Origin of the sequence: Halomonas garicola (genome assembly GCF_031935715.1) — a bacterium.
GTDB classification, from domain to species: Bacteria; Pseudomonadota; Gammaproteobacteria; order Pseudomonadales; family Halomonadaceae; genus Vreelandella; species Vreelandella garicola.
Genome location: NZ_JASSZF010000001.1, coordinates 113,541 through 200,377 on the forward strand (window position 1 = coordinate 113,541; position 86,837 = coordinate 200,377).

The 86,837-nt window shown below is 65.7% G+C and carries 80 protein-coding genes, 3 tRNA genes and 2 rRNA genes (1 of these 85 only partly in view); 40 read left to right on the forward strand and 45 right to left on the reverse strand.

The window, feature by feature from the left end; translation table 11 throughout:
• Both RS027_RS00550 and rpmE read right to left on the reverse strand, forming a co-directional pair.
• Positions 1–969, reverse strand: partial view of a malic enzyme-like NAD(P)-binding protein gene (locus tag RS027_RS00550; RefSeq protein WP_311952297.1) — the 5' portion only. 303 nt of this gene lie to the left of the window's left edge; the window shows 969 of its 1,272 coding nt (coding positions 1–969); its start codon is at positions 967–969; its stop codon lies beyond the left edge, outside the window.
• Between the two features lie 406 nt (positions 970–1,375).
• Positions 1,376–1,591: a 50S ribosomal protein L31 gene (gene rpmE / locus RS027_RS00555; RefSeq protein ID WP_311952299.1), complete on the reverse strand. Its 216-nt coding sequence runs from the start codon at positions 1,589–1,591 to the stop codon at positions 1,376–1,378.
• A 158-nt stretch (positions 1,592–1,749) separates the two neighbouring features.
• Between rpmE and RS027_RS00560 the strand changes: the two genes are divergently transcribed.
• The 13 genes from RS027_RS00560 (at position 1,750) to tatC (ending at position 14,151) form a co-directional block, all read left to right on the forward strand.
• Positions 1,750–3,981 (forward strand): primosomal protein N', encoded by a 2,232-nt coding sequence (locus RS027_RS00560; protein ID WP_311952302.1) that lies wholly within the window; start codon positions 1,750–1,752, stop codon positions 3,979–3,981.
• A 128-nt stretch (positions 3,982–4,109) separates the two neighbouring features.
• Entirely contained in the window at positions 4,110–5,795 is a 1,686-nt protein-coding gene (gene argS / locus RS027_RS00565; RefSeq protein ID WP_311952304.1) for an arginine--tRNA ligase, read from the forward strand.
• 3 nt (positions 5,796–5,798) lie between these two features.
• Positions 5,799–6,485 carry an SPOR domain-containing protein gene (locus RS027_RS00570; protein WP_311952308.1) on the forward strand — a complete coding sequence of 229 codons (687 nt, stop codon included), beginning with the start codon at positions 5,799–5,801 and terminating at the stop codon, positions 6,483–6,485.
• 140 nt (positions 6,486–6,625) lie between these two features.
• Complete coding sequence (gene hslV / locus RS027_RS00575; RefSeq protein ID WP_311883098.1) at positions 6,626–7,144, forward strand: ATP-dependent protease subunit HslV; 519 nt, start codon at positions 6,626–6,628, stop codon at positions 7,142–7,144.
• Between the two features lie 3 nt (positions 7,145–7,147).
• Positions 7,148–8,470: an ATP-dependent protease ATPase subunit HslU gene (hslU, locus tag RS027_RS00580; protein ID WP_311952310.1), complete on the forward strand. Its 1,323-nt coding sequence runs from the start codon at positions 7,148–7,150 to the stop codon at positions 8,468–8,470.
• 96 nt (positions 8,471–8,566) lie between these two features.
• Positions 8,567–8,950: a gamma-butyrobetaine hydroxylase family protein gene (locus RS027_RS00585; protein WP_311952312.1), complete on the forward strand. Its 384-nt coding sequence runs from the start codon at positions 8,567–8,569 to the stop codon at positions 8,948–8,950.
• A gap of 150 nt (positions 8,951–9,100) precedes the next feature.
• Entirely contained in the window at positions 9,101–9,901 is an 801-nt protein-coding gene (gene ubiE, locus RS027_RS00590) for a bifunctional demethylmenaquinone methyltransferase/2-methoxy-6-polyprenyl-1,4-benzoquinol methylase UbiE (protein ID WP_311952314.1), read from the forward strand.
• The gene (locus RS027_RS00595) at positions 9,898–10,569 is read left to right on the forward strand and encodes a ubiquinone biosynthesis accessory factor UbiJ (protein ID WP_311952316.1); all 672 of its coding nucleotides are present in this window, start codon (positions 9,898–9,900) and stop codon (positions 10,567–10,569) included. The genes ubiE and RS027_RS00595 overlap by 4 nt, the downstream gene beginning before the upstream one ends.
• Entirely contained in the window at positions 10,566–12,185 is a 1,620-nt protein-coding gene (gene ubiB / locus RS027_RS00600; protein ID WP_311952320.1) for a ubiquinone biosynthesis regulatory protein kinase UbiB, read from the forward strand. Before RS027_RS00595 ends, ubiB begins: the two co-directional genes overlap by 4 nt.
• A 76-nt stretch (positions 12,186–12,261) precedes the next feature.
• Positions 12,262–12,636 carry a phosphoribosyl-ATP diphosphatase gene (locus RS027_RS00605; RefSeq protein WP_311952322.1) on the forward strand — a complete coding sequence of 125 codons (375 nt, stop codon included), beginning with the start codon at positions 12,262–12,264 and terminating at the stop codon, positions 12,634–12,636.
• A 59-nt stretch (positions 12,637–12,695) separates the two neighbouring features.
• The gene (tatA, locus tag RS027_RS00610) at positions 12,696–12,965 is read left to right on the forward strand and encodes a Sec-independent protein translocase subunit TatA (RefSeq protein WP_311952324.1); all 270 of its coding nucleotides are present in this window, start codon (positions 12,696–12,698) and stop codon (positions 12,963–12,965) included.
• 3 nt (positions 12,966–12,968) lie between these two features.
• A complete protein-coding gene (gene tatB, locus RS027_RS00615) occupies positions 12,969–13,370 on the forward strand; it encodes a Sec-independent protein translocase protein TatB (protein ID WP_311952327.1) in 402 nt (133 codons plus the stop codon).
• The gene (tatC, locus tag RS027_RS00620) at positions 13,360–14,151 is read left to right on the forward strand and encodes a twin-arginine translocase subunit TatC (protein ID WP_311952329.1); all 792 of its coding nucleotides are present in this window, start codon (positions 13,360–13,362) and stop codon (positions 14,149–14,151) included. Before tatB ends, tatC begins: the two co-directional genes overlap by 11 nt.
• Before the next feature lie 22 nt (positions 14,152–14,173).
• Here tatC and elbB read toward each other — a convergent pair whose 3' ends face one another.
• Positions 14,174–14,851, reverse strand: a complete 678-nt coding sequence (elbB, locus tag RS027_RS00625) for an isoprenoid biosynthesis glyoxalase ElbB (protein WP_311952331.1) — start codon at positions 14,849–14,851, stop codon at positions 14,174–14,176.
• 209 nt (positions 14,852–15,060) lie between these two features.
• Here elbB and hemB point away from each other — a divergent pair, with 209 nt between their 5' ends.
• Positions 15,061–16,068 (forward strand): porphobilinogen synthase, encoded by a 1,008-nt coding sequence (hemB, locus tag RS027_RS00630; protein WP_311952333.1) that lies wholly within the window; start codon positions 15,061–15,063, stop codon positions 16,066–16,068.
• Between the two features lie 350 nt (positions 16,069–16,418).
• Here the strand turns inward: hemB and metE are convergent, their stop codons facing one another.
• Complete coding sequence (metE, locus tag RS027_RS00635) at positions 16,419–18,746, reverse strand: 5-methyltetrahydropteroyltriglutamate--homocysteine S-methyltransferase (RefSeq protein ID WP_311952336.1); 2,328 nt, start codon at positions 18,744–18,746, stop codon at positions 16,419–16,421.
• A 129-nt stretch (positions 18,747–18,875) separates the two neighbouring features.
• Here metE and RS027_RS00640 point away from each other — a divergent pair, with 129 nt between their 5' ends.
• The gene (locus RS027_RS00640; RefSeq protein WP_311952337.1) at positions 18,876–19,814 is read left to right on the forward strand and encodes a LysR family transcriptional regulator; all 939 of its coding nucleotides are present in this window, start codon (positions 18,876–18,878) and stop codon (positions 19,812–19,814) included.
• Here the strand turns inward: RS027_RS00640 and RS027_RS00645 are convergent.
• Entirely contained in the window at positions 19,777–21,369 is a 1,593-nt protein-coding gene (locus RS027_RS00645) for an ATP-binding protein (RefSeq protein WP_311952340.1), read from the reverse strand. The genes RS027_RS00640 and RS027_RS00645 overlap by 38 nt on opposite strands.
• Positions 21,370–21,441: 72 nt before the next feature.
• Positions 21,442–22,203 (reverse strand): winged helix-turn-helix domain-containing protein, encoded by a 762-nt coding sequence (locus RS027_RS00650; protein WP_311952342.1) that lies wholly within the window; start codon positions 22,201–22,203, stop codon positions 21,442–21,444.
• 187 nt (positions 22,204–22,390) lie between these two features.
• On the opposite strand from RS027_RS00650, the gene RS027_RS00655 reads away from it, so the two are divergent.
• Positions 22,391–22,546, forward strand: a complete 156-nt coding sequence (locus RS027_RS00655) for a hypothetical protein (protein ID WP_311952344.1) — start codon at positions 22,391–22,393, stop codon at positions 22,544–22,546.
• Positions 22,547–22,679: 133 nt separating this feature from the next.
• Here RS027_RS00655 and RS027_RS00660 read toward each other — a convergent pair whose 3' ends face one another.
• From RS027_RS00660 to RS027_RS00680, 5 genes are all read right to left on the reverse strand, one after another.
• On the reverse strand, positions 22,680–22,859 hold the full coding sequence (locus RS027_RS00660) for a PLDc N-terminal domain-containing protein (protein ID WP_138181704.1): 180 nt from the start codon (positions 22,857–22,859) through the stop codon (positions 22,680–22,682).
• A 148-nt stretch (positions 22,860–23,007) separates the two neighbouring features.
• Entirely contained in the window at positions 23,008–23,538 is a 531-nt protein-coding gene (locus tag RS027_RS00665; protein WP_311952350.1) for a retropepsin-like aspartic protease family protein, read from the reverse strand.
• An 8-nt stretch (positions 23,539–23,546) separates the two neighbouring features.
• Positions 23,547–24,923: an MFS transporter gene (locus tag RS027_RS00670; RefSeq protein ID WP_311952357.1), complete on the reverse strand. Its 1,377-nt coding sequence runs from the start codon at positions 24,921–24,923 to the stop codon at positions 23,547–23,549.
• 55 nt (positions 24,924–24,978) lie between these two features.
• Positions 24,979–25,155, reverse strand: coding sequence for a hypothetical protein (locus tag RS027_RS00675; RefSeq protein WP_311952360.1), 177 nt, complete (start codon positions 25,153–25,155; stop codon positions 24,979–24,981).
• 71 nt (positions 25,156–25,226) lie between these two features.
• Complete coding sequence (locus RS027_RS00680) at positions 25,227–26,852, reverse strand: BCCT family transporter (RefSeq protein WP_311952362.1); 1,626 nt, start codon at positions 26,850–26,852, stop codon at positions 25,227–25,229.
• A gap of 269 nt (positions 26,853–27,121) precedes the next feature.
• On the opposite strand from RS027_RS00680, the gene RS027_RS00685 reads away from it, so the two are divergent.
• Positions 27,122–27,487, forward strand: a complete 366-nt coding sequence (locus RS027_RS00685) for a hypothetical protein (RefSeq protein WP_311952374.1) — start codon at positions 27,122–27,124, stop codon at positions 27,485–27,487.
• A gap of 5 nt (positions 27,488–27,492) precedes the next feature.
• Here RS027_RS00685 and RS027_RS00690 read toward each other — a convergent pair whose 3' ends face one another.
• Genes RS027_RS00690 through trmB form a run of 6 tightly spaced genes read right to left on the reverse strand, consistent with a single transcriptional unit; the run spans position 27,493 to position 34,334 of the window.
• Positions 27,493–28,392: an AEC family transporter gene (locus RS027_RS00690; protein ID WP_311952378.1), complete on the reverse strand. Its 900-nt coding sequence runs from the start codon at positions 28,390–28,392 to the stop codon at positions 27,493–27,495.
• Positions 28,389–31,346, reverse strand: coding sequence for a bifunctional [glutamate--ammonia ligase]-adenylyl-L-tyrosine phosphorylase/[glutamate--ammonia-ligase] adenylyltransferase (gene glnE, locus RS027_RS00695; protein ID WP_311952381.1), 2,958 nt, complete (start codon positions 31,344–31,346; stop codon positions 28,389–28,391). Before glnE ends, RS027_RS00690 begins: the two co-directional genes overlap by 4 nt.
• 43 nt (positions 31,347–31,389) lie before the next feature.
• Positions 31,390–31,761: a diacylglycerol kinase gene (locus tag RS027_RS00700; protein ID WP_311952385.1), complete on the reverse strand. Its 372-nt coding sequence runs from the start codon at positions 31,759–31,761 to the stop codon at positions 31,390–31,392.
• Between the two features lie 47 nt (positions 31,762–31,808).
• On the reverse strand, positions 31,809–33,287 hold the full coding sequence (gene dacB / locus RS027_RS00705; protein WP_376717563.1) for a D-alanyl-D-alanine carboxypeptidase/D-alanyl-D-alanine endopeptidase: 1,479 nt from the start codon (positions 33,285–33,287) through the stop codon (positions 31,809–31,811).
• A gap of 10 nt (positions 33,288–33,297) precedes the next feature.
• Positions 33,298–33,627 carry a DMT family transporter gene (locus tag RS027_RS00710; RefSeq protein WP_311952389.1) on the reverse strand — a complete coding sequence of 110 codons (330 nt, stop codon included), beginning with the start codon at positions 33,625–33,627 and terminating at the stop codon, positions 33,298–33,300.
• Complete coding sequence (gene trmB, locus RS027_RS00715; RefSeq protein WP_311952547.1) at positions 33,609–34,334, reverse strand: tRNA (guanine(46)-N(7))-methyltransferase TrmB; 726 nt, start codon at positions 34,332–34,334, stop codon at positions 33,609–33,611. The genes RS027_RS00710 and trmB overlap by 19 nt, the downstream gene beginning before the upstream one ends.
• A gap of 244 nt (positions 34,335–34,578) precedes the next feature.
• Here trmB and RS027_RS00720 point away from each other — a divergent pair, with 244 nt between their 5' ends.
• Both RS027_RS00720 and coaD read left to right on the forward strand, forming a co-directional pair.
• Positions 34,579–36,435, forward strand: coding sequence for a beta-ketoacyl synthase (locus RS027_RS00720; RefSeq protein ID WP_311952551.1), 1,857 nt, complete (start codon positions 34,579–34,581; stop codon positions 36,433–36,435).
• Positions 36,435–36,914 (forward strand): pantetheine-phosphate adenylyltransferase, encoded by a 480-nt coding sequence (coaD, locus tag RS027_RS00725; RefSeq protein WP_311952393.1) that lies wholly within the window; start codon positions 36,435–36,437, stop codon positions 36,912–36,914. Before RS027_RS00720 ends, coaD begins: the two co-directional genes overlap by 1 nt.
• Before the next feature lie 7 nt (positions 36,915–36,921).
• On the opposite strand, the gene RS027_RS00730 is transcribed toward coaD, so the two are convergent.
• Entirely contained in the window at positions 36,922–37,257 is a 336-nt protein-coding gene (locus RS027_RS00730; RefSeq protein ID WP_311952397.1) for a hypothetical protein, read from the reverse strand.
• A gap of 246 nt (positions 37,258–37,503) precedes the next feature.
• Here RS027_RS00730 and RS027_RS00735 point away from each other — a divergent pair, with 246 nt between their 5' ends.
• The 5 genes from RS027_RS00735 (at position 37,504) to purU (ending at position 42,354) form a co-directional block, all read left to right on the forward strand.
• A complete protein-coding gene (locus RS027_RS00735; protein WP_311952400.1) occupies positions 37,504–38,112 on the forward strand; it encodes a porin family protein in 609 nt (202 codons plus the stop codon).
• A gap of 109 nt (positions 38,113–38,221) precedes the next feature.
• Positions 38,222–39,559: an MATE family efflux transporter gene (locus RS027_RS00740; protein WP_311952403.1), complete on the forward strand. Its 1,338-nt coding sequence runs from the start codon at positions 38,222–38,224 to the stop codon at positions 39,557–39,559.
• Between the two features lie 80 nt (positions 39,560–39,639).
• A complete protein-coding gene (locus tag RS027_RS00745; protein WP_311952405.1) occupies positions 39,640–40,164 on the forward strand; it encodes an acyl-CoA thioesterase in 525 nt (174 codons plus the stop codon).
• A 20-nt stretch (positions 40,165–40,184) separates the two neighbouring features.
• Complete coding sequence (locus RS027_RS00750; RefSeq protein ID WP_311952408.1) at positions 40,185–41,198, forward strand: ion transporter; 1,014 nt, start codon at positions 40,185–40,187, stop codon at positions 41,196–41,198.
• A 301-nt stretch (positions 41,199–41,499) separates the two neighbouring features.
• A complete protein-coding gene (gene purU / locus RS027_RS00755) occupies positions 41,500–42,354 on the forward strand; it encodes a formyltetrahydrofolate deformylase (RefSeq protein WP_311952411.1) in 855 nt (284 codons plus the stop codon).
• Positions 42,355–42,392: 38 nt separating this feature from the next.
• On the opposite strand, the gene RS027_RS00760 is transcribed toward purU, so the two are convergent.
• Positions 42,393–42,554 (reverse strand): entericidin A/B family lipoprotein, encoded by a 162-nt coding sequence (locus RS027_RS00760; protein WP_311952414.1) that lies wholly within the window; start codon positions 42,552–42,554, stop codon positions 42,393–42,395.
• Positions 42,555–42,846: 292 nt separating this feature from the next.
• On the opposite strand from RS027_RS00760, the gene RS027_RS00765 reads away from it, so the two are divergent.
• Together RS027_RS00765 and RS027_RS00770 are read left to right on the forward strand one after the other, a co-directional pair.
• Positions 42,847–43,980: a glycerate kinase gene (locus tag RS027_RS00765; RefSeq protein ID WP_311952417.1), complete on the forward strand. Its 1,134-nt coding sequence runs from the start codon at positions 42,847–42,849 to the stop codon at positions 43,978–43,980.
• Positions 43,981–44,141: 161 nt separating this feature from the next.
• Positions 44,142–44,618 carry a Dps family protein gene (locus tag RS027_RS00770; protein WP_311952420.1) on the forward strand — a complete coding sequence of 159 codons (477 nt, stop codon included), beginning with the start codon at positions 44,142–44,144 and terminating at the stop codon, positions 44,616–44,618.
• Between the two features lie 48 nt (positions 44,619–44,666).
• Here the strand turns inward: RS027_RS00770 and pepD are convergent, their stop codons facing one another.
• Positions 44,667–46,142 carry a beta-Ala-His dipeptidase gene (gene pepD, locus RS027_RS00775; RefSeq protein ID WP_311952423.1) on the reverse strand — a complete coding sequence of 492 codons (1,476 nt, stop codon included), beginning with the start codon at positions 46,140–46,142 and terminating at the stop codon, positions 44,667–44,669.
• Between the two features lie 132 nt (positions 46,143–46,274).
• Positions 46,275–48,437: a GNAT family N-acetyltransferase gene (locus tag RS027_RS00780; protein ID WP_311952427.1), complete on the reverse strand. Its 2,163-nt coding sequence runs from the start codon at positions 48,435–48,437 to the stop codon at positions 46,275–46,277.
• 147 nt (positions 48,438–48,584) lie between these two features.
• Between RS027_RS00780 and RS027_RS00785 the strand changes: the two genes are divergently transcribed.
• Positions 48,585–50,297 (forward strand): ABC transporter permease, encoded by a 1,713-nt coding sequence (locus tag RS027_RS00785; RefSeq protein WP_376717564.1) that lies wholly within the window; start codon positions 48,585–48,587, stop codon positions 50,295–50,297.
• On the opposite strand, the gene RS027_RS00790 is transcribed toward RS027_RS00785, so the two are convergent.
• Positions 50,259–51,374, reverse strand: a complete 1,116-nt coding sequence (locus RS027_RS00790; protein ID WP_311952557.1) for an ABC transporter ATP-binding protein — start codon at positions 51,372–51,374, stop codon at positions 50,259–50,261. The genes RS027_RS00785 and RS027_RS00790 overlap by 39 nt on opposite strands.
• 254 nt (positions 51,375–51,628) lie before the next feature.
• Between RS027_RS00790 and RS027_RS00795 the strand changes: the two genes are divergently transcribed.
• From RS027_RS00795 to tenA, 3 genes are all read left to right on the forward strand, one after another.
• Positions 51,629–52,654 carry a Fe(3+) ABC transporter substrate-binding protein gene (locus RS027_RS00795; protein WP_311952430.1) on the forward strand — a complete coding sequence of 342 codons (1,026 nt, stop codon included), beginning with the start codon at positions 51,629–51,631 and terminating at the stop codon, positions 52,652–52,654.
• 137 nt (positions 52,655–52,791) lie between these two features.
• Entirely contained in the window at positions 52,792–53,784 is a 993-nt protein-coding gene (locus RS027_RS00800) for a glycine betaine ABC transporter substrate-binding protein (protein ID WP_311952433.1), read from the forward strand.
• A 91-nt stretch (positions 53,785–53,875) separates the two neighbouring features.
• Positions 53,876–54,544 carry a thiaminase II gene (gene tenA / locus RS027_RS00805; protein ID WP_311952436.1) on the forward strand — a complete coding sequence of 223 codons (669 nt, stop codon included), beginning with the start codon at positions 53,876–53,878 and terminating at the stop codon, positions 54,542–54,544.
• Between the two features lie 15 nt (positions 54,545–54,559).
• On the opposite strand, the gene RS027_RS00810 is transcribed toward tenA, so the two are convergent.
• The 3 genes from RS027_RS00810 to ggt all read right to left on the reverse strand — a co-directional run bounded on the left by RS027_RS00810 (position 54,560) and on the right by ggt (position 59,513).
• Positions 54,560–55,240 carry a Fe2+-dependent dioxygenase gene (locus RS027_RS00810; protein WP_311952438.1) on the reverse strand — a complete coding sequence of 227 codons (681 nt, stop codon included), beginning with the start codon at positions 55,238–55,240 and terminating at the stop codon, positions 54,560–54,562.
• A gap of 132 nt (positions 55,241–55,372) precedes the next feature.
• Positions 55,373–57,586, reverse strand: a complete 2,214-nt coding sequence (locus RS027_RS00815; RefSeq protein ID WP_311952440.1) for a TonB-dependent receptor — start codon at positions 57,584–57,586, stop codon at positions 55,373–55,375.
• 235 nt (positions 57,587–57,821) lie between these two features.
• Positions 57,822–59,513 (reverse strand): gamma-glutamyltransferase, encoded by a 1,692-nt coding sequence (ggt, locus tag RS027_RS00820; protein ID WP_311952560.1) that lies wholly within the window; start codon positions 59,511–59,513, stop codon positions 57,822–57,824.
• Between the two features lie 304 nt (positions 59,514–59,817).
• On the opposite strand from ggt, the gene RS027_RS00825 reads away from it, so the two are divergent.
• Together RS027_RS00825 and RS027_RS00830 are read left to right on the forward strand one after the other, a co-directional pair.
• On the forward strand, positions 59,818–60,609 hold the full coding sequence (locus RS027_RS00825; protein WP_311952442.1) for a T6SS phospholipase effector Tle1-like catalytic domain-containing protein: 792 nt from the start codon (positions 59,818–59,820) through the stop codon (positions 60,607–60,609).
• Positions 60,610–61,200 carry a TspO/MBR family protein gene (locus RS027_RS00830; protein ID WP_311952446.1) on the forward strand — a complete coding sequence of 197 codons (591 nt, stop codon included), beginning with the start codon at positions 60,610–60,612 and terminating at the stop codon, positions 61,198–61,200.
• A gap of 99 nt (positions 61,201–61,299) precedes the next feature.
• On the opposite strand, the gene polA is transcribed toward RS027_RS00830, so the two are convergent.
• Positions 61,300–64,086, reverse strand: coding sequence for a DNA polymerase I (gene polA, locus RS027_RS00835; RefSeq protein ID WP_311952449.1), 2,787 nt, complete (start codon positions 64,084–64,086; stop codon positions 61,300–61,302).
• Between the two features lie 213 nt (positions 64,087–64,299).
• Between polA and RS027_RS00840 the strand changes: the two genes are divergently transcribed.
• Complete coding sequence (locus tag RS027_RS00840; protein WP_311952452.1) at positions 64,300–65,271, forward strand: homoserine kinase; 972 nt, start codon at positions 64,300–64,302, stop codon at positions 65,269–65,271.
• Positions 65,272–65,287: 16 nt separating this feature from the next.
• Here RS027_RS00840 and RS027_RS00845 read toward each other — a convergent pair whose 3' ends face one another.
• The 12 genes from RS027_RS00845 to RS027_RS00900 form a co-directional block, all read right to left on the reverse strand.
• Entirely contained in the window at positions 65,288–66,352 is a 1,065-nt protein-coding gene (locus tag RS027_RS00845; protein ID WP_311952456.1) for an endonuclease/exonuclease/phosphatase family protein, read from the reverse strand.
• Positions 66,353–66,471: 119 nt separating this feature from the next.
• Positions 66,472–67,497 carry an L-threonine 3-dehydrogenase gene (tdh, locus tag RS027_RS00850; protein ID WP_311952460.1) on the reverse strand — a complete coding sequence of 342 codons (1,026 nt, stop codon included), beginning with the start codon at positions 67,495–67,497 and terminating at the stop codon, positions 66,472–66,474.
• A complete protein-coding gene (locus RS027_RS00855) occupies positions 67,494–68,687 on the reverse strand; it encodes a glycine C-acetyltransferase (RefSeq protein WP_311952463.1) in 1,194 nt (397 codons plus the stop codon). Before RS027_RS00855 ends, tdh begins: the two co-directional genes overlap by 4 nt.
• A 20-nt stretch (positions 68,688–68,707) precedes the next feature.
• On the reverse strand, positions 68,708–70,192 hold the full coding sequence (locus RS027_RS00860) for a Na+/H+ antiporter NhaC family protein (RefSeq protein WP_311952467.1): 1,485 nt from the start codon (positions 70,190–70,192) through the stop codon (positions 68,708–68,710).
• A gap of 197 nt (positions 70,193–70,389) precedes the next feature.
• A complete protein-coding gene (locus RS027_RS00865; protein ID WP_311952470.1) occupies positions 70,390–70,989 on the reverse strand; it encodes a DUF2726 domain-containing protein in 600 nt (199 codons plus the stop codon).
• 111 nt (positions 70,990–71,100) lie between these two features.
• Positions 71,101–71,176 (reverse strand) — tRNA-Thr (locus RS027_RS00870).
• A gap of 75 nt (positions 71,177–71,251) precedes the next feature.
• Positions 71,252–71,326: transfer RNA gene (locus tag RS027_RS00875), tRNA-Gln, on the reverse strand.
• Positions 71,327–71,330: 4 nt separating this feature from the next.
• Positions 71,331–71,406, reverse strand: a tRNA-Phe gene (locus tag RS027_RS00880).
• A 128-nt stretch (positions 71,407–71,534) separates the two neighbouring features.
• Positions 71,535–71,807 (reverse strand): oxidative damage protection protein, encoded by a 273-nt coding sequence (locus tag RS027_RS00885; RefSeq protein ID WP_311952473.1) that lies wholly within the window; start codon positions 71,805–71,807, stop codon positions 71,535–71,537.
• Between the two features lie 42 nt (positions 71,808–71,849).
• Positions 71,850–72,983 (reverse strand): A/G-specific adenine glycosylase, encoded by a 1,134-nt coding sequence (mutY, locus tag RS027_RS00890; protein ID WP_376717565.1) that lies wholly within the window; start codon positions 72,981–72,983, stop codon positions 71,850–71,852.
• A gap of 6 nt (positions 72,984–72,989) precedes the next feature.
• Complete coding sequence (locus RS027_RS00895; protein ID WP_311952477.1) at positions 72,990–75,296, reverse strand: AsmA family protein; 2,307 nt, start codon at positions 75,294–75,296, stop codon at positions 72,990–72,992.
• Positions 75,293–75,649, reverse strand: coding sequence for an acetyl-CoA sensor PanZ family protein (locus RS027_RS00900; protein WP_311952482.1), 357 nt, complete (start codon positions 75,647–75,649; stop codon positions 75,293–75,295). The genes RS027_RS00895 and RS027_RS00900 overlap by 4 nt, the downstream gene beginning before the upstream one ends.
• Positions 75,650–75,854: 205 nt before the next feature.
• Here RS027_RS00900 and hisB point away from each other — a divergent pair, with 205 nt between their 5' ends.
• The 5 genes from hisB to RS027_RS00925 all read left to right on the forward strand — a co-directional run bounded on the left by hisB (position 75,855) and on the right by RS027_RS00925 (position 79,253).
• A complete protein-coding gene (gene hisB / locus RS027_RS00905; protein WP_311952487.1) occupies positions 75,855–76,448 on the forward strand; it encodes an imidazoleglycerol-phosphate dehydratase HisB in 594 nt (197 codons plus the stop codon).
• A gap of 10 nt (positions 76,449–76,458) precedes the next feature.
• Positions 76,459–77,100 (forward strand): imidazole glycerol phosphate synthase subunit HisH, encoded by a 642-nt coding sequence (gene hisH / locus RS027_RS00910; RefSeq protein ID WP_311952492.1) that lies wholly within the window; start codon positions 76,459–76,461, stop codon positions 77,098–77,100.
• Positions 77,101–77,171: 71 nt separating this feature from the next.
• Positions 77,172–77,918 carry a 1-(5-phosphoribosyl)-5-[(5-phosphoribosylamino)methylideneamino]imidazole-4-carboxamide isomerase gene (gene hisA, locus RS027_RS00915; RefSeq protein WP_311952495.1) on the forward strand — a complete coding sequence of 249 codons (747 nt, stop codon included), beginning with the start codon at positions 77,172–77,174 and terminating at the stop codon, positions 77,916–77,918.
• The gene (hisF, locus tag RS027_RS00920; protein ID WP_311952497.1) at positions 77,915–78,688 is read left to right on the forward strand and encodes an imidazole glycerol phosphate synthase subunit HisF; all 774 of its coding nucleotides are present in this window, start codon (positions 77,915–77,917) and stop codon (positions 78,686–78,688) included. Before hisA ends, hisF begins: the two co-directional genes overlap by 4 nt.
• A 1-nt stretch (position 78,689) precedes the next feature.
• Positions 78,690–79,253 carry a hypothetical protein gene (locus RS027_RS00925; RefSeq protein ID WP_311952499.1) on the forward strand — a complete coding sequence of 188 codons (564 nt, stop codon included), beginning with the start codon at positions 78,690–78,692 and terminating at the stop codon, positions 79,251–79,253.
• A gap of 41 nt (positions 79,254–79,294) precedes the next feature.
• Here RS027_RS00925 and RS027_RS00930 read toward each other — a convergent pair whose 3' ends face one another.
• Complete coding sequence (locus RS027_RS00930) at positions 79,295–79,891, reverse strand: YjaG family protein (RefSeq protein WP_311952502.1); 597 nt, start codon at positions 79,889–79,891, stop codon at positions 79,295–79,297.
• Between the two features lie 136 nt (positions 79,892–80,027).
• Here RS027_RS00930 and RS027_RS00935 point away from each other — a divergent pair, with 136 nt between their 5' ends.
• Complete coding sequence (locus RS027_RS00935; protein WP_311952505.1) at positions 80,028–80,717, forward strand: type 1 glutamine amidotransferase; 690 nt, start codon at positions 80,028–80,030, stop codon at positions 80,715–80,717.
• On the opposite strand, the gene mnmH is transcribed toward RS027_RS00935, so the two are convergent.
• The 4 genes from mnmH to RS027_RS00955 all read right to left on the reverse strand — a co-directional run bounded on the left by mnmH (position 80,714) and on the right by RS027_RS00955 (position 84,902).
• Positions 80,714–81,823, reverse strand: a complete 1,110-nt coding sequence (gene mnmH, locus RS027_RS00940; RefSeq protein ID WP_311952508.1) for a tRNA 2-selenouridine(34) synthase MnmH — start codon at positions 81,821–81,823, stop codon at positions 80,714–80,716. The two genes, RS027_RS00935 and mnmH, sit on opposite strands and share 4 nt — an antisense overlap.
• Complete coding sequence (gene selD / locus RS027_RS00945; protein WP_311952512.1) at positions 81,820–82,857, reverse strand: selenide, water dikinase SelD; 1,038 nt, start codon at positions 82,855–82,857, stop codon at positions 81,820–81,822. Before selD ends, mnmH begins: the two co-directional genes overlap by 4 nt.
• A gap of 102 nt (positions 82,858–82,959) precedes the next feature.
• A complete protein-coding gene (gene radA, locus RS027_RS00950) occupies positions 82,960–84,336 on the reverse strand; it encodes a DNA repair protein RadA (RefSeq protein ID WP_311952516.1) in 1,377 nt (458 codons plus the stop codon).
• 116 nt (positions 84,337–84,452) lie between these two features.
• Positions 84,453–84,902 (reverse strand): copper resistance protein NlpE N-terminal domain-containing protein, encoded by a 450-nt coding sequence (locus tag RS027_RS00955; protein ID WP_311952519.1) that lies wholly within the window; start codon positions 84,900–84,902, stop codon positions 84,453–84,455.
• A gap of 157 nt (positions 84,903–85,059) precedes the next feature.
• Between RS027_RS00955 and hisC the strand changes: the two genes are divergently transcribed.
• Entirely contained in the window at positions 85,060–86,121 is a 1,062-nt protein-coding gene (gene hisC / locus RS027_RS00960; protein WP_311952523.1) for a histidinol-phosphate transaminase, read from the forward strand.
• A 407-nt stretch (positions 86,122–86,528) separates the two neighbouring features.
• On the opposite strand, the gene rrf is transcribed toward hisC, so the two are convergent.
• Positions 86,529–86,644: ribosomal RNA gene (gene rrf / locus RS027_RS00965) — 5S ribosomal RNA — on the reverse strand.
• A 104-nt stretch (positions 86,645–86,748) separates the two neighbouring features.
• Positions 86,749–86,837 (reverse strand): 23S ribosomal RNA (locus RS027_RS00970); the annotation flags it as partial.

Below are 86,837 nucleotides of genomic sequence, written 5' to 3' on the forward strand. Positions count from 1 at the left end.
CGGGAAGCCCAGCACGTTGTTGACCTGGTTGGGGTAGTCCGAACGGCCGGTGGCCATGATCACGTCCGGGCGGGCCGCGCGGGCGTCGTCGGGATGAATCTCCGGATCCGGGTTGGAGCAGGCAAAGACCACGGGCGTTTTTGCCATCTTGCCAAGCTGCTCCTTGGACAGCAGGTTGGGGCCGGACAGGCCGACGAAAACGTCAGCACCTTCGATGACGTCGTCCAGGGTGCGCTTGTCGGTCTCGTTGGCAAACTGCGCCTTGTAGTCGTTGAGGTTGTCGCGTCCGGTGTGAATCACGCCCTTGCTGTCGAGCATGAAGATGTTTTCCCGGCGCACGCCGCAGGCAATCAGCAGGTTCATGCAGGCAATGGCCGCCGACCCAGCGCCCAGGCAGACCACGCGGGCGTCTTCGAGCTTTTTGCCGGCGATGTTCAAAGCATTGAGCATGCCCGCCGCGGTGACGATCGCGGTGCCGTGCTGGTCGTCGTGGAAGACCGGAATATTGCAGCGTTTGATCAGCTCGCGCTCGATCTCAAAACATTCCGGCGCCTTGATGTCTTCCAGGTTGATGCCGCCCCAGGTATCGGCAATGTTGGCGACGGTATCGATGAACGTCTGGGCGTCTTCGGTATCCACTTCGATATCCACCGAGTTGACGCCGGCAAAGCGCTTGAACAACACGCCCTTGCCTTCCATGACCGGCTTGCTCGCCTGGGCGCCCAGGTTCCCAAGGCCGAGGATGGCGGTGCCGTTGGAGATGACGGCGACCAGGTTCCCCTTGCCGGTATAGCGGTAGGCGTTTTCCACATCCTTGGCGATCTCGCGCACCGGCTCTGCCACGCCGGGGCTGTAGGCCAGCGCCAGATCCCGCGCGGTGGCGGTCGGCTTGGTGAGCTCTACCGAAAGTTTTCCGGGAATCGGCTTGGCGTGGTAGTCCAGAGCCGCCTGCTTGAATGCATCCTTCATGGTCAGAGTCCAGTTCAGCATTGAAAATGGAAAAGCGTTTCAGCGTATAGAAAAAACCAAACCGCCTCAAATGTATCAGCCACCCCAAAAGAAAGGCTATTTTCCTTCTTTTCCGCGTTTCTTTCGCGGCTTTTCGCCGCAAAAAAGCGCCTTAAGGCCGGGAGCGTCGGTCGCCGCCGGCGCGCCTCTCGCTTGCTCAGAGCGATTTATGGAAAAGTATTCCACAAAACGGCGCCGAACGCATGTTCTCGCTCCCCAAGCATAGCGGATTTTATCGTCAATACGACAAATGGCATAGGTCAGTGCGCGACACGGGGCGGCCGGCGGCAGCCGTTTTCCTCGCCAACACAAAAAACCCACGCCGAAAGCGTGGGTTGTGTCTTTCCGGGCGGTGCCGGGGCGGCGTTTAGCCGCGCTTCATGGCGGCGCCGAAGCGCTTGTTGAAGCGCTCGACGCGCCCGCCGGTGGTCGCCTGCTTCTGCTTGCCGGTGTAGAAGGGGTGGCAGTTGGAGCAAACGTCCAGAGAAAAGTCATGGCCGGAGGTGGAGCCTACGGTAAAGCTCTCGCCGCAGGAGCAGGTCGCGGTGACCGTGTTGTAATCCGGATGGATACCTTGTTTCATCGTGAGCCTCACAAAGCTGTATGCCGCCACCTGATCGCCTGCCAGGCACCGCATACGGGTTGAAAAACGTGCTAACCGGTTAGCCGTTGCGCCGGACCTTGATCTCGTCGTAGCGCAAAGCGGTCGCGTATTCTAGCAAACTTGACGCCGGAGGCCAATTGCCCACTCCCGCCGTTTCGCCTGCGTCCATCCTGCGCGTGGCCCTGCCCTCGCCCCTGCGCCGGCTGTTCGACTACCTCCCCGCCGCCCGGGCGCCGGCCTGCGGCTGGCAGCCGGGGCTTCGCGTGCGCGTGCCTTTTGGCCACCGCGAAGTAGTAGGCGTGGTCATCGAGCTTGCCGACACAAGCGAGCTGCCCCGCCACAAGCTGCGCGCGGTGAGCGAGGCGCTGGACGATACCCCGCTGCCCGCGGACTGGCGGTGGCTGTGCCGCTTTGCCGCGCGCTACTACCAGCACAGCCTGGGCGACACCCTGCACCATGCCCTGCCCGCGCGGCTGCGCCAGGGCTTTCCCATGGCCGGGCGCACCCATACCCTGTGGCGCCGTCACCCCGACGCCCCCGAGGCGCCGGATTTCGGCCGCGCCACTCGCCAGGCCGAGCTGTGGGAACTGCTGGGGCAGCACCCCTACGGGCTACCCACCCGGGCGATTACCGCCCACGGCCTGACCCACGACGTGCTCAATCGGCTGCTGCACAAGGGGCTCCTCGAGCGCCGGGAAGTGGAAACGGCCGCCGCCGGTTCCGCCGGCGGCTCGCTGCTGGCGACGCCAGCGCTGCCGCTTAATCAAGAGCAGTCCGACGTGCTCGCCGCACTCCACGAAAGGCTCGCCGACTTTCATCCCTGCCTGCTCGAAGGCGTCACCGGCAGCGGCAAGACCGAGGTCTACCTGCAGCTCATCGAAGCGGTCGCCGCCAGGGGTCAGCAGGCGCTGGTGCTGGTGCCCGAAATAGGCCTCACGCCGCAGACGCTTTCGCGCTTTCGCCAGCGCTTCAACGCCCCGGTGCTGGCGCTGCATTCGGGGCTCACCGACGCCGAGCGTCTGGACGTCTGGGAGGCCGCCGCCAGCGGCCGAGCGCGGATCATCATCGGCACCCGCTCGGCGATCTTTACCCCGCTGGCAAATCCAGGAGCAATCATCGTTGACGAAGAGCACGACGGCTCCTACAAACAGCAGGACGGCCTGCGCTACCACGCTCGGGACCTGGCCGTCGCCCGGGCCCACTACCACGGCATTCCCGTAGTGCTGGGCAGCGCCACACCGTCGCTTGAGAGCCTGCACCAGGCCCTTGGCGGCCACTACCGCCACCTGCACCTGACCCAGCGCGCCAGCCGCCACCCGCCGGCCAGACTCGAACTCATCGACCTGCGCCACCGTCGCCGCCAGGGCGGGCTTCTGCCCGACGCCGTCAAGGCGGTCAAGGCCACCCTCGACGCCGGCAAGCAGGTGCTGGTGTTCATCAACCGCCGGGGCTTTGCGCCGACGCTAGCCTGTCACGCCTGCGGCTGGATGGCCGAATGCGGCCAGTGCGACGCGCGCATGACCCTGCACCGCGCCCCGCCGCTTCTCGCCTGCCACCACTGCGACAGCCGCCGGGGCCTGCCCGACGCCTGTCCCGACTGCCAGAGCGGCGACCTGCGAGCGCTGGGCAGCGGCACCGAGCGCAGCGAAGAAACGCTGCAGACGCTGTTCCCGGACACCGTCATCCACCGCATCGACCGCGACAGCACAAGGCGCAAGGACAGCTTCGAGCAGGCGCTCCGCGAGATCCAGCGCGGCGAGCCCTGCCTGCTGGTAGGCACCCAGATGCTGGCCAAGGGTCACCACCTACCCCACGTCACTCTCGTCGTGGTGGTCAACGCCGACGGCGGGCTTTACGCCGCGGACTTTCGCGCCATGGAGCACAACGCCCAGCTGCTCGAGCAGGTCGCCGGGCGTGCCGGGCGCGCCGCCGACCCGGGCCGCGTGCTGGTACAGACCCTGCACCCGGACGACCCGCACCTGACACTTCTCGCCGAGCGCGGCTACGGCGCGCTTGCCCGGGAGCTGCTGGAAGAGCGCCGCCTGGCCGGGCTTCCGCCCTGCGGTTTCATGGCGCTTTTGCGAGTAGAAAGCCCCCACGTAGATGCCGCGACCGCCCTTGCCCAAAGCGCCGCCGCCGCGCTCGGCGACTGGCTTACCCAGACCGATACTCGCGCCCGATGCCTGGGGCCGGTGCCCGCCCCCATGGAGCGGCGCCAGAACCGCTACCACCTGCACGTGATGATAAGCGCTGACCGGCGCAGCCGCCTGCATGCCGCCGCGAGCTTTCTTACCCAGTGGCTCGAGGCAAGCATTGAGGCCCGCCGAGTGCGCTGGTCGCTGGACATCGACCCCCAGACGCTGGCCTGAACGGCGCTTTGAAACTCGCCGCTAAATGCTGATAATGAGCGCCCAGACGCAAGCGCTCCATCGCCATACCAGCGGCGCGCCCCGACCGGCGCCCGCGCACGCCGCCACCGACGTACCCGGATACCCACATGAAAGACACCATCATTTCTCTGCTCGAAAGCGCGCTCGGCGCGCTCAAGCAACAGGGCGTGCTGCCTGACGACCTCCAGCCGGCGATCAAGGTTGATCAGACCCGAGACAAGGCCCACGGCGACTACGCCACCAACCTCGCGCTGGCCACCGCCAAGCCCGCCGGCATGAAGCCCCGGGAGCTAGCCGAGGCCATCATCGGCGAGCTCCCGGAAAACGACGCGGTGCAGAAAACGGAAATCGCCGGCCCCGGCTTCATCAATTTCTTCGCCGCCACCGACGCCGCCGCGCAAATCGTCGCCCAGGTGCTGGATTCGGGCGACGCCTTCGGCCGCAGCCTGATCGGCCAGGGCGAAAAGGTGCAGGTCGAGTTTGTCTCCGCCAACCCCACCGGCCCCCTGCACGTGGGCCACGGCCGCGGCGCGGCGATTGGCGACTGCCTGTGCCGGCTGCTCGAGGCAACCGGCTACGACGTCACCCGGGAGTTCTACTACAACGACGCCGGCGTGCAGATCCAAAACCTCGCCCGCTCGGTCCAGGCCCGGGTCAATAGGCTAACCCCGGACGACGCCAACTGGCCCGCGGACGGCTACCGCGGCGAGTACATTGCCAACGTGGCGCGCGACTACCTGGCCGGCCACACCGTGGTCGCCGACGACCGCGAGGTGACCGGTGCCGGCGACCCCGACGACCTCGCCGCCATCCAGGAATTCGCCGTGGCCTGGCTGCGCCGAGAGCAGGACCTTGACCTCAAGGCCTTCGGCGTCGAGTTTGACGTCTACTTCCTCGAATCTTCGCTTTACGAAAACGGCAAGGTCGAAGCCGCGGTCAACACGCTGGTCGACAACGGCCACACCTATGAGGAAGACGGCGCCACCTGGCTTCGCACCACCGATTTCGGCGACGATAAAGACCGCGTGATGCGCAAGCGCGACGGCAGCTACACCTACTTTCTGCCCGACGTCGCCTACCATCTGGATAAATGGCAGCGCGGCTTTACCACGGTAATCAACGAACAGGGCGCCGACCACCACTCCACCATCACCCGGGTGCGCGCCGGGCTCCAGGCGCTCGAGGCCGGCATCCCCCGGGGCTTTCCCGACTACGTGCTCCACCAGATGGTGATGGTCACCCGCTCCGGCGTCGAGGTGAAGCTTTCCAAGCGCGCCGGCAGCTACGTCACCGTGCGCGATCTGATCGACGAGGTTGGCCGCGACGCCACGCGCTTTTTCCTCGCCGCGCGCCGGGCGGACTCCCAGCTTACGTTCGACATCGACCTGGCCCGCTCCCAGTCCAACGACAACCCGGTGTACTACGTCCAGTACGCCCACGCCCGGGTGTGCAGCATGCTGCGCCGGGCCGAGGCCGACGATAAAGCCTTTGACCACGCCCAGGCGCTTGATCACCTGTCCCTGCTGGAAACCGACCAGGAAAAGGCCGTGCTCAACCGCCTGGCGCGCTACCCCGAAGCCGTGGAAAACGCCGCCAAAAACCGCGAACCCCAGCAAATTGCCCAGTACCTGCTGGACCTCGCCGGCGACTTCCACACCTGCTACAACGCCGTCAAGGTCATGGTGGACGACGATGCCACCCGCAACGCCCGGCTGGCGCTGGGGCTCGCCGCCCGCCAGACCCTGCGCAACGGGCTCGACCTGATGGGCGTCAGCGCACCCGAGGAGATGTAACCCATGGCCAAGCAGCGCAAGACGCCGCCCCGCCGGGGCGCCACCTCCCAGCGCAGGGCGCCGGCCAAAAAGCGCCGCCTGCACCTGCCGGGCTGGTTTTGGGCGCTTGGCGGGGTGATCGCCGGCTTTTTCTTCGCCCAGCACCTGAACGGCACCGCCCCCTGGCAAGAGGACGCCCCGCCCTCGGACGACATTGCCTCCGAGCAGCGCGACGGCAAGGGCGCCGAAGGAGAAAGTCAGGCCGAAGACGACGACGGCATGCCCACCTTCGAGTTCTACACCCTGCTGCCCGAGTCCGAGGTCATCGCCCCGGGCGGCGCGGTGCCGTCCCGGGTAACCCCGCCCGAGCCGTCGGCGTCGGACGACGAGGGCGGCGACCCCATTGCCCAGGTCATCGCCGCCAAGAGCCGCTCCGACGAAGAGCCCGCCGCCGACCGCGAGGCGCCCACCGAGCCCGGCCATTACATGCTGCAGGCGGCGTCGTTTCGCGAAGTGGCCGACGCCAACGAGCTGCGCTCGCGGCTGCAGAACCTGAGCCTTCTGGCCAAGATCAGCGAGGTCAAGGCCAGCGGCGTCACCTGGCACCGGGTCCAGGTCGGCCCCTACGAAGACACCCGGGAGCTGACCCGCGCCCGGGATCTGATGAGCACCCAGGGCATCGAGCCCCTGCTGATCCAGCTGCAGGACTGATCCGACCCCGCCCGGTTCTCCGGGCGACGGTTGATTTTTTCGCCCCCGCCCGCATTTTGTGGTGACGTGCTTCATTCCGGGTGCCGGCTTGACGGCATCGACAGTCACCGGGAGTTTTCCTCCCGCAAGGAGCTTTCTCCATGACCACTATCGTATCCGTGCGTCGCGGTGATCAGGTCGCGCTGGCCGGCGACGGCCAGGTATCGCTTGGCAACACCGTGATGAAAGGCAACGCCAGCAAGGTGCGTCGCCTCTATCGCGGCAAGGTGCTGGCCGGCTTTGCCGGCGGCACCGCCGATGCCTTCACGCTGTTCGAGCGCTTCGAGGCCCAGCTGGAAAAATATCAGGGACATTTGACCAAGGCCGCCGTGGAGCTGGCCAAGGACTGGCGCACCGAGCGCGCCCTGCGCCGGCTGGAAGCGCTTTTGGTGGTGGCCGATCACAGCACCTCGCTGGTTATTACCGGCAACGGCGACGTGGTCGAACCCGAGCACGGCGTGATCGCCGTGGGCTCCGGCGGCAACTTTGCCGAGGCCAGCGCCCGGGCGCTGTTGGAAAACACCGACCTTTCCGCCCGCGAGATCACCGAAAAGTCCCTGTCCATCGCCGGTGACATCTGCGTGTTCACCAACCACCACGTCACTATGGAAGAGCTTTAAGCCATGACTCAGATGACACCCCGCGAGATCGTCCACGCGCTGGACCAGTTCATCATCGGCCAGAAAGACGCCAAGCGCTCCGTGGCCATTGCCCTGCGCAACCGCTGGCGGCGCATGCAGCTCAACGACGAGCTGCGCCCGGAAGTCACGCCCAAGAACATTCTCATGATCGGCCCCACCGGCGTGGGCAAGACCGAGATCGCCCGGCGTCTGGCCAAGCTCGCCCGGGCGCCGTTCATCAAGGTGGAAGCCACCAAGTTTACCGAGGTGGGCTACGTCGGCCGGGACGTGGAGTCGATCATCCGCGACCTGATGGAGTCTTCCATCAAGATGGTTCGCGAGCAGGCCAAGGAAGAGGTCGGCAACCGCGCCGAAGATGCCGCCGAAGACCGCATCCTCGACGCCCTGCTGCCGCCGCCCCGGGGGCAGGAAGACAAGCCCCGGGAAGACAGCGGCACGCGCCAGTCGTTTCGCAAGAAGCTCCGCGAAGGCCAGCTCGACGACAAGGAAATCGACATCGAGCTTTCCGCCCAGGGCCAGAACGTCGACATCATGACCCCGCCGGGCATGGAAGAAATGACCAGCCAGCTGCAGAACATGTTTTCCAACATGGGCCAGCAGAAAAGCGAAACTCGCCGCGTCACGGTCAAGGACGCCTTCGGCCTGCTGCGCGATGAAGAAGCCGGCAAGCTGGTCAACGAAGACGACATCAAGACCCGCGCCATCGAGGCCGTCGAAGAGCACGGCATCGTGTTTCTCGACGAGATCGACAAGGTGGCCAAGGGCAGCGGCCAGTCAAGCGGCGGCGACGTCTCACGCGAAGGCGTGCAGCGCGACCTGCTGCCGTTGATCGAAGGTTCGACGGTGTCCACCAAGCACGGCATGGTCAGAACCGACCACATCCTGTTCATCGCCTCCGGGGCGTTCCACCTGTCGCGCCCGTCGGATTTGATCCCCGAGCTTCAGGGCCGCCTGCCCATCCGCGTGGAGCTGGACGCCCTCACGCCCGAGGACTTCAAGCGCATCCTCACCGAGCCCTCGGCCTCGCTCACCGCCCAGTACAAGGCGCTGCTGGCGACCGAAGGCCTTGACGTGGAGTTCACCCAGGACGGTATCGAGCGCATCGCCCAGATTTCCTGGCAGGTCAACGAAGGCACCGAGAACATCGGCGCGCGCCGGCTGCACACGGTGATGGAGCGCCTGCTCGAAGAGGCTTCGTTCAAGGGCGGCGACATGGACGGCCCGCTGACCATTGACGCCGACTACGTCAACGCCCAGCTGGGCGAGCTTGCCGTGGATGAAGACCTCTCGCGGTACATTCTCTAGCGCCGCCTGCCCTTCCCCGCGTCCCGCCCCTCCCTTGCCCCGCGCATCAAGCGCGGGGCATCATGTTTCGGGCCACTGCATGCAAGAGGTAAGCTTATGACCCCCCCCGTTCCCGTTAACGTTCACTACCACAAGAAAGCCCGCCAGCTGGAGCTTGCCTACCGCGGCGGCGAGACCTACCGCGTGGCCGTGGAGCTACTGCGCGTCTGCTCTCCGTCCGCCGAGGTGCGCGGCCACAGCAACGAAGAGGCCGTGTTGCAGGTGGGCAAGAAAGACGTCGGCCTCCAGGACATCAGCCCGGTGGGCAACTACGCCCTCAAGCTGCACTTCGACGACGGCCACGAAAGCGGGCTTTACACCTGGGAATACCTTTACGACCTGGCCAGCCGCCAGGACGCCTGGTGGGAAGACTACCTCACCCGGATGCACGAAGCCGGCGCGTCGCGCACGCCGCTGGGCATCGAAATCAAGCAGGTATAGCGCCTCCTGGCGCCAGGGCCTCGCCGGCTGGTGCCCGAGGGGCGCAGACAAGCCGGGGCGGACAAGGCTACAATGTCGCCAGCTTCTTCTGCGACGGCCTCCTTTCCAGGAATCCGGCCGCCTTACCGTCTCGACTTCCGGAGCCACCTCATGAGCCCCACGGAAACGCGCAACGCCGACGCCGACGCCGAGCATCCTCAGGGCGACCCCGCCCAGACCACGGATTTTGGCTACCAGGACGTCCCGCGCCATGAAAAAGCGTCAAAAGTCGCGGACGTCTTCCACTCGGTTGCCGACCGCTACGACGTCATGAACGACCTGATGTCCATGGGCATTCACCGCCTGTGGAAACGCCTGACCCTCGAGCGCTCGGGTGTGCGCCCCGGCCACCGGGTGCTGGATATCGCCGGCGGCACCGGGGATCTCACGCTCAAGTTCTCGCGTATGGTCGGCCCCCGGGGCCGGGTGGTGCTTGCCGACATCAACGCCTCGATGCTTAACGTCGGCCGCGACAAGCTCATCGACAGCGGCGTCGGCGGCAACGTCGACTACGTGCAGGCCAACGTCGAAAACCTGCCGTTTCCCGACAACCACTTCGACTGCATCACCATCGCCTTTGGCCTGCGCAACGTCACCGACAAGGACGCCGCCCTGCGCTCCATGCAGCGGGTGTTAAAGCCCGGCGGCCGCCTGTTGGTGCTCGAGTTCTCCAAGCCCCGCAGCGAGCTTTTGTCCAAAGCCTACGACGAATACTCCTTCCGCGTGCTGCCGCGAATGGGCCAGCTGGTGGCCGGCGACGCCGACAGCTACCGCTATCTCGCCGAGTCCATTCGCATGCATCCGGACCAGAAAACGCTCAAGGGCATGATGGAAGCCGCGGGCCTTGAGCGGGTGGAATACACCAACCTCACCGGCGGCATTGTGGCCCTGCACCGCGGAATCAAGCTATGACGCAGCCCTCCAACACGACGGCCACCTCGACGCTGATGCTCGCCGGCCTCGAGCGCGCCATCAACGCCCTCCTGGCCCGGGACCCGGCCACGCCTTCGCGCCTCGAGGCGCTGGCCGGCAGCCGCCTGCTCGTCCGCCTGGAGCAGCCACACCTGCCGCTGATGCTGCATTTCCACCGCGCCGGTATCGACCTGCTGCATGCCGGCGACGCCGCCGACAGCGAAGCCTTGGCCGACGCCGTGGTCGAGCTGACGCCGGAAACCCTCTCCCGGTGGGCCGGCGGCGAAAGCCTCGAGCGGCTGATGTTTTCCGGCCAGCTTTCCCTGCGCGGGCGCACCCACCTGCTGGAAGCCACCCGGGAGCTGTTCACCGATCTCGACATCGACTGGGAAGGCGAGCTTGCCCGGCTGCTCGGCGACATGCCCGCGCACTCGCTGGCCGAGGGGCTTCGCCGGGTCGCCCGCTTTGGCCTGCGCGCCCGGGACGAGCTGCTCGCCGACGTCTCCGAATACGTCTTTGAAGAAGCCCGGCTGCTGCCCGGCCGCCAGCAGCGCGACGTGCTGCGCGACCACCTCACCGAGCTCGACGTCGCCACCGACCGGCTGGAAGCACGGCTGGCCCGACTGCACCGGCGGCTGCTGGCCCGGGAGCATGAGGTGTCGCCATGAGTTTGAGGCTGGTGCGCATCAGCTGGGTCATTGCCCGCCACCGGCTGGACACCCTAGTGCCGTTCGAGCGCCTGCCCTGGTGGTTCCGCGTCATGACGTGGTTCTCCCCGCTGCGGCTGCTGCCCGTCGGCTCGCGCAGCCGCGGCGAGCGCCTGCGCCTGGCGCTGGAGGCGCTGGGGCCGATTTTTGTCAAGTTCGGCCAGATGCTCTCCACCCGGCGCGACCTCTTGCCCGAAGACATCGCCGACGAGCTCAAGCGCCTTCAGGATCAGGTGCCGTCGTTTCCCGGCGACGCCGCCGCCGCGCGGGTGGAAAACGAGCTGGAAATGACCCTGGCCGAGGCCTTTGCCCACTTCGAGCGCGAACCGCTGGCCTCGGCCTCCATCGCCCAGGTGCACGCCGCCCGGCTGCACAGCGGTGAAGACGTGGTGGTCAAGATCATCCGCCCGGGGATCAACCGCGTGATGCGCCAGGACATGGGGCTCATGTATCAGGTGGCCAAACTGCTGGCGCTGGTGCCCGAAGCCCGGCGGCTGCGCCCGGTGGAGGTCATCCGCGACTACGAGGCGACGCTGTTCGACGAGCTCGACCTCTACAAGGAGGCCGCCAACACCTCCCAGCTCAAGCGCAACTTCAAGGACTCGCCGCTGATGTTTGTGCCCACCATCTACTGGGCCTTCACCCGGCGCAAGGTCATGGTCCAGGAGCGCATCCGCGGCGTGCCGGTGGCCGACACCGACACCCTGCTGGCCCGGGGCACCAACCTCAAGACGCTGGCCGAGCGCGGCGTAGAGATCTTTTTTACCCAGGTGTTTCGCGACAACTTCTTCCACGCCGACATGCACCCGGGCAACATCTTCGTCAACTGCGACGACGGCGAAAATCCCCAGTACATTGCCATCGACTGCGGCATCGTCGGCAGCCTCACCCGGGAAGACCAGGACTACCTGGCGCGCAACCTGCTGGCGTTTTTCCGCCAGGACTACTACGAAGTCGCTGCGCTGCACATCGAGTCCGGCTGGGTGGGCGAAGGCACCCGGGCCAACGAGTTTGCCGCCGCCATCCGCACCGTGTGCGAGCCGATTCTGGAAAAGCCCCTCAAGGACATCTCCTTCGGCCAGGTGCTGCTGGGGCTTTTCCAGACCGCCCGGCGCTTCAACATGGAAGTGCAGCCCCAGCTGGTGCTGCTGCAGAAAACCCTGCTCAATATCGAAGGGCTGGGCCGCCAGCTCTATCCCGATCTTGACCTCTGGAGCACGGCCAAGCCTTACCTCGAGCGCTGGATGAAAGAGCGCGCCGGCGCCCGGGGCCTGTGGGACTCGCTCAAACGCCAGGCGCCGGACCTTTCTACCCAGCTGCCGGAGCTGCCGGGACTTGCGCATCAGGCGCTGAGCCGCCTGGAGCACGGCGACCGTCAGCAGCAGCGACAAATTGACGCCGTCAGCGACATGCGCCGGCAGATGTCCCATCAGGGCAAGCGCCAGCACCGGCTCAGGCTGGGGCTTATTATTCTGGGTATTGCGCTTGCCTGGCAGCCGCTTTCCGGCTGGGCCGCGACGCAGGACTGGCCGGTACTGGTCGCCGGCGCCATCGGCCTTCTGCTGCTCGCGTGGTAGCTCGCACCGGCCCAGGCGATGCCGGCAAGTGCCTGCCGATCAAACACATACGCCACTTATCGACGGACAAGACGCCATGACCACCCGACCCACTGCTGCCGAACCTGCTGCCGGGGACGTGCTCGACGCGCTGGCCGAGGTGCTAAAAGCACGCCGCCACGCCGACGCCGACGACTCCTACGTCGCCGCCTTACACCACAAGGGGCTGAACAAGATACTCGAGAAGGTCGGCGAAGAAGCCACCGAGACCCTGCTTGCGGCCAAGGACGCGGGATACGAAAATGATGCGGCAAAGCGTCAGGCACTTGTCGCTGAAACCGCCGATCTGTGGTTTCATAGCCTTGTCATGCTCTCGCATCTAGGGCTCGATCATCGCCCGGTACTCGACGAGCTGGCACGCCGGTTCGGCGTCTCGGGGCACGCGGAAAAAGCCGCCCGCACGGGCGCATAGCCACGCCACATCTTGCCCTACTCAACGCAACCGGGGCATTCGTTAACGAGGACACGCATATGCTAGGCGGTATCAGTATTTGGCAGCTGCTCATTGTGCTGGGCATCATCATCCTGATTTTCGGCACCAAGAAGCTGCGTAACGTGGGCACCGATCTCGGCGGCGCCGTCAAGGGCTTCAAGAGTGCCATGCACGAGGAAGAGAAAAAATCCGACGACGACGCCGACAAGCCCCAGGGCAAGGTGAGCCACGAGTCCGATGAAACGGGCACTACCTACGACGTCGAGGCCCGGGAAAAAACCCCGGAAAACAGCGACGAGCGCAAATAAGCCATGCTGGACATCGGCTTTCTCGAACTCCTGATTATCGCCGTGGTCGGGCTTTTGGTGCTCGGCCCCGAGCGGCTGCCTCGGGCGGCCCGCACCACGGGCATGTGGGTGGGCAAGATCAAGCGCACGGTCGCGGGCATGCAGCGCGAGGTCAGCGCCCAGCTGGAGGCCGAAGACCTGCGCCAGAAGCTTGACGATCAGCAAAAAAAACTCGACGACAGCCTGAACAAGGCCAAGCAGGACGTGGAGAGCCTGGCCGATGCCCCCGGCAAACAGGCCCGGCAGGTAGAACGCCAGGCCAGCGACGCCTCGGCCCGGCTGGATGACGCCCTGGATACCCTGCGCGAAACGCCGCCTGAAGCGGGGCAGGACGGGAAAAAGGACGAGACATCACATGAGCGGTAGTTCGGACAAGCAAAAGACAGGCCGCCAGGGGGTAGGCGCCCAGGCGCCACTGATTGAGCACCTGATCGAGCTGCGCTCGCGGCTGATGCGGGCCGTCATTGCCATCGTGGTGATTTTTCTCGCGCTGTATCCGTTTGCCAACGGCATCTACAGCTTTGTCGCCGAGCCGCTGATGGCGCTGCTGCCCGAAGGCTCGCAGATGATCGCCACCGAGGTCGCCTCGCCGTTTCTCGCGCCGTTCAAGCTGACCCTGGTGGTGGCGGTCTTCATTGCCGTCCCCGTGGTGCTGCACCAGGCCTGGGCCTTTGTCGCCCCCGGCCTTTACGACAACGAAAAGACGCTCGCCATTCCGCTGCTGGTGTCGAGCGTCGGGCTGTTTTATGCTGGGGCGGCCTTTGCCTACTACGTGGTCTTCCCGCTGCTGTTCTCGTTCTTTACCCAGACCGGGCCAGATAACATCACGGTGATGACCGACATCAATCAGTACCTCAACTTCGTGCTGAAGCTGTTTTTTGCCTTCGGCGTGGCCTTCGAGATCCCCATCGCCACCTTTTTGCTGATACTTTCGGGCGCCACTACGGTGGCAAGCCTTGGCAGCAAGCGCCCCTACATTCTGCTCGGCTGCTTCGTGGTGGGCATGGTGCTCACCCCGCCGGACGTGGTCTCCCAGAGCCTGCTGGCCGTGCCCATGTACCTGCTGTATGAAATCGGCCTGCTGTTTGGCCGCCTGGTGGGCAATCGCCGGGCCCGGGAGCGGGCCGACGATTCCTCGGCCGGCTAAAGCGCCGGCCGTCGTGCCGGCGTCAGGACGCCGGCGTGCGCGCGTCGATCATCTCGCTCATGCGGTCCACCAGCTTGAATAGCCCCTCGGCGGCAACGCTCAGGCTGTCAGTCTGCATCAGCGCCGGCGTAGTCACCACCTGATGCTCGAAGTCCACGACAATATCGTCGGCTTCGCTTGAGCGGTGCAGCCCGCCCATGGAGCTGATGGCGCCGGCTACGCCTGGATTGCGCCCCACCGTTACCGAAATGCCGTCGCCCAGCAGGCGCGGCGCCAGCGCCGGGGCGATGCCGGTGAGGCCAACGGGCTTGCCCGTCGCGTAAAACCCGGCCAGCGTCTCGCCCAGCGCTTCAATCACCCGCATGCCGGCGCCTTCCCGGCGGAAGTCGGAAATGTTCTTCACCACGCCGTCGCCGCCGGGCAGAATCACCGCGTCGAATTCGCCGTCGTCGAGCGCCTCCAGCGGCTGAATGCCGCCCCGGGCAAGGCGGGCGGCCTCGTCGAGCACCCGGCGCGTAGCGCCTTCGTCCACGTCGCCGGTGCGGTGGTTGACCACCTCATGCTGGTCGATATCCGGGGCGAAAAAACGGTAGCCGATACCCTGCTGGTCCAGGCGCATCAGCAGCAGCGTGGTTTCGTGGGGGTCGGCGCCGTCAAGGGCACCGCAGCCGGTCAGAATGATCGCTATCTGTTTGTTCACGTTATTGTTCCTTTGGTTGCACCGCTTCATTGTGGCACGCCAAGGAGGAGGCGAATAGCACGGCCTTGTGTTCAGGCCCTGATGACCACTCTAGCCAGCCCGCCCTGCTGCCACAACGCCTTGCCGCCGCCCCGGGCGGCTTTAGCCCGCGTTTCCGGCTGATATAATACCGTCGGAAAGATTCATTCGCCTTACCGCTGGAGACTGCCTTGACTACGTTTACCCCGCGCCCCTTCCCCGCCACCCGCATGCGCCGTATGCGCCGGGACGACTTTTCCCGCCGGCTGATGCGCGAAAACGTGCTCACCCCGGCCGACCTTATTCTGCCGGTGTTTGTCATGGAGGGCGACAACCGGCGCGAAGCCGTGCCCTCCATGCCCGGCGTTGAGCGCCTGACGCTGGATCTGCTGATCGAGCAGGCCCGGGAGGCTCAGGCGCTGGGCATCCCCGCGCTGGCGCTGTTTCCGGTGATCGAGGCCGACGGCAAGACCGAGCACGCCGAAGAGGCCTACAATCCCGACGGCCTGATCCAGCGCAGCGTGCGCGGGCTGAAAGACGCCCTGCCGGAACTCGGCATCATCACCGACGTAGCGCTCGACCCCTACACCAGCCACGGCCAGGACGGCATCCTCGACGACACCGGCTACGTGCAGAACGAGCCCACCGTGGAGACGCTGATCAAGCAGGCGCTGTCTCACGCCGAAGCCGGCGCCGACGTCGTGGCCCCCTCTGACATGATGGACGGGCGCATCGGCGCGGTGCGCGATGTGCTCGAGGACAACGGCCTGGTCAACACCCGCATCATGGCCTACAGCGCCAAGTACGCCTCGAGCTACTACGGCCCCTTCCGCGACGCCATCGGCTCGGCGGGCAACCTCGGCCAGGCCGACAAGCGCACCTACCAGATGGATCCGGGCAACGATAACGAAGCGCTGCACGAAGTCGCCATGGACATCGCCGAGGGCGCCGATATGGTCATGGTCAAGCCGGGCATGCCGTACCTCGACGTAGTCCGCCGGGTGAAGGACGAGCTCGCCGTGCCGACGTTCGCCTACCAGGTCAGCGGCGAGTACGCCATGCACCGCGCCGCCTTCGACAACGGCTGGCTCGACGCCGACAAGGTGATCCTCGAGTCGCTTTTGTGCTTCAAGCGCGCCGGCGCCGACGGCATTCTCACCTACTTTGCGCTGGACGCCGCACGGCTTTTGACTAAATAACGCATCACTGCGTCAGCGCAGCGTCACGGATATAGCACTTCCTCTATGCGAGCGCAGCGTGGCTATCTCGGGGTATTCCTGCCATCGGCGCCGTAAGGAGATCGCCACGTCGCCTACGGCTCCTCGCGATGACAAGTAGCAGAAAGCGTGCACCACACCTCCGCGTCATGGCGAGCACCACACCCTCCACGTCATAGCGAGCGCAGCGTGGCTATCTCGGGGTGTTCCTGCTATCGGCGCCGTAAGGAGATCGCCACGTCGTTTACACCCGCTTTCTGGGTGCTGCGCTCCTCGCGGTGACCCAAGAACGTCGTGGCGAGCGCTCTCCCCTGCGTCATTGCGAATACTTCCTACACCGTGGCGGAGCCCTCTCTGCGGCTCGCCTCCGCGCGCTGGCGCAGGGTCCTGGCGGCCTTGACCATGTTGGCAAGGGCCGGCTCGACCTCTTCCCATCGCCGGGTTTTCAGCCCGCAGTCCGGGTTGACCCAGAGGCGCTCGGCGGGAATCCGCTCGGCGGCTTTCTCCATCAGCGTCACCATCCAGTCAATATCGGGCAGGTTGGGGCTGTGGATATCGTAAACCCCGGGGCCGATCTCGTTGGGATAGTCGAAGTCCTGGAAGGCGTCGAGCAGCTCCATGTCCGAACGCGAGGTTTCGATGGTGATCACGTCGGCATCCAGCGCGGCAATTGAGCCGATGATGTCGTTGAACTCCGAGTAGCACATGTGGGTGTGGATCTGGATGGCGTCGGCAACCCCCGACGAGCTCAGGCGGAAGCTCTCTACCGCCCAGTTGAGGTACGCCTGCCATTCGGCCCGGCGCAGCGGCAACCCTTCGCGCAGGGCCGGCTCGTCGATCTGGATCGCCTTGATGCCGGCGCGCTCCAGATCCACGACTTCGTCGCGCAGCGCCAGGGCAATCTGGCGGCAGGTGGTTTCCCGGGGCTGGTCGTCGCGCACGAACGACCACTGCAGAATCGTCACCGGGCCTGTGAGCATGCCCTTCATCGGCCTGTCCGTGAGCGACTGGGCGTACTCGCTCCAGCGCACGGTCATGGGGGCGGGGCGGGTGACGTCGCCAAAGATCACCGGCGGCTTCACGCAGCGCGAGCCGTAGCTTTGCACCCAGCCAAAGCGGGTGAAGGCAAAGCCGTCGAGCTGCTCGCCGAAGTATTCCACCATGTCGTTGCGCTCGGCTTCGCCGTGCACCAGCACGTCGATACCCAGCGCCTCCTGGCGCTCCACGGCGTAGGCGATCTCGGCGCGCATCCGCGCTTCGTACTCCTCGGTGCCGAGCTCGCCGCTCTTGTGCGCCCGGCGGTCGGCGCGGATACCTCCGGTCTGGGGGAAGGAGCCAATGGTAGTGGTCGGGTACAGCGGCAGCGAAAGCGCCTCGCGCTGGGCCTTGGCACGCGTGGCGTAAGGCTCGCCGCGCCGGCTGTCCTCGGGCGTGACCGCGCCAAGCCGTGTGGCGACGGCGGGCTGGTGAATCCGCGCGGATTCGCGCCGGGCGTCCAGCGCGCGGGTGGCGTCGGCCAGGCGCTGCTCGTCGTCGGCGGTGGCGCGCTGGTCGAGCAGCCGGGCAAGCGTTACCGTCTCGTCGAGCTTCTGGCGGGCAAAAGCCAGCCAGCTCTTGAGCTCGGCGTCGAGATCGGTTTCGGCGTTAACGTCCACCGGCACGTGCAAAAGCGAGCTGCTGGGCGCGAGCCAGAGGCGATCGCCCAGGCGCACTTTCAGCGCCTGCAGGCGCTCGCGCAGGGCGGCCAGGTCGGCCCGCCAGACGTTGCGTCCGTCGATCGCGCCGACGGAGAGTACCTGGTGCGGGCCGATGCGATCGACCACGTGGTCAAGCTCATCCGGCGCGCACACGGCGTCCACGTGGAGGCCGGCCACCGGCAGGCGCGCCGCCACCGCGAGGTTGTCGCCCAGGCCGCCAAAGTAGGTCGCCAGCAGAATCTTCACCGCGCTGGACTGCAGGCGGTTGTAGGCGCGCTCATAGGCCTGCTGCCATTCGGCGGGCAGGTCCTGCACCAGCGCCGGCTCGTTGAGCTGCACCCACGCCACGCCCTGGTCGGCAAGCCGGGTGAGGATTTGCGCATAGACGTCCAGCACGTCGTCGAGCAGCTCCAGACGATCGAACTCGGCGCCCTTTACCTTGCCCAGCCACAGCCAGGTCACTGGCCCGGTGAGCGCCACCTTGGGCGTAAAGCCTGCGGCCTGCGCCTCGGCGACTTCGTCGAACAGCCGCGTGCAGGCGAGGTTGAAGGACTGGTCAGCGTGCAGCTCGGGGACGAGATAGTGGTAGTTGGTATCGAAGTACTTGGTCATCTCGCAGGCGGCGGCGGGCTCGCCGCTGGGCGCCCGGCCCCGGGCCATGCGAAAGGCGGTGTCCAGGGTGACGCCGCCCTGCTCGACTTCGGCGGCGGCGTTGAAGCGCTCGGGCACCGCGCCTAGCAGGACAGAGACGTTGAGTACCTGGTCGTAAAAGGCGAAGTCGCCCACGCTGACCAGGTCCAGACCGGCATCGTGCTGGGCCTGCCAGTGCTCGGTGCGCAGGGTTTGGGCGGTTTGCTCCAGCGCCGCGAGGTCAATCTCGCCCTTCCAGTAGGCTTCGGTGGCCGTTTTCAGCTCACGCCGGGCGCCGATACGCGGGTAGCCCAGAATATGAGAAACTGTCATGCAATAGATCCTTTCAAACGAAGCGGACGGATGGCGCCATCCGGCTCAGGAAACGTGCTGACAGTTTGCGTACGGCATAAAACTGAATCAAACTAATCTTTTTAATACTCAAAGTGAATACTACTCACCATGATCGAGCTACGCCATCTCCGTACTTTGCTTGCCCTGCGCGAAACCGGCTCGCTGGTGGAAGCGGCCGAGCGCGTCCACCTCACCCAGTCGGCACTGTCGCACCAGCTCAAGGATCTGGAAAGCCGCCTGGACAGCGCGCTCTTTGTGCGCAAGTCCCGGCCGGTCGAGTTCACCCGCGCCGGCGAGCGGCTTCTGGCCCTGGCCGAGCAGGTGCTGCCCCGGGTGCGCGAGGCCGAGCGCGACGTGGCAAGGCTTGCGGGCACCGAGCAGGGCCGGCTACACATGGCCATCGAGTGCCACAGCTGCTTTCAGTGGCTGATGCCAACGGTGGACCACTTTCGCGACCACTGGCCGGAAATTGAAATCGACATCCCCACCGGCCACCACTTTGAACCGCTGCCGGCGCTGGCCCGGGAGCAGCTCGACCTGGTCATTACCGCCGACCCCCAGCCCATCGACGGTATTCACTACGCGCCGCTGTTCCGCTACGAGGGGCTTCTGGCAGTGGCGCGCCAGCACGCCCTGGCCCGGCAGGACTTTGTAGTGCCCGACATGCTGGTCGATCAGACGCTGATCACCTACCCGGTGGAGCAGTCCAGGCTTGACGTCTTCACCCAGTTTCTCGACCCCGCGGGGGTCAAGCCGGAGGAAGTCCGCACCGCGGAGCTGACCATCATGATGATGCAGCTGGTGGCGAGCGGGCGCGGGGTCTGTGCGCTGCCGAGCTGGGCGCTCACCGAGTATCTGGAACGCGACTACGTCAGCGCCGTACCGCTGGGGGAAAGCGGGGTCTGGAGCACGCTGTACGCGGCGCTTCGCGAGGACACCCGGGAAGCGCCGTGGATGCAGGACTTTCTGCGCACCGCCCGGGAAACCTCGTTTGCGGTGCTCTCGGGCATCAGGCCGGCGGGTCGCGACGCGGAAGCACCAGGGTAAAGCGGGCGCCGCCCAGCGTCTCGCTTTCATCGACGCTTGCGCTGCCGCCGTGACCGGCCATGATCTTCTGCACGATGGAAAGCCCCAGCCCGTAGCCGCCGGAGCTGCGGTTACGGCTGGTATCCAGCCGGGAAAAGGGCTGGAACACGTCCTCCCGGGCATCAACGGGCACGCCTGGGCCGTCGTCTTCCACGTCGATGCGCACCAGCTCCGGCTCGCCGGTAATCGTCACCGTCACCCGGGAATGGCCGTGGCGGCAGGCGTTGCTCACCAGGTTCTGCAGCGCCCGCTGCAGGTAGCGCGGCTCGGCCTGAAGTACTACCTCAGGGCCCTCCGCCAGCCGCAGCGTCAGGTCTTCATGCAGCGGCGAGAGCGTGTCGATCACCCGGGTGGCAAGCGCCCGGCACTCGACCTGAGACATCTCCATTTCGCCCGTGGCGGGCCCGCCGAGCCGAGCAAAGGTGAGGATTTCATCGATCAACTCGTCGAGCTCACCGATGTCGGCGTCGATGCCCTGGAGCTGGCGGTGGATAACGGGGTCGTCGGTCATGTCTTCGACCATTTGCGCGGCGAAGCGGATCCGCGCCACCGGAGTACGCAGCTCGTGGGACACGGCGCGGATCATCTCCTGCTGGCCGCGCAGCAGCGCCTGCACCTGGCCGGCCATGCCGTTGAAGGCCATGCCCAGGCGGCCCAAAAAGTCGCTGCCTTCCACTTTGACCCGGGTTTCCAGTCGCCCGTTGGCAATCCGCCCGGCGGCAAGCTCAAGACGCCCCAGGCGCGACTCGATACTGCGCATTACCAGGTAGATGCTCAGCGAAAACGCCAGTAAAAGCCCCATGATCAGCGGCAGGTTGAGGTTGAGCGCCAGCGAGCCGCCGCGGTTCATGGGGCCCATTTTGACCCAGCGCGCCTCGCCGGGCAGCCGCGCCCAGAAGGTAACCGCCAGCTGCTCGTGCTCGAGCCGAGTCACCACGCGCCCTTGATCGAGCGCGGCGCGCTGCCCGGCGGAAAGCGACTCGGGCAGGCGCTCATGCAGCGACACCGGCCAGCTTCCCGACGCCAGCTCGGCCAGGCGTTCGCGGCGCTCGCCGGCCGGCAGCCCGGCCAGCCATTCGCTCAAGAGCTGCGCGACGGCCTGCCAGTGGTGCTCGCTCCAGTCGTCGTCAAGCCAGGCCGTCAGCAGCCAGGGCGACTCCGGCAGGCGCTTGCGCAGCTCCCAGGGCGAGGCGCTCACCCGCACCTTGCCCTGCTCCAGCCTGGCCCGGTCAAAATAGCCAAGGTCAGCGGCGTCCAGGCGCTCAAGCTCGAGCATCATGCCCAGCCGCTCGCCCAGCGCCGCCAGGCGCCGCTCGCGCTGGTCGGGATCAAGCGCGGACAGCTGAGCAATCGCCAGCGACACGGGCAGCGCTGCCATCTGCTCGCGATAGTCTTCGCGGCGAACCTGATCAATCAGCGCGCGGCCCCCCAGCGCAATCAGGAAGACCGCCAGCAGGGTAGTGATCAGCAGCAGGTAAAAGCGGGTAAACGAGCCACGACGGATCCTCCAGCGCATCGTTCCTCTCTCGCGCTCGCGCCGGCCCGGAAAGCGGCGCCGGCGCGTGGTGAATAGTCCATGACGGCGATGTTAGCCGTCCTTGACGAACAGGTAGCCTTTGCTGCGCACGGTCTTGATCCGGTGCGGGTGGTGGGTATCGTCGCCGATCTTTGGCCGGATACGCGACACGCGCACGTCGATGGAGCGGTCCTGGCCGTCGTACTTGATGCCGCGCAGGTCGTCGAAGATTTCTTCCCGGGTCAGCACCCGCCCGGCGTTGCTGGCCAGAAGCCACAGCAGGTCAAATTCGGCGCTGGTCAGGTCGATGCGCTCGCCGGAGAGCCAGGCCTCCCGGGTGGCGTGGTCGATTTCTAGATTTTCGAAGCGCAGGCGCTCTTCGCCCCCGGCCGGCAGACCGCCTTCGGCGCGGCGCAGCAGAGCTCGCATCCGCGCCAGCAGCACCCGGGGCTGCACCGGCTTGGGCACGTAGTCGTCGGCGCCCATCTCCAGGCCCAGCACCTGGTCCAGGTCGTCGGTGCGCGCGGTCAGCATCATGATCGGGCCGGCGTAGTGGGGCCGCGCCCGGCGGCAGATGGAAAGCCCGTCTTCGCCGGGCAGCATCAGGTCGAGAATCACCAAATCCGGCTGCAGGCCGGTAATGCGCTCGACGCCGTTGGCGCCGTCGGCCTCGAGCGTTACCCTAAAGCCGTTGGCTTCCAGGTAATCCCGGGTCAGGTCGGCCAGCCGCTGATCGTCTTCGATGATCAGCACGTGCTCCCGCTCGGCGTCGTCCACGCCGCCGTACTCCTGGCTCCCAAGCGTTTGAAACTGTTCTTCCAGATGATCGACCATGTGTACTCTTGACTCCGCTCGGGTAAAACCCCTTCACTGTTACCCGACAATATGTATAACAAACGCCACCTTGCCGCCGCGGGATGACATCGCTTGCGCCATGGCGCAAAATACCACAGGCGCCTGGGTACCGTACTGAATGGCCAGGGCGCTCACTGTCGAACCGCTGACAGATAAGGAAAACCGCATGACCCAGCGCAAACCCAAAAGCGTCATCAAACGCGTCTACGTGCCCACCCAGGTGCACGACCTGCCCAACGGCGAGCGGCGCAAAGTGCCGGGGCACTACGTGCCCGACCACCCCCGGCTGTCAGACACCGGCAATACCGACAACGATACCTGATCGGGCGTCACCAGCCGCCCATTTTACCCCCATCCGGCGCTCTGTCACCCAAGCGCTACCGGCTTGACTGACCAAGCCTCAATGCAAAAAAGGCAGGCTCTCAGGCCTGCCTTTTCGTCGACGGTGCTTGGCGCTACCCCTTGGGACCCAGCAACAGCCAAACAATCAGGCCGATTAGCGGGAAAAACAGCAGTACCAGAATCCACAGCAGCTTGGCCAAACCACCTGCCGAGCTCTTCGCCACCTTGACGATGGCCCAGATGACGATAATCAGCCAGATTAGGCCTAACAGTCCACCTACTTCAATGCCCATGGCAGCTCCTTAGCTGGTTAGCGTTGTCATCCTGTTAACAATATTATCCCGCAAGCAGGGGCGTTTAGCGGTCGGCACTGGTGCCTTGTCAAGCTAAGCATAGCCTTTGCCCGTGTACAAGTCGTGCACAAACTCTGCTTTTTCTGCGCTAGCCCTCGCCGCGCGTCTCGGGCAGCGTCAGCACCATCTCGCCTCCGCGGATCTCGATGGCCAGATGGCTCAAAAAGCTCATGCCCAGCAGCACCGTGTCGTCCTCCATGTTGGGGCTGACCGAGCCCTGGACGTTACCCAGACGGATGCCGCCGAGACTCACCGAGTCCAGGTCCACCAGCGAGCCCTGCACCCGGCCGTTGGCCGTATTGAACCAGACGTGCCGGCCGCGCTCCAGCTCAAGCCTGTCGGCAAGCCCGCCGGACAGCGCCACGTAGGTCGCGCCGGTATCGAGCAAAAACGTTACCGGCACGCCGTTGATCTCTCCCGGCGCCTTGAAGTGCCCGGCGCGATCGCGCTCAAGCGTGAGCGGCGTGCCCGGCTCGGCCGAGGCGACGACTCGGGCATTGGGGTTTTGCAGCGACTCAAGACCGCCCTGCAGCCACCAGGTGCCGCCCACGATCAGCAGCACCCAGAACAGCAGCATCATGACCAGACCGCCGCGCTGCCCCTGCGCTTTTGCTGCCATACGCCCTCCTAATAATCGGCCTCCCCGGCCGGCCGCCACTGCCCGGCGGCCGCGCGGCCCCGCGCCTCGTTAACCCGGGTGCAGATCAGCATGGCAACGATAAACAGCACCGCGCAAAGCAGAATCGAGCCTGCCAGCCCCACCAGCACCTGAAGCGTGCCCAGCAGCACGATGCCCAACACCCCGGCAAGCTTGTTGGCCAGCCCCCAGAAGCCAAAAAACTCGGCGGCCTTTTCCCCGGGGGAAAAAAGCCCCACCAGCGTGCGGCTGGCCGACTGGCTGGAGCCCAGGCTGGCCCCGGCCAAACACCCCACCACCAGAAACACGTGCTGCGCCTGCCACGCTTGGCCAAAGCGGCCATTGACCCATTCGGTCAGCGCCGGCGTCGCCCAGATGGCAATGATCGCCGCCACCCAGAGGGCGAGCGTCAGCTGATAGGTGCGCTTGCCGCCGAACCTGTCCTGCAGAGCGCCAAAGCCCAGGGCGCCGCCGGCGGCGGTGATCTGCACGATGATGAACATGATATTGCGCACCCCGGCGTCCCAGCCGATCACCTGCCCGCCGTAGATAAAGGCAAAGGCAATGATGATGTAGACCCCGGCCATGGAAAACAAAAGCGAGACCAGAAACAGGCTCAGGTCTTTAAAATGGCGTAAATCCTTCCAGGTTGCCAGTACGCGCTGGCGGGCAATACGCACGTAGGAGGCGCTCACCGGCTGCGGCGGGGCGCGCTCTTTCAGCCAGGCAAAGGTAGGAATGGCGGCCACGAGGAAAAACCCCGCGGCAAAGGGCCCCACAAAGCGGATGCGCTCGAAGTTTTCAGCGGTGGCCTCGCCCAGCACCAGCAGGGTAAAGCCGGCGGCGAAGAGCCCGCCCAGGTAGCCCAGCGCCCAGCCGAAGCCGGAGATTTTACCCAGCGCCGCCGGCGGCCCCAACCCGGGCAAAAATGCGGCAATGAACGACTCGCCCATCGAGTAGGCATAGTTGGAGACAACGATCAGCAAAAGCCCGGGCACCACGTAGCCCGGCCCGACAAAGTACAAAAGCGCGGTCGAGACCACGGTGGCCACATAGCTCCACCACAGAAAGCGCTTTTTTTCCGCGCGGCAGTCCATGACCGCGCCGCACAGGGGGGCTGTCAGCAGCACCAGCAGATAGCTTACCGCCAGCGCCAGGCTCCAGAGAAAGTTGGCCAGCCGGTAGCTGCCGTCATGCTCGCCGACAATCACCGTGGTAAACAGCTCGCCGAAGACCACGGTGATGATCAAAAGCGTGTAGGCCTGATTGGCGAAATCGAACATCGCCCAGCCGATAATCTCCCGGCGCGAGGCGTAGCGCTGGCCCGCGTCAGAGCCGGAGGGGCAGGTATCAGAGGCAGACGGCATGGCGGCTCCCGGTGGTGTCAACAATGGTCACGAAGGCGAAGGGCGGGGCCGCCGGCTACAGCAGCCAGTGCACGAGCACCGCCGCCGTGCCCACAATCAGCGCCGTCACGACGGCAATCGTCACCGCCACGTTCAGCCAGCGGTCGAGCCGGCGGACGGCGGGCGCGGGGCGCTCGACCTTGCGCCGGGTAGCGCCGCGCCGAGCGGGGCCGGGTCGCGAGTCTTTTGCCATTACGCCGCTTTCCTCCCTGGGCCCAGAGCCCCCTACTCGCCCGGCCGCGTCTACACTTATCAGTTCTGTGCTTAGCGGTTGATGCGCCGGTTGACCACGTTCGGCGCTCGCCGCAGCCGCTCGTCTTCGCCGAGCTGGTCGGCCTCGAAGGCGTCCGCCCCCACCGGCGTATCGCCGTGGCGACGATACAGCTGGGTCAGCATGGCCTTGCGGTCGGCGCGCAGCTCGCGAAGCAGCACCACCACCATCATGTAGAGAATAAACGTAAACGGCAGCGCCGACAGCACCGAGGCCGACTGCAGCCCGCTGAGGCCGCCGGCCACGATCAGCGTCAGGCAGATAGCGGCGATCAGCACCCCCCACAGCACGCGCTTGTAAAGCGGCGGGTTGATCGAGCCGTTGTCGGTCATCTGGGCCACGATATAGGACGCCGAGTCTGCCGACGTCACCAGGAATACAAAGATTAGTATCATCGCCATGATCGACAGCACGCCGGAAAACGGCATCAGGTCAAACATCGCAAACAGCGCCACGGTGATATTGTCCTGGGTCGCCTGGGCAAGGCCGATATCGCTGCCGCCAAGCTCCATGTGCAGCGCCGCGCCGCCGAATACGCCGATCCAGGTACAGGCCAGCAGCGGCGGCACCAGCAGCACGCCAAAGACGTATTCCTTGATGGTACGCCCCCGCGACACCCGGGCCACGAAGGTTCCCACAAACGGCGACCAGGCAATCACCCAGGCCCAGTAGAAAATCGTCCAGTCGTTGCCCCAGTTGGCCTCGTCGTAGGGCGCAATGCGCAGGCTCATGCCGATGAAGTTCTGCAGGTAATCGCCGATGCCCAGGGTGATCGTTTCGAGAATCGCAACCGTAGGCCCGGTGATCAGCACGTAAAGCATCAGCCCGATGCACAGCGCCATGTTGAGGTTGGAAAGGCGCTTGATGCCTTTATCCAGCCCGGACCAGGTCGAGGCCATATAGGCGCAGAACATCACCAGCAGAATAATGAACTGCCACCAGCCGTTTTCCGGCAGGCCGAACACCGCGTTGAGCCCGCCGTTCATCTGCAAGACGCCAAGCCCCAGCGATGTGGCCACGCCCATCACCGTTGCCACCACGGCAAAGACGTCGAGCCAGGAGGCGTAGGGGCGCACCCGCGGGTACTTCGCGGTGACCGACGAGAGCACCGACGACACCAGCCCCGCCTGCCCCTTGCGGAACTGGAAATAGGCGATGATCAGCCCCACCACGGAAAACGCCGCCCACTGGTGAATCCCCCAGTTGAAGTAGGTGTACTGAATGGCATAGCGCGCCGCGGCCACGCTTTCCGGCGATTCGTCGCCGTAGGGCGGATCAATATAGTGCGACATGGGCTCGGCCATGCCGTAAAACACCAGCCCCACGCCGAACCCCGCGGCGAGCAGCATGCTCACCCAGGAAAAGAAGCTGTAGTTGGGCGTGCTGTCCTGGGGCCCCAGCCGTACCTTGCCGTACTTGGAGAACGCTAGCCCCAGCAGGAACACCACAAACCCAAATATCGAAAACAGGTAAAACCAGCCAAACAGCCGGGTAATGGTATTCAGCGCTGCCTGGGCGGCGTTGCCGAAGCCTTCGGGAAACGCCGCCCCGACCAGCACCAGCCCCAGGATAATTATCGTCGAGGCGATAAATACTGTCCTGCCGCCGTGATCCGCCATCTCGTCCCCTTGCTCTTGCCGGTCGTTCGTTATCGAAAGCTTTGCTGCCGACCCCTTGTCGGCACCGTGCAGACTCTATCAGCTCAGCACGAATGGTGCATAAGCCAGCCTTGATGCAACACGGCCGTCGCGTCTTGCAGAGGCGACACACAAAACGGCGCGCCGGGTGAACTCAAGCGCCGTACAGTGTTCTACTGGGCAGACAGGAACGCGCTACACCCCGCGTCTTCAGGCCAACGTCTTCAGGCCCACGTATTCAGGAGAGCTCCATGACACAGCGTAATACCCGCAACGCCGCCTGGCAGGCCGCCCAGCAGTGGCGCGCCAAAGCCGCCGAGTCGCGCCCGGTGGGCCTTGGCGGCAGCATCCGACTGTTTTTCACCTGGCTTTTGTTCGGCGCCATGATGATCGTGGCGCTGGTGCTGGGCTTTTTCCTGCTGCTGATCGGCTGGGCGATGATGCCCTTCATGCGCCACAAGATGAAAAAGCGCATGGACGCCATGCGCGCCGAGCAGGCTACCGACATCGGCGGCGGTGCCTACCGCGAGCCCCGGCGCCCCCACGACGCCCTGGAAGGCAGCTTTGACGTCAAGGAAGAAAAGGAAAAGACCGACCGGGACCCGGCCTCGCGCTAGCCCGCTCAGGCCGGCGGATACACCCAGGCAAAGACCACGGCAAGGGTCAGCGGCATGACCACCAGGCTACCCAGGTTGCCGATCAGCACCAGGGAGGCGACGCGGTGCGGCGAAAGCCTGTACTGCTCGGCGATCAGATAGTTGAGCACCGCCGGCGGCAGCGCGGCGAATACCAGCAGCACCGCGGTGGCCAGCATGTCCAGCGGCAACAGCCAGGCCAGCGGCAGCGCAATGACCAGCCCGGAAAGCGGGCACAAAAGCGCACCGGCCAAGCCGGTACGCCAGTCGCCGAAGTCCACGTCCAAAAGCCGCACGCCGAGCGCAAACAGCATCAGCGGTATGCTCACCTCACCGAGGGTGTGCATGGGCGAGGTCAGCCACTCGGGCAGCGCCACGCCCGCCAGGTTCACCGCCAGCCCGGCAAGGCTTGCCAGCACGATGGGCAGGCGCAGCATCCGCCACGGCGAGCGACCGGGGTCGACCAGATAAAGCCCCACCGAGAAGTGCAGCACCATTTCGACGATGAACACCACCACCGCCGCGGGCAGCGCCTGCTCGCCAAACGCCAGCACGATCAGCGGCAGGCCCATGTTGCCGGTGTTATTAAACATCATCGGAGGCAGAAACACCTTGGGCGCAATGCCCAGCCAGCGCGCCACCGGCCACAGCAATAGCCCCGACCCCAGCACTACCGCGACCACCCCCAGCGCCAGCCAGACATAGTCGGCAAGGGGCGCGCTGCGCTCGGCGAGTACCGCAAACACCAGAAGCGGGACGAACAGCTCCATGTTCAAAACGTTGAGGCTGCCAATATCCGGCTTGCGAAAGTAGCCGTATGCCGTGCCGGCGCCGGCGCCGGCGATCAAAAATACCGGCACCAAAGTGGTAAATATCTGCCCGATCATGGGGCCTTCCCCTCCCCGGGGGCCTGGTCCGGCGGCTCGAGAAAGCGCTCCCACAGCGCCTGGACAGCGCGGCGGTGGCCATCGAACGCCCCCGCGTCCATGCGCGCCCGCTCGCCGGTCAGCGCGGCGCGGTGGGTGGTGCTGCGATAGGCCAGATAGGCCTCGCGCAGGTCCCTGGCCTCGTCGTCGGGCAGGTGGCCGCTCGCGGCCAGGGAATCGAGAATGCGCACGCTGTCGCTGTAGGCCAGCAGCGCCGGCGCCTCGACGCCCAGCGCCAGCACCGCGTACTGGCAGAGAAACTCGATATCCACCATGCCGCCGGCGTCCTGCTTGACGTCAAACGTCTCTCGGGTGCGGCTGCCCAGGTGGGCGCGCATTCGGTGGCGCATGCGCACCACCTCGTCGCTCAGCGCCTGGCGATCCCGGGGCCGGCCCAGCACCTCCTTGCGCACGGCGTTGAAGCCGTCGGCGAGGGTGGCATCGCCGGCTACCACCCGGGCGCGTACCAGCGCCTGATGCTCCCAGGTCCAGGCGTTCTGCCGCTGATAGTCGGCGAAGGCGTCGAGCGACGTCACCAGCAGCCCGGCGTTGCCCGACGGCCGCAGGCGCATGTCCACCTCGTAAAGGCTGCCCGCCGGGGTCACCGCGGTGAGCAGGTGGATCATCCGCTGGCCCAGGCGGGTGAAGAACACCGACGCGTCCACCTGGCGGCGGCCGTCGGTGGCGCCCCGGGTACTGCGGTGCAAAAACACCAGGTCCAGGTCCGAGCCGTAGCCGAGCTCAATGCCGCCCAGCTTGCCGTAGCCGACGATGAGGAAGTCCGGCGCGTCGCGGCCGATGCCCGGCGGCACGCCGTGCTTGCGAACCATGTGCTTCCACGCCATGACAAGCACCGCGTCGAGAATCACCTCGGCGATGTAGGTCAGGTAGTCGCTGACCTTCATCAGATGGCGAGTGCCGGCGATGTCCGAGGCGGCCACGTGCAGCGTCTGGGCGTGCTTGAACACGCGCAGCGCCTCCAGCTGGGCTTCCTCGTCGTCTTCGGGCAGGCGGTTCAGGGTCTGGCGCAGCTCGTCGGCGAGCCGCGCCTTGCTCGCCGGGGTATACAGCGACTCCGGGGTCAAAAGTTCGTCGAGCAGGATCGGGTAGCGCGCCAGCTGGTCGGCAATCCAGGGGCTTGCCGCGCACAGGCGCATCAGGTGCTCAAGCGCGTGGGGGTTTTCCCGCAGCAGGGCAAGATAGGCCGTGCGCCGCAGCACTGCCTCGATCAGCGGCTGCACCCGGGGCAGCGCGGCGTCCGGCGTGGGGTTTTGCGCCAGGGCGTCGAGCAAAAGCGGCATCAGCGCGTCGAGCCGCTCAAAGCCGATGCGCTGCATGCCCTGCACCGCCCGGGAATGGTAGAGCCGCTCAAGGCGTTTGCGCGCCTCTGCGGGGTCGTCAAATCCGGCTTCGTCGAGGCGCCGCTCGGCGTCTTCGGCGCTCAGCTCGCCGCGCCACAGCCGCCGCCACTGCTCAAGCGCCGGGGTTTCGCTGTCGTCTTCCACTTCTTCTTCGGGCTCGGCGATGACGTCGTCGAAATAGCGCTGGATGCGCTCGCGGCCTTCGCCCATCCGCGTCATTACGCCGTCCCAGCCGTCAAACCCCAGCGCCAGCGCGACCTGCTCCCGGGCCACGGGGTCGTCGGGCAGCCGCTGGGTCTGGCGGTCGTCCAGCGCCTGCAGCGCGTGCTCCAGGTCGCGCAGAAAGGCATAGTCCGGCAGCAGCTCGTCAACCGCCTCCTGGGGCAGCAGGCCAAGCGCCGGCAGCCGAGAGAGCGCGGCGCGAAGGGAAGTCTGCTGTAGCTCGGTGTCGCGACCGCCGCGGATCAGCTGAAACGCCTGCACCACGAACTCCACCTCGCGGATGCCGCCGGGGCCGAGCTTGACGTTGTTTTCCATGCTGCGCCGCTTGACCTCGCGGTGAATCATGGTCTTCAGCCCGCGCAGGGACTCGATGGCGCCAAAGTCCAGATACTTGCGGTAGACAAAGGGGCGCAGTCCGCGCAGCAGCGTAGCGCCGCCGGCAACGTCGCCGGCCACCGGGCGCGCCTTGAGCATGGCGTAGCGCTCCCACTCCCGGCCCTGGTCCTGGTAGTAGGCCAAAAGCGCGGCAAAGCTGCCCACCAGCGGGCCGCCGTCGCCCAGCGGGCGCAGGCGCATGTCCACGCGAAAAGCAAAGCCGTCGGCGGTGACGTGGTCAAGCGCGGCGATCAGCTTTTGCCCCAGCTTGGTGAAGTACTCCTGGTGGGCAAGCGTTTTGCGCCCGCCCCGGGTCTCGCCGTCTTCGGCGTAGGCAAAAATCAGGTCGATGTCCGACGACAGGTTGAGCTCGCCGGCGCCCAGCTTGCCCATGCCCAGCACCACCATCCGCTGGGCGGAGCCGTCTTCGCAGGGCGCCGGTCGCCCCCAGCGCGGCGCATAAAACGCCTCCAGCCAGCCAAGGGTAGCTTCAAGGGTGACCTCGGCCAGCGCCGTCACCGCCGCGGTGGTGTCCCAAACGTCGTAGCCGTCGGGGCGGTTCAGGTCGCGCCAGATGATGCCCAGCATCCGCGCCTGACGAAAGCGCCGCACCGCCCGGTACAGCGCCGCCTCGTCCTCGGCCGCGGCCAGCGTTTCGCCCAGCCGGCGCTCAAGCACGGCGCCGGCCGGCGCGGCGTCCAGCTCGCCGGCGTCAATAAGCTCGCCCAGCAGCGCCGGGGTGCGCACCAGCACGTCCAGGGCAAAGCTCGAGATCGCCACCGTGCGCACAAGCGCCGCTCGCCGCGACGCGGGCAGCGCCTGCCAGACAGCCGCCGTTTCATCGTCGGGGCCGGCTGGCCCCAGCGCCTCGGCCAGGCGCAGCTGAGCCTGCTCTGCGGTTTCTCGGAGCGCCGCCGGCAGGCCGTTTAGCGGCAGAAAATCGTTGTCCAGCGCCATGTCGCGCCCTCTCCGTCTCGTACTGGCTCCGTCGCGGGATTGATCAACCCCAGAAGCGCAGCCAGAGCATAAGCCCCCAGGTCAGCGCGGCGTAGGCCAGCGCCAGCATCACCGCCGCCGAGCCGATGTCCTTGGCGCGGCCGGAAAGCTCGTGATGCTCGGTGCCGATGCGGTCCACTACGTTCTCCACCGCGCTGTTCAGAAGCTCGGCGATCATCACCAGCACGCAGCTGCCGATCAGCAGGAGCACCTGGGTCACGCTCTGCCCCAGCCACACCGCCAGGGGCACGAGCACCACGCTCAGGGCCACTTCCTGGCGAAACGCCGTTTCGTGACGAAACGCCGCGATCAGCCCGTTGAACGAGTAGCGCGTGGAATGCAGCAAATGGGTGAGACCCGTACGCTCAGGCTTCATCCTGGTTCCTCATGCCCTGGTTCCTTATGCATTGGTTAACGACCCGCCTAGTGAGTATCGATCATGCCGGCCAGATCCGCCGAGAGAGGCTCCAGCACCTTGGTCCAGTTCAGGTAGGGCGTGGAGCGATTGCCGTTGACCAGCACGCTGAACACGCCCCAGCGCCCGCCGGCGGTACGGAAGTACCCCGCCATGGCGCGCACCGCGTACGGCTCGTTGAGCGTACCGGTCTTGAGCATGACGTTGTGCTGGAAGCTTTCCGGCCCCCGGCGGATAAAGCGCATCACGCCGTTCTCCGGCGACTGCAGCGCCGCCACAAAGCTCGGAAACAGCGAGCTCTGGTGATACATCGACTCGAGCATCACGTTGACGCCGTGGGCCGTGGTGCGGTTGTCGGTGGTCAGACCGCTGCCGCTTTCCAGCGTCACCTCGCCGTGGCCGGAAAGCCCCGCGACGTAGCTTTCCAGCGCCCGGCCGGCATCGGCAAGCTCGGCGCCGGGCGTTTCAACCAGGTTCAGCGCCAGCACGTCGGCCATGTAGTTGTTGGAATAGTTCAGCGTGCGCAGCACCAGCTCCTGCAGCGGCTTGCCCTCCACCGCGGCGAGGGTCTGGGCGGCGTCGGGCGGTTTGGCCGTGGTTATCCGGGGCGCGCCGGAAAAGCCGATGCCGAAGCGCTCGAGCATCGCCGCCAGAGTATCCGCCGTTTGCTCGGCGCCGTCGCTGGCGCCGCGGTACTCGTCCCGGGGCCAGGCGTTGGTGGAAATCTGCCCGTCGACGTGCACCACGTCGCCGTGCTCGGTAGTCACGCGCTCGGCGCTGATCTGGGTGCCGCTGTCGTCGGGCCGGGTAACCACCTGGTTATCCACCGATACCAGCGAAGACGGTCCGTCGCAGTGGGTTACCCGGGCCGGCTCGCCCGGGGCGATTCCCGGGGCCACGTTGACGCACCAGCTGCCGAAGTTGACCCCGGCGGACGACAGCGGCGCGCTGTAGGCGTTATCCACCCGGGTGCGCGCCTCGCAGCGGTCGGTGGTTGCGCATTCGACCGGGCCAAAGCGCCACTGGCTGACCACCACGTCGCCGTTGATCTGGCGCACTCCGGCCTGGTGCAGGCGCTGAACCAGCCGCCAGAGGTTCTCGCTGGTGAGCCCGGGGTCGCCGCCGCCTTCAAACCACAGGTCGCCGTTCAGCACGCCGTCGGCCGGGGCCGCCTCGGCGATGCTTTTCAGCCGCGTGGTAAAGCGGTGCTGGGGGCCGAAGCGCTCAAGCGTGGCCGCCGCCGTATAGGTCTTGGTCACCGAGGCCGGCGACAGCGCCTGCCGGGGGCTAAGGCTGCCCAGGGTTTCCCGGGAGCCGTCCAGCAGCCGGGCCTCGGCGCTGATAGCAAAGCCGTCGTCGGCAAGCTTGCCCAGCCGGGAAAAGTTCGCCCGGGCCGCCGTGCCGCTGTAAAGCGCCAGGGCCACCGCCGCGGCGAACATAACCAGCCGCTGACCCCAAGCGGCGTGCGGCAATCTACGATGGATCATGACCTCGTCCTTAATGCACGTTCATTGTCGAAAACACCTGCAGCACCACTACGCCGGCCACAATCAGCGAAATCCCCGCGATCGCGGGCGCATCCGGCTGTTCGCCGAACGCGATCATGCCCACCAGGGTCACCAGCACAATCCCGAGCCCCGCCCAGATGGCGTAGGCCACCCCTACCGGCAGCGTCCGCAGCACCAGGCTCAGCAGATAAAACGCCAGCCCGTAGCCGAACACGACCACGACGCTGGGGCCCAGCCGGGTAAAGCCGGCGGAAGACTTAAGCGCGCTGGTGGCGACGACTTCGGCCACGATCGCCAGAATCAGGTAAATAAATGCCATTGTCGCTCCAGATCGATCGTTAGTTGCCAAAGGGGCTGTCCGCCCTCGGCGTACTTGGCCTCAAACGGCGTCAGATACGCAACTCCCGAATCCCCGCCCGGCGCATAGCGCGCTACCGCCGCCTCGCAACCGGCGGCCTGCGCCACCGCCAGGGCGAACTCCTCGGCGTAAAGGCGCCAGTTGGTGCGAAGCTCAAGACGCCCGCCCAGCCCCAGGATCCACGGCAGAACCGGGTGGCCGTGCCAGCGCATTTTCAGCTGGGAGGCCTTGGGGTACGGATTGGGGTACAGCAGATAGTGCCGCGCCGGGGCCCAGCCGGCCTGCCAGGCGAGCCGCCAGAAATCTACCAGATCCGCCCGCACCAGCAGCGCGTTCGCCGGCACCGGGCCGTGATCCCGGCTCAGGCGGTCGGCGCTGCGGTCCACGCCGATCACCGCGTGATCGGGAAACGCCGCCGCCAGCCGCCGGGTCGAAAGCCCCACGCCGCAGCCGGCGTCCAGGATCAGCGACCTTCCCTGCGCTTCGCGCCAGGCCTCGGCCCGGGCAAAAGCGGCTCGAGTGTGCTCGGCCACGGGCTTTTGCAGCGGGCTTGCCAGCGCCCGCGCCACCCGGCGTGCGAGATCAGGGTGGGGGCCGGGCTGACCGGATACCACCATCCGGCGGGACGAGTGCGGCGTTAAAGGCGGCAGTGACGACGGCGGCTGCATGGCGTATTCCGGGCGCAAAAGCGTGATTCTATCAGCCTTGGCCGCTTGCGGCATGACGCCGTTGCATGGCCGGTGCTATGATCACGCCCAGCAGCCTTTTAGACTTACGTTGTTATTAGACTTACGTTGTTATTAGACTTACGTTGTTATCATTCAGGCACCCGCACAGCGGGGCACGCCACCCGTTTTTTCATTACCGCACCACGAGGAACCCGGCTTGTCACATTTACCGGTGATCGTCGGTATGGGCGGCATCAACCCCGCCGGCAGGACGTCAGGCCATCAGGCCTTCCGCCGTACCGTGCTTGATGCGCTGCCCGCCGACCAGCAACGCCAAACCGTTCAGGGTCTGGCCGCCCTGATGCGTCTTGTCGAGCCCGGCAGCACGGCCGACGCCGAGTCGCTGCGCGCGGCGGTGCTTGAGCACACTCTGGTGCGCCGCAACGAAGACCCGGCCTTCAGCGCCCCGGGCCTGCCGGCCAACCGCCTGGCCAACATGGCCCTTGATGCCCCGCTCGAGTTCACCCTGCGCCGCCGCCAGCTCCCCGAACACCTGCCGCCCCACTGGGAAGTGCGCGAAGTGGACCAGCGCACGGTGTCGGTGAGCGTCCCCCAGGGCGACTTCAACGCCCTGCTGCCCGATGCCCACAGGCCCAAGGTAAAAGCCGCCGCCCAGCTGCCAAGGGGCTTTGACCCGGCGGCGCTTTACCGCAGCGTACACCACCCCCGCGGGCTGTCCATGGCGATTTTTGGCGCCAGCGACTGCCTGAAGGCAAGCGGCCTTGAGTGGGAGCACCTGCGCGACCGGCTCGACCCCGACCAGGTCGCCGTCTACGCCGGCAACTCCATCGGCCAGCTGGACGACGAAGGCTGGGGCGGGCTTTTAAAAAGCCTGGTCACCGGCCAGCGCGCCACCTCCAAGCAGATGCCGCTGGGCTACGGCCAGATGCCCGCCGACTTTCTCAACGCCTACGTGCTCGGCAGCGTCGGCGGCACCGGCGCGGCGCTGGGCGCCTGCGCCAGCTTTTTGTACAACCTGCGCCTGGGGATCGACGACATCCGCGCCGGCCGCCGGCGGGTGGTCATGGTGGGCACCGCCGACGCCCCCATTACGCCCGAGGTCATCGAGGGCTTTCGCACCATGGGGGCGCTTGCCGACGACGCCGGGCTCAAGGCGCTGGACGCGCTCGAGCTGCTCACCGACGCCGACTACCAGCGCGCCTGCCGGCCCTTTGCCCGCAACTGCGGCTTCACCATGGCCGAGGCCAGCCAGTTCGTCATGCTCATGGACGACACCCTGGCGCTGGAAGAAGGCGCCGAGATTCTCGGCTCGGTGCCCGAGGTGTTCGTCAACGCCGACGGGTTCAAGCGCTCGATCTCCGCCCCGGGCATCGGCAACTACATCACCCTGGGCAAGGCGGCCGCGCTGGTGCGCGACATGCTCGGCGAGACGGCGCTCAGGGAGCGCAGCTTCATCCACGCCCACGGCACCGGCACGCCGAAAAACCGCACCACCGAGTCCCACGTGTTCGACGAAATCGCCCGGGCCCACGGCATTACCCACTGGCCGGTCACCGCGATCAAGGCGTTTGTCGGCCACTCCCAGGGCTCTGCCGCCGGTGACCAGCTGGTAAGCGCGCTGGGCAGCTTTGCCTACGGCATGATGCCCGGCATCCCCACTCTGGACGCCGTAGCCGACGACGTCTACGCCGAGCGGCTGCGCTTCTCCCGGGAACCCCTGGCGCTTGACGCCGACGCCAGCTTTCTCAACGCCAAGGGCTTTGGCGGCAACAACGCCACCGGCGTGGTGCTCTCCCCTCGGGTGACCGAAAAGCTGCTGGAAAAGCGCCACGGCGCCGACGCCCTCAGCGCCTGGAAAGCGCGCCGGGAAAGTGTGCGCGAAGCCTCTTGCGCCTACCTGCGCCAGGCCGACCTGGGCCATTACCAGCCGCGCTACCAGTTTGGCGAGGCGGTGCTCGAAGGCCCGGAGCTTGCCATCCACGCCGACCGCATCGAGATCCCGGGCTACGCCCGGCCGGTGTCGCTGCAGGCTCACAACCCCTTCGGCCGGCTCGACGAGGAAGACAGCGAGGAGTCCTGATGACCACCGCGGTATACCCCGGCACGTTCGACCCGATCACCCACGGCCACTTTGACATCATCGAGCGCGGCGCGCGGCTTTTTGATCGCGTCGTGGTCGCCGTGGCCGCCAGCTCCGGCAAGGACCCGGCGTTCGGCCTCGACGCCCGCATCGCCCTGGTGCGGGAGGCCTGCGCGTCGCTTGCCAACGTCTCGGTGATCGGCTTTTCCGGCCTGCTCACGCAGATGATGCGCGAACAGAACGCTACGGTGATCCTGCGCGGGCTGCGCGCCGTCTCGGACTTCGAGTACGAGCTTCAGCTGGCCAACATGAATCGCGCCCAGAACCCCGATCTCGAAAGCGTGTTTCTCACCCCGGCGGTGGAGAACTCCTACATTTCCTCGACCATCGTGCGCGAAATCGCCCGGCTCGGCGGCGACGTCTCGCCGCTGGTCCACCCCCGGGTGACCCAAGCGCTAAAAAAGCGCTACCACGGCTGACGGCGCCCTAGCGCTCGTTCGCCCGGCGGCTGGTTTTGCACCCCAGACAGCGGCGGAAAGTGGCCTCGGCGGGCGTCTTGACCAGCGTCTCGGCGGCTTCGTCCACGCCGCCGCCGAGCGCAGTAAACGGCAGCGACACCAGAAACACCGCCGTACCGCCCACCGTCGCCACGGCCAATAGCGGGCGCGCCACCAGCGCGTCAAGCGTCATCGCCGCGCCGCTGGGGCTGGAACGCGCCTCGTGCTGGCGCTCGTCGAACGCCACGGCGGGCTGGCCCGCGGCAAGCGCCACGATCAGCGCGAGCCCCAGGCTCTGCAGAATACGCCTATAGCTTGTTTTCATCTCCCTTGCCCTCCGGCTGTCGTGATTCTCGGCACAATGATACCGAGTTGCGCACAGCCTGAAAGGCCGGCACGAGGATTTAGCCTGCCGCCCTGCGAATATAGCGTAACCTTTAGTTTCTTTTATTCACGTTTTCATTCTTTTAGATACAATATATACTCCGCAGCGCTTGCCGCGCCGCTACCGGTGCGTGCCTGTCATACCCACTACACCCGAAGATATTCCACCGTGCCAAGGAGCCCCTTCATGAAGCGTCTGCTCGCTACCGCCGTTACCGCCCTGATGGCCACCACCGCCATGGCCCAGAGCCACGTTTACAGCGCCGACGAAGGCCCCTACCTGGGCGCCGGCATCGGCCACGCCAAGGTCGACAACGATACCCTCAATGACCTTGATCGCCTCGGCGCCAGCACTGACGATAGCGACACCGCCTACAAGCTGTTTGCCGGCTACCAGTTCAACCCCTACTTTGCCGTCGAGGCTAGCTACGTGGATTTTGGCGAATTTACCGCCAGCGCCAGTAACCGCGTAGGTTTTGCTGACGCATCGCTGGAGATTGACGGCTTTACCGCCGCGCTGGTGGGCAAGCTGCCCATCGAAGGCGGCTTTGGCGTTTATGGCAAGCTGGGCATGATCGCCTGGGATGGTGACGTAAAAGGACAGGGTAATATCTACGGTAACGCTATACGCGAATCCGGCAGTGAAGACGGCAATGATCCCTTCTACGGCGCGGGCGTTGAGTACGTCGTCGACCGGATCATCATGCGCGCGGAATTCGAGCGCTACGACATCAGCGAGGGCGGCGAAGACTTCGAGACCGATCTGATCTCGGCAAGCCTCGGCTACCGCTTCTAAGCGCCAGCCTGGCCGCACCGCGCGCCGTTCCGGCCCCGCTTTGGCGGGGCCGTTGCATTTGTCCGCGGCCGTCCTCATGCTACCGGCCCTGTTCATGGACGGAGCCATCGTGACTGCCACCTCTGCCCCGCATTCCGCTCCCGCCCGCCGGCGCATCTGGGCGCTGGCGTGGCCGATTATCCTCTCCAACGTCACCGTCCCGCTTCTGGGGCTGGTGGATACCGCCGTGGTCGGCCATCTGCCGGACTCGCGCTACCTGGCGGCGGTCACCTTGGGGGCGACGCTGTTCAGCTTTTTGTACTGGGGCTTTGGCTTTCTGCGCATGGGCACCACCGGGCTGACCGCCCAGGCCGTGGGCCGCGACGACGGCCAGACGGTCAAAAACCTGCTGGGCCAGGCGCTGATCATGGCGGCGGCGATCGGCGGGCTTTTGGTGCTGCTGGGCTCGCCGCTGGTCAGCTTCGGCCTCTGGCTGCTGGACGCTAGCCCCAGCGCCACGCCGCTGGCGCAGGCCTACGCCGACATTCGCCTGCTGTCGGCGCCGGCGGTGCTCGCCAACTACGCCATTCTGGGCTGGTTTCTGGGCCAGCAGAACGCCCGGGTGACGCTGTGGATTCTGCTGTTGACCAACGTGGTCAACATCGTCTTCGACCTCTGGTTCGTGGTGGGGCTGGGCATGAGCAGCAACGGCGTGGCCTGGGCCAGCGTGCTCGCCGACTACTCGGCCTTCGCCTTTGGCGGCTATCTGGTGCTGCGCCAGCTGGGCCATCTGCCGGGGCAGTTTTTGCGCCGGCGGCTGCTCGCCCTCGGCGCCTACCGGGCGCTGTTCAGCGTCAACGCCAATCTCTTTGTGCGCACCCTGGGGCTGCTGTTCGCCATGGCGTTCTTTACCGCCCAGGGCGCTCGCCAGGGCGACACGGTGCTCGCCGCCAACGCCGTGCTGCTGCAGTTCATCATGCTGACAAGCTACGCCCTGGACGGCTTCGCCCACGCCGCGGAGTCGCTGGTCGGGCGCGCCTTCGGCCGCGGGGACTGGTCGGAGTTCGCCGCCACCGTGGGCGCCACCGCGCGCCTCTCGCTGTATACCGCCCTTGCCGCGGCGCTGTGCTTTGCGCTGGGTGGCAACGCCCTGATCGCGCTGCTCACCGGCCTGCCCGAAGTGCGCTCTACCGCCGCCGGCTACCTGCCGTGGATGGTGGCCATGCCGCTGATCGCGGTGTGGAGCTACCTGCTCGACGGCGTGTTCATCGGCACCACCGCGGTTAAGGAAATGCGCAACAGCATCTTTATCGGCCTGGCGGTCTACCTGCCGGTATGGTGGCTGGCCCGGCCGCTGGGCAACCACGGGCTATGGCTTGCGTTTATGGCATTTACCCTGGTGCGCTCGGTCACCCTGATCGTCTACTATCAGCGCTATCGGCAAAACCGCTGGCGCACGCGTCGCTAAGGGTGCGGCGCTATACGCCGGGGCAGCATTACCCTATGGTACAACCACTTGACTTATCCAACCTCCAATAAAGGCACGCCATGACCGAGAATGCGGACTCCTACCAAGCGATGCTGAGCGGCCAGCACGAGCTTTCCATGACCGTGCTGATGACGCCGGACATGGCCAACTTCAGCGGCAAGGTCCACGGCGGCGCCATTCTCAAGCGTCTCGACGAGGTCGCCTACGCCTGCGCCAGCCGCTATTCCGGGCACTACGTGGTCACGCTCTCCGTGGACCAGGTGCTGTTCAAGCAGCCCATTCACGTCGGCGAACTGGTCACCTTTCTGGCCTGCGTCAACCACGTTGGCCGCTCGTCCATGGAGGTGGGCATCAAGGTGGTCGCCGAGGACATCCGCCAACAGGTCATCCGCCACACCAACAGCTGCTATCTTTCCATGGTGGCCGTGGACGACGACGGCAAACCGGCCAGGGTGCCGCCGCTTGAGCTGGAAACGCCGCTGCAGCGCCTGCGCTTCGAGAAGGCCGCCCTGCGTAAAAAGCTGCGCAAGGAAGCCGAGCAGGCCGAACGACGCGCCCAGCAGGAGCATCAGGCGGACAGCTGATGCCACCCGGAGGAGCCCCCATGTTTGCTACACCGCCGTTTTCCCGAAGCGATTCGCGCTCGCGCACCGCTGAGCTTGCCCACCTGGGCTGGGACGTGCTGATCATCATCGCCGTGGTCGCCAACCTGACGCTGCTGCTGGTGGATTCGCTTTATCTGATCGAGCCGCTAAGCGAGGGGCTCGAAGCCGCCGCCCCCGGCGCCCACGCCTGGTATGATCGCGTTATTCACCAGCGCTTTTTCCAGATCGACCTGGCCTTTGTCACGCTGTTTGTGGTTGACGTGCTGCTCGGCTGGGCAGTGGCCATTACCGAGCGGCGCTACCATCGCTGGTTCTTTTATCCTTTTGTGCGCTGGTACGACGTGCTCGGCTGCATTCCGCTCAGCGGCTTTCGCCTGCTGCGGGCGCTGCGCGTCATCTCGCTGGTACACCGCCTGAACCGCCTGGGGCTGGTTCACATCGAACGCTGGCAGGCCTACCGCTTCGTCGCCAAGTATTACGACATCCTGCTCGAGGAGCTCTCCGACCGCATTGCCGTGCGCCTGCTGAGCAACGTCCAGGAGCAGGTCAAGGCCGACAGCACCCTGGCCGACGGGCTTATCAACCGCGTGGTTGCCCCGCGCAAAGAGCAGCTCATCCGCGAGATCACCCAGCGCATCGAAGCCAGCGCCGGCCGCGCCTACGACGGCAACCGCGAAGAGGTGAGGCGCTATATCAGCGAAATGGTCAACCACACCCTGCGGGAAAGCCCGGAAATCCGCCGGCTGGAACGCCTGCCCATGGGCAGCGCGGTCTCCGGGAGCCTTGAGGCCTCGCTTGCCGGCGTGGCGCACCGGCTGGTGGACGAGCTGGCCCGAGGCATTCACACCCCCCGCTTCCGCACGCTGGTCAGCGACACCGCCGAAAGCGGCTTTGACGCCTGGCTGAAAGTCGACGAAGGCAGCGCCGAGGTCACCGAAGCGGTGCTGGTGGACGCGCTGGAAATGCTCAAGGATCAGATCAGCCGCCAGGCATGGAAAGACCGTTACCAATAGCGCTCGGCCGCTGCGTCTACCAAACTTGCCGCGCTGACAGAGCTACTGCAGTTAGTAGCTTCCATCGTTCGGGGTGAGCCGGCAACAGGTCTGCGAGGGGCGCTATTAATCCGTCCCTGGACGCTACCCTACGCCATCCATGGCGTAGAACCCCTCTGCGACCTGTCCCCGGCACCTCGGACATATCCTGCTGCGATAATCCGGGCCGTGCCCAACGCGGTGCGTTTCGCTACAATGCCGGTTTGGGTTACGCGACCTTGACCGGCGCTTTTTACTCGCTATTCCGCTACAACGGCCTTTCATGTCCCACTTTTATCGCTTGATCGTCTCCTGTCCCGACCGGGTCGGCATCGTTTCCCGGGTCTCCAGCTTTATTGCCGCCCAGGGCGGCTCCATCACCGAAGCCAGCCAGCACTCTGACCTCGAAACCGGCCAGTTCTTCATGCGCTATGAGGTGCGCGCCGACACCGTCGGCGTTCCCTATCGCGAGTTCAGCGCGGCCTTTGCCCCCATCGCCGACGCCTTTGACATGGACTGGGCCATGACCGACTCGCAAAACAAACCGCGCGTCGTGATTCTGGTCAGCAAGGAGGACCACTGCCTCACGGATCTGCTGCATCGCTGGAGTAATGACGAGCTGGACTGCGAGATCGTCGGCGTGGTGTCCAACCACACCAACATGCGCCCGCTCGCCGAATGGCACGGCATCCCCTTCCATCACGTCCCGGTCGAGGCGCACAACAAGGCCCCGGCTTTCGCCGAGGTCGAGCGTCTGATCGACGACATGCGCGCCGACTGCATCGTACTGGCCCGCTACATGCAGATTCTGCCGCCGGACCTGTGCGCCCGCTATGCCGGACGCGTGATCAACATCCACCACAGCTTTTTGCCGTCCTTTGCCGGCGCCAAGCCGTATCATCAGGCCTACGAGCGCGGGGTGAAGCTGATCGGCGCGACCTGCCACTACGTAACCCAGGACCTTGATGCCGGCCCGATCATCGAACAGGGCGTGCACCGCGTCAGCCACTGCCACACGCCCAGGGATCTGGTGCGCTTTGGCCGCGACGTGGAAAAGAACGTGCTGGCCAGAGGCCTGCGCTGGCACCTGGAAGACCGGGTCATCGTGCACGACAATAAAACCGTCGTTTTTGCCTAGCACCTGCCCGACCCCCTGCCACCGCAGGCCCGGCGCGCTTAGCTGTGGGCGGCGTCCTGCACGGCTTCGCCGCCCTCTTCCACGTCCTGCCCCATGCCGGCCATGGTGTTGCAGCCGCTGAGCATGCCGGCCATCAGCAGCGCAGCAAAGCTTGCGGCAAGCGCCTTGATTACGGTGTTACGCGTTGTTATCGCTTTCATCGTTATCTCCTTGTTCAACCGTTCGGGGCCTTTTCATGGCACTTCGGGTACCGATTCTGTCAACGCACAAGGCAGACGCCTTGGCGTATAGTCAGCCTAACAGCGTTTGCCGCCTCGATGGACAAAATAATCGGCGTCAAGGCGCCAAAAGGGCCGCGCTGCCTCTTTAACGGCGCGGCCACCGGCGCAAAAGGGTTCTCTTGCCGCGCTTGCCTGCTATGCTGCGGCGCTGTCACTCGACTTGGCCTTTCGTATAACAACCACCACCGATGACCCCTAAGGAGTTGGCACGATGCACGTTTTGCTCTGCCCCGACAGTTTCAAGGATGCCCTGAGCGCCCAGGACGCCGCCGATGCCATGGCCCGCGGCATACAGCGCGCGCTGCCCGAAGCGCACACGCACACCTGCCCCCTGGCCGACGGCGGGGAAGGCAGCCTGGAAGCGCTGATCATGGCCACCGGCGCCGAGCGCCGCGAAGCCAGCGTGCAGGACGCGCTGGGCCGCCCGGCTACCGCGACCTGGGGCTGGCTTGCCAACGAGCGCACGGCCTTTATTGAGCTTGCCGAGGCCAGCGGCCTGCAGGCGCTCACCCCGGCCGAGCGCGACGCCCGCACCACCACCACCTACGGCGTGGGCGAGCTGTTTAGCGCCGCCCTGGACGCCGGCGCGGAAAAAGCCCTGCTGCTGCTCGGTGGCAGCGCCACCAACGACGCCGGCGCCGGCATGCTGGCGGCCCTCGGCGCGCGCCTGCTCGACGCCGACGGCAAGGCGCTAGCCCCGGGCGGGGCAGCCCTTGCCAAGCTCGATACCCTGGATATTTCCGGCCTCGACCCGCGCCTGAAACAGCTGCAAGTAGAAGCCGCGGTGGACGTGGATAACCCGCTGCTCGGCAGCCACGGCGCCAGCGCCGTGTTTGGCCCCCAGAAGGGCGCCTCCCCCGAGGACGTCAAGGCGCTCGACGCCGCGCTTGGCCACTTTGCCGACATAAGCGCCGAAGCGCTTGGCCAGGACGACCGCGACATGGCCGGCGCGGGCGCGGCCGGCGGCATGGGCTTTGCCGCCCGGGCCTTCATGGGCGCGACGCTCAAGCCCGGTATCGACATGATCATGGAGCAGGCGGGCATGGCCGAGCGGCTTACAAAGGCCGACCTGGTCATCACCGGCGAAGGCAAGCTCGACGGCCAAAGCCTCTCGGGCAAGACGCCCATCGGCGTCTCCCGGGCGGGCAAGGCCGCCGGCAAGCCGGTCGTCGTGCTCGCCGGCGCGCTGGGCGAAGGCTGGCAGGCCTGCCACAGCGAAGGCGTTACCGCCGCCTTTGCCCTGGCCGACGGCCCCATCACTCTGGAAGGCGCCATGGCCCGCACCGCGGAGCTGCTGACCGACCGCTGCGACAGCGTTGCCCGCCTGTGGGGCAGTCGCCTGTAAGGCCCGGCCCTTATGAAGGTTCTTTGTAGCGGGTCCCTGGTGACCGGTCTGCGCGACCAATAGTCTGTATGGATGCCCGCCATAGCTTGTCATGGCGGGCATCATATTTTACAAATGTCATACAAAGCTTATCGGCCATACAGATTATTTGAGGAGGCAATATGAGTACCGTTAACAGCATTGGTCTGCAGCAGAGCAGCGCCGAACAGCTGGCCGAAAAACTCAACCAGCTGCTCGCCAACTACCAGGTCTTCTACATGAACGTGCGCGGCTATCACTGGAACGTGAAGGGCCAGGATTTCTTCCAGCTGCACGAGAAGTTTGAGGAGTTCTACGACGACCTGCTGACCAAGGTCGATGAAGTGGCCGAGCGCATTCTGACGCTTGGCTACACGCCGGTGCACGCCTACAGCGACTACATCAAGCTCTCGCGCATCAGCGAAGACAAGAACGTAAGCGACGGCCCCGCCTGCGTAAAAGGCATCGTCCAGGGCTTTCAGACCCTCATCGAGCTGCAGCGCGAAATGCTCAAGCTAACCGAAGACGCGGGCGACGAAGGCACCGCCGACCAGGCCGGCCAGTACATCCGCGAGCAGGAAAAAACCATCTGGATGCTCAACGCCTACCTGGGCCGCTAAGCACCTCGAACGGCACCCCGCGGGGTGCCGTTTTTTTGCCTGCCGGGGTCACTCGCCCTGCTGTTGCCCCAGCGCTTCAACCAGCGCCTGGAGCAGCGTCCAGAACTCCTCGACGGAGGCGATATCCACCCGCTCGTCGGGCGAGTGGGCGCCGCGAATCGTGGGGCCAAAGGAGATCATGTCCAGGTGCGGGTACTTGCTGCCCAGAATACCGCACTCGAGCCCGGCGTGGATGACCTTCACCGCCGGCTCGCGGCCCAGGCTCTCCTGATGGCAGTCGATGAACGTCGCCAGCAGCGGGCTTTTGGCGTTGGGCACCCAGCCCGGATAGCCGTGCGCGGCCTTGACCCGGGCGCCGATCAGCCCGAACAGCGCGCGAAAGCGGTCAACCATCGCGGTGACGGCGCTGTCGTGGAGCGAACGCACCAGCGCGCAGAGGTGAATGCGGCCGCCTTCCAGCTGCACCACGCCAAGGTTATTGGAGGTTTCCACCACGCCTTCCACCTCAGCGCTCATGCGCTCCACGCCGCAGGGCGCGGCATGGAGCGCCGCCACCAGCATGGCGCTGGCGTCCAGGTTGAGCGCCTCGCCGGGCACGTCGGCGGTGGCAGTGGGCCTGACGCCCAGGGCGAAGCTGCTGTCTGCCCGGCCAAGCTCGCCGCGCAGCGTCGCCTCGAGGGTTTGCACCTTGGCCGTCACCGCGTCGATTTCGTCTGCCGGCAGCGCCACCCGCGCAAACGCCTCCCGGGGGATGGCGTTGCGCAGGGTGCCGCCCTGATAGCTCACCAGCCGCGCGTCGGCAAACTCCAGCAGGCGCAGCACCCGCACCAGCAGGCGGTTGGCGTTGCCCAGCGGCCGGTGAATATCCATCCCCGAGTGGCCGCCCGCCAGGCCGGTCAGGGCGATATCCAGGCAGCGCTCGTGGGGCTCGATCGCCGTTTGCGGCAGCCGCGCATCGACCACCGCGTCGCTGCCGCCGGCGCAGCCGATGTAGGCCTCGCCCCGGGCTTCGCTGTCCAGGTTCAGCAGCAGGCTGCCCTCAAGCCAGCCCTCGTCGAGGTTGAGCGCCCCGCCCATGGAGGTTTCTTCCTCCAGGGTGAACAGCGCCTCCAGCGGCCCGTGGGCCACGTCAGCGCTTTCCAGCAGCGCCAGCGCCGCGGCCACGCCCAGGCCGTTGTCCGCGCCCAGGGTGGTGCCGTCAGCGTGAAGCCAGCCGTCTTTCGCGTAGGTGCTGATGGGGTCCCGGGTGAAGTCGTGGGGGTGATCGGCGTTGGCCTGGGCGACCATGTCCAGGTGGCCCTGCACAATCACGCCCGGAGCGTCTTCGCACCCTTTAGTGGCGGGCTTTTGAATCCGCAGGTTGCCGAAGGCGTCGCGGTCGTGGGCGAGGCCCAGATCGTCGGCCCAGGCTTCCAGCTTGGCCACCAGCGCCGCCTCGTGGCCGGAGGGCCGGGGCGTGTTGCACAGGGTGCGAAAGTGGCGCCAGACCGCCGTGGGGGCCAGCGCATCAAGATGTTCGTTCATGGGAGCTCGTCTCGTCGTTGATGCTGACACCTTACTCCCCTGGGCCAGCCGGCGAAAGATGGCATACCCCCTCTTCGGCCTGTCCCCGGCTCCTCGGAGGTAGCCAACTGCAATAGCTCTGGCCCGCCCGGTTTATCCTGCCCGGTCGGCCTTCAGCGCTTCCCACAGCACCGCCGCCGCGCGGCGCAGCGCCTCGGTGTGCTGCCGGCGGCTGCCGGCCAGGGGCCGGTTCTGATACGCCCAGCCGGCAAGCTCAGCGCAGGCGCCCTGAGCTGCCTCATCCAGCGGCCGGCGGGCAGCGGCCCGGGCCAGCGCCTGCAGCGCCGGGCGCGCCAGGCGCGGGTCGCGGCGGGCGTCGGCCACGTCTTCAATTGCCTGCTCCTGCTCGTCATCCAGCGCCGACGGCGGCAGCGTAGCCAGCAGCGCCGCCAGCGCCTGAGGCGGAAAGCCGTCGAGCTCGAAGGCCAGCAGCGCCGGCAGCTCCCGGGCAAAGCGCCGGCTAAGCGCGCCCTGCACCGCCTCGCCGCGCGGGGTCAGCTTGCGTGCCATCATCAGTGCATACTCGCCGGTGGCGGTGTCTCGGGAAATGCCCACGCGCACCGGGACAAACCCGGCGGCGAGCCAAAACGCCAGCAGGCCGGCCTCGGCGCCAAAGGTCGCGCCCAGCAGGTCCGCCCCGTCTTCCCGGGCCGCCTGCTCCGCCGCGGCCAGCAGCCGGCGCCCCGCGCCCCGGCGGCGGAGGTCAGGGTGCACAGCTATGCGCGTGACCCGCTGCCAGCGCGCGGTAAGCGCTTCCCGGCTGCCGCCGTGAGCGGCGAGCGACTGGGCGAGCAGATGCCCCTGGGGGCGGCGCTCGCCCCGGGCCACCTGCTCGGCAAGCGCTGTCTCAAAGCCGCCCTCGGCGCGCATCACCGCCACGCCCTCGGGGGCGCGCGCCGCGCCCAGCACGCCGATGCGGGTGGCCGGGCCGTCGAGGAGCTGGCGCACGTCGTCCGGCGTGGTGCGGTAGTGGGACTGCACTAGCAGGCCAAAAAGCGCCTCCAGCGCCGGCTCGTCCCGGGCTAGCGCCCTGCGCTCAAGCCAGCGTACAGCGCCGCCGTCGCGGTCTTCCGGTGCCGGCGGCGCGGCTTTCAACAGCAGCAGGCGATTGAGGGTCGCTTCCAGGGGGTCATCGGCGGCAAAGCGCACCGGGGTCTCCAGCGTTAGCCCCTGCCAGCCCGGCGTTTGCTCATCCAGCCGGGCGCGAAAGCGCAGGGCGAAGCCGCGCCCGGAGCCTTCGTAGCCGTGCACGGTGGTGGCAAAAGCCAGCCGCGGAAAGGCGGCCAGCCATTTGCCCAGCAGGGCCGGAGGAATCGCCGCGGCCTCGTCCACCATCAGGTAGCTGCCGTCGCCGCCCAGAGTGCCCGCCTCCACCGCCGCGCTCAGGGCGTCCGGGGCAATGAATTCGAGCACGCCGCCGCCTTCCACGACCAGCCGCCGGGACGCCTCGCCGCGAACGCCCGCCTCAACGGCGGCGTGGGCAAAGAGCGCCGCCGCGGCGTCCGGGCGCGGGGCGGTGACGGCGATGTGCGCGACACCCCGAGCCAGCAGTCGGGCGCAGGCGATGCCCAGCGCGGCGCTCTTGCCCCGGCCGCGGTCGGCGGTGATCACCAGCGGCCGGCGGCGCTTCAGCCGCGTGAGTTTGGCCACCGCCCGGGCCTGGTCGGCGGTCCGGCACGCCGAATCGTCCGCCGCGGGGACGGTTTCCGCCGCGGCAGAAATCCGGGGCAGCCGGGCCGCGGGGGCCTCCGCCGGCCAGCAAACCGCGCCGGCGTCGTGCGCCAACAGGCGCGCAAGCCTTGCCAGATAGTGCGCGCTCAGGGCCTGCCAGGCGTGGGGGTGGTCGGCGATGCGGCGGTAGTCGGCGTCGGGCCATTGGCCCCACTCTTCCGGGGTAATCAGCAGCAAAAGCCCGCCGGCGGTGAGCGTGCCGCCAAGCGCCCCCAGGGCGTCCGGATCCAGGCCCGCGGCGGTGTCCACCACGATCAGCCCGTGCTCCTGGCCCAGCCGGGTGCGGGCCTTGTTCGCCGGAAGCGCCGGGGGCGCCTTGGCGTCATCCAAGGCCGGCTCGCCCACCCACAGCGGCGCGCGCCAGTCGCGCGCCTGCCAAACGGCACGCGCCCGGCGGCGGCCGATCGCCGCATCGCCGCCGAGCCACACCAGCCGGCGGGCACGGCGGCGCTTAAGCCGGACGGCGTGGGCCAGTACGGCCGCCAGCCCGCGACGATCGTCGGCCGACGGCTTGGGATCACTCATGACGTCTCCTATCGCGGCGTCTTCTGCGCCGCGTCTTGTTTGACAGTGCTGCAGCCGGCTACCTGCGAATGATACTATTTGCCACCGAGATTTTGTCGCATTGTCGCCTGCCAACGGCTCTTACTCAGGCGCAAAGGAGGGTTTGTCTTGTCTCATTCCGCCAGTCGCGGGCTGCCCGCCCTCGCTCACCGGCTGCGTGCCGGCGTCAAACCGCGGTTCAGCCCCTGGGCAGCTATCCTCTTTGCCATTGCGCTGGTGGTGGCCCTGCCGGTGATCGTGGTGTTCAGCCACGTGTTTTTCCCCTCCGGCGACGTCTGGCAGCACCTGGCGTCCACGGTGCTTCCGCGCTACCTGACCAACACCTTCTGGATGGTGCTGTTTGTGGGCGTGGGCACCCTGGTGATCGGCACCGGCACCGCCTGGCTGGTGGTGATGTGTCGCTTTCCCGGCAAGCGGATTTTCGAGTGGGCGCTGCTGCTGCCGCTGGCGGTGCCCACCTACGTCATCGCCTACGCCTATACCGATTTTCTCCAGGTGGCGGGGCCGCTGCAAAGCCTGCTGCGCGAGCTCACCGGCTGGGAATACGGCGACTACTATTTCCCCAACGTGCGCTCGCTGGGCGGCGCGGCCACGCTGATCACCCTGGTGCTCTACCCCTACGTTTATCTGCTCGCCCGGGCGTCGTTTCTTGAGCAGTCGGTGTGCGTGCTGGACGTCGGCCGCACTCTGGGGCGCGGCCCCTGGCACATGTTCATGAGCGTGGCCGTGCCGCTTTCCCGCCCGGCGCTGGTGGGTGGCGTGTCGCTGGTGCTGATGGAGACGCTGAACGAGTTTGGCGCGGTGCAGTTTTTCGGCGTGGATACCTTCACCACCGGCATCTACCGCACCTGGTTCGGCCTCGGCGAGCCGGTGGCGGCAGCACAGCTGGCGGCCTGCCTGCTGGCGTTTGTGATTATGCTGGTGCTGCTTGAGCGCTGGTCCCGGGGCAAGCGGCGCTACTTTCAGACCACCAATCGCTACCAGCAGCTGCCCGAATACCGCCTGAGCGGCTGGCGCGCCGGCACCGCCCTACTGGCCTGCCTCCTGCCGGTGCTGGTGGGCTTTGTGCTGCCCGGCGGCATTCTGCTCAACCTGGCGATCGAACAGGGGGATTCGCTGTTCGGTGCGCGCTTCATCGGCTTTGCCGCCAACAGCCTGGGGCTTTCCGTGGGCGCGGCCATTCTCGCCGTGGGCATGGCGCTGCTGCTCAGCTACGGGGTGCGCATCCACAACACGACCTTTGCCCGGGTCAGCTCCCGGGTGGCGGCCATGGGCTACGCGATTCCCGGCTCGGTGGTCGCGGTGGGCATTCTGATTCCGTTCGCCTGGCTGGATAACGCCGTCAACGTCTGGACCCTCGACCAGTACGGCACGGTCGTCGGGCTGATCTTCAGCGGCTCGGCGTTTATCCTCATCTACGCCTACGTGGCGCGCTTTCTCGCCGTGTCGTTCAACGCCATCGAAGCAAGCCTGGGCAAGGTCACGCCGAGCATGGACGCCGCCGCGCGCACCCTGGGGCAAACTGCCGGCGGCACTCTGCGGCGCATTCACACGCCGATGATGCGCTCGAGCCTGCTGGCCGCGGGCATTCTAGTGTTCGTCGACGCCATGAAGGAGCTGCCCGCGACCATCATCCTGCGCCCGTTCAACTTCGATACCCTAGCCGTGCGGGCCCACAGCCTGGCCTCGGACGAGCGCCTGGCCGAGGCCTCGACGGCCTCGCTTGCGATTGTCGTGGTGGGGATTATTCCGGTGATTTTCCTGAGCCTGGCGATGCGCCGCTCACGCCCCGGGAGCGGCAAAGACGAAGACCTGGGATAGGTCCAGGTGAATGTCCACCGGCTGGCCTTCCGCGGGCAGAAACACCCCGGGCACCCGGGCGTGGAGGTGGGCTTCTTCATCGCCCGGGCCGTGGGCGCAAAGGTGGAGCAAACTCGAGCGCCCCAGCAGCTTGGCCATGACCACGTGGCTATGGGCGTGGGCCTTACCACACTCGTCGCTTTCGCTTACGCGCAGCGCCTCCGGGCGCACCATCACGATCGCGTCGCTGCCTTCGGGCAGCCAGCCCGCTTCCACGGTGCCCACCGGCGTTCTTACCTCGCCGTTTTCCACCACGCCGTAAAGCTCGTTGACCTCGCCGAAAAACGTCACCACGAACGGATCGCAGGGCGCGCAGTAAAGCTCGCGCGGGGTGCCGGTCTGGACGATCGTACCGTCGCGCATCAGCGCAATGCGGTCGGCCATGAACATGGCTTCTTCGGGGTCGTGGGTGACCAGCAGCGTGGCCGCGCCGACGTTTTTCAGCACGTGCAGGGTATCGTCGCGGATCTGGTCGCGAAGGCGCGCGTCCAGGCTGGAAAACGGCTCGTCGAGCAGCATCAGCCGGGGCTCCGGCGCCAGCGCCCGGGCCAGCGCTACGCGCTGCTGCTGGCCGCCTGAGAGCATGTGCGGGTAGGTGTCGGCGTACTCCGCCATGCCCAGCTGCTCCAGACGCGCCAGGGCCCGCTCCCGGCGCTTGCCCGAAGGCAGCGACTTGAGGCCGAACTTGACGTTTTCCAGCACCGACAGGTGCGGAAACAGCGCCGAATCCTGAAACGCCAGGCCGACGCTGCGCTTTTCCGGCGGCACGTGGCGCCGGCCAGGTGCCGCCACGGTCTCGCCTTCCAGGCCCACGCGCCCTTCCTGCAGCACCTCAAGGCCTGCGGCAATGCGCAAAAGCGTGGTCTTGCCGCAGCCCGAAGGCCCCAGCAGGCAAACCACCTCGCCGGGCTCCACGGTAAGCTCCACGCCCTTGACCACCGGGTGGCGGTCAAAGCGGTGGTGCACGTCGCTGAGCGAAAGCGCCGCGACCGGCGCGGCGGTCTCTGTGGTTTGCCGGGGTGCCGTCGGCGTCGTCATGGTTGCCATTATCGTATCCCGCCGTTGTTGGAGCAGCGGGTGCCAGTACCGCTGCTAAAATAACTGAAAGCTATTCGCATTCTATTTTGTCCTGCCGCGCAATGCATCCATTGTGCGGCCGAGCGCGTGATGCGATTTGCCGCACCGGTAACGGCGCGGGGCCGCAGGCGCTTGACGTCAACTTTTCAAACCGGTTAAATGGCCGCGAACTATAATGCAATTTATTATCATTCAACCTAAAAGGATGTTCGACGATGAAACCAACGCGCCTCGCCGCTTCCATGGCTGCCGTTGTCGCGGGCAGCGCCTTCGCGACCTCGGCGCTGGCTGACGAAATCAACGTCTACTCGGCTCGCCACTACGACTCCGACGACACGCTCTACGAAGCGTTCACCGACGAAACCGGCATTGACGTCAACGTGCTGGAAGGCGATTCCGACCAGCTCATCGAGCGCATCCAGCGCGAAGGGGTGGCAAGCCCCGCCGACGTCATGATCACCGTTGACGCCGGCCGCCTGTGGCGCGCCGAGGACGAAGGCATCTTCCAGAGCGTCGAATCCGACGTGCTCGACGAGCGCGTCCCGGAGTCCATGAGCCACCCGGACGGCCTGTGGTTCGGCTTTAGCCAGCGCGCCCGGGCGATCCTCTACAATCGCGACGCCGTCGACCCAAGCGACATCACAAGTTACGAAGACCTGGCCGACGACCGCTTCGAGGGCGACATCTGCATCCGCTCGTCGAATAACATCTATAACCAGTCCCTGCTTGCCTCAATGATCGCCGAACACGGCGAAGAAGAAGCCGAAGAGTGGGCCCAGGGCATCGTCGACAACATGGCGCGCGACCCGGAAGGCGGTGACACCGACCAGATCCTCGGCGTCGCCAGCGGCGAATGCGACCTGGCCGTGGCCAACCACTACTACTACGTGCGCCTGCTCAAGTCGGACGACGACGCCGAGCGCAAAGCAGCGCGCAAGGTTGGCATCATCTTCCCCAACCAGGACGGCCGCGGCACCCACGTTAACGTCGGCGGCGCCGGCGTCGTCGAGAACTCGCCGAACCGCGACAACGCCGTGCGCTTCCTCGAATTCCTCGCCTCCGACACCGCCCAGGAAATCTTCGCCTCCGGCAACAACGAGTTCCCGGTGGTTGACAGCATCCACAAGGATCCGGTGCTGGAATCCTGGGGCGACTTCAAGAAAGACGATGTTAACGTCAGCGTCCTGGGGGAAAACAACCCCGAAGCCGTACGCATCTTTGACCGCGTCGGCTGGCGCTAAGCCCGCGCGCTAGCCCGCACAGGGCATAAAAGCGCCGCGCTCCCCGAAGCGGCCCGCCTCGGCGGGCCGCTTTACGTTGCAGTTCCCAACCGGCAGGACTAGAGTCGGTCCTGTCGCAGCAACTATAAGGAGCCCGGATGAAATCGCGCTTACGCTTGTCTCGCCGCTTTACCCTCCACGCCAGCCTGGCCGCCGGCGCCCTCGGCACCGCCCTGCTTGCCACACCGCTTGTCGCCAACGCCGCCGAAGAACCCGCCGCCGTGCGTTTTGCCGTACCTCCCTGGCCCGGCGTTACCGTCAAGTCCGAACTTGCCGCCACGCTGTTTGATGCCCTGGGCTATAAGCCACGGCAAAAAGAGCTGGGCGCCACCATCGCCTATCAGGCGCTGGGCGAAAACGAGCTCGATGCCTACCTGGCCTCCTGGCTGCCCGCCCAGCAGGGCATGTACGACACCGCCACCAGCGGCAAGAACGCGCTGGTCGACCTGGGCACCAACGTGGACGGCGCACGGCTTGGCTTTGTCGTGCCCGACTACATCCACGCAGAAGGCTATACCTCGGGCGAAGATCTGTGCAGCAAGGAGCTGCAGGAAAAGGCCGGCGGCACGATCTATTCCATTGAAGTCGGCTCCGGCACCAGCGACCTGCTCTCCGACATGCAGGAAAACGGCACCTATTGCCTGGACGAATGGGAGCTTTCGGAAACCTCGGCCTCGGGCATGTTCAGCCAGGCCAAGTCGACCATGGATCGCAACGAGTGGATCGTCTTCTACGCCTGGACGCCGCACTGGGCCACCATCGAATACGACATTGAGTTTCTCGACGACCCGGAAGACGCCTGGGGCCCGGACGGCGGCCGCAGCGACGTGCGCACCCTGACGACCCAGCAATTCGCCGACAGCAACCCCAACGCCACGCGGCTGCTGGAACAAATCGTCTTCACCGCCGACGAGCAGAGTGAAATGATCAGCGGGCTGAGCTTTGAAGACCGCCCCGTTGACGACGTCGCCATGAGCTGGCTGAAAGACCACCCGGCCAAGGTGAAAGAGTTTCTCGACGGCGTCTCCACCCGCAGCGGCGAACCCGCCTGGCCCGTAGTCAAGGATAAACTCGACCTCCCCGACGCCTGAGGCACGGCGAGTACCGCAAGCAAAAATCCGTCATGAAACGGCCGCCCAAGGGCGGCTGAAGCGGCTAGCTTGCCCAACGACCGGAGATATCATGAGCTATCGCTTTACCGATCTAACCGCAGCCTGCGCTGACGAGTGGCGCGCCTATATCGAGCACGACTTCGTGCGCCAGCTGGCCGCCGGCACCCTGGAAGACGAGGCGTTTCGCCACTACCTCAAGCAGGACTATCTGTTTCTGATGCACTTCGGGCGCGCCTATGCGCTGGCCGTCTACAAGAGCCGCGACATGGCCGAGCTGCGCCACAGCCTGGAAGGCCTCAAAACCATCATCGACGTCGAGCTTGCGCTGCATATCGACTATTGCCGCGAATGGGGTATCCCGGAATCTGACCTGGCCACACTGCCCGAAGCTCGCGCCACCATGGCCTACACCCGCTACGTGCTGGACACCGGCAACCGCGGCGACCTGCTCGACATGCACGTGGCCCTCGCTCCTTGCCTGGTGGGCTACGGCGAGATTTCCCAGTGGCAGGCCCGGCAGCCCTTCACCGTACGCGGCGACGCCAACCCCTATGAAAAGTGGCTGCAGATGTACGAAAGCGACGCCTTCCAGGGGGCAATGCGCGACGAAATCGCCTGGCTCGATACCCGCCTGGCCGACGTGACGCCCGAGCGTTTCGCCCAGCTGACCACGACCTTCCGCGACGCCACGCGGCTGGAAATCGACTTTTGGCAGATGGGGCTCGACCGCGCCGACTGATCAATGCGTCGCGCCTCACATCCCCCAGCGGCGCAGCAGGTTATGGTAGACGCCGGTGAGCTGGACGCTTGCCGCGCTGTCGGCACCCAGTTCCTGATGGACCTGCTGGATGGAGGTGTCCAGGTCGAACAGCAGGCTGCGCTGGCCTTCGTCGCGCACCATGCTCTGGATCCAGAAAAACGCCCCGAGGCGCGCGCCCTGGGTCACCGGCGTGACCCGGTGAAGGCTCGAGGCCGGGTAGAGGATCAGATCCCCCGCTGGCAGCTTGACGCTGTGGGCGCCGTAGGTGTCCTCGACGATCAGCTCGCCGCCTTCGTAGGTATCCGGCTCGCTGAAAAACAGCGTCGCCGAAAGGTCCGTGCGCAGGTACTCGCCCCGGCTCTGGTCCAGGCGCATGGCGTTGTCCACGTGCAGGCCAAAGGACTGCCCGCCCTGGTAGCAGTTGAACAGCGGCGGAAAAATTCGCTCGGGCAAGGCCCCGGCGATAAACAGCGGGTGGCGCTGCACCGCCTGGCTGACGACCTGGCTCAGGTGGCGGGCCACGTCGGAGTCTTCGGGCAGCTGCAGGTTGTCCTTGGCCATGGCCGACTGAAAGCCGGCGGTGGCCTTGCCGTCCTGCCACTGCGCCTGGAGCAACAGCTCGCGGCATTCGGCCACCTGGGCCTTGTCGAACACCTCGGGGACGTGAAGCATCATGGCGGTATCTCCTTGATAAGCGGATAAGCCCCGACCCGGCGCCTTGAAAGGCCGCCGGGCCGGGGTTGGTTGGCATCAATCGAATGTCGGCGTCTGGCAATCGCCCTTAACAGCGGCCTTTCAAACCGATTTTTAAAAACGATAGTCCAGCGTCAGCACCCCCGAACGGCCGTCGCCGATCTCCACCGCGGAGCCCCGGGAATCGGTACCCGGACGGCCGCGCACGCCGTCAACGTATTCCTCGTCAAAGAGGTTGTTGACGTTGAGCTGAGCGCTCAGCTGGTCGTTGAAGCGGTAGGCCACCATGGCGTTGTGCAGCCAGTAGTCGTCCACCTTGGCGGCCACGTCCGAGGCCACGTGGCGCTCGTCCACGTACTGGGCGCCGTAGCCTACCTGCACGGCGTTAGTGATGTCGTAGGTCGACCACAGGCTCAGGCTGTGCTCCGGGGTGTTGCCCAGGGAGTGCCCTTCGGGGTCGCGGCCGTTGGTCTGGGCGCCGGCGATGGACTCGCGGGTTTCGCTGTCCAGGTAGGTGTAGTTGGCGTAAACGTCCCAGGCATCGGTCAGCTCGCCGGTCATGCCCAGCTCCACGCCCTGCACGCGCTGCTCGCCGGCCAGATAAAGGTCGCCGTTGGCGTCGCGCTCGCGCACGTCGTCCTTGTCCACACGGAACAGCGCGCCGGTTAGCCCCAGCCGGCCGTTCATCAGCTCCCACTTGGCGCCCAGCTCCCAGGTCTTGCTCTTCTCCGGGGAGAGGCTTTCCCCGCCGTCGCCCCGGGGCAGGCCGCCGGAGGTGGCGAGGTTTTCCGCCGAGGGGCTGAACGAGGTGCCGTAGGCCAGGTACACCCGGCCGTTATCGGCCGGCTTGTAGACCACGCCGGCGCGGCCGCTCAGCTCCTTGTCGCTGGTGCGGGTGCGCTGGTTGTCGTCCTTGTCCACGGCTTCGCCGTCGATCCAGTCGTGGCGCAGGCCCAGGGTCAGGTCCCACTGGGGGTTGAAGCTCACGGTGTCGAAGGCGTAGATCGCCTGGTTGTTCAGCGTCGCTTCGTTAGCGCCGCGGGGCGTGTAGGTGGTGCCGCCGTCCCAGCGCCCGGGCGGGTTGCCGATGTCGTAGCCGCCGTCAGGGTACGGGTGGGCGTCCGACCCCAACCCCAGGTTGGAAGCGGTGCGGTCGTAGGTTTCCCGGGAGAATTCGGCGCCCACCAGCAGCTCGTGCTTGAGCGAGCCGGTGTCGAAGCTCGTGCTCAGCTGGGTCTGGTTGATCCACATCTCGGTGGTCACGTCGCGGCGGTAGGCCTGGGGGCCGGCGGGCTTGTAGCGCCCGGGCGCAAGCCCTTCCATGTCCGTATGCGGCGCGGAGATGGTGGTATCGCGGTCGAGGTGCGTATAGCGGGTCTTGTTTTCCAGCCGGGTTGCGGCGGTGAAATCGTGCTCGACCTGAAGGGTAGCGCTGTCGCTTGTGATGTCTTCGCCGTCGAGGTTGCGCCAGCCGTAGTAGGCCTCGTGGTCGATCCCCGGCAGCACCTCACCGTCTTTGGCGGGCAGCCCATAGTCCAGCAGGTTGTCGTCTTCCTGGTGGACGTAGGAAAACGTCGCGCGGGTGGTGTCGTTCAGCCCCACGGTCAGCGACGGTGCGATGCCGAAGCGCTCCTCCTCGATGTCGTCGCGTCCCGGCTTGTCGTTTTCGTGAGCCATCAGGTTCAGGCGGAAGGCGCTGTCGGTGCCCAGCCCTTCAAGGGTCTGGTTGGCGTCGAGCGTGGTGCGGTGATAGCTGTCGGTGCCGATCCCCACGCTTGCGTCGACGAAGTCGCGCTGCTGCGGGGTCTTGCTGATCATGTTGACCACTCCGCCGCTGGTTCCCGCGCCGCCGAAGACCGAGCTTGGGCCCTTGATCACTTCGACCCGCTCGACGTTGAACATGTCGGTGCGGTTGTTCTGGCTGCTGTCGCGCAGGCCGTCCACCTTCATGTTGGCGTTGGCGCTGAAGCCGCGGATGTTGATTTTGTCGCCGGAGCCGCCGCCGCCCTCGCCGGCGTCAAAGGTAATGCCCGAGACGTTGGACAGCACCCGGCGCAGGCTCAGCGCCTGCTGCTCCTCGATGACCTTTTCCGGCACCGCGGTCACGGTTTGCGGGGTATCCAGCAGCGGCTTGACGAACTTGTCCGAGGCGGAATATTCAACCTTGTTGCCGGTATTCTTCTCGCCGACCACGGTGACGGCATCAAGCTCGGTGGTTTCGGTAGACTGCGCCATGGCCGGCAGGCTGGTGGAGGCCACAGCGAAGCTCGCGGCGGTGGCAAAGGCGCGGTAGGGCGAACGGCGGGTCGCGGTAATACCAGAATTCACTTGTCAGATCCTTATGAGTGCTTTTTGTAAAATAAGTCAGGGGGATGGCTTATGAAAGCGACTCATTCTCAAGTGCATCCTGTTTCTAGTCAAGATGAATGTGAATCGTTCCCGACTGTTGTGTGTTCGGTCGCGCACAAAAACCGGCCGCGCCCGGCTCTGGCCCGGGAAGATAACCCACCGGGAATCAGGAACCAGGCGCGACCGGCTGGTCGACTATGGCGTAACGGCTGCTTTAGAGGCCGATCGCCGAGGACGTAGAGCGCCGCGGATCGGCGCCGCCGTAGAAGACACCGTCCTCAATGACGATGGACTGGGCGGCGCCCATGGCGGATTGATGGCTGATGGTGTGGCCGCGCTGCTCCAGCAGCTCCAGGGTATCCGGGCTGAAGCCGGCTTCCACACGGATTTCATCGGGCAGCCACTGGTGGTGCATGCGCGGCGCGCTGACCGCCGACTGAACGTTCATGTCGTGGTCGATGACGTTCATCAGCACCTGCAGCGTGGTGGTGATGATGCGCGAGCCGCCGGGGCTGCCGGTGATCAGGAAGTTCTTGCCGTCCTTCTTGACGATGGTCGGGGTCATCGACGACAGCATGCGCTTGCCGGGCTCGACCTTGTTGGCCTCGCCGCCGATCAGCCCGTAAGCGTTGGGCACGCCGGGCTTGGCCGAGAAGTCGTCCATCTCGTTGTTGAGCAGAAAGCCCGCGCCATCCACCACGATGCCCGAGCCGTAGCTGAAGTTGATGGTGTAGGTGTTGGAGACCGCCAGGCCGCTGTCGTCGACCACCGAAAAGTGCGTGGTTTCGCTGGACTCGTAGGCGGTGGGCTCGCCTGCGCTAATCTCGTCGCTGGGCGTGGCCCGGTCCATGTCGATCTGCTCGCGCAGCTCGTCGGCATAGTCGGTGGAGGTGATGCCGCCGAGCGGCACATCGACGAAATCGGTATCGCCCAGGTACTCGGCGCGGTCGGCGTAGGCGCGCTTCATCGCCTCGGCCATGACGTGCATGGTGTCGGCGGCGCCAAAGCCCATCTCACCGATGGGGAAGTCCTCCAGCACGTTGAGCATCTGCACGATATGGGCACCGCCGGACGAGGGCGGGCTCATGGCGTAGATGTCGTGCTCGCGGTAGGTGCCGTGGCTGGGCTCGCGAATCACCGGCTCGTAGCCGGCCAGGTCGTCCATGGTCATCAGGCCGCCGTGCTTGTCCATTTCGTCGACCAGCAGGCGGGCCGTTTCCCCTTCGTAGAACTCGCTGGCGCCCTCCTCGGCGATGCGCTTGAGCGTGGCGGCGAGCTCCGGCTGGCGAAATATCTCGCCGGCCTGGTAGGAAGAGCCGTCCTCCTTGAAGAATTTCGCCATGCTGGAGTCCCAAGGCTCAAAGCGCTCACGGGTGTCTTCCAGGCCCTTGACGAAGCGCGGCGGCACGGCAAAGCCGTCCTCGGCCAGGCGAATGGCCGGCGCCAGCGCTTCGGCAAGGCTCAGGGTGCCGTACTCTTCCAGCGCCAGCGCCAGACCGGCAACGGTGCCCGGCACGCCGGAGGCCAGGTGGGTGTAGCGCGAGCGGTCGGTGACGGCGTCGCCCTCCTCGTCCTGGAACATGGTCTCGGTAGCGCCGCTGGGTGCGGTCTCGCGATAGTCGATGGCGATAACCTCGCCGCTGTCCTCGTCGGAAATCAGCATGAAGCCGCCGCCGCCGATGTTACCCGAGCGCGGCTGGGTCACGGCCAGCGCGAAGCCCGCGGTCACGGCGGCGTCAACGGCATTACCGCCGTTCGCCAGCACGTCGCGCGACACTTCGGACGCCAGCGTATGGCTGGTGGCCACCATGCCCTGAGAGCTCTCCTGGGGATGAAAGCGCTCGCCTTCGAGAATGGCCTCCTGGGCCATGGCAAACGGCGACAGCAGCAGCGTACCCGCCAGCACGCCGGCGGCCAGTCCCTTGAGCGGAAACGCGCGGCCCGGCGCCACGGCGCGGGCCGTAGAATGATATCGATCCACAAGCCTATCCTTATTATATTGAATGAGCTGTTGATGGTAGAGGACAGCGGCGCTTGTCGCCATTGTGCGCCAACTCAGCGGTGCTCAAGCCCCGCTCGAATCTTCACCAAACCCTTGCTTGCCCTCACTGACTAAACGCCCCGCCCTGCCTACGCTGAAGGTAACCGGTACATCGCCCGCACAAAAGCGGCCAAGCGATGACGCCGTATCTTTCAAAGCAGGAGCCACCATGACAAAACAAAGGCTGATCCTCTTTTTCGACGGCACCTGGAACGACCCCCAAGACCGCACCAACGTCTTTCGCCTGGCCCAGCATATCCATGAGTACGACGGCGATATCCGGCAGCGGTTTTTCTACGACCCGGGCGTAGGCAATGGAAAGTTCGTGCGCCTTGCCGGCGGGGCGTTTGGCTATGGTCTGAGCAAGAATTTACGGCAAGGCTACGACTGGCTTGCCAGGCGCTATGCCGAAGGCGACGACATCTGGATATTCGGCTTCAGCCGCGGAGCCTATACGGCCAGAAGCCTGGCCGGGCTGATCCGCAAGTGCGGGCTGTTGCGCATTGTTACGCCCGGCCTGCTGGACAGGGCCGAGGAAATCTACCGGGATAAAAAGCTAAAACCCGACGACGAGCCGTGCGACATATTCAAACGCCACTACGGCCGCACGCCGCGGATTCACTTCATCGGCGTATGGGATACCGTCGGCGCGCTGGGCGTGCCGGGGACGCGGTTTACCGAGCAGCGCAAGTATTCGTGGCACGATACCGAACTTTCCAGCATCGTGGATTACGCCTACCACGCGGTAGCGCTTGACGAACACCGCGCCGCCTACGAAGTGCCCCTGTGGGTCAGCCGGGACGGGCGGAAAAAGCCGGGAAACCGAGAGGTCGAACAGCGCTGGTTCATCGGCGCCCACGCCAACGTCGGCGGCGGCTACGGCGACGACCCGCTGGCCGATATTCCCCTCCAGTGGATGAGCGAAAAGGCAAGCGATGCCGGCCTGAAGCCGCCGGGGTAGATGGGGGAGGTTAGCGTCAGCAAAGTTTTATCGGCAACCGCCCCCTGTGAAAGAATCTTTAACCTTGGATTTAACGAACAACCGGAGTTCCCTATGCCACCACTCTCGAAAAAGAAGCAAGCACTTGGCCTACTCGGCTGGCTGACGGTGAGCTTTGCGGCGTCTGCCGTAGGAGCTGTTGCCTCGATACAGGCCAGCGCCTTCTACGGTCAGCTTGTGCAGCCTGACTGGGCGCCGCCCGCCTCAATCTTTGGGCCGGTGTGGACGACGCTTTACGCGCTGATGGGCATTGCCGCCTGGCTGGTCTGGCGGCTGGGCGGATTTCAGCGCCAGCGGTGGGCGCTGACGCTGTTTCTCGTGCAGCTTGCGGTAAACGCGCTGTGGAGCTGGGTGTTCTTCGTCTGGCACCAGGGCGCGCTTGGGGTTTTCAATATCCTGCTGCTGATTGTGCTGGTCGCGGCGACGATCGTTGCTTTTTGGCGGGCGCAGCGGCTTGCCGGTGCCCTTCTCTTGCCTTATCTGCTGTGGATTAGCTTCGCCGCTGCGCTCAACTATTCGGTGTGGCAGCTGAATCCGCAGGTGTTGGGATAACACGCCATAGGCGCCTTCCGGCGCCTTCGCCCGGCACAGCCGGCCTCCTACAAAAACACAGCGCTGCCATTCGCCATTTTCCGGTGCTCTATTGCCCTATCAGTGCGCTTCGTCCCAGTGGGTGCCGCTTTCGGCTTCGACGGTGAGCGCGACGCTTAGGCTGGCGGCGTTTTCCATGCGTTTGGCGACTTCCTGCTTGAAGGCGTCGATGCGGTCTTCGGCGACTTCGAAGACGAGCTCGTCGTGGACCTGCATCACCATCAGCGCGTCAAATTTGCCCTCCTGCAGCCAGGCGTCGACGTCGATCATGGCGCGCTTGATGATGTCCGCGGCGGTGCCCTGCATGGGCGCGTTGATCGCGGTGCGCTCGGCGGCCTGGCGGCGGTTGCGGTTCTGGGCGTTGATCTCGGGCAGGTAGAGCCTCCGGCCGGCGACGGTTTCGACGAAGCCGTCCTCGGCGGCCTGGGCGCGGATGCGCTCCATGTAGCGGCCCACGCCTGGGTAGCGGTCAAAGTAGCGGTCGATGTAGGTCTGCGCCTGGTTGCGCTCGATGTGCAGCTGGCGGGAAAGCCCCCAGGCGCTCATGCCGTAGATCAGCCCGAAGTTGATGGCCTTGGCGCTGCGCCGCTGATCGCTGGTGACCTTGTCCAGGGGCGGGCCGAACACCTCGGCGGCGGTCGCGGCGTGGATGTCCTTGCCTTCGGCGAAGGCCTTGAGCAGGCCTTTGTCTTCAGACAGATGCGCCATGATGCGCAGCTCGATCTGGGAGTAGTCGGCGGCGACCACGCGATAGCCGGGACGTGCGGTAAACGCCTGGCGGATCTTGCGCCCTTCTTCGGTGCGGATGGGGATGTTCTGCAGGTTGGGATCCGACGACGACAGCCGCCCGGTGGCGGTCACTGCCTGATGGTAGCTGGTGTGCACCCGCCCGGTGGCGGGGTTGACCAGCCGGGGCAGCTTGTCGGTGTAGGTGGACTTGAGCTTGGAAAACCCCCGGTGCTCGATGATGACCTTGGGCAGCGGATAGTCCAGCGCCAGCTCTTCGAGCACGGCTTCCGCCGTGGACGGTGCGCCCTTGGGGGTTTTCTTGAGCACGGGGATTTTCTGCTCGTCAAACAGGATCTCGCCCAGCTGCTTGGGCGAGCTTAAGTTGAACTCACGCCCGGCAAGCTCAAAGGCCTTTTGCTCCAACTCGTGAATGCGCGTCTCAAGCGCCTTGCTCTGGGCGTGCAGGCGCTCCACGTCCAGCGCTACACCGGCGCGCTCCATGCGCGAGAGCACCGGAATCAGCGGCAGCTCAAGGGTCTCCAGCACCTCCGCCAGCCGGCCTTCTTTTTCCACCTGAGGCGTTAGGGTATCCAGCAGGCGCAGGGTGATATCCACGTCCTCGCAGGCGTAGGGCACAGCCTGCTCCAGCGCTACCTGGTTGAAGGTGAGCTGCTTGGCGCCCTTGCCCGCGACCTCCTGGAACGACGTGGTGGTCTCGCCCAGGTACTTCAGCGCCAGCGAGTCCATGTCGTGGCGGGTGGCGGTGGAGTTGAGCACGTAGGACGCAAGCATGATGTCGGCCAGCGGCGGTGCCACTTCGATGCCGTAGCTTGCCAACACGGAAATATCGTACTTGAGGTTCTGGCCGATTTTGGTCTTGGCAGCGCTTTGCCAGATCGGCGTCAGCGCTTCGAGCACGGCGCGGCGATCGAGCTGGTCCGGAGCGTCGAGGTAGTCGTGGGCCAGCGGAATATACGCCGCCTCGCCGGCTTCAAGGGCGATGCCTACGCCGACGATTTCCGCCTCCATGTAGTTGAGGCTGGTGGTTTCCAGGTCAAAGCAGAAGCGCTCGGCCCGGCTCAGCCGTTCGAGCCAGGCGTCAAGCTCCTGTTGCGTGGTGATCACCACGTCCTGCCGCTGGCTTTGGGCCGTCGGCTGGCCCTCGCTTTCGCCGCTGTCGCTGCCGTCGGCGGCGCTGGGCGCGGGGGTGCCGCCGACAACGTCGTCCACGCCTTCGTCCCGGCCTTCCAGCAGCTCGTTAAGCTCGCGCTTGAACTCAAGCTCGCGGTAAAGCCCGACCAGGGCGTCGCGGTCCGGGTGGGCGATCTCCAGGTCGTCGAGGCCGGCGGGCAGCTCGCAGTCGGTCTTGATGGTGGCAAGGTCAAAGGAGAGGAACGCCTGATCGCGGTGCGCTTCGAGCTTTTTGGGCAGCGTCTTGGCGCCGCGAAAGCCAAGCGTGGTGACGCGCTCCAGATCGCCGTAGACGGTCTCCAGCCCGCCGTTCATGCCCTGCAGCAGCCCCAGCGCGGTTTTCTCCCCGACGCCGGGTACGCCGGGAATGTTGTCGACCTTGTCGCCCATGAGCGCGAGAAAGTCGATGATCCGCTCCGGCGGCAGGCCGAACTTGTCCTCGACGCCGGCGACGTCCAGGGTTTCATTTTTCATGGTGTTGACCAGCGTAATATGGTCGTTGACCAGCTGGGCCATGTCCTTGTCGCCGGTGGAAATCACCGCGTCGCGACCGGCATCGGTGGCGTGGCGGGCAAGCGTGCCGATAACGTCGTCGGCCTCGACTCCCTCAATGCACAAAAGCGGCAGCCCCAGCGCCCTGACGCACTGGTGCAGCGGCTCAATCTGGCTTCTGAGGTCGTCGGGCATCGGCGGGCGGTTCGCCTTGTACTCCTCATAAAGCGCGTCGCGAAAGGTTTTGCCCGGGGCGTCAAACACCACCGCCATGGGGCTTTCGGGATAGTCCTTGATCAGGCGCTTGAGCATATTGAGCACGCCCTTGACCGCGCCGGTTGGCTGACCTGCGGAGGTGGTCAGCGCCGGCAGCGCGTGAAACGCCCGGTAGAGGTAGGAGGAGCCGTCAACTAAAACGATCGGTGCGCGAGCCATAGCCAGTATCCGTTGCCGAAGAGAGAGGTCAGAAAACAAGGGCGATAAAATCTTGCCGGCCATAATACGCCCAGTGCCGCCGCTCCGGCGAGCACCGACGTCTTTTCCACCGGGTATGGGGCTAAGGCATGACGGCGGTCTACCGCCGCAGCGCTGCCAAGTCAGAGTTCAAGCCGCTACAATACGAGGCTTGGCAACCTGAGCGAGATTCTCATGGCTGTATTCACTCCGCTTGGCGACGCGCAGGTCGCTACGTTTCTGGAATCTTTTGACGTGGGCCGCTTCGTGTCGCTACAGGGCGTTGCCGGCGGCACGGAAAATTCGACGTTTTTTGTTACCACCGACCGCTGCGAGCTGGTGCTCACGCTGTTTGAACAGGGCGAGCAGGAGGAGCTTCCGTTTTTTGTCGACCTGCTCGACTACCTCGACGCGTATCGCCTGCCGATTCCCGGCCCGGTTCACGACCGCGACGGCGTGGCGCTCAAGCGCCTGGCCGACAAGCCGGCGCTGCTGTTCCCGCGCCTGCCCGGCCGCCACCCGGAAAACCCCAACCTGGAGCAGTGCCGGGTAATAGGCGATACCCTTGGCCGGATGCATCAAACCTCCCGGCATTTTTCCGGGCTCCGCCCCAACCCACGAGATTTGAGCTGGCTGCAGGCCATGCACCACAAGGTGCTGGGTTTTTTGCGCCAGGAAGACCAGACGCTGATGAAAAACGCCGTGGACGACTTCGAAGGCGAGTTCGCCTCCCGGGGTGAGCTGCCCCAGGGCGCGCTGCACGGCGACCTGTTCCGCGACAACACTCTGTTCGAGGGCGATCGGCTCGGCGGCATCATCGATTTTTACAACGGCTGCACCGGCGACCTGCTGTTTGATCTTGCCATCGTGATCAACGACTGGGCCACCGATGAAGACGGCCGCCTGGATCAGGCGCGCCACGACGTCATCATCAACGCCTATCAGGCGCGCCGGGCGCTCACCGCCGACGAGCGCGCGCTGTGGCCGACCATGCTGAGCATGACCGCGCTGCGCTACTGGCTCTCGCGGCTGCTGGTGGTGTACGTCAATCCGCCGGCGCACGACCTCACGCCCCACGACCCCACGCAGTTTCGCACCATTTTCAAAGCGCGCCAGATGCACGGCACCCTGCCGCTGCCCGAGGCCCCGGCCACCGCAGCGGGCTAGCCCGGCATGCCGCGCGCTAATCCTGACTTTGCCGCTGAGCCTCGCCAACGGTGTCCGCGGCCTCTTCGCGGTCGTCGCCGTCGGCCTCGGGGGCGTCGTTCTCATCGGTGCGCGAGGGCTGCAGGCAGAGCGTGGCCATGATGGGAAAATGGTCCGAGCCGATGGACTTGAGGCGGCGCATCGCGGTCAGGGTAAAGTGCTCGCTGACGAAGATATGATCCAGCGGCCAGCGCAACAGCGGATACTTGGCGTGAAAGGTGCTGAACATGCCCCGCCCCCGGCGCGGGTCCAGCATGTGGCTCACCCGGCAGAACATCCGCGTGGAGCGCGACCAGGCCACGTCGTTAAGATCGCCGGCGGCAAGCGTGGGCTTCGGGTCGCGATGAATCATCTGCCCCACCAGCAAAAGCTCGCCGTCGCGCCACAGCGAGGTTTCGCTTTCGCTGGGGGCCGGCGGGCGCGGGTGCAGGGCATAAAAGCGGACGCGCTCGCCGTTGGGCAGCACAAGCCAGGTATGTATGGATGGAATGTCGTCCTGGATCAGCCACTTGACCTCGGCCTCTTCCAGCGGCAGGCGGGAATACAGGTGCATGCCGTAGAGGTTGTCCAGCGGAATTTTTACGCTGTGCGGCCAGCCTTCGTCCAGCGCCGGGTCCAGCTGCTCCTGCCACCAGTCGTCGCTTTCAAGCGTCAGCACTACGTCGGGCTTGAGCGCCTTGATCTGCTCGGTGAGCCGGTGCGCCTGGCGGTTGGGGGTGAGCACGTTGGCTACCAGCAGCGTTACGCAGCGCGCCTCGTCGCCGTCCGGGTCGGTGGGCTGCACGGTAATCGAGGCAAGCCGAGTATAGGGCAGGATGCGGTGCAGCTGCACGGCCACCACCAGGGCGTTGGCAAGCATCAGCCACAGGCGCGCGTCGGCCTCGGCAAAGGCCGAGAGCACCAGGCACAGCGCGGCAAGGCTTGCGATCTGCAGCCGGGGAAACTCGCAGGCGCGCGCCCACCACTGGTGAACGGGAATGCGCCCCAGGGTGGTAGCGGCCAGCAGGATGGCGGTGGCAGCGGTGAGAACAAGGGTGAGCATGGGCGGCATCCGGCTGGGTGAATAACGGCGTGATAACGAACGTTCAGCATGCCCAATAAACGGCCCCGGCGCAAAAGTCGCCGCGGGCCTCGCTCACTCCTGCGCTTGAACGTGCGCGCCTAGTCCCAGCTCATCACCACCTTGCCCGAGCTGCCCTCTTCCACCACGGCAAAAGCCTGCTCGAAGTCGTCGATGGCCAGGCGGTGGGTGATGATCGGCTCGAGATCCAGCCCCGACTGGATGAGGCTTGCCATCTTGTACCAGGTCTCGAACATTTCCCGGCCGTAGATGCCGCGAATGGTCAGCCCCTTGAAGATGACCCGGCTCCAGTCGATGGGCATCTCGCCCGGGGGGATCCCCAGCATGGCGACCTTGCCGCCGTGGTTGATGGCGTCGAGCAGCTGGTCGATGGCCGAGGCCACGCCGGACATTTCCAGCGCCACGTCGAAGCCTTCGCTCATGGAAAGCTCGGCCATGACGTCTTCCAGAGACTCCCGGGCGACGTTGACGCCCCGGGTCACGCCCATGCGCCGGGCAAGGGCCAGGCGCTCGTCGTTGACGTCGGTGATCACCACGTGGCGCGCGCCTACGTGGCGGGCCACGGCGGCGGCCATGATGCCGATGGGCCCAGCGCCGGTGATCAGCACGTCCTCGCCCACCAGGTCAAACGCCAGCGCGGTGTGCACGGCGTTGCCGAAGGGATCGAAAATCGCCGCCAGATCAAAGGAGACGTCGTCGGGCAGCTTGAACAGGTTGTAGGCGGGCAGCGTCATGTACTCGGCAAAGGCGCCCTGGCGGTTGACGCCCACGCCGATGCTGTTGCGGCACAGGTGGCGCAGCCCGGCCCGGCAGTTGCGGCAGTAGCCGCAGGTCACGTGGCCTTCGCCGGAAACGCGGTCGCCCACGGCAAAGCCGTCCACGCCCTCGCCCAGAGCAACGATCTCGCCGCTGTATTCGTGGCCGGTGATCATCGGCACCGGCACGGTTTTCTGCGCCCACTCGTCCCAGTGGTAGATGTGCAGGTCGGTGCCGCAGATCGAGGTGCGGCGGATTTTAATCAGCACGTCGTTGTGGCCGGGCACGGGCACGGGTGCGTCAACCATCCAGATGCCGGGCTCGGCGCGGCTCTTGGCAAGGGCTTTCATGAGATGACCTCCAGCTCGCGGCCGATACGGGTAAAGGCCTCCAAGGCCGCGTCGATCTGCTCGGGCGTGTGCGCCGCCGACATCTGGGTGCGAATGCGCGCCTGCCCTCGGGGCACTACCGGGTAGGAAAAGCCGATGACGTAGATGCCCTCGGCGAGCAGGCGCTCGGCGAAGGTGGAGGCCAGCCGGGCGTCGCCCAGCATTACCGGGATGATCGGATGGTCCGCGCCGGTCAGGGTGAAGCCCGCCTTCTCAAGACCTTCGCGGAAGCGCGCGACGTTGTCCCACAGCCGTCGGCGAAGCTCGCCGCCCTGCTCGACCCTATCCAGCACCTCAAGGCTTGCCGCGACGATCGGCGGCGCCAGGGCGTTGGAGAACAGATACGGCCGGGAGCGCTGGCGCAGCCATTCGGCAATCGCTCCGCGGGCGGCGGTGACCCCGCCCGAGGCGCCGCCCAGCGCCTTGCCAAGCGTGGTGGTGATGATGTCCACCCGGCCCATGACGCCGTGGTATTCGTGGGTGCCGCGGCCGCCCTCGCCGAGAAAGCCGGTGGCGTGGCAGTCGTCGATCATCACCATGGCGTCGTACCTTTCTGCGAGATCGCAGATGGCGGTGAGGTTGGCGACCACGCCGTCCATGGAGAACACGCCGTCGGTGGCGATGAGCTTGAAGCGCGCGCCCGCGGCGTCGGCCTCCTGCAGTCGGGCCTCAAGCTCAGCCATGTCGTTGTTGGCGTAGCGGTAGCGGCCGGCCTTGCACAGGCGGATGCCATCGATGATCGAGGCGTGGTTGAGGGCGTCGGAAATCACCGCGTCTTCGGGCCCCAAAAGCGTCTCGAACAGCCCACCGTTGGCGTCAAAGCAGGAGGCATAGAGGATGGCGTCGTCCATGCCCAGAAAATCTGCCAGGCGATGCTCCAGCCGGCGGTGCTCGGCGTGGGTGCCGCAGATAAAGCGCACCGAGGCCATGCCCAGGCCCAGCTCGTGCAGGCCGCGCTCGGCGGCCTTGATCAGCGCCGGGTCGTCGGCCAGCCCCAGGTAGTTGTTGGCGCAGAAGTTGATCACCTCGCCCTGGGCTACGCTGATCCGCGCCCGCTGGGGCGACATCAGCTCGCGCTCGTGCTTGTAGAGGCCTTCTTCGTGAAGCTCGTCGAGCCGGCTCTTGAGCTCTCGCTGAAACGCCTGGGTCATGGGGTTGTTTCTCCGTTGGCTTAGGTGTGTGTCGGGTTTTCCGGCGGCTCTTTCAGCTCCTGGCCGCCGGGGCCTTCATAGCGCCGGCCCCAGCCGGTGAGCGCCGCGACCAGCATGATCGCAACCAGCAGCCAGCCCTGGAAGACGAACGGAAATACCTGGGTGGGTGCAACGCTCGGCAGCCATTCGTAGGTTTCCTGCATCAGCCTGATGGTCGACCAGCCGAGCAGCACCGGCGCGCCCCAGGGGAAAATATAGCCCAGCGCCGAAGTCATGGCGTCGAGCATGTTGGCTCGGCGGTAGCGGTGGAGCCGGTAGCGCTCGCCCAGCTCGCGCACAAAGGGCGCGGCGGCGATTTCCGCGGCGGTGTTGATGGTAATGGCGGTGTTCAAAAGCGCCACGATCCCCCAGATGGCAAGCTCTGCCTTGCGCACGGAGTCCTTGATCCAGGTCACCAGCTTGCCGGTGATCGCTTCCATGGTGCCGCCCAGCTTGAGCAGGTAGGCCGAGGCGACGATCAGCAAAATCAGGATCGCCATATTGACGTAGCCTTTCACGCCCTGCACCAGCGCGCCGGTCATCACGGTGTCGGCCTCGGCGTCAAAGCTAACGATGTCGCCAAGCGCGCCGGTGCCGGCCACCAGAATCACCGGTATCGAGGCAATAATGCCCCAGGTGAGTGAGGTCAGCAGGTGCTGGCCGGACAGCGCCAGCACCAGCACCAGCGCAAACGGCGCCAGCATCAAAAGCCCCATGGGCTCGGTGGAGGCCATCATTTCCTCAAGAGCCGCCGGGTCGGCAAAGCTTGCGTCGCCCCCGCCGCCGAATACGGCAAACAGAACGGCGGTGGGGATCGCCGCGGCGATGGAATACTTGAAGCGGCTGCGCACGACGCCTGGCACGTCGGCTCCCTGGGTGGTGGCCGAAACGATGGTGGTGTCCGAGACCGGGGCGAGGTTGTCGCCGAAGATCGCTCCGGAGAGGATAGCGGCGAACAGCATGGTGGGGTCACTGCCCACGGCCACGCCGGCCGGATACATCAGGGTGCAAAAGGCAACCGTAGTGCCGTAGCCGGTGCCCACGGCGGTGGAAAAGATCCCCGCGAGCACAAAGGTCATGGCCACAAAGAGCCCGCCGGTGACGTTGGACACGCCGCCGAGCCACACCAGGCCCTCGACCAGGCCGCCCACCTGCAGCACCTGGGCAAACATGCCGGCAAAGAACCAGGCAACGATGGCGACCACGCCCACCGGCTGAGTCATGCCTTCAAACAGGCCGTTGGCGTAGTCGGACCAGCGGCTGGCGCAGCAGAAAAGCCCCAGCACAATGCCGAACAGCGCGCCCATGACCAGGGCGATTTCCGACGATAGTCCGAGCACGCTGATGGTAATCGCCCAGATGACGAAAAACGCCAGCGGCACGGCGGCGCCGAGCGCGCCAAAGCGAAACGACAGGGAAGCGACGGGCGGCGGATGCTGCCCGGACGACGTGGTTGGCTCTGCCATGCCATTCTCCTTGTTCGACGGGGGATCTCCCGGCGCGGTGCCGGCGACATACCGGGGGACAGAAGCCGCAGCAATATTCACCGCTAACGCGGCGTCTGGCATCATTTTGTATGTCCTCAAACCTCAAAGTAGAGGAAATACTGTGCACGTAAAAGCGCTGCCGCCTAGCACTATAGGCGTAGAGGCGCCGCCGGCCGCTACGCCGAGCGCCTCTTGGCCGCCTTCTTGCGGCCGCGCTTCCCGGGCTTTGCCGGGCGCTCGCGAATCGCCGCCTGGATATGCTCGCGCAGCGCCTGCGCCTCGTAGCGCCGGGCCGTGGGTATGCGCAGCAGCGGAACCCCGGCCTGGGCAAAGGCCGCGTTGACGAAACGGTCCCGCTTGAGCCGGTCCTGGCGCTCGTGGGAAGCGTCGTCCAGCTCGATACAGCACATCACCCGCCCGCTTTGCGGGTCGACCAGCACATAGTCGATGTGCTTTTGGCTGATGCGCGAAAACGCCCGCAGCCACTCCCCCCGGGGGAGTCTTGGATCGCGCTCCACGGCGAGCAAATCCGCTATCCGGACCTTGCCCATCAGCAGCCAATCGCTGCCGATGGCCTCTTGCAGCGCCCCGGCAAAGCGCCACTCGGCCTGGGTGAACAGGAACTCGTGCGCCCGGTAGCGGGCCCGCCGCTTAGGAATAAGCCGCTTGATCAGCGCGATCAGCAGCATCAGGGCCAGCACCCCGCCAAGGCCCCATGCCAGCGGATGATTCAGATACTCCGGCATCGCGCCCGGTAGCGCAAAAGGCAGGTTCATGCGGCGACTCCGCGTCTACGCTGTAGACATTTTGTTGACACACACAAAAAAGCCGCCCTGAAAGGCGGCTTTTTTGTGTTCTCTAACGCTTTGACTGCAAAGGCTTTGCAGTGGTGCCGACACCAGGAGTCGAACCCGGGACCTACTGATTACAAGTCAGTTGCTCTACCAACTGAGCTATGTCGGCATGGCGTTTCTTGAGAAACGAATGTGCCGGGGCGCAATGCCTTGGGCACATCCAACAAGAAATCGTGTTGGCGAATGGCTGGGGTAGCAGGATTCGAACCTGCGCATGCCGATACCAAAAACCGGTGCCTTACCACTTGGCGATACCCCAACGTTGGTGGCCGGAGACGGAATCGAACCGCCGACACGAGGATTTTCAATCCACTGCTCTACCAACTGAGCTATCCGGCCGCCGCCAACGGTGCGTATTAAACTAAAAGCGGCGCCTTCCGTCAACCGCTTTGTAAAACTTTCTTTCGTTTCTACCTTTCCTTTCCGCGGCTTATGTTCTATGCGCCGTGCGGCCTATTCACGGGCACTTACGCCTCGGGCGGAACGTAGCCTTCGGCCTGGTCGGTTTCGCGGTTATCCAGAAAGCGCTCCATCTGCTCCATCAGATAGGCCCGGGACTCGGGGTCAAGCATATTGAGATGCTTTTCGTTGATCAGGCGGGTCTGCAGCGCCTGCCACTCTTCCCATGCCTGCTTGGACACGTTGGCCTGAATCTCCTGGCCCTTCTGGCCCGGCAGCGGCGGAAACGGCAGCGCCTCCATGTCCTTTTGATACTTGCGGCAAAATACTGTCTGACTCATGAATGACTCCTTACAGCAACGCGGGGTGATTGGCTTAACAGGCTACGCATGGCCCGGCGCATTATCCAGGCAAAACGGCGCCAGCTCCACGGCAAACTCGCTGAGCAGGCGTTTGACCGGCGCGGCAAGCCCCAGCGCCGGCGGATTATTGACGTCGTACCACTGCCCGCCTTCGCGCACGGCATAAAGCTCATCGCAGTGCACCGGCTGGGGGGTGATCTCCAGGCGAAAGTGGCTGAACGCGTGGGTAAACGTCGGCCGCGCCGGCTCGCGCTCGGGGGCTTTGGCGTGGGTCGCCAGCCAGTCGTGCAGCTGGTCGTGGGTATCGAACTGCGGCAGGCACCAGAGCCCGCCCCAGAGCCCTGCGGGCGGGCGCTGCTCGAGCCACACGCGCCCCTGGCCGTCATGAAGCATCAGCATCAGCGTTTGCCGGGTGGGCACGGCCTTTTTGGGCTTGGACTCGGGGTAGCGGCGCTCCTCGCTCCGGGCGTGGGCCACGCAAACATCAGCAAACGGACAGATCGCGCAGTCCGGGGTGCCGCGCTTACACAGCGTCGCGCCCAGATCCATCATCGCCTGGGTGTAGTCGGCAAGTCGCGATTCAGGGGTGTAATGGTCCGCCAGCGCCCAGAGGCCGCGCTCCACCTGGGGCCTGCCGGGCCAGCCTTCTACCGCGTGCAGGCGGGTAAGCGTGCGCTTGACGTTGCCGTCGAGCATTACCGCGCGCTCGCCGGTGCTCTGGGCGATGATCGCTCCGGCGGTGGAGCGGCCGATGCCCGGAAGCGCAGTGAGCTCATCCACGCTTGCGGTCGGCAGCTCGCCGCCGTGCTCGTCCACTACCACTTGCGCTGCCTTGTGCAGGTTGCGCGCCCGGGCGTAGTAGCCAAGCCCCGTCCATAGGTGCAGCACTTCGTCCTGCTTGGCGGCGGCCAGATCGCCAAGGGTGGGAAAGCGCTGCATAAAGCGCTCGAAATAGCCGATGACGGTGGTTACCTGGGTTTGCTGCAGCATGATTTCCGACACCCACACCCGGTACGGCGTGCGCGGCGCCTGCCAGGGCAGGTCGTGACGCCCGTGGCGGTCGAACCAGTCGAGCAGGCGCCGCTGAAAGCGCGCCGGTTCAAGCACCGGCTCGGGCATGGCGGGCTGACTCTGATGATGCTTGGACAATGACATGCAACCTCAGTCGAACAGGCGTTTCAGGCCGTCGCGCAGCTCACGGGCGGCCCCTTCACCGAGCTTGTCGTCGAGCTTTTCCTCAATGCGGCTGCCGACTTCGTCGCCGGCCAGCCGCGACACGTTATCTTTCAGCGCGTCGCGGTCAACGCGGCACCATTTACCTGGCTCAGCGCTGATGCTGCCTTCGCAGCGCACCGGCAGCGCCAGCTTGGCAAGCCTGGGATTAACCCGGCAGGCGGCGTCGGCGGTGTTGTCCAGCCGAACGCTGGCCAGCGCATCAAACTGGCGGTGGCCCAGGTCGTACTCGCCTTCCCCCTGGACGCTGATGCCGGGAAGCGTCACCCGCAGGTCGTCGCTCTCAACGACGCCGTCGCGCACGGTGAAGGTGGCATCCACGTGCTCAAAGCGGGTGTCGTCGCGCCACTCGCGGGTGGTATCGCGGCCTTCGAGCGCAGCAACGGCTTCGCACATCTGCCGGGATATATTAACGTCGGCGATGGCACCGTCGTTCAGCTCCGCCTTGGCGCTGCCGTTTAGCCGGCGCACCAGGTCTTCGCGGGTGTTGCCTTGGGTGATGAACTCGCCGCTGGCGTCAAGCCGGCCGCTAAGCGAGGCGTCGCGCTCGCCAAGCGCTTCCAGCAGCGGCGCCATTTTCACCCCGCTGACTCGGGGCGCCAGCGCCCACTCCAGCGGCGTTTGCCCGGCATTGAGGCTGCCGGTAGCGCTGAGCTTGCCGCCGTAAAAGCCGGCCTCGAAGGCCTCGAGCCGCTGATTACCCTCGCGGCTCTTGAGCGCAAGCTCGGGGGAGTCGAACTTGAGCCCGCCAAGGGTCAGCGAGCCCAGCGCCAGCGCGCCGTCGAGATCAAGCTTGGCCAGAAGCGGTTGGGATACCAGCGCCGGCGCGTCTTCTTCTGCCACGGCCCGGCGCAAAAGCCCGATACCGGCCTGCTTGCTCGCGGCAGCGGCAGGAGCGGGCAGGTAGCGATCGACGTTCAGGGTGTCGCCTTCCAGGTCGAAGTCCAGCGCGGTGCCATCAAGCCCGGCGGCAAGCTCGCCGGTCAGGGTGGTGTCGTCGAGCACCAGCGACAGCGGGGCAAAGCGGATACGCTCGGCGTCGCCTTTTATCTGGCTGGTCAGCGCCACGTCGGAAAGCGCGCCCGGGTTGCGCGTATCGAGGCTCACGCCCAGCCGCTCGAGCCAGGGGCGAAGCGACAGCGGCGCCAGCGTCATCTGCCCGGCAAAGCGAAGGTCACTCATCCAGTTTTCCAGCGTCAGCCGGCCCCGGGCGCGCAGGCCGTCGGGGCCTTCGAGCTGCATGTCGTTAACGGTGGCGACCTGCTCGCCCCAGTCACCTTCCAGGGCAAACTTGAGCGCCAGCGCCAGGCCGCCCTCCCAGGTGTCGGGATGGTGCAGGGTGGTTTCCAGCACGCCGTCGGTCACGGCCAGCTGCCGCTCGTCCAGCCCCGCCTCGATGCGGGATGCCCCCAGGCGCAGCGCCTGGGGCTCGACGTCGGCCGCCAGCCGGGTGCGCGTTTCCAGATCGGGGTTTTCCAGCACGAAGCCGTGCTCGGCCAGCGCCAGCTTGAGCCGCGTGTCCAGGTTGATTTCGCTGCTCACCGCCGGCGGCTCCGTCAGCGCCTGGGCATCCAGGCTATCGTAGCGGCTGAGCGTCAGCATGGCCTTGAGCGGGAAGAAACGCCGCGAGTTGACATTGCTACCGGTCACGTTGAGCTTTTCGGCGTGCCATAAGGTATTGCTCTGGGCATCGCGGAAGCGCAGCTCGGCGTTCTGGACCTTGACGCTGGCAATGCTCAGCGCCACGTCGAGGTTACCGGCATCGGCGTTGGGGCCGGCGCTCGCCGGGGCCAACACGGTTTCGGCTTTTTCGCCGCGCTCGGCCATGCGCTCAAGCAGCGCCTCCCAGTTGCCTTCCCCCTGTTCGTTGCGCCGCAGGTTCAGGTTCATGCCGTCAAGGGTCAGGCCGTCCACGGCGATTTCCCCGCGCAGCAGAGGGGCCAGAGCCACGCTGACCTCGGCCCGCTCCACGGCGGCAAACGGCGGCGCCTCTTCGTCCTGCTCGGCAAGCCAGGCTCGGGCTTTCTCTACGCTGACGCCGATGCGCGGATAAAAGGACCACGAAAGCGCGCCGTCGAGCTCGACATCCAGGCCGGTATGTTCCTCCACCACCGCGGTCAGGCGCGGCTTGAAGTCCTCGGGGTCCATGAAGGTGGTAACATAGACCACGGCGGCCACGGCGAGCACGCCGAGAATGCCAACGGCGGCAAGCAGGATGCGCAACAGCTGTTTCATGGCGCCTCCTCCGGCGTTCCCGTCGGCGCGCGGGTTTTGGCCTCGGCGGCCACCAGCGCCAGCAGCCGGGTGGCCACCCCGCGCCCGCGGGTTTCCGCGCGCACGCAGAGGTGGCTTAGCTGCCACGCGCCGTCAGCGTTTGGCGTAACCGCCACGGCGCCGAGCAGCCGGGCGTTGAACAGCGCACAGGCAAAGCCGTTGCCGGCGCGCAGGTGGTCAGCGACGAAGGCCTTGGCCGCATCCGGCGCCAGATACGCTGGATCGGCGTCCTGGTAAATGCGTATCAGGTCCTGGCGAGCCTGGGAATCTTGGGCCCAGCGGGTCTGGTCTACGTGCTGCAGTGTCACCGGCATGGTTCAGGGATCCTCTTGGCCCGGCGGGCGGGCATACCTTGTGCGCGCATTGTAGCCGATTGCCGGGCCGATTCACTATAATGACGGTTTTGCCGCAGGCTTGCCCTGCTCATCCGGTGGCCTGCGCCTTCGCGGGGCGCCTCATAAACAGTGTGCGTCGCCACCGGCGCTCCCCTCAAGTGCGCCTTGGCGCAGGAGAAACAAGATGTCAGCGCGTATTGCCACGGTCAGCCGTGACACTCAGGAAACCCAGGTCAAGGTCAGCGTCAACCTCGACGGTAGCGGCCGGCTCGACGGCGAAACCGGCGTGCCGTTTCTGGACCACATGCTCGACCAGATTGCCCGGCACGGCCTGATCGACCTGGACATCAACGCCACCGGGGATACGCATATCGATGATCACCACACGGTGGAAGACGTGGGCATTACCCTGGGCCAGGCGTTTGCCAGGGCCATTGGCGACAAGCGCGGCATTTACCGCTACGGTCACGCCTATGTGCCGCTTGACGAGTCGCTTTCCCGGGTGGTGATCGATTTTTCCGGGCGCGCGGGGCTATTCATGGACGTTGCATTCACCCGGGATACCGTTGGCGCGCTGGATACCCAGCTGTTCCAGGAGTTTTTCCAGGGGTTCGTCAACCACGCCGCGGTGACGCTGCACATCGACAACCTCAAGGGGTTCAACGTCCACCACCAGGCCGAAACGATCTTCAAGGCGTTTGGCCGGGCGCTGCGCATGGCCATGGCCGAAGACCCGCGCATGGCCGGACAGATGCCGTCGACCAAAGGCACCTTATAAGGAGCACTCCATGACCATTGCCGTGATCGACTATGGAATGGGCAACCTGCACTCCGTGGCCAAGGCGCTTGAGCACGTTACCCATGAAAACGTCATCATTACCCGGGATTCGCGCTGCATTCTTGGTGCGACCCGGCTGGTTCTCCCCGGCCAGGGGGCGATCCGCGACTGCATGGGCGAGCTTGAGCGTACTGAGCTCCGGGGCCTGGTCGAAGACGTGATCCAGCGCCAGGCAAAGCCGCTGCTGGGCATCTGCGTGGGCCAGCAAATGCTGCTGGAACACAGCGAGGAAAGCGGCGGCGTTAGCTGCCTGGGCGCATTCAAGGGCGAGGTGAAGCGCTTTCCGGAAGCCATGCGCGACCACAACAATGCGCGCATGAAGGTGCCGCACATGGGCTGGAACCTGGTCGACCAGCGCCGCGAGCATCCGCTCTGGGAAGGCATCGACAGCCACGAGCACTTCTACTTCGTGCACAGCTATTACGTGGCGGCCGCTGAGGGCGCCGACGTGTTCGGGACTATCCAGTACGGCCACGTCAGCGCCCACGTGGCCATTGGTCACCAGTCCACCTTTGCCGTACAGTTTCATCCGGAAAAAAGCTCCCGCGCCGGGCTGCGGCTGCTGGAAAACTTTGTTACCTGGTCTCCATAAGCCGGTCTCCATAAGCCGGCCTCCATGAGCTCGTCACCCTGAACACCGCGCCTCAGGTAAGGTAGAACATCATGCTAGTCATCCCCGCCATCGATCTGAAAGACGGCCAGTGCGTGCGCCTCAAGCAGGGCCGCATGGACGAGGCCACGTCCTACGGCGACGACCCCGTGGCCATGGCCGCGCGCTGGGTCGAGGCCGGCGCCCGCCGCCTGCACCTGGTCGATCTAAACGGCGCCTTTGCCGGCCGGCCGGTCAACGGCGAGGCGGTCACCGCCATTGCCCGGGCCTACCCGGACCTGCCCATCCAGATCGGCGGCGGCATCCGCAACGCCGAGACCATCGAGCACTATGTAAACGCCGGGGTGTCCTACGTCATCATCGGCACCCAGGCGGTGAAGCAGCCGGCGTTTGTCGGCGACATGTGCCGCGCCTTTCCCGGCCGCGTGATCGTCGGGCTCGACGCCCGAAACGGCTTTGTCGCTACCGACGGCTGGGCCGAGGTCTCTACGATGAAAGCCACCGAGCTTGCCAAGCGCTTTGCCGACGACGGCGTGTCGTCCATCGTCTATACCGACATCGCCCGGGACGGCATGATGCAGGGCGTCAACGTCGAGGCCACCGCCGCGCTTGCCCGGGACGGCGGCCTGCCGGTGATTGCCTCGGGCGGGGTGACCAATCTGGACGACATCGAAGCGCTGTGCGAAGTGGCTGACAGCGGTATTCTGGGCGCGATCACCGGCCGCGCGATTTACGAGGGCAGTCTGGACGTCGCCGAGGCCCAGCGGCTGAGCGATCGTCTGAGCGGAGGAAAATCATGAGCCTTGCCAAACGCATTATCCCTTGCCTTGACGTCGACGCCGGCCGCGTGGTCAAGGGCGTCAACTTTATCGGCATCCGCGACGCCGGCGACCCGGTGGAAATCGCCCAGCGCTATAACCAGCAGGGCGCCGACGAGATCACCTTCCTCGACATCACCGCCAGCAGCGACGGCCGCGACACCACCGTGGACATGGTCGAGCGCATTGCCGGCGAGGTATTCATTCCGCTGACCGTGGGCGGCGGCATCCGCCGCTGCGAAGATATCCGCACCATGCTCAACGCCGGGGCGGATAAAGTGGCGATCAACACCGCGGCGATTACCCACCCGGAGTTCGTCCGCGAAGCCGCCGAGCGCTTTGGCAGCCAGTGTATCGTCGTGGCTCTTGACGCCAAGCAGGTATCCCGGGAAGGCGAGGCGCCCCGCTGGGAAATCTTCACCCACGGCGGGCGCAAGGCAACCGGCCTCGATGCGGTGGAGTGGGCGAAGAAAATGGTCGACTACGGCGCCGGCGAGCTGCTGCTGACCAGCATGGACCGGGACGGCACCAAGGCCGGTTTTGATCTGGACCTGACTCACGCCATTGCCGAGGCGGTGGGCGTGCCGGTGATCGCCTCGGGCGGGGTGGGCAACCTCGATCACCTGGTGGACGGCGTGCTCAAGGGCGGCGCCGACGCGGTGCTCGCTGCCAGCATCTTCCACTTCGGCGAATACACCATTCCCGAGGCCAAGCGCTACATGACAGAGCGCGGCATCAAGATGCGGCTATAAGATGACGGCGTTTATTTCCGGCATGCCCTTTGTTTCCGACATGCACTTTGTTTCCGACATGGTGGCGGCGTACACCCCCAGGGCGCGCCGCTGGCTTATCGCTCTGCTAGCGGGCGTCGCCCTCCCCTTGAGCGCATCGGGCAGCGACTTCTGGCAATACGACCACACCTTTGTGCAAACGAGCCTGGTAACGCAGCACTTCTCCGGCAGCGCGGGCTACAACGAAGATCAGAACCTGATCGGCATCGAGCTGCACAACCCCGACCGCTGGCTTGCAGGCACGGCCTGGCTGAAAAACTCCTTCGACCAGCCCATCTGGTATTTCTACGCCGGCCGCGAATTTCCCTTCTGGCAGCCGGCGCCGAATCTGGAGTTTCGTGCCAAGCTCACCGCCGGCGCGCTGCGCGGCTACAAGGACAGCAAAAAGCACAAGATTCCGTTCAACCACTACGGCGTTGCCCCGGCCATTCTGCCGGCCGTCGGCGTCCGCTGGGGCAAGGTTGAAACCGATATACTGCTATTCGGCACCGCCGGCGTCATGTTCAACGCCGGCATCCGTATTTAACCCCCCAAAGCCGCCGGCGGCATCCGGCGGCCTCTGCTCGCCTATTCCGAGTCCAGCGAAAGCCCCAGATTGCTAACGCCCTCGTTTTTACCCAGCCGGCGGACCTCTTTCAGCCGGTCTTTGGAAAGCGGCGGCGAGACGGCCTCAAGCACGGCGTCCTGAAAGCCGTTTTCGTCGTCGGTAAGCGGGTGGTCACGAATCAGCAGCGCCAGCTTCTCGGCGTCGTCTTCGCCTTCGGTGAGCTCGATAAAGGCGCGCACGCCGGCACGCGAGGTGCGGCTGACGTCGAGCACCGCCTCGGGGGCTTCGCCGCGCAGGGTATCCAGCAGCGCCGACACCGACATCACGGCGTCCAGCGCCCGCCGGGCGCCGAAGCTGTCGTCCTCGGCCGGGGGCTCGCATTCGGCCAGCTTTTCTGCCTGGCGGTCGAAGTCGATACTTGCGCTGCGCACGGCGAGCTTTTCCCACACCAGATCCAGCACGGCGCGCAGCGTATGCGTATCGCCGTGGCCGGTGGTTTGCGCGTAAAGCGCATAGTTGGGCAGCTGGCGCTCGGCCAGAGCGGCCATGAAGGCCTGCTGTTCGGGAAGGCCAAGCTGCTGAAGTCGCTGGAAAAAGCCCAGATTTTGTGACGCCATGTTAGTATTCCTGTGCGTGCTTCCCACCGGGGAGTCAGGATCACGCTTGCCGGTAAGGTGCTTGTTCAAAAAATGGAACAAGATTTGTGTCACTAAGCGCTGGCCCAAAAAGCCGCTATCGGTCGAGGAGAATACCATGCACGTCCATCTGCTACAGCACAGCCCCCGCCACGGCCCCGCGCGCCTCGCCGACTGGTTTTTGAGCATGGGGCACAGCTACACCGTGTTTCATCTTGACGAAGGCGAGCTGGCCCCGCCCCCGGGCGACAGCGATGCGCTGATCGTCCTCGACGGCGACGAAGCTCAGCTCGATCACCCGCCGGCGTGGCAGCGGGGAGAACAAAAGCTGATCGAGCGCTACCTGGACGGCCACAAGCCGCTGCTGGGCTTCGGCCTTGGCGCGCACCTGATTGCTGATGCGCTGGGGGCAACGGTCGCTCCGGGTACCTTCCCCGAGGCCGGCTTTCACGCAGTGACTGTGGATGAGCGCTCGCCGTTTGATCTGCCCGGGCAGTTTCACGCCTTTCTGTGGCACCGCGCCGTCTTCAGCCTGCCGGATAACGCAACGCCGCTGGGCGCAAGCGCGGCTGCCCCGCTGCAGGGCTTTGCCTGGGACGACAAGCGCGTCATCGGCCTGCTGTGCCAGCTGCACGCGACCCGGGAAAGCGTTTCGACTCTGCTGGACAGCCAGGCGCCACCCGCCGGCCGCGACGACTTTGTTCAGCCACCGACGGACATCCTCGCCGACGCCGAGCCTTTCGATCGGCTCGCGCCGCTGCTCGACCGGGTACTCTGCGAATGGCTGAGCACAGCGCCAGCGTCTTAGCCGCTGGCAGGCGCCTGCACTGCCTGCCACTCCCGGGCGGCGCTCAAACAGCTGCCCCAGTCGCCCACGTGCAGCTCGCGCAGTCCGGTCTGCTGGTGGCGCTTGAGGTGGTAGCGGTACATGGGGTCGTAGTATTCGGTCAACAGCGGGGCCAGCCAGGCTTCGTGGGCCTGGCGATCGCCGCTTTCGTGGGCGGCAAACGCCAGCGCCTGTAGCCGCTGCAGCCGGGCGAGGCGGGCGCTGCCCAAGCGCTTTTTCAGCCGCAGCAGGGCGTTACCCAGCTGCTGGCGCATGCGCTGCCAGCCCTCTTCTTCGCCAAAGCGGGCGCAGTGGGCGCGCTCAAGATCAATGATGTAGTCCTTTTGCAGCTGCTCCAGCCGCCAGTCCAGGGGCATTTCCACGCGGATGCGCGGCGCCTGTGCCATCCCCTGCCAGAACGTCAGCGGAACGTTGACGCTGCCGACCTGGCGCGACTCGTCTTCCAGCGTCAGCGGACCGGAAAGCGCCATCAGCCGTTTGGCCAGGGCGTGTTCAAAGTCAATCTGGGTTGGCGGCGGTTCGGGCATCCGGCCGAACGCCGAGCCCTTGTGGTTGGCGAAGCCTTCCAGATCCACCCCGCTTTCCAGCCGGTTGATCAGCGCCGTCTTGGCACAGCCGGTAAGCCCGCTGATGACCAGCATGGGCTGGCTTGCAGCGTCATCAATACGCGTACAGAGCCGCTGCCGCATGGCTTTCCAGCCGCCTTCAATCCGCGGCGGCGCGCGGCCGGCCTCCGCTAACCACTGCTGCACGATCTGCGAGCGCAGCCCGCCACGAAAACAGTAGATCAGCGCGTCGGGATACTCGCTCAGGTAGGCGCGCCAGGCTGCCAGCCGCCCGGCCTTGGTCTCGCCGCTGACCAGCTTTTCGCCCAGCGTAACGGCGGCCGCCTGCCCGCGCTTTTTATAGGCCAGGCCCACCTGATGGCGCTCGTCGTCGTCCAGCAGCGGCAGATTGACCGCGCCCGGCAGCGCCCCCTGGGCAAACTCCACCGGGGCACGCACGTCGATCAGCGGGTACGCCTGGCAAATCAGGTCGGTACCGGCCGGTGCGCTCGCACCAATCACCCGGCCACCTCGATAAGCGCCTCACCGTCGACTTCCTTGAGCGTGCCGAACGCGGCAAGCTCGATATCGTGCTCGCGGCCGATGCACTGGACCGCATCAGCGCTGTCCGGGTCTACGGCCAGCAGCAACCCGCCGGAAGTTTGCGGGTCGCACAGCCACTGCCAGTGAACATCGCTCATCGCCGGAAGCGCCGCCCCCAACGCTTCGCGGTTGCGCACCGTGCCGCCGGGCACTGCTCCGCGCTGGCGGTAGCCTTCCGCAGCTTCCAGGCGCGGCAGGCGACTGAAATCGAGCACCGCGGCCACGCCGCTCGCAGCGCAGACTTCGCTCAAGTGCCCGGCCAGGCCAAAGCCGGTGACATCGGTCATGGCGTGTACACCGGCCACCTCGGCAAGCTCGACGCCGATGCGGTTGGAGACCAGCATGGTTTCCCGGGCAAGCCCCCGGTGCTCGGCGGCCAGCAGGCCGCGCTTTTCTGCCGTGGTAAGCATCCCCACGCCCAGCGGCTTGGTCAAAAACAGCAAATCCCCGGGCTTGGCCGCGCTGTTGAGCTTCAAGCGCTCAAGCTCGATGAGGCCGTTCACCGCCAGGCCGAAAATCGGCTCCGGGGCGTCAATGGAGTGCCCGCCGGCAAGGGCCACGCCGTGGTCGCGGCAAACGGCCTGGGCACCGGCCATGACATCGCCGGCGATATCGACGCTGAGCTTGTCCAGCGGCCAGCCGAGAATCCCCAGCGCCATGACCGGATCGCCGCCCATGGCGTAGACGTCGCTGATGGCGTTGGTCGCTGCGATACGCCCGAAATCGTACGGGTCGTCGACAATGGGCATGAAAAAGTCGGTGGTGGCGATCATCCCGCGACCGTCGCCCAGGTCGTAGACGCAGGCGTCTTCGCGACCCTGGTTACCCACCACCAGGCGCTCGCTGCTGGCCGGCGGGCCGGCCTTGGCGAGGATGCCGTCGAGCACGTCGGGAGCAATTTTACAGCCGCATCCGGCGCCGTGGCTGTACTGGGTCAGGCGAATGGCGCTCATTGAGGTGTCTCCTTGGCCAAAACGATGGGCGGCCATTCTAACGCAGCCGGGCGCTCACCACCTATGCCACCTTACGGCACTGGCACCAGATGCACCTGACCGCTAGAGGGCATCCAGCGCGTCGCTAAGCTTGTCCACCGGGGTAACCGTCATGCCCTTCGGCGACTTTTTGGGCGCGTTGGCCCGGGGCACAATGGCCCGGGTAAAGCCGTGCTTGGCGGCCTCGGCAATGCGCTCCTGGCCGCTGGGCACCGGGCGAATTTCGCCGGACAGCCCCACCTCGCCAAATACCACCAGCTCCCGAGGCAAAGCGCGGTTTTGCAGGCTCGACACCACCGCCAGGAGCACCGCCAGATCGGCGCTGGTTTCGAGCACCTTGACGCCGCCCACCACGTTCAAGAACACGTCCTGATCGCCGGTAAAAAGCCCGCCATGGCGGTTGAGCACAGCAAGCAGCATGGCCAGGCGGTTGTGATCCAGCCCCACCGCCACCCGGCGCGGATTGCCCAGCGCGGACTCGTCCACCAGCGCCTGCACTTCCACCAGGATCGGGCGGGTGCCTTCCCACACCACCATGACCAGGCTGCCGGGGGCCTGCTCTTCGTTGCGCGATAGGAAAATCGCGCTGGGATTTTTCACCTCTTTCAGCCCCTGCTCGAGCATGGCAAAAACGCCCAGCTCGTTGACCGCGCCAAAGCGGTTTTTCTGCCCGCGCAGGGTGCGAAAGCGCGAGTCCGAGCCGCCTTCCAGCAAAAGCGAGGCGTCGATCATGTGCTCGAGCACCTTGGGGCCGGCAAGGCTGCCGTCCTTGGTCACGTGCCCCACCAACAGCAGCACGGTATTGCTCTGCTTGGCAAAGCGGGTAAGCGCAGCGGCGGACTCGCGCACCTGGGCGACGCCGCCGGGAGCCGAGGCAATGTCTTCCAGGTGCATGGTCTGGATGGAGTCGATCACCAACACGTCGGGCTTTTCGCGCTCGGCTACCGCCAGAACGGTCTCGATGCTGGTTTCGGCGAGCATCTTGAGCCCCTGGGTAGGGAGCTGCAGCCGGTGGGCGCGCATGGCCACCTGGGACAGCGACTCTTCCCCGGTGACGTAGATAACCGCCTGGCTCTGGGCCAGTTTGCAGGCGGTTTGCAGCAGAAGCGTCGACTTGCCCGCGCCGGGGTGGCCGCCCAGGAGAACCGCTGAGCCCGGCACCAGGCCGCCGCCCAGCACGCGGTCAAACTCACCGAAGGTGGAGCTCATACGCGGCACTTCGCTGAGGTCCACCTGGCCCAGGTCCACCACTTTCCGCGTCAGCGTGCCGCTATAGCCGCTACGCCCGGTTGAGACGCTCGGCGCTGCGCCCGGACGCGGCGCCGCCAGGCGCACTTCGCTCAGCGTGTTCCATTCCTTGCAGCTGGAGCACTGCCCCTGCCACTTAGGATATTCGGCACCGCATTCGGTGCACACAAAAGCGCTTTTGGCTTTGGCCACAAACGTGCTCCTACGACAATGAGCATGAAGGATTAGCGGGCCATCTTACCTGCCGTAAAACAGCAAAGGCGGCTCATGGCCGCCTTTGCTTCTTGCCTTGATGCTACCCGCAACGATTACTGACGCTTGAGGCGCAGCATCTCACCGTTTTCAAAGCGGCGACGCTCGGGATCAATCAGCTCAAGCGTGCGCTCGTCCAGGCGCAGGAAGTAGTACGTCTGGCCTTCACCGTCCGGCGTCAGCTCATATACCTTGGCATCCGGATCGGAGGGCGTTCCGGTCAGGACTTCCCAGTTACCGGCGTAGTCTTCGTCCGGCGGCGTTTGCGGATGGTTCATGTAGGAGGCGGTGAGTGCAAAGGTACGCTCCTGCATGGCATCAGCTTCTTCACCGGTCATTTCCACGTCGAGACCGATACCGTCACAGTTACGGCAGGGCAGCGTTCCCTGATAGCTGACGGCAGCAGGCTCCACGGACTCCTTGCTGGCCGTTTCTGTCGGGCCGCCGGCACAGCCTGCCAGCAGCGACAGCATGGCCGAGCCGATCAGCACACTTCTTAGTTGCATCGTTGATCTCCTCATCGCGTTAAACAGTCAAGTAAAGTGGCAACAGCATAACCGCTCCACACTACCACGCACACCCCCCTTCCTGCGGGTTACTTGCGCTTTTTTTCCGCCCAAGCGACCATGATCGTCACTGTGCCCACCGATTCAGGTCATTGCCATGAGCCAATTCTGGAGTCCCGGCGTACGTGAGCTAACCCCTTACGTTCCTGGCGAGCAGCCCGCCGATCAGGTCATCAAGCTGAATACCAACGAAAACCCCTACGCCCCTGCGCCGGGCGTTGGCGAAGTGCTCCGCGACTATGCCACCAGCCATCTGCGCCTCTACCCCGATCCCGCCTCCACCGCGCTGTGTCAGGCACTGGCCAGAACGTACGAAGTAACTGACGACAGCGTTTTTGCGGGCAACGGTTCGGATGAGATCCTTGCCTTTGCTTTTCAGGCGTTTTTCCGTCACGGCGCGCCGTTGGACGTTCCCGACATCACCTATAGCTTCTACCCGGTCTACGCCCGGCTTTATGACGTCGAGCTGCGTCAGCATCCGCTTAACGAAAAATGGGAGGTCGACCTGGAAGCGCTGGCAAGCGCTGACGACAGAAGCGGCATCATCTTTGCCAACCCCAACGCCCCCACTGGCCATGCACACACGCTCGCCGCACTGGAAACGCTCCTCAGGCGCGTGACTGACCGCGTCGTACTGGTGGATGAGGCCTACGTTGATTTTGGCGCGGAAAGTGCCGCCCCGCTGACGGAGCGCTACCCTAACCTGCTGGTGACCGGCACCTTCTCCAAGTCCCGCAGCCTCGCCGGGATTCGCCTTGGCTATGCCATCGGCTCGCCGGAGCTGATAGAAGGGTTGAAACGTATCAAGGACTCCTTCAACTCTTACCCGGTGGATCGCCTGGCCGAACGCGCCGGCATTGCCGCGCTGGAAGACACCGAACACTTCCACGCCTGCCGCGACAGCGTTATCGCCACTCGTGAGCGCACCCGCATGAGGCTGGAAACGCTGGGCTTTAACGTTCTTCCCTCCGAGGCCAACTTTCTCTTTGCCAAACACGCAACCCTCGATGGCGGCCAGCTATTTGCCGGCCTGCGCAAACGCGGCATCCTGGTAAGGCACTTCGACAAGGCCGGACTCAGCAACTTCCTGCGTATCTCCATCGGCACCGATGACGAGATGGACACCCTGATCGAAACCCTGGAAGTGCTCTGTATTTGAACAGCCCCACACCGCGCCCGCAGGAGATCGTCTCGCCATGCCGCGGTGGGCGCGTGCGCCTTTCCCCGCTACGGTCATCGCGATGACCCAGGGGTCGCTATGACGTGGCGGGTGCGGTGCTCACAGCCCGCTACGGTCGTCGCGAGGAGCGCAAGCAACCAGAAAACGGGGGTAAACGACGTGGCGATCTCATACTTGCGCTGGCACTTTCCCTCTACTGTCATCGCGAGTCGCATAGCGACGTGGCGATCTCGTACGGGCGGTGGCACTATCGGCGAAACCCGAGATGGCCACGCTTCGCTCGCCATGACCCAGGAGCCGCGATGACCGGGGAGGCGGTGCCCTTGCCGCTTTTCTTCCGCGCACACAAAAAACCCGGCGCTTGGCCGGGTTCTTTGCGTATTGGTGCCTGACGATGTCCTACTCTCGCATGGGGAGGCCCCACACTACCATCGGCGCTGAGCGGTTTCACTGCTGAGTTCGGCAAGGGATCAGGTGGTTCCCGCTCGCTATGGCCGTCAGGCGTAACCGGTGATATATCATGCTGTTCGTGATCGTCTCGCGTATCCGTCCTGTCTTGTTTGACATCTTCATCGTTGTCCTGCGACCCGACCCCTTGGGTGTTATAGGGTCAAGCCTCACGGGCACATTAGTACCGGTTAGCTCAACGCCTTGCAGCGCTTCCACACCCGGCCTATCAACCAGCTCGTCTTGCT

Bases quoted from the DNA above. Each gene is read 5' to 3' on its own strand.
- RS027_RS00655 (WP_311952344.1), top strand. From the start codon at position 22,391: ATGACCCAGCGCAAACCCAAAAGCGTCATCAAACGCGTCTACGTGCCC.
- RS027_RS00700 (WP_311952385.1), bottom strand. From the start codon at position 31,761: ATGAAGCCTGAGCGTACGGGTCTCACCCATTTGCTGCATTCCACGCGC.
- RS027_RS00640 (WP_311952337.1), top strand. From the start codon at position 18,876: ATGATCGAGCTACGCCATCTCCGTACTTTGCTTGCCCTGCGCGAAACC.
- RS027_RS00735 (WP_311952400.1), top strand. From the start codon at position 37,504: ATGAAGCGTCTGCTCGCTACCGCCGTTACCGCCCTGATGGCCACCACC.
- RS027_RS00595 (WP_311952316.1), top strand. From the start codon at position 9,898: ATGACGCAGCCCTCCAACACGACGGCCACCTCGACGCTGATGCTCGCC.
- RS027_RS00585 (WP_311952312.1), top strand. From the start codon at position 8,567: ATGACCCCCCCCGTTCCCGTTAACGTTCACTACCACAAGAAAGCCCGC.
- hisB (WP_311952487.1), top strand. From the start codon at position 75,855: ATGTCAGCGCGTATTGCCACGGTCAGCCGTGACACTCAGGAAACCCAG.
- hisA (WP_311952495.1), top strand. From the start codon at position 77,172: ATGCTAGTCATCCCCGCCATCGATCTGAAAGACGGCCAGTGCGTGCGC.
- RS027_RS00675 (WP_311952360.1), bottom strand. From the start codon at position 25,155: ATGGCAAAAGACTCGCGACCCGGCCCCGCTCGGCGCGGCGCTACCCGG.
- RS027_RS00795 (WP_311952430.1), top strand. From the start codon at position 51,629: ATGAAACCAACGCGCCTCGCCGCTTCCATGGCTGCCGTTGTCGCGGGC.
- RS027_RS00750 (WP_311952408.1), top strand. From the start codon at position 40,185: ATGTTTGCTACACCGCCGTTTTCCCGAAGCGATTCGCGCTCGCGCACC.
- RS027_RS00780 (WP_311952427.1), bottom strand. From the start codon at position 48,437: ATGAGTGATCCCAAGCCGTCGGCCGACGATCGTCGCGGGCTGGCGGCC.
- hslU (WP_311952310.1), top strand. From the start codon at position 7,148: ATGACTCAGATGACACCCCGCGAGATCGTCCACGCGCTGGACCAGTTC.
- tatB (WP_311952327.1), top strand. From the start codon at position 12,969: ATGCTGGACATCGGCTTTCTCGAACTCCTGATTATCGCCGTGGTCGGG.
- RS027_RS00885 (WP_311952473.1), bottom strand. From the start codon at position 71,807: ATGAGTCAGACAGTATTTTGCCGCAAGTATCAAAAGGACATGGAGGCG.
- RS027_RS00860 (WP_311952467.1), bottom strand. From the start codon at position 70,192: ATGGCAGAGCCAACCACGTCGTCCGGGCAGCATCCGCCGCCCGTCGCT.
- mutY (WP_376717565.1), bottom strand. From the start codon at position 72,983: ATGTCATTGTCCAAGCATCATCAGAGTCAGCCCGCCATGCCCGAGCCG.
- RS027_RS00765 (WP_311952417.1), top strand. From the start codon at position 42,847: ATGCACGTTTTGCTCTGCCCCGACAGTTTCAAGGATGCCCTGAGCGCC.
- hisC (WP_311952523.1), top strand. From the start codon at position 85,060: ATGAGCCAATTCTGGAGTCCCGGCGTACGTGAGCTAACCCCTTACGTT.
- RS027_RS00955 (WP_311952519.1), bottom strand. From the start codon at position 84,902: ATGCAACTAAGAAGTGTGCTGATCGGCTCGGCCATGCTGTCGCTGCTG.
- RS027_RS00925 (WP_311952499.1), top strand. From the start codon at position 78,690: ATGACGGCGTTTATTTCCGGCATGCCCTTTGTTTCCGACATGCACTTT.
- tenA (WP_311952436.1), top strand. From the start codon at position 53,876: ATGAGCTATCGCTTTACCGATCTAACCGCAGCCTGCGCTGACGAGTGG.
- RS027_RS00930 (WP_311952502.1), bottom strand. From the start codon at position 79,891: ATGGCGTCACAAAATCTGGGCTTTTTCCAGCGACTTCAGCAGCTTGGC.
- glnE (WP_311952381.1), bottom strand. From the start codon at position 31,346: ATGGCGCTGGACAACGATTTTCTGCCGCTAAACGGCCTGCCGGCGGCG.
- dacB (WP_376717563.1), bottom strand. From the start codon at position 33,287: ATGATCCATCGTAGATTGCCGCACGCCGCTTGGGGTCAGCGGCTGGTT.
- RS027_RS00645 (WP_311952340.1), bottom strand. From the start codon at position 21,369: ATGCGCTGGAGGATCCGTCGTGGCTCGTTTACCCGCTTTTACCTGCTG.
- RS027_RS00810 (WP_311952438.1), bottom strand. From the start codon at position 55,240: ATGATGCTTCACGTCCCCGAGGTGTTCGACAAGGCCCAGGTGGCCGAA.
- RS027_RS00825 (WP_311952442.1), top strand. From the start codon at position 59,818: ATGACAAAACAAAGGCTGATCCTCTTTTTCGACGGCACCTGGAACGAC.
- RS027_RS00790 (WP_311952557.1), bottom strand. From the start codon at position 51,374: ATGACGACGCCGACGGCACCCCGGCAAACCACAGAGACCGCCGCGCCG.
- RS027_RS00680 (WP_311952362.1), bottom strand. From the start codon at position 26,852: ATGGCGGATCACGGCGGCAGGACAGTATTTATCGCCTCGACGATAATT.
- RS027_RS00900 (WP_311952482.1), bottom strand. From the start codon at position 75,649: ATGCCGGTGACACTGCAGCACGTAGACCAGACCCGCTGGGCCCAAGAT.
- RS027_RS00745 (WP_311952405.1), top strand. From the start codon at position 39,640: ATGACCGAGAATGCGGACTCCTACCAAGCGATGCTGAGCGGCCAGCAC.
- RS027_RS00770 (WP_311952420.1), top strand. From the start codon at position 44,142: ATGAGTACCGTTAACAGCATTGGTCTGCAGCAGAGCAGCGCCGAACAG.
- coaD (WP_311952393.1), top strand. From the start codon at position 36,435: ATGACCACCGCGGTATACCCCGGCACGTTCGACCCGATCACCCACGGC.
- RS027_RS00570 (WP_311952308.1), top strand. From the start codon at position 5,799: ATGGCCAAGCAGCGCAAGACGCCGCCCCGCCGGGGCGCCACCTCCCAG.
- RS027_RS00865 (WP_311952470.1), bottom strand. From the start codon at position 70,989: ATGAACCTGCCTTTTGCGCTACCGGGCGCGATGCCGGAGTATCTGAAT.
- RS027_RS00690 (WP_311952378.1), bottom strand. From the start codon at position 28,392: ATGATCGGGCAGATATTTACCACTTTGGTGCCGGTATTTTTGATCGCC.
- selD (WP_311952512.1), bottom strand. From the start codon at position 82,857: ATGAGCGCCATTCGCCTGACCCAGTACAGCCACGGCGCCGGATGCGGC.
- RS027_RS00830 (WP_311952446.1), top strand. From the start codon at position 60,610: ATGGGGGAGGTTAGCGTCAGCAAAGTTTTATCGGCAACCGCCCCCTGT.
- RS027_RS00855 (WP_311952463.1), bottom strand. From the start codon at position 68,687: ATGACCCAGGCGTTTCAGCGAGAGCTCAAGAGCCGGCTCGACGAGCTT.
- RS027_RS00605 (WP_311952322.1), top strand. From the start codon at position 12,262: ATGACCACCCGACCCACTGCTGCCGAACCTGCTGCCGGGGACGTGCTC.
- metE (WP_311952336.1), bottom strand. From the start codon at position 18,746: ATGACAGTTTCTCATATTCTGGGCTACCCGCGTATCGGCGCCCGGCGT.
- hisH (WP_311952492.1), top strand. From the start codon at position 76,459: ATGACCATTGCCGTGATCGACTATGGAATGGGCAACCTGCACTCCGTG.
- RS027_RS00760 (WP_311952414.1), bottom strand. From the start codon at position 42,554: ATGAAAGCGATAACAACGCGTAACACCGTAATCAAGGCGCTTGCCGCA.
- tdh (WP_311952460.1), bottom strand. From the start codon at position 67,497: ATGAAAGCCCTTGCCAAGAGCCGCGCCGAGCCCGGCATCTGGATGGTT.
- tatA (WP_311952324.1), top strand. From the start codon at position 12,696: ATGCTAGGCGGTATCAGTATTTGGCAGCTGCTCATTGTGCTGGGCATC.
- rpmE (WP_311952299.1), bottom strand. From the start codon at position 1,591: ATGAAACAAGGTATCCATCCGGATTACAACACGGTCACCGCGACCTGC.
- ubiE (WP_311952314.1), top strand. From the start codon at position 9,101: ATGAGCCCCACGGAAACGCGCAACGCCGACGCCGACGCCGAGCATCCT.
- RS027_RS00710 (WP_311952389.1), bottom strand. From the start codon at position 33,627: ATGGCATTTATTTACCTGATTCTGGCGATCGTGGCCGAAGTCGTCGCC.
- RS027_RS00685 (WP_311952374.1), top strand. From the start codon at position 27,122: ATGACACAGCGTAATACCCGCAACGCCGCCTGGCAGGCCGCCCAGCAG.
- RS027_RS00665 (WP_311952350.1), bottom strand. From the start codon at position 23,538: ATGGCAGCAAAAGCGCAGGGGCAGCGCGGCGGTCTGGTCATGATGCTG.
- polA (WP_311952449.1), bottom strand. From the start codon at position 64,086: ATGGCTCGCGCACCGATCGTTTTAGTTGACGGCTCCTCCTACCTCTAC.
- RS027_RS00730 (WP_311952397.1), bottom strand. From the start codon at position 37,257: ATGAAAACAAGCTATAGGCGTATTCTGCAGAGCCTGGGGCTCGCGCTG.
- RS027_RS00720 (WP_311952551.1), top strand. From the start codon at position 34,579: ATGGGCGGCATCAACCCCGCCGGCAGGACGTCAGGCCATCAGGCCTTC.
- RS027_RS00935 (WP_311952505.1), top strand. From the start codon at position 80,028: ATGCACGTCCATCTGCTACAGCACAGCCCCCGCCACGGCCCCGCGCGC.
- RS027_RS00650 (WP_311952342.1), bottom strand. From the start codon at position 22,203: ATGGTCGATCATCTGGAAGAACAGTTTCAAACGCTTGGGAGCCAGGAG.
- RS027_RS00670 (WP_311952357.1), bottom strand. From the start codon at position 24,923: ATGCCGTCTGCCTCTGATACCTGCCCCTCCGGCTCTGACGCGGGCCAG.
- RS027_RS00840 (WP_311952452.1), top strand. From the start codon at position 64,300: ATGGCTGTATTCACTCCGCTTGGCGACGCGCAGGTCGCTACGTTTCTG.
- tatC (WP_311952329.1), top strand. From the start codon at position 13,360: ATGAGCGGTAGTTCGGACAAGCAAAAGACAGGCCGCCAGGGGGTAGGC.
- RS027_RS00895 (WP_311952477.1), bottom strand. From the start codon at position 75,296: ATGAAACAGCTGTTGCGCATCCTGCTTGCCGCCGTTGGCATTCTCGGC.
- pepD (WP_311952423.1), bottom strand. From the start codon at position 46,142: ATGAACGAACATCTTGATGCGCTGGCCCCCACGGCGGTCTGGCGCCAC.
- hisF (WP_311952497.1), top strand. From the start codon at position 77,915: ATGAGCCTTGCCAAACGCATTATCCCTTGCCTTGACGTCGACGCCGGC.
- purU (WP_311952411.1), top strand. From the start codon at position 41,500: ATGTCCCACTTTTATCGCTTGATCGTCTCCTGTCCCGACCGGGTCGGC.
- trmB (WP_311952547.1), bottom strand. From the start codon at position 34,334: ATGCAGCCGCCGTCGTCACTGCCGCCTTTAACGCCGCACTCGTCCCGC.
- hslV (WP_311883098.1), top strand. From the start codon at position 6,626: ATGACCACTATCGTATCCGTGCGTCGCGGTGATCAGGTCGCGCTGGCC.
- RS027_RS00800 (WP_311952433.1), top strand. From the start codon at position 52,792: ATGAAATCGCGCTTACGCTTGTCTCGCCGCTTTACCCTCCACGCCAGC.
- argS (WP_311952304.1), top strand. From the start codon at position 4,110: ATGAAAGACACCATCATTTCTCTGCTCGAAAGCGCGCTCGGCGCGCTC.
- RS027_RS00660 (WP_138181704.1), bottom strand. From the start codon at position 22,859: ATGGGCATTGAAGTAGGTGGACTGTTAGGCCTAATCTGGCTGATTATC.
- ubiB (WP_311952320.1), top strand. From the start codon at position 10,566: ATGAGTTTGAGGCTGGTGCGCATCAGCTGGGTCATTGCCCGCCACCGG.
- RS027_RS00845 (WP_311952456.1), bottom strand. From the start codon at position 66,352: ATGCTCACCCTTGTTCTCACCGCTGCCACCGCCATCCTGCTGGCCGCT.